The sequence below is a fragment of the Providencia sp. PROV116 genome (genome assembly GCF_028482485.1).
Classification (GTDB): domain Bacteria; phylum Pseudomonadota; class Gammaproteobacteria; order Enterobacterales; family Enterobacteriaceae; genus Providencia; species Providencia rettgeri.
In genome coordinates this window covers 1-115343 of sequence record NZ_JAMPQO010000024.1, presented here as the reverse complement: position 1 = coordinate 115343, position 115343 = coordinate 1, and the positions used below count along the sequence as shown (strand labels likewise).

Sequence of the window (115343 nt, the reverse complement as noted above, 5' to 3'; positions counted from 1 at the left end):
ATCGCGTCATCACGGATCACCGAACCGTAATCCCCTACATAGCTATAGCGGTTACGTTGTTTTTTCAGTCCGTCAATCACTGCACTCTCACCACGTGATTTATCACCCATCAAGTTCAATGCAACTCCAAGCTGAACCAGAGGTAAACCACTTGCTGCAGAGTTTCTTTGGTTATAAAGTTGACGTAATGCGCCTAACGGTGCTTTTTGCTGTGATGCTAACACTAAACCTGCATAGGCCTGAGTAGCAAAACGAGCGCCCTCTTGGTTTTCCGTATACGGGTAGTTGATTTGACTACCATCCTGTAAATAGCTCAGTAGACGCGTATTGGCGTTACTTATCGCCTCTTGCGGGACAGTAAAGCCACGTTGATTGGCTTTATTCAAGAAATCCGCCGCATACGCAGTTAACCAATACTCTTCGCGACCGTTCCTATCCCATAATGAAAAACCGCCATCATTACGTTGCATACTTAACAAATGTGGAATACCAATTTCAATCGCTTTATGGCGGTCCGCATCTGTTTGCGTTTTAATCCCTAACTTATTCAGTTCGGCTTGGGTTGAGAACAATGAAGGGTATAAACCACTGATAGTTTGCTCTAAACAACCGTATGGATAAGCAAATAACTCTCGAATATAACGTGAGATATCTAATGGCGGACGGCTGGTTAATAGAACTTGCCCTTCAATGGTATCCGGTTGCAGGCCTGCAATTTGGTTAGTTGGCAGTGCCCATGAAGTACCTGGCTCAATGGAAGTGGCAAAAGAAACCGTTTCTGCTGGCTGTGCCGGACGAACACCCACTTTCCAACTATTGCTGTAGTCTTTATTGGCTTCGCCTTGAATTTTCACGCCATTAATGGTCATCGAAACTTCGCCTTCACCGAAGCCGTAGTCTGCTCTGATAGGTAAATTAATGGTGGTGCGTTTGCCTTTTGGTAACTCCAACTCTCGGCTGCTGACGCCATCAAGTTTCACCATTCCTGATGCCTTGAAATTAACAGTCACATTTTGTGTGTTATCCGTCATATTAGTCAAATCAAGCGCAAAGTAAGACTTATCACCGCCCGCCATAAAGCGAGGCATCGACATTTGTGTCACTAATGGTGCCGCGACAATCACTTTGCTATCCGCATGGCCGAACTCTTTTTCATTCCATGCTTGAGCCATCACACGTAATTCCCCGTTAAAATCAGGGATAGCAAGGCTAATTTCACCCTCACCGTCTTTATTTAATGTGACAGGTTTGGCTTGCTCCGCAATGATTTGCACTTCAGTGAGTGGCTTCATACCACCACGCTCTAATGCCGCATCCTCGCTGTCACCACCAAAGCGTAAGTTAGCAATCTTACCTTGTCCTTCAATTAAGTGACCATAAACGTCATACTGATCAACGCCATAGCGCTTGCGGCCAAAAAAGGCGTCATACGGGTCTGGGGTTTTGAAATCCGTGATATTTAATACACCAGTATCAACTGCAGATAACAGCACATTCACTTTTTCAGGTAACGGTTTGCCATCTTGCGCTGTCGCTTTAATTTTTACCGTTAAGTCTTGATTAGGGCGCATTTTGTCTGGCGTCGTTAAGGCCAACGCAATCTTACGGTTTTCATCTGCAATTGGTAAATGCAACACACCCACCGCACGTTTCACCGTGGCTTCTTTAGAGTCATCACCTGGACGAACAACGACGGCAGAAACGTATAAATCATGACGAGCCCACTCTTTATTGACTGGGATTTCAACGTCTAAGCCCTTTTCTGGTACATCAATTTCTTCCCACCACAGTGGGCCATTACTCGACTCGAGCAATATATAGCCTTTGCCGGCTTTAGGGGATTCAATGCGAACTTTGGCTTTTTCACCCGGTAAATATGCAGGCTTATTCAGGCTGAGTTTCACTTGGTCAGGACGAACTGAGCCGCTTCCCCCTGTGTTATCTTGCCATGAATACCCCGCCCAGAACTGGACGCTGGAAACGAGCTGATTCTCTGGGTTTAATACCTCTAAACGGAATGCCCCCCAATCCACAGGGAAGGAGACTTTCGCTGTACCGTCTTTGGCGATGGCAATATTTTCATTCGCCATAACAAGGTCTTTTTGGTCATAATTTGAAGACCAACCACCACTTTCAGACCAACTCCAATAATAATCACGGCGTTCATACACTAAACGCACGGTTAAGTTTTCTGCTGCCAGTTTATTACCCGCCGCATCCGCCATGACTAATTCAAATTCTGCGAGTGAATTTTCATCCACATTGTGGCGTTTGACATAACGATCTGTGCGGTAATCGTAAATTTCTTTTTTGGCGAATAATGGACGAATACCGACTAGTTTTTCCGCAGGCCAAATGGCTTGCTCAGCACGACGCGTCACTGGACGTCCGCCAGCTTCGAGTAAACTTGCTTGTAAAACGGCCGAAATTGGTGAACGTGTTGAGCTCCAATTACTGTTTGGAATTGAAATTACAGTTTCGCCGTTGCTGTCCAGCGTCAAGTCAAACTCATCTAATTTACGAGGTAAGCCCTCTTCATTGACAGCGCCAAATTCAAAACCAGGTAATTTTGCTACCGCTTCACGGTCTGCTTTTAAAACAATTTGGCCTTGCAGTTGGTTGTCTGCTGCAGGTGCTCCGTATAAATAACGGCCTTGAATATCAAAATCAACCGACTGGTCAGTTAAACGAGGAACATCACTGCCAACAATTTCCAGCGCCATGCGTTCTGGCATGAAATCTTCAACATTGAATTTGTAATAGCGTTGTGGTGAACCGTCACCTAAATCAAAACGTAACGACCAACCGCCGGTTTCTGCATTTTTAGGAATTTCAAATTGGTATTGATATAATCCATTTTGGTTTTCTTCCGGCTGCCACACGAAACTACGAACCACTTGCCCATCTGTTTTTAATACATCAACTTTAACCGGCTGAGTTTTAACTGGGTTACCATCGCCATCACGCAGTAAGCCATTCACCAGCAGCAGTTCACCCGGACGATATAAATCACGCGGCCCAAAGGTGAAAAATTGTTTTGCATAGCCTTCTGGCCCTGAAATATCAAATTCAGACAGATCAAGTGCCGGCTGCGTGAGATCAATCATACTGGTTTGCCCTTCATGGGTTGCCAGTAATAATTTTCCACCCGCTAATTTATCTAATTGAGCGTGACCATCACCATCTGTGGTGCCTTTTGTCACTAACTGACCTTTTTCATCCAAAATACGTAGCTCAACGCCTTTAATGGCAGAGCCTTTCGCTAAGGATTGCGTGAAAATATCGACTCGATCTTGGTAACTGTGTAGTGACACGCCAATATCACTTAATGTGAAGACGGTTGCAGGGAATTGATAGCTATAGCTGCCTGCTTTTTGCATGATGGCCAAATATACGCCATCTTGCTGTAATTCTTTGACATCTTTCAACGGCAGTAAAATAGTTTGGCGAGTATTTTTATCTGGATTTAAATCAAAACGGCCGGTATAAGCCAGCTCCACTTTGTCGAGAAACTCTTCTGAATACCAATACTCATAATTACTACGATACTGCCACTGCGCTAAAAATTGTGGCAGCTGCTTTTCATCCACACGGAAGAAATTAACATCAACCTTATCAACATTCAGCGCAATCACAGGTAAACCCTGTGCGACCTTACTCGGTAATAAAGAGCCTTTACTTGCAAAACCAACTGTTGGGATGATTTGCGCCGTGGTGAGTTTTTTCTCAAAACTTTCGGTCATTGTACGCTCATTAACCGCTTTAATGCCCGGGTTAATGGTGAGGTTTAATTCTTTAGACGGTGGAAGGTGACGAAAACGTAATTCCATTTGGTTATCAGACAGTTCCCAAGCGCCATCTAACTTACCGGTTTTAACATCAATGAGGTTTATGTACTGGCCAAAATCTTGGTTTGCTTGTAATGGAACGGAGAATGTCACCACCATGGCACTCGCACCATCAAGCTGCAATTCAGACGCATCCAAAATGGTGAGATCTTTCCCTGCATATTTTTTTACCATTTCTTCAGTGGAAAGTTTCGGTGCTGCTTTTCTCTGCTCTGCAACTGGCGCTGTTTTAGTTTGATTTTCTGGCGCTGTCGTGGAAACATTTGGCTCATTTTTGGTTGCTTCTTCTGTATTATCACAACCGGCCAATGCCACGACAGATGCCAACGCAAGTGCTAAATAACGCTTTTTGGTTTTTAGACCCGCCAATGAAGCCCAACTAGATTGTTGTTTCATTACCGCCCGCCCTTTAATTAGTTAAAATTTATTCTGTTTTTTTAAGGTTTTAACAGGAGGTTAAAACCCACTATATACTTGGAAATGGCTAAAAACACACACAGATAAATGCTGCTGATATTGTTTCAATTATCAATATAATTTAACAGAATGTGATTAGAACACCTATCAGACAAAACGGAAAAAATGATGGGCGAGAAAAACAGTGAAATGAAATAATATTTTTTAAATAGTAAGCAGAATATATATTTAATAAATGAGCAATATGCCTTTTATGAGTGAGAAAAACATTTTTCTCACTCTATACATGGAACTATTAGGTGTTTTTTACTGGGATTGTGTCTCGTAAGAAGCTACCAAGGCGACGCTGATAAAAAGGCTGAATATGTTGAGTAATAAAGTGGCTGACACCTTGCTCATTCTCATTTACCACACAAAAATCAATAGATTCGTCATCGGCTAAAAACTCACAAGCAAGTGTCCCCGCCTCATGAATAATGGAATCAATATTTTCTGCCCCTGCAGTAAACTCTAACGCTATCATTAATATTGGCGTTTCTTCAGTGTTATCACTCTCTACTGCGGAGACCATAAAACCGCGTCTCACGACTTTGTGTTGTTTAAAAAATTCGCTAAGCGCATCAACAATAGCCTGCGGCTGTTCTTCTAACACACTTAATTTAAGTGATGAGCCTTTCGGTACGGTTAACTCAGTAAATTGGATCTCAGTTTCTTGGGTGGAACTGTTATTATTCGATTGCTGCGACATTGCCAATCCCCTGCTATTAAAAAGAAGAGCTTATTATACTCGCAAATACATCTAGATAAAAAATAGGCACGAAAAGTTACCTTCCCGTGCCTGTTATTAATCAAACATTCACTACTTTGATTTACTGATTAATAAGTTTGCTAATGTTCTTACACCTGTACCCGTAGCGCCTTCTGCCCATAAGCTAACTGCAGATTTACGGTAAGTCGCGGAGCAGTCGATATGTACCCAATTTTGACGATAATTTTCGACAAAATGCGATAAAAATGCCGCAGCAGTGCTTGCGCCTGCAGTGTGCGATGGTGCCGCGATGTTGTTCAAATCCGCAAAGCCAGACGGTAATTGTTGGCGATGGAACTCTGCCAAAGGTAAACGCCAGAACAGTTCAAACTCAGTGTCTGAAGCGCTCATCAAGTCAGCAACTAATTTATCATCGAAGCTCAACACTGAATGGTAGTCATTGCCCACGGCGGTTTTCGCCGCACCCGTCAAGGTTGCAGCATCAATGATCAGCGTTGGTTTTTCTTTGCTAGCATCAATCAGGCCATCAGCTAACACAAGGCGGCCTTCAGCATCCGTATTCATAATTTCAACGGATTTACCATTACGGTAACGAATAATATCCCCCAATTTGAATGCATTACCGCTAACCATATTGTCAGCAATGCACAGGAACATTTTGACGCGTTTTTGTAAGCCACGAGAAATCGCCAATGCCAATGAACCCGCTAAGGTTGCAGCACCGCCCATATCCGCTTTCATTGAATTCATGGAAGACGATGGTTTGATGCTATAACCACCTGAATCGAAAGTAATACCTTTGCCGACTAACGCAGCAAAAACAGGGGCATTTGGGTTTGCACCTGGGTTGTAATCTAACGCTAAAAAGACAGGTGGACGACTTGAACCGCGACCGACCGTATGAATACCAGTATACCCCTGTTCTAATAAGTCATCGCCTTTAATAATGCGGTAGCTAATGTCTTGTGCGCCCACAGTGCAGAGTAAATCAATGGCGCGTTGTGCGAGTTGTTCTGGGCCTAACTCTTCTGCAGGTGCGTTAATGACATCACGTACCCAATCAATGGTACGAATACGGTTTTCTAATTCTTTGCGGTCTGCTTCAGGCAATACTGGCCATTCAATCGTTCTCGCCCCTTTTGGCGCACGAAAACCTTGCCAAAATGCCCAGCTTTTTTCTAAATCCCATCCTTCGCCAGCCAAAGCAACATTGCGGATCCCTTGACCATCTAATTTACGGCCAGCGCTTTGTACTGCACATAATTTACCTGCATGTTTCAGGTGGATTGTCATCCCTTTATCACTAGAGCTTAACAATGCGCCTTCACCCCAACAAGGTGCAGCAGGCTCACAAGAAATCATTACTGGCATAATTTGTTTTGTCATCGTTTTTCTCACTTTGTCTATTTTTGCAGACAGTAAAAACCCATTGATTCTGTCGGCAGATAGCATTACCTTAACTGATAAATACCAATAGGGATATCATTATAGTGCTGATATAAAATAAAAAACCGAGCACTATTTCTGACAGTCACTCGGTTTTTAGGGTAAAACTCTACTTATTCGAACTCATCCAGCCAAACTAACAAAATGGCTTCTAGGATTTTCTCATTCGATTTTTGCGGGTCATCATTAAATTCTTCTAAATCGCAAATCCACTGGTGCATATCAGTAAAGCGCACCGTTTTAGGATCAACATCAGGAAATGCGTCGTACAGTGCTTCACCGATTTCGCGGCTATTTGACCATTTTAAACTCATGTTCTCTCACCAATTTGATTATTAAATGATTTTTACCATTGATGCTCTACGTTACAACGCCAAACATGCCGAGCATTTCAATTTTTTAAATAATTCACATTGTAGCTAGGCGGCGATTGAGCTAATCCCTAGGAGCATACAGAAGTATGTGATTCGAGTTAGCGAAAGAAGCCAACAACGCTACAGTATGAAGTATGACGAGCGTTTCTATTTTTTAAATAATTCACGTTGTAGCTAGGCGGCAAGTTGAGCTAATCCCTAGGAGCATACAAAAGTATGTGACTAGGGTTAGCGAAAGAAGCCAACAACGCTACAGCGTGAAGTATGACAAAAATCAGTGTTCGCGGGCGTGATTGATAGTATAACGAGGGATCTCTACCACTAAATCCTCATCCGTCACCAATGCTTGGCAACTTAGACGGCTTTCAGGCTCTAACCCCCATGCTTTATCTAACATGTCATCTTCGAGTTCACTGCTTTCTTCCAGTGAATCGAAACCTTCACGAACAATACAATGACAGGTTGTACAAGCACAGGATTTTTCACAGGCGTGCTCAAGCTCAATACCGCTGCGTAGCGCAACATTTAAAATAGATTCGCCTTCTTGTGCTTCAACTACTGCACCGTCTGGACATAAATCACTATGAGGTAAAAAAACTATTTTAGGCATAATTATATCTCATCCACAGAATGACCTGACAACGCTTGGCGAATGGAGGTATCCATGCGACGCGCTGCAAACTCCTGCGATTGCTTATCCAGTTGTTTAATGGCATTTTCAATTACGATTGGGTCTGTACCCTCAACCGCTTTAATTAACTCATTGACTGCATTATCAATTTCTGACTCTTCTTCTGGCGTCAGTAAATTGCCATCTTGGGCTAATGCGCTCGTTAAACTTTCAAGCACTCTTGCAGCTTCAACTTTTTGCTCCGCTAAGCGGCGCGCATTTAAATCATCTTGCGCGTTAGTCATTGAATCTTTAATCATGTTTGAAATTTCGTTATCCGTTAACCCATACGATGGCTTAACTTGAATCGATGCTTCTACACCTGTCGATTTTTCCATGGCGCTAACACTCAACAGCCCATCGGCATCGACTTGAAAAGTCACACGAATATGTGCCCCACCTGCGGCCATCGCTGGAATATCACGCAAGGTAAAGCGAGCTAATGAACGGCAATCTGCCACCATTTCGCGTTCACCTTGTACGACATGAACGCTCATCGCCGTTTGACCATCTTTAAAGGTGGTAAACTCTTGGGCTCGAGCAACAGGGATGGTGGTGTTACGCGGGATCACTTTTTCGACTAATCCACCCATCGTTTCCAAACCAAGAGAGAGTGGGATCACATCTAACAACAGCATCTCGCTATCAGGCTTGTTTCCGACTAAAATATCCGCTTGAATTGCAGCGCCAATGGCGACAACTTTATCTGGGTCGATGGATGTCAGTGGTGATTTACCAAAAAACTCCCCGACTTTTTGACGTACTAGTGGCACACGAGTCGAACCACCGACCATCACGACATTCAGAACATCTTCAGCCTCAACACCCGCATCTTTTAACGCACGGCGACAAGCCATCAGAGTGCGCTTTACGTAATTTTCAATTAACGTTTCAAACTGCTCACGACGAATTTCCCCTTGCCAGTTGGCAAGCTGAATAGTCACTGTTTCTGCATCACTAAGCGCAACTTTGGTTTCTGTCGCCACATTTAATAACTGACGATTTAAATGATGATCACCTTGTAATGAAACCCCTGCCTGCTCAGCAATCCACTGAGCCAATACTTGGTCAAAGTCATCACCACCAAGCGCGGTATCGCCGCCCGTTGCTAACACTTCAAAAACACCACGGCTCAGGCGTAAAATGGACACATCAAAAGTGCCACCACCGAGGTCATAAACAGCAATCACACCTTCTTGCCCAGAGTCTAATCCATAGGCAATCGCAGCCGCAGTCGGTTCATTCAGCAAACGCAATACATGTAAGCCTGCAAGGCGCGCTGCATCTTTGGTCCCTTGGCGTTGTGCATCATCAAAATAAGCCGGTACTGTGATCACTACGCCATCCATTTCCCCACCTAAGGTTTCTTCAGCACGTTTTGCTAGTGTTCTTAGAATGTCAGAAGAAACTTGGATTGGGTCAACTTGGCCAGCCACGGTTTGAATAAACGGCAAACCATTTTCACTGGCAGTCAATTGATAAGGTAAGTCAGGGTAGCGTTTTTGAATATCGGCTAATGAACGCCCCATCATGCGTTTCACTGAAATAATGGTATTGACCGGGTCTTGCTCGGCAAGTTGTTTCGCTTCCCATCCCACTAATTTGCTTTCGGGTTGATAATTAACAATCGATGGTAATAAAAAGCGCCCTTGGCTATCAGGCAAAGCTGCAGCTTCACCACTGCGCACTGTCGCAATCAAAGAGTGGGTGGTACCTAAATCAATGCCTGCAGCCAATTTGCGTTGATGCGGAGCTGCTGTCATACCGGGTTCGCTGATTTGTAGTAACGCCATAATCGTTTTCTCTTAAAATTCATCTAGTAATCGTTCTTCGAGTTGCTCTGCTTGCTGCTGAAGCTTGTCGAGAAAACGTAGTTTACGTACGGTATCAGCGGCTTTTTCCCACTGCATGGCATCTAGCTCTGTCACCATCAGTGCACTTCGTGCTTGCTGCATTTGCTTGACGCTCTGCATAAATTTAGCCAATAGATCAAGTGCGTCATCACTGTTCTCAATATTGTCTAACTCTTCGCGTAGCTCAAGTTGCTCCATCAAAAATGCCGTATCATGCATGGTATGTTGTTCGTTATTAATATCAAAACCATGCAATGAAAGCATATATTCCGCGCGTTTTAGCGGATGACGGAGGGCTTGATAAGCAGCATTAATGGTTGCTGCTTTTTGTAGTGCTTGCATTTTCTCCTGTTCAGAACAGGTTGCAAAACGGTCAGGATGGTATTGACGCTGTAAGTCTTGAAAACGTAACGTCAGTTGTTCGCTATCGATGGCATAGATGGGAGTCAACCCAAAAAGAGTAAAATAATCCATAAGTGCTCAGTTTCTCGAACCGGTTACCAATACCACTAATAAAATAAAATTAGTAAGATTGGCCAAAAATTAGGCTTAATAAAACGCATTATACGTGAAAACTTTCACCGCATCCGCATTCACTATTGACGTTAGGGTTATTAAATTTAAACCCTTCGTTTAAGCCTTCTTTCACGAAATCCAGCTCAGTACCATCAAGATAAACAATGCTCTTGCCATCGATGATGACTTTCACACCTTTATCTTCAAAAACTGTGTCTTCTTCATTGATTGTATCAGCAAATTCAAGAACATAAGCCATTCCTGAACAACCTGAAGTTCTTACACCTAAACGCAAGCCTTCGCCTTTCCCACGATTTTGTAGAAAGGATTGAATACGCTGCGCAGCACTTTCTGTAAGAGAAATAGACATTGCAAACCTCACTTTAGAAACAAACAAGGCAGATGCTACTCATGAGTCGCATCCGCCTTCAAATTATTTTATACCCACCCTATTTCTAAACTAAGAAACTCAGCGATGTTTAGCCTAGACGCCGTGGGTATTGTGCCAGTTATAGGACGATAACTTGTTGTTATTTATTAATATGGGTTGTCCTATAGACTGATTAAAAACTTATTTGCTTTGGCGTTTGCTTTTGTAATCAGCAATAGCAGCTTTAATTGCATCTTCAGCCAGAATTGAACAGTGAATTTTCACTGGTGGTAATTCTAACTCTTCGGCAATCGCTGTATTTTTGATTGACTCCGCTTCGTCCAAACTTTTGCCTTTCATCCATTCAGTCACGAGTGAACTTGATGCAATTGCTGAACCACAACCATAAGTTTTAAAGCGTGCATCTTCAATAATGCCGTCATCATTTACTTTAATCTGTAATTTCATGACGTCACCACAGGCAGGTGCGCCTACCATACCGCTACCTACGCTTGGGTCGCTGTTGTCAAACGAACCAACGTTGCGTGGGTTTTCATAATGATCGATAACTTTTTCACTGTAAGCCATTTTTAAACTCCTGAAACCGTCTGATTAATGGTGAGACCATTCGATGCTGTTAAGATCTACGCCGTCTTTGAACATTTCCCATAAAGGAGACAGCTCGCGTAAGTGGCCAATTGCGCCATGAATCATTTTGATTGCATAGTCAATTTCTTCTTCTGTCGTGAAACGACCTAAAGAGAAACGGATTGAGCTATGTGCCAGCTCATCATTCATCCCTAAAGCGCGCAGTACATAAGAAGGTTCTAGGCTTGCAGAAGTACATGCAGAACCTGAAGATACAGCCAAATCTTTTAATGACATCATCAGTGATTCACCTTCAACATAGTTGAAGCTGACGTTCAGAATGTGCGGCGCACCGTGTTCTAAATCACCATTGAGGTAAACTTCTTCGATATCTTTAATACCGTTCCACAAACGTAGCCGTAAACCGCGTAAACGCTCAGATTCCGCTGCCATTTCTTCTTTGGCAATGCGGTAAGCTTCGCCCATACCCACGATTTGGTGTACAGGTAATGTTCCAGAACGCATACCACGTTCATGACCACCACCATGCTGTTGCGCTTCAAGGCGAATACGTGGTTTACGGCGAACATACAATGCACCAATCCCCATTGGCCCGTAAAGTTTGTGAGCAGAGAATGACATTAAATCCACTTTTAGCGCATTAAGGTCGATAGGCAATTTGCCCACACTTTGTGTTGCATCAACGTGGAAAATAATTCCTTTGCTACGGCATAATTCACCGATAGCTGCGATATCCTGCACAACCCCAATTTCGTTATTAACATGCATAATAGAAATTAAAATGGTGTCTTCACGAATAGCGTCTTGTAGGTCTTGCATAGCAATTAAACCATTGCTTTGTGGTGACAGATAAGTCACTTCAAAACCTTCACGCTCTAATTGGCGGCAGGTATCTAAAACGGCTTTGTGTTCCGTTTTACAGGTAATAATGTGGTTGCCTTTCTTTTTATAGAAATTAGCAGCGCCTTTAATCGCTAAGTTATCAGACTCAGTTGCGCCTGAGGTAAATACGATTTCACGTGGATCAGCACCCACTAATTCGGCGATTTGATTGCGAGCAATATCCACCGCTTCTTCAGCTTGCCAGCCGAAACGATGAGAACGGGACGCTGGGTTACCAAAGTTCCCATCCATTGTTAAACATTGCATCATTTTTTCAGCCACACGCGGGTCAACCGGTGTTGTTGCTGAATAATCAAGATAAATTGGTAATTTCATTGCTCACTTACTCCAAAGGACAAGCTAACTTGCCTTTAATTTTTAAAGATACAAATGGCGGAAATTAGCTCTTCGTCCAATAACTCACCAAAATGTACCGACTGCAATTTTTTTAATATTTTTAAGCACGTACATTGATAATCGATTCAGGTGTAATCCCATTTGGCATGGTCTTACGCTGTTCGTTATCTTGTCTATCAGCAACAACCATGACTTCTTGGTTTTTAACCAGTTCATCAAGGCTAATGCTGCTAAGGAAACTTGTAATTCTATCGCTTAAATCGCGCCATAATGCGTGAGTTAAGCAGCGATCACCATTTTGGCAACCTTCTTTATTACCCTGACAACGGGTGGCGTCAACAGATTCATCTACCGCAGCGATTACTTCAGCAACAAAGATTTGGTCTGCGTCTCTACCAAGCAAATAACCGCCACCTGGACCGCGCACACTCGAAACTAACTCGTTTTTACGTAAACGAGAGAAAAGTTGCTCAAGATAAGAGAGGGAAATTCCCTGACGTTCAGAAATGTCAGCTAAAGGCACTGGACCTGACTGAGAGTGTAATGCGACATCTAACATCGCAGTTACTGCGTAACGCCCTTTGGAAGTGAGTCTCATAACATATTACTCCATGGTAAATTATGGTCAGATTGTGACATTCCTGAGTAATTTAGTCAACTATTTACCTGACTAATTTACTCAAGTATTATTCACCTGATTTTACCACGGATTTAACCTCACTTTTTCGCCCATTTTTCCATTGACGTTAAGATACCCCGCAGGATATGTAACTCTTGGGTTTCGATATGCGCTCGAGTGAATAAACGGCGTAATTTATTCATAATTAAGCCAGGGTGCGCTTTACGAATAAAACCTGATTCATTCAACACGCTCTCGAGATGGACATAAAAACGTTCAACATCTTCTGACGGTGGGTATTCTACCTCATCATCAGCGGAAATTACCGTATTTTTTTCATCCATTGAAAGATACGCCATGCGTATTTCATAACTCACCAATTGCACTGCCATCGCTAAATTCAAAGAACCGTATTCTGGGTTTGTGGGGATATATAAATGATATTGGCATTTTTGAAGTTCTTCGTTGGTTAAGCCCACTCGCTCACGGCCAAATACGATAGCAACAGGTGATTCTTTGGATTGCTCAACAGATTTAATGCCGCATTCACGTGGTTCAACCATTGGCCAAGATAAGGTGCGAGAACGTGCACTGGTACCGATCACTAACTTACAGCCTTCTAAAGCTTCATCGAGAGTTTTAACTATTGTCGCATTACCAATAACATCACTTGCCCCGGCAGAAAGCGCAATAGAGTGTGAATCAGGTTCAACGAGAGGATTAACGAGGTACAGATTAGAAAGCCCCATGGTTTTCATGGCACGAGCTGTTGAGCCCATATTACCAGTGTGTGAGGTTTCAACAAGAACAATACGGATGTTATCTAACATGATTTATACGTTTAATGAAAAAATTATTGCAATAGCTTAACACAAAATTGCTTATTGTGACGAACATCTATATACTTTGGCACTCAAGTTTTTCGTTCTTTAACATTCCAGTGGAAAAAGCCCATGCATCCGATGCTTAACATCGCCATACGTGCAGCACGTAAGGCCGGTAATCACATAGCTAAAAACTATGAAATGCCTAGCAATATTAAAGTCACTCAGAAAGGCACTAACGATTTCGTTACTAACGTTGACCAAGAATCTGAGCAACTGATTATTGAAATCATCCGCAAATCATATCCTGACCACACTATTATCACTGAGGAAAGTGGTGAATTAATAGGTAAAGATGATGATATTCAATGGGTAATCGATCCACTGGATGGCACTACCAACTTCACAAAACGTCTCCCCCATTTTTCTGTTTCTATCGCTGTGCGCGTTAAAGGCCGTACAGAAGTTGCTGTTGTTTATGACCCAATGCGTAATGAATTATTTAGCGCAGTACGTGGGCAAGGCGCTCAGCTTAACGGTTATCGTATTCGCATCGACGAAAAACGTGACCTTGATGGCGCTATCGTTGCGACAGGCTTCCCTTTCAAACAAAAACAACATGCACCTGTCTATATGAACATCATAACTGCGATGTTTAACAAATGTGCTGATTTTCGTCGTACCGGCTCCGCAGCATTAGATTTATGCTATGTGGCTTCTAGCCGTGTTGATGCTTTTTTTGAAATTGGTTTAAAACCGTGGGACTTCATGGGCGGTGAGCTGATCATGCGTGAAGCTGGCGGTATCATGACTGACTTTATTGGCGGTCATAATTATTTAGCCTCAGGTAACTTAGTTGCTGGTAGCCCACGTGTTGTTAGAGACATACTGTCCGTCATGAAAGATGAGCTATCAGAAGCATTAAAGCGCTAACACATCCTTTCTAGAGACGAACTAAAAACAAAACCCACTTTTATTGTGGGTTTTTTGTTGTTATTTAAAGATAAATTGTTATTTAAAATAAAATAACACCTTTAATTAATTCACGATTATTAATAACATCACTTTCATAAATATCACCAATGGTATTAAAATCAAATTGATGCGTTAGCATCATACTACTAGATAACTTACCTTCTGCCATTAACCTTGCAACTTTATTGAAATCTTCAGGAGTGGCATTTCGGCTTCCCATCATTGTTGTCTCTTTCTTATGAAAATCTGGATCTGGAAACGATAAATTACCTTTAAATAGCCCAACAAATACAATTAAGCCACCATGACGAATTAAATTCACCGCGGTGTTCATTGCGTGTTGATTCCCCGTTGCATCAATAACTTTCTCAGCAAGCATACCTGAAAAATGGTGTTCAATACTTGATAAGTAGTTTTCATCGGCTGGGTCACACGTTTTTAAGCCTAATACTTTTTCAACATGTTGACGACGTGCCTCGCTGGTATCAGCCACTAATACGTTAGCACCATCCGCTTTAGCAATAGCAGCAACACCTAGCCCTATAGGCCCTGCCCCTACAACTAAAACAGTATCTTGAGGTTTAACCTGCGCACGCCTGACGGCATGAGCACTGATTGAAAATGGTTCGATTAAGGCGCCATCAATATCTGTAACTGTATCTTCAATCGCTAATACATTTTTCTCTGGCACATTTAAATATTCACAAAAACCACCATCTTCGTGAACGCCAATAACTGAAATTTTTTCGCAGCAATTTGTTTTTCCTTCCTTACAAGCACCACATTCATAGCAGGCAACATAAGGCATTACAGCAACACGCTGACCGACTTTCCATTGTGTAACGTCAGGTGCAACATCACAAATAGTTCCAGAGATTTCATGTCCTAATACTCGTGGATATTGAAAAAAGGGCTGATTTCCTCCCCAAGCGTGAATATCCGTTCCACATATTCCAACCGCATGTATTTTTATTTTTACATGCCCAACTTGTACTGTAGGTTCAACGACTTGTTGATAGACTAATTTTTTAGGTTCCTGACAAATCAATTGTTTCATATTTTCCTCCGTCAATTCATCTGTCTTTTTTAATTTAAAAAACATAGACTAGATACTTAACAACCGAATTTTGTGATTAAATGTTTTTAAATCGGTTTTAAATCGGTCTTTAAAGAATAAAAATCAGATTAAGGAGTGTTTAAATGGTGAGGAGTAAAAATATACGCTATGGATCAATTAATGAATTTTTAGACGCTATACATAAAAATTTATTAACATCCCCCTTTCCCTCACAATCTTCTTTAGCTGAGATGTTTAATATCAGTCGAACCACAGTGAGACATACCCTCGAATATTTATTAGAAAAGAAAATCATTGAAAAACAAGGGAGTGAATATCATGTTATTCGCTATCCCAATAAAACTGATTTCTTTCCTGTTGAATCAAGTCTTCCTGATCAACAAATCGTCTTATTCGAAAAAGCGTTTTATCAAATGATTAAACGCAAAGAATTGATGCCTGGGGATACTTTTACTGAATTACAACTAGCAAAAAAAAGCCATGTAAGTTCTAGTATTGTTCGGGAGTTCTTAGTGGAGTTTTCTCGTTATGGGTTAATTAAAAACACCCACCGGGGGAACTGGCACATGATGAAATTTTCGCGTGAATATGCAGAAAAGCTTTTTGAGTTCAGGGAATTGCTAGAAACCAATGCTCTGACTCATTTTTTAAATTTACCACCAGATGACCACCGTTGGATTTTAGCGAAAGAGCTATTACTCAAACATAGAACACTACGGGAAACCGTTACTATTAATTACCGCGACTTTTCCCAACTAGATTATGAACTACATAGTCTTATTTTATCAGGTGCCAATAACCCGTTTTTTAATCAGTCTCTTGAAATCATCACTGTGATATTTCACTTTCAATATCAATGGGATGAGTCAGACTTAAAAGAAAGAAATGTACTGGCAATTGAAGAACATATGACCATTTTAAGTGCTTTGATTAGCCGTAATGATATTGTGGCGATGAATGAACTTCGACATCATTTAGATACCGCTAAAAGAACTATGATTAACTCCATACAGCAAACTTATAAATAAATAACATTAAGTTACAAGGTCAATGGATGGTCAACGATGACTTACTCTTTGGCTCGATAATATATACATCAAATAAAACCTGAATTTTTTAGTAAAAAAACAACTTAACCGTGAAATCATTACGTTCCCAAATTACAATAAAAAATAAACAACCTTAATTTTCAATCAATTAGCATGTATAGTTATGATTTAGGTTTGATGAATCAATAAAATACCTGTCTTTAACTAATAAAAAACAGATTAAAAACATCAAAAAGCCATTCATTCCACAAAATTGATGCAATTAATAGTCCATAGAAAAAAATACTTCTAGTCTGAATCAACACCGGATGATTAATACACATAATAACTAGAGGAATGGTCATGGATTACTTAAATAGACAGTCAATGGCTAATAAGCAATACCCAGAGAGAATTTTGCAATTCGGAGAAGGTAATTTTTTACGTGCTTTTATCGACTGGATGGTTGACCAACTGAATGAAAAGACAGATTTCGATAGTGGCATTACGCTTGTCAGGCCAATTGACTCATCACATCCCTCAATTAATCAGCAAAATGGACTTTATACTGCCATCACCAGGGGAATTAATGAACAAAAACAAAGCGTTTCGAATATAAGAATTATTAATTCGGTTAACCGTGAAATACTGATTTATTCTGAATATGATAAGTTTCTAACATGTGCAGAAAATCCCGAATTACAATGGATCTTCTCTAACACGACGGAAGCAGGGATCGTATATAAGCACGACGTACGCTTAGAAGATGCACCAGCAAGTAGTTTCCCTGCGAAACTTACTCAGTTTTTATTTCACCGCTTTCAACATTTTAATGGTGATAATAGCAAAGGGTTGTTCATCATCCCCTGTGAGTTAATTGACTATAATGGCGATAAGTTACAAGAGTTTGTGAATCAACATGCGCAAGACTGGCAACTCCCCGCAGATTTTATTGCTTGGCTAAATAGCAGTAATACGTTTTGTTCTACGTTAGTCGATAGGATCGTTACTGGATACCCGAAAAATGAAATTGAGAAACTGGAAAAAGAATTAGGTTATAAAGACGATTTTCTCGTCACTGCTGAATATTTCTATTTATTTGTCATTCAAGGGCCAAAAATACTAGAGCAGAAGCTAAAACTGAATGAATTACCATTAAATATCAAAGTAGTCGATGACATAAAGCCCTACAAAGAGCGTAAAGTTGCAATCTTAAATGGTGCGCACACCGCGATGGTTCCTGTTGCTTACTTGGCAGGGATCAGAACTGTCCGTGATGTCACTAGCAACCCAATCTTTTTAGCTTTCATTAAAGATTTAATTGATAATGAAGTTATTCCTGTTTTATCTCAAAGCCCTTCGGAGCTCGCGGCTTTTGCCTCCGCAGTTATTGACCGCTTTAATAACCCATATATAGAACATGAATTAATTTCAATATCTCTAAACTCGTTAACTAAATTTAAAACTCGCCTATTACCTCAATTAATCTCTTATGTTAAGCAATACAATAAAATTCCTTATTGCATTTCATTTTCACTTGCTGCACTTATTGTTTTCTATCGAGGAAAACAGGCTGAACAACTCATTCCTTTAAATGATGATGATTATTTACTTGAACGCTTTAAAGCTTGGCATGAACTCTATGACTCAAATGTAAAACAACTTACTGAAAATGTGCTAGCAATGTCTGATTTATGGGGATTAAACCTCAACGAAATACCACAATTACAAGATGATGTGAGCCAAAAAATTACTGAAATTCTGAGTAGCGGTACAGAATCAATGCTACGCAGAAAATACATTGGTTAGAAAAAGAAAATAAATACTTAAAACAATAAATCCCCCTACAGGAGATACCTTTATGAAACTGAGCACATTAAACGGAAAAAAACTTCTTAGCTTAACACTCAGCACAATGCTATTAATGGGCAGCATGACAAATGCCGCATTTGCAGATGCTAAATATAAGTTAAAAGTCGCTTATGAAAATAACCCTGGAGAGCCTTTTGATTTAGCTATTCACGAATGGGCAAAAAAATTCAATGAAAAAACTAATGGTGAAGGTGAATTAATTCCTTATCCAAGCTCACAATTAGGCTCCAAAAAAGATGTCATCGAACAAATGAAGTTAGGTAGCCCACTAATTACCTTAGCAGATGGTGCCTTCTTTTCTGATTATGTACCTGATTACGGCATTATGTTTGGGCCGTATTTAGGACTATCTTATAAAGATATTTTTAAATTAAATGCCTCACCTTGGTATGGTTCCTTAGAACAACAGTTAGATAAAAAAGGCCTTCACGTGGTTTCTAAAGATTGGTTATATGGTTCACGCCATATCTTAGCCAATAAAATGATCCAAACTCCAGATGACCTAAAAGGTTTAAAAATTCGCGTCCCCAATAATAAAATTCAAATTAAAGGTTTAGAGGCAATGGGTGCCACACCAACACCATTACCTTTAGCAGAAGTTTATACTGCACTTAATCTTAAAATTATTGATGGCGCAGAAAACCCAATTCCTGTGCTATATGGGCAAAAACACCATGAAGCGGCCAAATTCTTGATTTTAACGGGTCATGTAGAGAACGTAACCAACCTAGTCATGGGCAGCAAAACCTACGCTAAATTACCTGAAAATATTCAGCAGGCTTTAGTTGAATCAGGAAATGAAGCTGGGCAATTCCTAACAGATTTAGTCTTACAACAAGAAAAAGAAATCATTGAGAAAATGAAAAATGAAGGTGTTACTGTTGTTGAAGTAGACAGAGCGCTCTTCAAAGAAGAATCTAAGCCTTTCTATAATGAATTCCCTGAATGGTCTGCGAATTTATATCAACAAACTCAAGATATTATTAATAAGTAACCCTATTACTTGGCGGTTAATACCGCCAATATTTTTACAATACAAATGGTTAACTATTATTCTCGCAAGGATCTTTTATGTTTAAATTTCTGGGGAAATTAAGTGATATAGTGGCTTCTCTTGCTGTTGCCGCTATTGTCATTATTACCATTCTTGCTGTATTCATGCGTTGGCTTCTTAATGACCCTTTAATGTGGAGTGAGGAAGTTTTAATCATTTGCTACATTTGGTTGGTGATGATTGGCGCAGCATCTGCGGCAGGCAAAAGAATGCATGTCAGTATTGATGCAATTACCTCTTTATTTCCTGAAAAAGTACAATTAGCTATTGCGGTCGTTACTCATATTATGGCCATTATTGCTTTATCAATTTTTGGTTATCTTGGATATGAACTCTCTATTATTGCAGAAGACAAAATAACACCAATTATTGGTGTCTCTTATTATTATATCGACCTTTCTGTACCCATTGGCGCATCCATCATGGTGTTATTTTCTATCCAACATTTACTGGAAGACATGAGTAAATTACTAAAAGGAGATAAACCATGTCAGTAATTATCGCCTGTATCGTATTAATATTCTGCTTTTTAATTAATGTTCCCATTTTTTTAAGTGTACTGATTGCATTACTCACCTACTTTTTCTCTGCGGGTGACATTTCTCCCCTCATTGCGGTACAACGCATTATTGGGGCTGGGGAAAATGTGACGTTACTTGCTATCCCTTTCTTCATTTTGTTAGGTAACCTTTTGAATTACACTGGTATTACTAGACGAATGTTGAAATTTACTGGCACTCTGTCTGGCCACTATCCAGGAGGACTTGCCCAATCTAACGTATTATTAAGTACAATGATGGGTGGGCTTTCTGCATCTAACCTCGCTGACTGTGCAATGCTATCTAAAATGTTAGTGCCAGAAATGACAAAATTAGGTTATGGAAAAAGCTTCTCTGCCGCTGTCACTGCCGCAGGATCATTAATAACACCTATAATTCCACCGGGTATTGCATTAATCATCTATGGATTTGTCGCTGACGTCTCTATTGGTAAGATGTTTATGGCTGCAATCATTCCTGGATTAATGTGCTGCGTTGCTTTAATGGTTGCAATTTATCTGATTGCAAAAAAACGTGGATATAAGCCTGCTAGAGATAAAGCACCTACATTTGCTGAAGTTTACCAAACAGGTAAAGGAGCGATGTCTGCTTTCCTATTAGTTCTCGTCATTATTGGTGGAATTCGCTTTGGTATTTTTACACCAACAGAAGCTGGTGCTATTGCTGTACTTTACGTTATTGTAATTGGTACCTTCTTTTATCGTGAAATGAAGTTAAAAGACATTGCTGCCTCATTTTTAGAAACAGCCCGTTCAACAGCAAGTATCATGCTCATTATTATGACTTGTTCCGCATTAGCATGGGTATTGACGAACGAACAAGTGGCGCAAGATGTTGCCAGAATGATGACCAATTTTTCTGATAACCCGTATGTCTTCTTAATGATTGTCAATGCGGTGTTGTTAATCCTAGGTATGTTTATTGAAGGAAATGCTGCAATTATTGTCCTTGTTCCATTATTAATGCCTACAGTAAAACTATTAGGGATTGACCCTATCCATTTTGGCATTGTCATGATCCTTAATTTGGCCATCGGCTGCTTAACACCGCCAATGGGAACCGTCATGTTTGTAGCCACATCGATTACTGGTGTCCGTATTTCTGACTTTATTCGTGAAGTTATGCCCTTGTTCTTTGCATTAATTATCGTTTTACTCTTAGTCACCTTTATGCCTGTATTTACTACTTTCCTACCAAGCTTATAAGATATCTTTCAATGGCAAATCATTTTCTATGATTTGCCATTTTATTATCAATTTATTTTTTATAAATTAAATTTTATTTAATTTTATGAATTAATATTACTTCAGTTTATTATTAAGTTAATTGATATTTATCCTTGTCACAATAACATACACAACGAGAAATATTCAAAGCGATAAACCAACAATCGCCAACAAATACACCCACCATGAGTTAACTTGAAATAATTTAAAAAATAATATCACATTAAATTCATACATATAAAAAAGACATCAATCTCATTAAATATATTTTTGGTTTTTAATTTGAAAAAAATGCACTTTATATCTAGCATAAAACAATACAGCTAATTTACATTAAGCTGTTAATCAAAGTTATATAACTTTATTTTATTTTTGACCTTATGGGGTTAATTATGTCTAGATATATACTACCTCTGTCTTTACTTTCTTTATCTTTTATATCAGGTTCAGCACTTGCAATAACGAATAGTGCTGGGGGAATTATTTCAATTTCTGGAGCAATAAGCGATACAACTTGTACCATTAATGGCGGAAATAGTGCCGATATGACTGTTGTTCTTGATCCAATAACCGTAACAGATGCAGGAACAACTGCCGCAACGGTTATTTCTAAAAATCAAAAACAATTTTCTTTAACTTTCTCAGATTGCGCACCTGCGAGCAATCCTGTAAGTAATCTGAAATTACACTTTTATTCATCAAGTAACATTTCCCCTTCCGGTTTGTATTTAGTGAATACTTCCGTGAATGAAAATGACGCCTCCGTTGCCAAAAACGTCGGGTTTAGTTTATCTAAAACCAGTACTCCAAACACCGCAATTCCACTCAATGTGGCTTTTGATACTAACCTTACAGGGGCTGATACTGGTGGTACGACAGGAGCTACTCTCAATTTAATTGCCAGTTATTATAAAACTAATGCAACTGCCGCCAAAGTCGGTCTTTTGCAATCAAACGTAATATATACAGTTTCCTATTTATAATTATGACTTAGCCAGGCTTTTATTAGCCTGGCTTTAAATGGATGCTATTATGAAAATTCTAGTTTTATTACTCACTATTTTATTTTCGAGCGCAACACTTTCTAATGTTATTATTACTGGCACTCGAATTATATATCCTGCTGACGCTGATAGTATTGCTGTACAATTAACCAATAACAGTAAAACATCGTCTCTTGTTCAGTCATGGATTGATAACGGTGATGAAAATTCCACGCCTGAGAATTCTGAAGCGCCTTTTTATTTATCCCCTCCTATTGTTAAAATTGAAGGTTTACAAGGTCAGCAACTAAAAATTAAAAAAATACCCGGAAAACTTCCTGAAAATGTTGAAAGCGTATTTTTCTTAAATGTTTTAGATATTCCTAAAACGCCAGAGTCTGCTAAAGGCAAAAATGCAATTCAGCTAGCCACACGTTCACGAATTAAAATTTTTTATCGTCCTATTGGGCTAACTGAATCTCCCGATGAGGTTATTAATAATGCAAGCTATCAAATTAAAAATAATAAAATATTAGTTAAAAATAATTCACAATACCATTTAACTATTGCAGCTATCGCACCATCTAACGATAAAAATAACTCATTAACTGATTCTGCCATGATTGCCCCTATGTCTGAAAAAGAATTACCTATTAAAGGAATAATGAAAAACCACGATCTTATTTTAATGTATGTGGATGACTATGGTGTTTTCAAATCTAAAAATATTAAACTTTAATAGAAGAAATCATCGTGAAAAAAGAAAATTATCTCTATCTCCTAATCTTAATAGGACTACAAAGTTATCAAAAGAACTCAATAGCGGACGAGTTTGAAACTTCCCTATTGGTAGGTAAATCTGCACAAGGAGATATTTCACGATTCTATACTGACAATAACATTCCATCAGGTAAACAATTAGCCGACCTTTATGTCAATAATAATTGGAAAGGTCAGTTTGAAATTGATATCAATAATGATGGCAAACTGATTAGCCTTGCTGCTGATGATGTACAGAAATTAAACCTAAATTTATCTGCTGAGGTGATTGAGCAAACCGAACAACAGCCATTTGTTCCTATTGATGATTTAGTAGCCAATATAAAGTATAAATTCAATATCAACAACCTACGACTCAATATTACAGTTCCTCAAGTCGCTCTGAAAAAACTCGAAGCTAACTATGTTGACCCTAGCCTATGGAATTATGGCGAGCCTGCAATTATTTTTTCTTATAATACAAATTATTATAGCTATAAAGAGAAGAAAAACTCAAAAACCAGCAGTGACAATTTTTATGCAACCTTAAATTCAGGTGTTAATTTGGGCGCCTGGCAATTTAGAGATGAATCCAGCTATCGACATAGCTCTCATGGTAGCCAAAAATGGAAAAACAATACCCGTTATATTTATCGCCCCCTTAGTGCAATCAAATCCGGGTTGAAATTAGGTGATTTTTATACACCTGCAGCCCTATTTAATAGTATTCGAGTTCGAGGCATTGCATTGGCAACAGAAGCCAATATGTTGCCAAATTCAAGTCAAAATTTTGTCCCCATTATACGCGGTGTCGCTCAAACAAATGCCTTAGTCAGCGTATACCAAAATAACAATCTGGTTTATCAAGAAAACGTTCCCCCTGGTGAGTTCGCATTTAATGACCTTCAGCCTAGTGCTGGTGGTGGTGACTTATTCGTCGTTGTCCAAGAAGCTGATGGAAGGCAAGAAACCTTTACTGTGCCCTATTCTGCTGTACCTGATATGCTCAAACAAGGCGTTTACAATTACAGCCTCATTGCTGGGCAAACAAAAATCGACAATACCCATTATCAACCCAAATTTACTCAAGGTGAGTTTCACTATGGTTTAAATAATTTAGTGACACTTTATGCAGGAATGTTATTTAGCGAAAAATACTATTCCGGCGTTATTGGGAGTGGTTGGAATTTTAGTTTTGGGGCCATTTCAGCTGATATTACGCAAGCAAATACTAAATTAGATTCAGGCGATCATAGTGGTCAAAGCTACCGCTTGACTTATAACAAATATATTAACGCAACGTCGACCAATTTAACCTTGGCGTCATATCGTTATTCGACTAGTGGTTACTATAGTTTTATTGATGCCATTTATTCTCAAGATAATTATCGCGCTTGGAAAGCTTATCAAGACCAGCTATCAGAAAAACTCGGCAATAATATTCCACCTGAACTTTCACTCACTAATTATGACGCCTTACGCGGTTCACGTGCTAAAAACACATTTACATTGAATTTAAACCAACAACTAGCTGATGGTTATGGTTCGGTATTCATCTCGGGGACACATCGTGATTATTGGAATACAAACGGTAATAGCCGTGAATATCAAGCTGGCTATGCCAACAACTATAACGATATTTCCTATAGTGTATCTGTGTCACGTGTTCGTAATTACGACAGTGAAGAAGAAACGCGTATCTATGCCAATTTTAGTGTTCCTTTTTCTTTATTTGAAAAACGCGCCAATATTAGCATGGGAAGTTATTACACTGACTCTCGTTACCAACAAACTACGCTAAGTGTTAGTGGTATTGCAGGTAAAAATGACCAAGTCAATTATACGCTAACTGCAACGAACCAAAGTGGTGGGAATAACTTAGTTGGTGGCAACGCCAGCTATCAGCTCCCCTCTAGCACGCTTTCAGGATCTTACACAGAGGCCAATAATTACCGCCAAACTGGTTTAGGCGCCAAAGGAACTCTGGTTGCTATCCCTGGGCATATTGTTTTTTCAGGGGAAACAGGACAAACCTATACCATCATTGATGCTCCAATGGCCAGTAACATGATGGTCAACGCCGATAAAACTACCTTAACCAACCAACAAGGTGTCGTTTTAGTTGCTAATTCCACACCGTATAGAACCAATACATATACCTTGACGGATACAGAAAAAACCGCAGGTGCAGAGGTACTCGGTAATATGGCAAATGTGAGTCCATATCAAGGAGCGGTGAATTACATCAAACTCGACACCGACACTCGACAAACTTATATCATCCGTGGCGTTCTTGCTAATGGCGATAGCTTACCTTTTGGTACAGAAATTACAGATGCTAAACAGCAAAGTGTTGGTTATGTCGGTCAATCTGGCGTGATGTATATCAAAAGCGAGCAATTACCAATGGTATTGCATATAAAGCTTAAAGGGAAAAAGACATGTGTTATTGAGCCACTACTCAATACGATGGATAAGAATAAAAACCTCTGTCGATAAAGGAAAACATGATGAAAAAAATTACTTTAGCACTGATGCTTTCCAGTATATTGGCTTATAGCCAGTATTCCTCAGCACATTGTAGACAAACATCTACAGTGACGGCTCCCGCTCTTGCTTTTGATTTATCGACAGAACTTACCAGTACATCGACTCAAGTTAGTAAAAATAGCAGAACCATCTACCCTGGAACTTTTACCTGTACTGCGAGAGGATTGCTTTTTCCTAACTCTATCGGTATAGCATCCCCTTTCCAAGGCAGAACCGCTACTATTGGTTTTAATGGTGGAAAGCAATTTGTCTCAATTACAGTCACTGCATTAGAAAAAGATAGGGTTGTCGGCCTTACGGAAGGTATACATCAAGGTAGTGAGCTCGATACAAATTTTACCGTTCAATTTAATTTGCTCACAGCCAAACCCGGAACCAACTATGTCGAAGTATCAGGAAGTACCGCCACAGTTACCCCTATTGTACTCGCCTCTGATGCATCCAGCTTGGGAATTCTACAGTGGTTATTAGATATTGTAGTCAAATTAGTCACTTTTCTGTTAACGCTACAATGGCCAACCAGTGCCGATGACATCTACTTACAACCAATTACCTTAACTTATAATCCCATTCTCACTACCTGTAATTTCATTAACCAAGGTTTAGTCGTTGCACTACCCCCAGTAAGTATCAATGCGGTGAAAACTGTAACTAGAGCAGGCTACACGCCATTTACGCTTAATTTTACCTGCCAAGACTTTTTAGCAGGCGGTAATGCTTCTCGTGATGTATCTATTTTTTTATCCAGTAGTAATTTACTCTCAAATGATAAAACAACCTTGAATAATACCATTAGCCAAGGTGCTAAAGGCGTTGGTTTCCGATTAGTTAGCGCAAGCAATCTCAATACACCGTTAGTACTTTCGGATAGCGTAGCAGCTAAAAATGGCGCGACAAATATTTTTACTGTCCTTAAAGGAAATCCGATTTCCCCTTCTTTTTCAGTAAACTTAGGTGCTTATTACCATGCATACAACCCAAGTAGTGTCACTCAAGGACAAGTCTCAAGTACTGCAACCGTAGTAATGTCATACAATTAGAAAGGAAAATATTATGGACGGAATAATTAAAATCACAGGGTTCGCTACGTTACTATTTTTTAGCGTCCAAGCATGTGCGAGCCTTGTTTTACAAGGAACACGAATTATTTTTCCTAGCGATAAAAAGGCCGTCGGGATTCAACTGACTAATTACAGTGAACAAGCCACATTGACTCAAAGTTGGGTGGATGAAGGTAACCTCGATTCAACACCAGAAACAACGAACGCGCCATTTATTGTGCCCCCCCCCGTCACTAAAATCGCGGCAAATGACGGGGTTCAATTACAAATACGTTTTATTGGCGACAAGCTCCCTACGAATAAAGAGTCTGTATTTTATTTAAATGTATTAGACATTGCGCCAAAGCCAAAACAAATAAATAGTGCAAATATGCTGCAGTTTGCCATTCAAACACGGATTAAAGTTTTTTATCGCCCTACAACCCTCACGGAAAAGCCAGACAATACCATCAAAAACATTCAATTTCATTTAGCTAAAGACGGTATTATCGTCAACAACCCGACTCCTTATTTTTTAAATATTGCGAATATTTATCTGGCTAATAACGAAAGCCGTTCTATTGCAAAAAGTTCGATGGTTGCGCCATTTTCATCACAAACTTTCTCTTCAACCGCAGACATTAATCACGGAGAAAATATAACAATGATTTATATTGACGATACAGGGAAACAAATTCAGTACCAAACCAAGCTATAAAAATAGGTTTAACCCCTTTTATAGCTTGGTTGATAAATACTAGGATTGAGCTACAACTTTAGGGCGGATAAACACAGCAGGAACAGCAAGAAGCGCCATTAAATAGAAAACTACACCATGATGAGCAGGCACTCGCTCATAAATATACCCCACAATAATAGTCAGGACGGCTAACCCACCACCAGTTGCGAGGGCAGAGTAAACACCTTGTAATGGGATAATTTCATTTTCTTTTCTTGCGCTGATAAAGCGCATTGCCGCTAGATGACAAATCGTAAAAGTCCCACTGTGAAGAATTTGCACTACAATTAACACAGGTAATGCAGTAAACGCCCCCATCAACCCCCAACGGATAATTCCACAAAATGCGGATAGCAGCAGTAAATTACGCGCACTCCAACGCCGGAATAAACGGTGACTTAACATAAATACAATGACTTCAGCGACCACACCCAGTGACCATAAATTACCGATCACTAAATCTGAATAACCGGCTTCTTTCCAAAATAGGGAAGCAAAACCATAATAAGCCGCATGAGCCCCTTGTAATAAGGTCACACAAATTAAAAACCTAACGACGTTTTTATCGGCAATCAACTGTTTAAAAGTGACTTTATTGCCACCTTCAATTTTCGCTGCTCCCATTGGCATAATTGCCGGTTTCAGCATTGCGCCTAGTAATAATGCTAAACAGCTTACTATCAACGCCACCATGATGGCTTTATTACCCCAAACACCTGCTAAATATCCCATCAATGAGGAGCCAATAATAAATGCTATCGAACCCCAGACGCGAATTTTGCCGTAGTCAAAGGTAAATTGTTTCTGCCATGTCCCCGCTAGTGAATCTCCCAGCGGAACCATTGGTGCAAAAAATAAGTTAAAGCCTATCATTACAAATAGCAGCCATGCCCAATGAGAACCCAAAGCAAAACCAACAGAGAAAATGAGTGAAAGCCCTGCAAGTAAACGTAGTGCAGTAATTAGTTTCGAGGGCTCTTTAACTAAAGGAGTAATGAACATCGCGCCAAGGAAACGAGCTGCTAACCCTACCCCTAACAAAACACCAATCATTTCTGCATCAATTCCCTCACCTTGTAGCCAAACTGACCAAAATGGTAAGAAAATACTGTAGGCAAAAAAATAGGTAAAATAATCAATGGCTAGCCAACGCGTTGATGGAATGACCATCATCCCTCCGTTTTTTCAATGCAAAAAACCCGCTCATACATGCATGTAGAAGCGGGTTTTAATCACGAATTGTCGTTTAAATTATGCGTAAACTGGGTATTTCTTGCAAATTGCTAATACTTTTTGTTTTACGCTCTCAATGGTCGCTTCGTCATTGAGGTTGTCTAGGATATCACACATCCAGCCCGCTAGCTCACTCGCTTCTGCTTCTTTAAAGCCGCGGCGTGTAATTGCAGGAGAACCGATACGTACACCAGACGTTACGAATGGGCTCTTAGGGTCGTTAGGTACACTGTTTTTGTTAACCGTGATATTTGCACGGCCTAGTGCAGCATCTGCATCTTTACCTGTGATGTCTTTGTCTACTAAATCCACTAAGAACAAATGGTTTTCCGTTCCACCAGATACGACTTTATAGCCACGTTTTTGGAAAACGTCGACCATTGCTTTGGCATTTTTAGCCACTTGTTGTTGGTAAACTTTGAATTCTGGTTCCATCGCTTCTTTCAGAGCAACCGCTTTACCTGCAATCACATGCATTAAAGGGCCACCTTGAGAACCTGGGAATACAGCTGAGTTGATTTTTTTGTATAACTCTTCGTCACCACCTTTAGCTAAAATTAATCCACCACGTGGACCTGCTAAAGTTTTATGTGTTGTTGTCGTCACAACATGTGCATGAGGCACTGGGTTTGGATAAACACCAGCAGCAATCAAACCTGCTACGTGAGCCATATCCACGAACAAATAAGCACCAATGCCATCTGCGATTTCACGCATTTTTGCCCAATCAACCACACCTGAATACGCAGAAAAACCACCGATAATCATTTTTGGTTTATGTTTTTCAGCTTGCGCTTTGATATCATCGTAGTCAATTTTACCGCTTTCATCGATGCCATAAGGCACGATGTTGTACAGTTTACCTGAGAAGTTAACTGGTGAACCGTGAGTTAAGTGACCACCATGTGCCAGATTCATCCCCAGAACAGTATCACCTGGCTGTAATAACGCCATGTAAACAGCAGCGTTAGCTTGTGAACCTGAGTGTGGTTGCACATTCGCATAGTCAGCACCAAATAGTTCTTTCGCACGGTCAATCGCTAATTGTTCTACCACATCAACATACTCACAACCGCCATAGTAGCGTTTGCCTGGGTAGCCTTCTGCATATTTATTGGTTAGCTGAGAACCTTGAGCCTGCATGACTCGTGGACTGGTATAGTTTTCAGAAGCAATTAATTCAATGTGTTCTTCTTGACGTTGTACTTCTTGCTCCATTGCTTCCCATAATTTTGGATCGTAGTCAGCAATATTCATTTCACGCTTTAACATTCGCTTCTCCTGCCTCAGCAATTCAATAGGTTGAAAATCGATTCATCGCAATGACACACAGTGTAAACTCTTTTTCTCTCTTGAGATAGCCCTAAAGAAAAAATATACGCAAACGATTGCATTAATTTTTTTCACTTCATTTGCTTCTGAAGGCTCCACTATAAAATAGCTTAAATTTTAATTTTTAACGTAGAAACATCCAGATTTGCTAGCCCCTTCTCATTGTGTGCTTAATTCCGACATATTTTCCCAGTTTGAGTCTTTACATAAAACCTTAAATATTATAAGTTGTATTTAAAATACATGTTTATAAATAAACTTTATGTCTCGCAAAAAAGAGTGATTTATTGGGATGAAATATACTTATCCCAATGATGTAAAAGGATATGTTTGTACAAAACTAAAAACTGACGCCTTACGATCACTACGATGAGAACATGAAAATAATTCAGGAGCACCTGTATGCTAGATAGCCAAACCATCGCCATTGTTAAATCCACCATTCCTGCCATTGCTGAAACAGGGCCAAAACTAACCGCACATTTTTATGATCGGATGTTTAAACAACACCCTGAACTAAAAGATATTTTTAACATGACTCACCAAATGAATGGCGACCAACGTGAAGCTCTATTCAACGCTATTTGTGCTTATGCGGTAAATATTGAAACCCCTGAAGCACTGATTTCAGCGGTTGAAAAAATTGCCCAAAAACACGTTAGTTTAAATATCAAACCTGAGCATTACCCTATTGTTGGGGAAAATTTACTGGCGGCTATCGATGAACTACTTAGCCCAGGCCAAGAAGTACTTGATGCTTGGGGAAGAGCTTACGGGGTCTTAGCTGATATCTTTATTGGCCGTGAAGCAGTAATTTACCAAGAGAATGCAGATAAAATTGGGGGCTGGGAAGGTTTACGTGAATTTAAATTGAAACAAAAACAGCCCCAAAGTGATGTGATCACCAGTTTTGAATTCGTACCTGTCGATGGGAAACCTGTCGCGGATTACCGCCCAGGCCAATATATCACTATTTATGTCAACAACCAGGGATTTGAAAACCAAGAAATCCGCCAATACTCACTGACGACTGCGCCTAATGGCCGTAGCTACCGTATTGCAGTAAAACGTGAAGAACAAGGCTCAGTTTCTAATTTCTTACATCAACAATTAAATGAAGGTGACCATGTACTACTCGCCCCACCCTGTGGTGATTTCTTCATTGATGTTGATGGCCAGACACCTGTTACCTTGATCTCTGCAGGCGTTGGTTTAACCCCAATGCTGAGTATGTTAAATCATCTAACAGAACAAGGTCACAATGCTCAAGTTAATTGGTTCCATGCCGCTGAAAATGGTGCTGTTCATGCCTTTAGGCACGAAATTCAACAACTATTAGCAAAACAACAAACCAGCCAATCTGCGATTTGGTTTAATCAACCAAGAGAGGAAGATCGTCTCGGGTTTGATTACCAATATGAAGGTTTAATGAATTTAGAATTGGTACGTGAATGGATTGAGCAACCGAACATGCAATTCTATTTCTGTGGCCCTGTTGGTTTTATGCAGCACGTAGGCAAACAGCTAATTGCAATGGGTGTCGATGCCGATGCTATTCACTATGAATGTTTTGGACCACATAAAGTATTACCCCTCAATTAATGGATAAAAAATGCTCTTCTGTTTAGAAGAGCATTCTCTGAAACATATTAACTGAAGAAAATGGTTTAAATGGTTAAGTGTTTGCCATTTTTCTAAATTTAGCGGTAACGGACTCGCATAATAAATACGCAATTCTAATCCCATTCCTGTGTATTTTCCGTTACCGCTTTTTCACATAACGTAATTTATTAAATCGCTTCTTCATCTTGCTCACCGGTCCGAATACGGATCACTCGAGCTACATCATAAACAAAGATCTTCCCATCGCCAATTTTGCCCGTTTGGGCCGTTTGCATAATGGTTTCGACACAGTTTTCAACAATGTCATCAGGGACAACAATTTCAATTTTAACCTTAGGTAAAAAATCAACCATATACTCTGCACCACGGTAAAGCTCAGTATGCCCTTTTTGACGTCCAAAGCCTTTCACTTCAGTTACCGTCATTCCGGTAATACCCACTTCAGCCAATGCTTCACGAACATCATCAAGTTTGAATGGCTTTATAATTGCATCAATTTTTTTCATAAATAATTCCTGTTATGACCAGTTTTTACGGCCAAAACCTGAGGTGATCGGATAGCGGCGATCTTTACCGAAATTACGCATCGTAATACGTGGCCCAACAGGAGCCTGACGGCGTTTATATTCATTAATATCAACAAGACGTACAACTTTTCGTACCACGTCTTTATCAAAACCAAGTTTGATTAAATCATTAACTGACAAGTCTTTTTCCACGTAGCCTTCCAATAATGCATCTAACACATCATAAGGCGGCAAGCTGTCTTGATCTAATTGCCCTGGAGCAAGTTCTGCTGACGGTGGCCTATCAATCACACGTTGAGGAATTGCTGGAGATAATGTATTACGATATTTAGCTAACTCAAAAACAAGGGTTTTAGGCACATCTTTTAACACATCAAAACCACCTGCCATATCGCCATATAATGTTGAATAACCAACAGCAGATTCACTTTTATTACTGGTAGTCAACACTAAGCGACGACGTTTATTTGACATTGCCATTAAAATAACCGCTCGGCAACGTGCTTGTAAGTTTTCCTCAGTGGTATCAACCGCGGTTCCTTCAAACATCGGCGTTAACTGAGCCATAAAGGCATCAAACATCGGTTCGATGGATACGATATCGAATTCAACCCCAAGCAAATCAGCTTGCTCTTTAGCGTCGTGAATACTCATTTCAGAAGTATAGCGGAATGGCATCATGACAGCTTGCACATGCTCTTTCCCTATAGCATCAACCGCAATAGCCACCGTTAGCCCTGAGTCAATACCGCCTGATAGCCCTAAAATTGCACCATTAAAACCATTTTTATTGATGTAGTCACGAGTTGACATAACTAAAGCTTGGTATACCTGAGCAACTGGGTCATTCTCAATAAATACGCTACCTTCGCTCACCAATGCAAGTTCATCAAATTGAACTGTGATAACTTGCTCTTTAAATTCTGCCAATTTAAAGATTTGTTTACCTTTATTTGCAATGACTTTTGAGCCACCATCAAACACCAATTCATCTTGCCCACCCACTTGGTTGAGATACACAATTGGCATATGAGTGCGTTTGCAATGTTCGACTAATAAGTCGGTTCGAATATGTTCTTTATGAATATCATAAGGAGATGCATTGATGGTTAATAATATTTCAGCACCCGCCCCTTTGACTGCATCTACTGGCTCGTCATACCAAATATCTTCACAAATTAATAAACCGAGCTGATAACCTTTAAATTCAACAACACAGGATTTTTCATCTGCAGTGAAATAACGAGGTTCATCAAACACACCATAATTTGGCAACTCTTGTTTAAAATAGCGAGCGTGCAATTTGCCTTGATAGAAAAAGGACAGCGCATTATAGATATCATCCCCTTCATACCATGGGTGACCAACAATAATCGCCGTTTCTTGGCTGGCTTTTTGCAAACGGTCGAGTTGTACTAAACAACGGTCCTCGAAATCAGCTCGGAAAATTAAATCTTCTGGTGGATACCCTGTCAAAGACAACTCTGAAAACATGACAATATCTGTGTTTGGTGCTTGTTCACTCACAACTTGCAGCATGCGATCGCAGTTGCCTTCGATATCACCGACTAACCAATTAAGTTGTGCTAGTGAAATATTAAGCTTACGGCTCATAAGGTACTTTTTCTCCCGGAGCGTGAATATGAATTGCCTTATTCCACATAATGTAATCGATAACAACCATGTGGTAAATAATACTTATTTATTCTTTAAAATCATTAGCTTCTAAATCATGACGGCCAAGTAATTTATAAAATTCTGTACGGTTTCGTCCTGCCATTCGGGCAGCTTGAGTAACATTTCCTTTCGTCATTTGTAATAACTTACGTAAATAATTCAATTCGAACTGATTGCGAGCTTCAACAAATGTTGGTAGCGCCGTATTTTCACCTTGAAGTGCTTGGCTAACCAGTGCTTCGCTTATAACAGGAGACGTCGTTAATGCAACACATTGTTCAATCACATTCACTAATTGACGGACATTGCCCGGCCAGCTCGCTGTTATTAAGCATTTCATTGCATCACTGGAAAAACTTCGTACGAAAGGTTTATGACGTGATGCAGCTTCACGCAATAGATGATTAGCTAATAATGGAATATCTTCTGAACGTTCATTTAACGCAGGAATACGTAAGTTGACAACATTTAAACGATAGTAAAGATCCTCACGAAACTCATTTTTTTCCATTGCTTTTGGTAGGTTACGGTGAGTTGCAGACAGAATACGTACATCAATATCTAAATCACGGTTGCTACCTAAAGGACGAACTTTGCGCTCTTGCAATACCCGCAGTAATTTAACCTGCAATGGCATTGGCATATCACCAATTTCATCTAAAAATAACGTCCCACCACTGGCTGCAAAGAATAACCCTTCGCGATTACTAACTGCGCCAGTAAAGGCACCTTTTGCATGCCCAAATAGTTCAGACTCTAATAATTGTTCAGGTAGTGCACCACAGTTAATGGCAATAAACGGCTTACGCGCCCTAGGGCTAGCTTTATGAATCGCCTGCGCTAAAACCTCTTTACCTGTACCACTTTGCCCGTTAATCAATACGCTAACATCAGATTGTGCCACCATATGCGCTTGTTCTAACAGGCGTATCATTAAGGGGCTACGTGTGACAATACCAGAGCTCCACTCTTCATCACTTATGGGTGTTGAAGAGAGCGCGAGTGCTTCATCAATCGCTTTATATAATGCGTCTTTGTCGACTGGCTTAGTTAAAAACTAAATACACCTCGTTGTGTTGCCGCGACGGCATCAGGAATCGAGCCATGAGCTGTTAATATAATGACAGGCATGTTTGGATGGGCTTTTTGTATCTCATCGAAAAGCGCCATGCCATCCATTTCATCCATACGTAAGTCACTGATCACTAAATCTAATTTTTCTTTTTGTAAGATTTTTAGCGCTTCAGGGCCGCTCTCTGCGGTAGTGACTTTAAAGCCTTCACTACTCAAACGCATACCTAACAGTTTCAGAAGACTTGGGTCATCGTCAACTAGTAACAAATTTGCTGACTTACGATTCGTCATTTTTGTTCATTCTCCGATGAATTTTGCTCTACTGGAGAAGATGCGCTGCTATCAGGCTTTGGCTCTTCAGAGGAAATAGGTTTATCTCCTTCAACCCCATTTTCTACCTCTTTTTCGGTTTCGTTCGTGCTTTTCTTACGAGAAGAAAGCTGACGTTCAATATCCGTTAAGTTTTCAAGCTTACGGGAGGTCGTATTCAGTTCGAAAGCCAATTTAGCATTATCTTCTTTCAAGCGGTCGAGCTTTGTATCCATTTCTTGTTGTAGGCGCTTATAACGAGCCCCCGCATCTGACAAGTTGATAATTTGCACCTGTTGCTCACGCCATAATTGCAATAATGGCCGTACTGCTGTTGGAAAATTCAAACTATACGTATTAATGCTATCCAGCATTTTGCGACGTTCAGCAATAGACGGATCTGCAGAATTCAACAAAATGTTCTGTTGAAATGCACTCGACCAGTTTGTTACCTCGATTTTACCTGCTTCCTCACGTGCTTGACTGGTTTCAGTGCGATCGGCACAATCCATCATTCGCAACCAAAATAGCGCGTTTTCCCGTGCAGTAGGTTGGTCATTGTTCCAGATCGTTTCACATGATGTATACCGATAGTCCGTAACTTTTACCTCAGGCACAACGACTTGCGCTAGAGTTTCGAGCGGTGACTGGCCATTTTTAGCGACACATCCACTTAAGATTAGGGAAAATAAGACCGCCCCTAAATTGAGCCCTGTACGTCTCATCACATAAGGTACTCTTCGATTATTTTTACTTAACGATGCGTTACGGTAAAGTACCGCCCAAACACCTGTAGACCGATTTACCATTATTCATTCTCTGCGGTTAGAGGCAGTTCAATTCTAAAACAGACATCTGCTGATTTAGTGGGAACAAGAGAAAGCTCGCCCCCCATTTGTTTAATACAATCTTGCGCAATACTTAGCCCTAGCCCACTTCCTTTAACAGCACCTTTTCTTTGTAATGAGCCTTGATAAAAAGGTTCAAAAATCATGCTTTGCTCAGATTCAGGAATTGGCGTACCCGTATTCGCAACTTCAATTAGCAATTTATTGCCTGTTTGGCGACTAGAGATCCAAATATTACCTGATTCGCCACCATAGTGCACCGCATTGGAATAGATATTATCAATAACTCGCCCAAGAAGTGAGGGTTCAGCTAAACAGCTATCCACTTTTAAACGCACTTCTGTTTTGATGTTTTTAGCCCGTGCGGGTAAGTTATGTGCTTTGACGATATCTTCAATGAGCTTTTGTAAATCAACAATCTGTGCTTCTGGTGGGTCATCTACAAGCTTACGATTATAGTCAAGTAATTGCTCAATAAGTTGCTGAAGATGCTTACTACTGTGATCCAAAATTTCTACAACTTCTTTTTGAGACACCGTTAATGGTCCAGCTACCTCATCAGCAAGTAACTCCGTTCCTTCACGCATACTTGCAAGAGGTGTTTTTAATTCATGTGAAATATGGCGAAGAAATTCATGACGCTGTGATTCAAGCCATGCTAATCGCTCACTTAACCAAATAATACGCTGCGCAATTGTCCGTAATTCCCTAGGGCCTTTAAAGCGCTCAATATTATTGGCTATCGTGCGTCCAGTTCCAAGACGGTTAATCATTCGTTCGATAGCTTTAACTGGGCCAATAATCATCCTTGTGAATAATGCAACTAGTAAAGCGCTTAATAAGAATAAAATTAAGCTCTGCCAGCCAAATAATTGACCTTTATTCGCAATTGCTTTTTGTAACTGTTCTCCACGGCTAAAAATCACATCACGAGTTTCTTGCACTAATGAGGCATTTTCGGCAGAAAACTGTTCTAAAGCTCGTGTAATTTTTTCTGTTGGCTCATTGTTTTCACAAGCGACCGTTTTAAGTGCATCCAAAGTGTTAGTCAATGCGGAGGTGTCTGACGAAGTGGGTAAGATTGTTTTCTGACGCTCGAACATTTGCTGATAATCTGCAAACTGTTTCTGATATTGCGTTTGCAAGGTGGGATCTTGTAACACACAATATTGACGATAGCTCCGTTCCATTTCTAAGGCGAGACTACTCATCACTTCACTACGCCGTGCGTCAAGCAACGTGGTTTTATTGATATTGGCAGCTTGGTTACTAAGTTGCTCCAGACTTTGATATGCCTGGTAAGCGAGTACTAATAAAGGAAGTAGTACAAGCCAAAATGCCATCACAACGAGTTGGCGCAAGGAGCGCGGGAAAAAACGCCATTTACTCAATACATTCATCTCATACCCATTCAACGTATTGCAATGGTAGCAGAACTCTTTGTCATGCGAAAAGCACAATCCAAATTATGTGTCCCATAGCGTTAAAATCAGACTAAGTGTAACAACTAAAAGCAATGAACGTGCCAATTTAATTGGTAAAAAATGATAATTTTCAGATAGGTATGTTCATCGCTCCGGATGTTCCTTTTTCGCATAAACGAAAGCATAAAAGAATCGATAGATCTTATTAAATGAATTCTTTCGTCTTTTCTTTAGTTTTTGCTTTAAAAATAAAACACTCAGCTATGCCCTAAATAATTCGGATTGCAGCTAGGCGCCAAGTGAAGATATCTCTATAAGTATGTGATTCGGGTAGACGAGAGCAGCCAACAACGCTGTGGTTCAAAGTATGACGGGCATTATGGTGGGCATAAAATAGGAAGGCGGGATAAAGGACTTACCTTTACCCCGCCAGCGATAACAACTACTCTGATGGTTACTACTTTTATATAATTATGTCTTTACATTAAAGATAATTATATAGGTGGTGCCTCACTCCACGTGTCGCCCTGTGTTTGATAAGGCCCTAAGGCGAATATCTGTGCTGTTGGACGGTAGGCACCTTACTTTGGCGTCATTCTTGGTTTATGTGGTATGTACCCAACTAATTTTGGACCTACATAAGAAGTTGAATGAGCAACTGAATATAATTATGCACATGCCGTGCCAACTTTTCAATTTATTTTTTAATACATTAAAAAATAAGACAATTTATTTTTTACCGTCTATTCAATGATTCTGGATACACTGAAACGGTTTATCTCTTTCTCAATATTGTCGCTAATTTAAGACACCCTAAACATCAAATTTATAAATCTATATTTATCAATAAGATAAATGTCTCCTTTTGGCGACACCCCAAAGTGGCGTCTGTCGCTATTTTTATACACCTTGTTTTTTGGTCATTTATTATTCAATATGAATAAGTTTGCGTGAAAATTTTACCCCAATAAAAAAATTGCTCGTCATTATGGATGAACAGCAGAATTTTACATTCTGCTGGTAGCTAATCTTTCTCGATATTGATATAAGATTTCCCAATACCCTACTCATCAAATTGATAAAAAATATGATAAAAATCGCTTTAGTTGATGACCACGTGGTTGTGCGTTCTGGTTTCGCTCAACTTTTAACACTGGAACCCGATATTTCTGTTGTTGGGCAATATGCGAATGCCCAAGAAGCTTGGCCTAATTTGCTTAATTTGGATATCGATGTCGCCATCATGGATATATCGATGCCAGATGAAAACGGTTTACAGCTTTTATCACGTTTACGTCAAAAAAAACCTGATTTTCGCACCATTATATTGAGCATTTATGATACCCCAGCCTTTGTGCAAAGTGCTTTAGATGCGGGAGCCAGCGCGTATTTAACTAAACGTTGTGGCCCTGAAGAGTTAGTGCAAGCGGTTCGCTCTGTCCACCAAGGCGGCTGCTACTTATGTGCCGATGCTATGCGAGCACTACGCCACTCACCTCAACAACAGCAAAGCCTACATGAATTGACACCTCGGGAACGGGAAGTATTTGATTTATTAGTTGCTGGCTTGAGTGTAAAAGTGATCGCAGAGCAACTTGAATTAAGCCATAAAACCGTGCACGTTCACCGCGCAAATATATTAGGCAAATTGCAATGCGAAAATACCATCGACCTTGTTCACTACGCGCTAGAACATAATCTAATTTCACGGTAATTTAGGCATGAATAAAAGCTTACGGTTAACGCTGCAATCCATCTTCTTATTTTTTACTTATTCGCTGTTATGGATTGGGTTGTGGATCATCGGCTTTTATTTAAGTCAAAACAGTTTTCAGGCAACTTTATTTCTGCCGCAAGGCTTACGCCTAGCATTGATGATTATCCTTTGGCGACGCTACTGGCCAACACTGCTACTTAGCGAAGGGATATTAAATTTTTGGTTATCATCAGAGCAACTTCTCTTCCAACCTATTTTACTGTTATCACCGTTATTAAGTCTCGGTGTTGCTTTTGTTATTCAAAATATCTGGTGGCGTTATACGTTATATTGGCAGCGGTTATTATTATTACTCGCAGGCGTTGCGGCAAATAGTGTATTACATGCTTTATTATTCAGTGGGTTATCATCTTATTCCATTAGCCAATTATTCCTAACAACATTCACCGGAGGGATACTGCTTTCTCCTTTTGTTTACCTTATTTATGAATATCTACACGAACAGCACTACCAAATGCTCCTTGATTATGGGACGCCAGATAAGCAATTACGAACCTCTTTAATTGTTTGGTGTTTTCTATTTTGTGTCGTTGGGCTCAGCGCCCAAGTATTTTTTGCTCCCGAAATTGAACGATTAATTGTCTTACTGGTGTTTATTCCTAACGTTTTTATGGCTTATCGTTATGGCTGGCAAGGTGGCGTACTTTCTGCATTATTAGGTAGTTTAATCATTACTTTTGCTCGGCAATTTCACGGTGCATTTGCTGATTTAGAAGAATTAGAAATGTTTCTCAGCACTCAAGCCTTAATTGGTATTGGCCTTGGGATAGCAATTAGCCGACAAAAACAGCTGGCGAGTAACCTACAACGTTATCGCCAACGCTTAGAAGAAGAACTAAAAACACGGCGCGACTTAATGTTGCAGCTCGTGCATACCGAAGAAGATATCAAAAAAGCGATTGCCCGTGAGCTGCATGATGAAATTGGGCAAAATATCACCGCGATTCAAATTCAGTCGATGTTAGTGAAAAAAACAGCAACAGATGACATCAGCCACCAAGCAGCAAGTCAAATAAATGAATTAGCGCAACAAATTCATCAATCTACGCGGCAATTATTGCGCCAGTTGCGCCCTCCTGTGTTAGATGAAATGTCGCTTGAAAATGCACTAACACACTTAATTGCTGAATTTTCTTTTCCACAGAATAATATTCAATGCCACTTTCATTATGGCTTACAAACAACACCGATCAATGAAACAGTGTTGTTTACGCTTTATCGCCTCGTCCAAGAGTTACTTAACAATATCAGTAAACATGCAAAAGCCACACAAATCCACATATCTCTTAAGCAAATAGGTGACTCGATCCAGCTTGTTGTTAATGATAATGGCGTCGGCATTCCATTTAGCAAACGCACTAGTGGCTTTGGGTTGCGCGGTATTGAGGAGCGAGTTCGAGCCTTAGGTGGTGATTGGACATTAACAACCCAAAACGGAACACAAATAAGTGTTAACTTGCCCACATTTTAAGATAAAACATCGCAAAACTAGGAATAATTCCTAGCCCTCTAATACCTTCTCTCATCCTTTTTGTTAAAAACTTGATTACATTTTCCTTAACAAGAGAAACCGCCCTATGACAGGTAAAGACACGTTGAGTCTGGATAACACGTATCGTTTTTGGCGTCGCCGCTTAATGCTATCAATGATTATTGGTTATGCCACTTTTTACCTCACACGAAAGAGTTTTAACTTCGTGATGCCTGTTATGCAAAACGAACTGTTTCTCGATAAAAGTGACATAGGTTGGATAGCGACGTCGTTTTATTTGACTTACGGAATCTCCAAGTTTCTTTCAGGGATTTTCCACGATATTACAGGATACCGTTGGTTTATGGGTGTCGGTTTAGTGATGACAGGGCTACTGAATATTATTTTTGCCTACTGCTTATCATTTCCAGCGTTATTAATTGTCTGGACACTAAACGGCTTTTTCCAAGGTTGGGGATGGCCACCTTGTGCACGCATTCTAACGCACTGGTATTCACGTAATGAACGTGGCTTTTGGTGGGGATTATGGAATATCTCCATCAACCTTGGGGGAATGTTACTGCCCTTGCTTACCGCATTATTGGCGACCCAATACAGTTGGCAAATGGCCTTAATTGTCCCTGGTGTTATTGGTGTCATTATTGGGCTGTGGTTGTGTCGTCAATTACGTGGCACACCGCAAGAAGAGCAGCTTCCAAGCGTTGGGCAGTGGCGACACGATGTTTTGGAGTTACGCCAAGAACGCTTATCGCCGCCAATGCCAATGCTAGTGATATTAAAAGATGCCATCATTTTTAACCGTATGATTTGGTTACTGGGCTTCTCCTATATTTTGGTTTATCTCATTCGCATGGCGATAAATGATTGGGGAAATCTATGGTTAACAGAGAAACATGGCACCAATTTACTCAGTGCGAATGCAACATTATCGTTATTTGAGCTGGGCGGATTATTAGGGGCACTCTGCTCTGGTTGGGGCTCTGATATTCTGTTTCGTGGCCAACGAGCGCCTATGATCCTGCTGTTTTCATTGGGTCTTTGTGTCTCAGTAAGTGCCTTATGGTTAACGCCAATTCATCACTATGCTTTATTGGCTGCGTGCTTCTTTGCGATTGGCTTTTTTGTTTTTGGACCACAAATGTTAATCGGTCTAGCTGCAACAGAATATTGTCATAAAAAAGCAGCTGGAGCGGTAACAGGTTATCTCGGTTTGTACGCCTATTTAGGGGCGGCGATTGCCGGGTGGCCACTCTCTCAAGTCATTGCACATTATGGTTGGTCAGGCATGTTTTCCTTACTTGCCAGTGCCGCGGCTTTGATGGGATTACTGCTAATGCCTCTATTGATTGCCAATGTCAGCAAACGAGAGCATTTGGCGGGTACTGTTTCACCCTCTGATAATAAAACCTGAATAAAGGACTGACAATGAAACTGAAAACTCTCTCTACGCTTGTTGCTGCAGGCTTATCCCTTGCAGCTATTACTACCACTGCAAATGCTGCGGGCCGTTTGGTTGTTTACTGTAGCGCCACTAACGCCATGTGTGAAACTGAAACACAAGCTTTTGCTAAGAAATATGATGTCAAAACCACCTTTGTACGTAATGGTTCTGGCAGTACGTTAGCCAAAATCGAAGCTGAAAAACGAAACCCACAAGCTGACGTGTGGTACGGCGGTACATTAGACCCACATTCACAAGCAGGGGAAATGGATTTACTTGAACCATACAAATCGCCAAATCTGGCTGAAATCATGCCACAATTCCAAGACCCTGCAAAACGTAAAGGTAATTACTCTTCCGCAGTTTACATCGGTATTTTAGGGTTTGGCGTTAACAAAGACCGCCTAAAAGAGAAAGGGTTACCTATCCCAACTTGCTGGAAAGATTTAACCAAACCTGAATATAAAGGCGAAATTCAAATTGCAGACCCACAAAGTTCAGGAACTGCTTATACCGCATTAGCCACTTTCGACCAATTATGGGGTAATGAGCAAGCCTTTGATTACCTGAAAAAATTAAACTCAAATATCTCTCAATATACTAAGTCAGGTATTGCCCCAGCACGTAACGCCGCTCGCGGTGAGTCCGCCATTGGTATTGGCTTTTTACATGATTATTCATTAGAAGTGGAAAATGGCGCGCCATTAGAGCTTATCGCACCATGCGAAGGTACTGGCTATGAAATTGGCGGGATCAGTATCCTGAAAAATGCACGCAATATGGATAACGCGAAACTGTTTGTTGATTTCGTCTTATCGAAAGAAGCCCAAGAGTTAAGTTGGAAAGAAGGAAAATCTTACCAAATCTTAACCAATACGACAGCTGAGTCATCTCCTATTTCTTTAAAACTCAATGAGTTAAACCTAATTAATTACGATATGGACAAATACGGTGATGCTGATGTCCGTAAGAACCTTATCAATAAATGGGTAACAGAAGTCAAAATGAGCAAATAGCTATCTCGTGTGGTGGCCATCCACCGCACTGAGCTCTTACTAAACTAAAATAAAAATTAAATTTAATTAAGCTCTGAATAATTTGAGTTGTCGCCAGCGCCGCATGACGTTATCCCTAAACGCATACAAAAGTATGTGACTGGGGTAATGGAGTGAAGCCAACACTGTGACAGCGCAATATATGACGAGCTTAGGGGGAACTATGTCTCAAACCCTAACCTTATCGACCTCAACCAAAAAAGATAGCATATTTTTTTGGCTGCTGATTGCTTGGCTAGGTTTCGCGTTGCTGCCTTCTTGGAGCTTAGACTATGGCGTACTTGACTCAACACAAGACGAAATCATAGCGGCTTATGGTTGGAGCAGCCTAAACATTAGCTGGCTCTGGTATTTATTGCCTTCTATTTTATTTATTCGCCCGTTAACACCAGCGGATCGTTACCATAAAACCCGCCATTATTTCGATATTGGCGTGGCGGTTGTCACCGCAACCGTGGTGATCTTAACCTCCTATTTTGAAGGAAAAGGGTTAGGTTACTCAACTATTGTACTATTTATCGCCTTGGGTATGGTGATGACACTGGCGTTAACTCGACTTGAGTGGCTCGGTGGAGACCAATTCGTTATTGGCTCGCTGATCACCGTTGTGGCCTTAATAGCCCTATTTATTGTGTTCCCAAGTGTCGCTATTTTTATTCCGATGTTTACTGATGGAAATGGGGACTTTGCACCATTCGCCTTTGTGGCAATTTTGACGCAATCGCATATTGTCCAAGTTATTATTAACTCAGTATTTTTATCATTGGCCGTAGGTGCTGGTTGTACTTTCTTTGGTTTGATTTTAGCCATTTATACTTCACGCATCGCCAAACGCTCCGCTATTATTGGTCGCGTGTTTTCTATTTTGCCTATCGTCACCCCCCCCTTCGTTGTCGGTCTAGGGGTCACGTTGATGATGGGGCGTTCGGGCTATATTACTGAATTCCTTGCGACCTATATGGGGCTTGAAAACACCAACTGGTTATATGGCTTTACGGGTATTTGGTTAGCACAAGTACTGGCATTTACGCCGATGTCATTCATGATTTTAGACGGTGCAATTAAAACCATTCACCCATCTTTAGAAGAAGCGTCTTATACTTTACGTGCCAACCGTTACCAAACTTTCTTTAATGTATTTATGCCATTATTGAAACCTGCTTTGGCAAACGCATTTTTAATCGTTATCGTACAATCGCTGGCTGACTTTAGTAACCCATTGGTTCTAGGCGGTAACTTCGACGTACTCGCGACGCAAATTTACTTCTATATCACTGGCTCCCAATTAGATTATCAAGCTGCCAGTACCTTAGGTGCGTCATTATTAGTGTTCTCACTATTAGTGTTCTGCGTACAGTATATGTGGATAGGTAAACGTTCCTATGTCACCGTATCAGGGAAATCTTACCGTGGTGATGTTCAGCCTTTACCAACGTCATTAATTGCCACTGTGACCACTTTCTTAGCGATTTGGGTTGCATTTAACGTATTGTTATACGGCAGTATTTTCTACGGTAGCTTTACAGTTAACTGGGGTGTTGATTACACCTTAACCTTCGATAACTTTATTAAATTATTCGGTCAAGGAATGAGCGATGGTGCGTGGCCATCATTGTTAGATACTCTTCTGTACGCCGGTATTGCCGCCCCCATCACCGCGATCCTCGGTTTATTAATTGCCTATATCGTAGTTCGCCAAGAGTTCCGCGGTAAAAAGACTATCGAATTTACCACGATGCTGTGCTTTGCCGTACCAGGAACAGTTGCGGGCGTGTCATACATCTTAGCCTTTAACGATTCCCCGTTTTATTTAACGGGAACTGCCGCTATCGTTATTATATCAATGACCATGCGTAACGTTCCTGTCGGGATCCGTGCAGGTATTGCAGGCTTAGGCCAAATTGATAAATCGTTGGATGAAGCATCACTCAGCTTACGAGCGGGTTCAATGCGTACCATCTTCTTTATCTTACTGCCATTGTTGCGCCCAGCCATTTTATCAGCGCTGATCTATAGCTTTGTCCGTGCGATCACCACGGTCAGTGCGATTGTATTCTTGGTTACTCCTGATACTCGCGTCGCTACAGCCTATATTTTGAACCGTGTAGAAGACGGTGAATATGGCGTTGCCATTGCCTATGGCTCAATCCTGATTGTCGTAATGCTGGCAATTATTTTCTTATTTGACTATTTGATTGGCGAAGCCCGTGTTTCACGTTCCAAAGCCAAAAATGCAGAGTAATCACGGAGTAACTGACATGACACAACATAATTTTGTTGAACTAAAAAATGTGACTAAACGCTTTGGCAACAATACCGTCATCGATGATTTAAGTCTTTCTATTCCACAAGGCAGCATGGTCACCCTACTCGGCCCATCCGGCTGTGGTAAAACCACCGTATTACGCCTTGTCGCAGGGTTAGAAAAACCCACCGAAGGCCGTATGTTTATTGATGGTGAAGATGTTACTGACCGTTCAATTCAACAGCGTGATATTTGTATGGTTTTCCAATCCTACGCCCTATTCCCACATATGTCGTTAGGGGATAACGTCGGTTATGGCTTAAAAATGTTAGGCTTACCCAAAGCGGAAATTAAAAAGCGGGTTGATGAAGCATTGGAGTTAGTGGATTTGGCCGGCTTTGCTGACCGTTTCGTTGACCAAATTTCTGGAGGTCAGCAGCAGCGTGTAGCCTTAGCTCGTGCATTGATACTCAAGCCTAAAGTGCTATTATTTGATGAGCCATTAAGTAACTTGGATGCAAATTTGCGTCGTAGCATGCGTGAAAAAATTCGTGAGTTACAGCAACAGTTCAATATCACCTCTTTATATGTCACCCATGACCAAAGCGAGGCTTTTGCGGTTTCGGATATGGTTCTAGTGATGAATAAAGGGAAAATCATGCAGTTAGGTTCACCGCAAGAGCTATACCGCCAGCCAGCGTCAAAATTTATGGCGAGCTTTATGGGAGATGCAAATATTTTCCCTGCAACTCTTAGCGCTGACTCGGTGGATATTTTCAATTATCGTTTACCGCGTCCAGAGCAGTTTGTTACAGATAAAACTGCGGTGACTGTGGGGGTTCGTCCTGAAGCCATCACACTGAGTTTGCAAGGCGAAGATAGCCAATGCTGCACAGTTACTCACGTTGCTTATATGGGACCTCAATACGAGGTCACTGTTGATTGGCACGGTCAATCTATGTTACTGCAAATTAATGCGACGCAGTTGCAACCCACTATTGGGGAAAAACTTTATTTGCAGATCCACCCATACGGCATGTTTATCTTAAACGAAAAAGAATAATTTCTAATTCAATCACTTAAACCGTCACTTCATGGTGACGGTTTTTTTCGTTATTAAGTCCAATTAAAAAAGCAGAAAAGTTTCCCCTTCTGCTTTTCTTAACAAACCAATTAATTATAAAAATGCTTTATATGGTAATTCAGGTTCATTTTTGAAAATATCACTAAAGCCACGGAAATGTTGATAATGCATGCGGTCTTTATCTGTTGGATAAGTATATCTCCCACCCACTTGCCAGAAGAACGGGGCAAATTTATATTGCAAACGCTCTTTTTTCATATTCCACAACACTTCTATTTCACGCGGGTCATTTTGGAAGTTTGCCCAAATATCATGGTGGAATGGAATAACCCGCTCACAATCTAATGATTCTGCTGCACGTAAAATATCCGATGACGTCATTTTATCCGTCACACCACGTGGGTTTTCGCCAAAAGAAAGCAGTGCGACATCAATATTGTAACGGTTACCATGCGCCGCATAATAGTTTGAATAATGTGAATCGCCGGAATGATAAATAGAGCCGCCAGTTGTTTCTATCAAGTAGTTCACCGCACGAGAATCCATGCCATCTAAAATTTGCTTATCAGTGGAAGAAACACCCTGTGGCAATGTCACCAATGCTGTGCGGTCAAATGAATCTAACACACGGATTTTCATATCCCCTACTTCCAGTACATCGCCAACTTTGGCGACTACACAACGCTCTACTGGTACGCCCCACTTAATCCATAAATCTACACAGGCTTGAGGACCAATAAATTTAACGTGGTCGCCGCAATTTTGCATTACCGCCGCCGCCACATTCACATCAATATGGTCAGCATGGTCATGAGACGCTAAAATCGCATCAACATTTTTAATGGCAAACGGGTCTAAAGGGAAAATCGCAGTGCGTAAGTTTGGTTGTAGCGCTTCAACTCCCCCCATACGCATCATTTGATGTTGCTTATTCATCAATGGGTTTTTCTGTGTTTTCTTTCCAGTTCCACACCAAAAATCAATGCAAACATTGGTATTTCCCTCACTTTTTAACCAAATCCCTGTGCACCCTAGCCACCACATTGAAAAAGTATTAGGTTCAACAACCGTTTTTTCAATTTCTTCATTTAGCCATGTTCCCCACTCAGGAAATGTACTTAAAATCCAAGATTCACGTGTGATTTCATTAACTTTGCTCATAGTCATAATACCTTTTTCAAGAATTTTAGATGTAGGGAGCCTGATGCCTTAATCGAGAAATTAAGGCATGAAGGCTGAATTGGTTTAAGTTTTAAAAATTAGGTAGACGGTGGAATTAAACCAGTATCACTCGCGTGCCCTGTGCAGCAATCGCTTTGATAACCTCAGAGTTGGCATTTCTTCCAGTGATAAGAACATCTATCTTATTAGCTGGGCAAAATAACATCCCGGTTCGATGACCCACTTTTGAACTGTCTACAACAACGACTAATTTATCAATTTGGTCAAGCATTTGTTGTTCTGCTACCGCAGTTAGCATGTCAGCTTTATATAAGCCAGCCTCTGTTAACCCTTTCCCTGATGTGAACATCCAGTTACCTGCATAACCCATTAACGTGTTCAAAGCCGGATTCAAAAAAATGTTTTGTGCTTTGTTATACTGCCCACCTATTAGAATTACGTCATCATGGTCTTGGTCAATCAAATAGCTCGCTAATGGAAAATAATTAGTCACAATTTGCACGTTTTTTCCGCATAATTGCTGCCCTAACATAAACGCGGTGGAACCACAGTTAATGACAGCGCTTTCCCCAGGAAGACAAAGCGCTGCCGCTTTAATTGCGATTTCAGATTTTTCTTCATAGTGCTCAGTACTGTTAATGTTTAACGGTGTCCACTTACGTTTTTTATTTTCAATACGTTCAGCACCATTACGGATTTTTCGCAATTTACCTTGCTCATCTAACTTTGAAATATCACGACGAGCTGTTGCAGGAGACACACTAAATTGTTCGGTAATATGAGAAACATTGATCACTCGATGTGTTTCCAATAACGACAATATTTCATTGTGTCTTTGCACTTCATTCATAATCATCGCCTTATTAGTTAATAATCACCTTGATGATGGATTATGATTCAAAATGATTATTGGTGATTAGTTTTGATTCTATTTATCTCACTTACTATTGTCAACCTTTGCTCAGGTAAAAAAACAACATTTGACAAATATAAATTTATTCCATTGATGTATAAGATAATTTTAAATTTTACGTGATCAGGTCGCCATTTATTTATTTTTTTGCTGGTAAAAAAACGCACAAATGAGAACAATCAAAAAAGAGCAATTAATGATTACATATGATCACATTTGATTTTTGCGAGACTGATTAGTCGCTTTAAATGATTATATCGCAATAACACCAGATACGATCAATATGATTAATCTCTGACCCAGATAAATTACAAATACAATTTGATTAGAGGTAAAAATATGGATTTTTTATACGACGCTTTCTATATTTTTTACAGCCAAGTAATGACAAAAGCGCCTCTATTATTAGGCTTAGTCACATTTATCGGTTATTGGCTATTAAAGCGCGATGGCACGACAATCCTCAAAGGGACAATCAAAACGATTGTTGGTTTTATGCTAGTTGGCGTGGGTGCCAGTACCTTAGTGTCCAGTTTTAAACCCGTCATCGAAAAAATGTCTGAATACCATGGACTTACAGGGTCAGTTATTGACCCATATACATCAATGATGGCCACCATGGAAGCGATGGGAGATAACTATTCATGGGTGGGCTATACCGTGTTGTTAGCTCTCGCAATTAATATTCTTTTAGTCCTTTTCCGCCGCGTCACCGGTATTCGTACCATTATGCTGACAGGGCATATTATGTTTCAACAAGCAGGCTTGATCGCTGTTTTCTATTTTGTACTCGGGACGAGCATGTGGGAAACCATTATTTATTCTGCGGTATTAATGGCGCTGTATTGGGGGATTTCTTCCAATATTATGTTTAAACCGACGCAAGAAGTGACGGGTGGAGCCGGATTCTCAATTGGTCATCAGCAACAATTTGCCTCATGGATAGCAACCAAAGTTGCTCCGAAACTGGGCGATAAAAAAGACAGCGTAGATAATTTAAAACTGCCCAAATGGTTGCATATATTCCATGACAGCATTTCCGCCACCGCCATTGTGATGACCTTATTCTTTGGCGTTATTCTGATTTCTTTTGGCATTCCCAACCTACAAACCATGGCAGGTACCACTCACTGGACTATTTATATCATTGAAACGGGTTTAAAATTTGCCGTTGCCATCCAAATCATTGTTACCGGTGTACGCATGTTTGTCGCTGAATTATCTGAAGCTTTCAAAGGTATTTCAGAGCGCGTGATCCCCAATGCTGTTCTTGCGATTGACTGCGCCGCTATCTATGCATTCTCCCCTAATGCCATGGTATTTGGTTTTATGTGGGGTGCTATCGGGCAATTTGTTGCGGTACTCGGTATGTTGGCATTCAACTCCCCCATTATGATCATTCCAGGCTTTATCCCTATGTTCTTCTCGAACGCCACTATCGGTATTTTTGCCAACCATTTTGGGGGTTGGAAAGCCGTCATGAAAGTGTGTTTCGTGATGGGTATCATTGAAGTATTGGGTTCAGCTTGGGCAATCAGCTTAATTAATAGCCAAGGTACGGACTTTAGTGGTTGGATGGGTATGGCCGACTGGGCGCTCGCCTTCCCTGTCATTATGCAAGGTTTGTCCTTCTCTAAAATGTTCTTCTTTGTCGTTGTCGCCCTCTCCCTTGTCTATATGTATTTTGCTGCAAAGAAACTTCGCGCCGAAGAAGATTCACAAAACCCAATCGAAACTGAAATGGAAACCAATGAAGAAGTCGAAGCTGCATCTATTGAACATAATGGTACTAAGCCTGTACGTATCTTAGCGGTTTGCGGCAATGGACAAGGCTCGTCCATGATGATGAAAATGAAAATTGGCCAGTACCTCGAAAAGAAAGGCATTCCTCATGTGATGGATTCTTGTGCAGTCTCCGATTATAAATCGAAATTACCAGCAACTGATATTATCGTTTCCTCTAAACACCTTAGTGCAGAAATGGATCCGGGTGATGGTAAATTCATTCTTGGCGTACAAAATATGCTCAACCCCAACTCATTCGGTGATGAACTACTCGATATCATACATACCAATTTTATAGGAAATAAATAGCCTAAGTCATAGGAGTCGATATGGCTCATAACGGTATCGACTCCCTTAACGTTGAAAAATAGGAAGGCAATGATGGGATTTAAACAATCACTAATCGACAATAATTCGATACAGCTACAAGCATCCGCTGATAACTGGCGTGATGCCATTAAGATAGGCACAGACTTGCTCATCGCTTCAGGTGCGATAAAACCTAGCTATCATGAAGCAATTATCAACAGTATTGAAAAACTTGGGCCTTATATTTGTATCGCACCTAATTTAGCGCTTCCTCACGCAAGGCCTGAAGACGGGGTACTAAAAACCGCTTTTGCTTTAGTCACACTGGAAAAACCCATTGTTTTTGATGGCGAAGATGAGCCTGTTGACGTACTTATCACCTTGGCAGGCAGTTCATCCGATGAACATATGGAAGGTCTGATGGAAGTCACTCGTGTTCTCGATGATGAAGACAGTGAAACGGGTGTCGATCTTGAAAAGCTACGCCGTTGCCGCACGATTGATGATGTTTATCAGGTTATTGATCAAGCATTATGCTAATTTAATGAAAATAAAAGAAAATCATTAATTAGCGATAGAGGTAATCAACTATGTATAACGTATTAGCGCTTGATTTGGATGGAACGGTTTTAACTCAAGAACATACGATCCACCCTGCAGTCAAACAAGCTATTCAACAAGCAGCAAAACAATGCCACGTCATGATAGTCACTGGTCGCCACCATACTGCTGCCCGTCCCTACTATGATGAACTCGGGCTAACTACGCCGATTATTTGTTGCAATGGTACTTATATCTATGATTACCAAAATGAAAAAGTTATCACGCACAATGCCCTTACCAAAGAGAATGCACTGACATTCATCGAATTAGCACAGAACGATAAACTGAAAATGGTGATGTACATCACCGATGCCATGGTGTATTCAAAAATCGACCCTATCGATTACATGAGTGCAATGGAACAGTGGGCTAACGACCCAACCATGGCTCATCCACCGAAAATTTATCGCATTGATTCATTTGAAGAACAAGTCCAGCAGGCTGACTATATTTGGAAGTTCGTCGTCGAAGGTGAACCGTCTACGTTAGAACGTTTCTTAAATTCCCCTTGGATTAAACAAACTTTTAATGCCGAAAAATCATGGTCAAACCGTTTCGACTTTGCCGCAAAAGGCAATAACAAAGGAACGCGTTTAGCAGAATATCTTAACTCTCAGGGTTATAACTCAAACCAAGTTATCGCTGTTGGTGATAACCACAACGATATCTCCATGATTGAGCTAGCGGGCCTAGGCGTAGCAATGAAAAATGCCGATGACACGGTGAAATCCCATGCGAATGCTATCTGTGCTACAGATAATAACGGTGATGGCCTTGCGCGTCTAATCCATGAAAATATTTTAGGACAATCACAATGACAAAGCCTTTGATCCAAATTGCATTAGACCAAACCAACTTACCTGCTGCACTCGAAGTGGCTGAAAATGTACATACTTTCGTTGATATTATTGAGGTGGGTACAATTTTAGCGTTCGCTGATGGCATGAATGCGGTCTCGACTTTACGTCAAAAATACCCTAATCACATTCTGGTTTGCGATATGAAAACCACCGATGGGGGAGCCATTTTATCGAGAATGGCATTTGAAGCAGGAGCAGATTGGATCACAGTCTCAGCCGCGGCGCATATTGCCACTATTGCTGCCTGCAAAAAAGTTGCCGATGAGTTTAATCGTGAGATCCAAATTGAAATTTATGGTAATTGGACTTTTGAAGATGCCAAAAATTGGGTCGATTTAGGTATTTCCCAAGCGATTTACCACCGCCCCCGCGATGCTGAACTCGCCGGTATTGGCTGGACCAATGAAGATATCGAAAAAATGCGAAAACTGTCTGATTTAGGGCTAGAACTGTCCATTACTGGCGGTATCGTGCCGGAGGATATCCATTTATTTAACGGTATCAAGGCCAAAGCCTTTATTGCTGGCCGTGCATTAGTGGGCGATAAGGGTAAAAAAACGGCAGAAGCATTACGTGAGCAAATCAACCGTTTTTGGAAATAGTAATTAGGAATAATTCTGATTCAAAAACCAACCTTTCCGTTTAAAACTAGCTCGATTAAAATTCAGGCCAGCAAAATAGCTGGCCTTTTCAACAATCTATCGAGCTTGTGATTTATTAACCTAATTGCTTACGTGCATTACGGAAAATCCGCATCCATGGGCTGTCCTCTCCCCAATTTTCAGGGTGCCATGAGTTGCTTACCGTACGGAAAACACGCTCAGGATGCGGCATCATAATCGTTGCACGGCCGTCTTTCGATGTCACCGAAGTAATTCCATTAACTGACCCGTTCGGGTTAGCTGGATATTGCTCTGCCACTTGGCCATAGTTATTCACGAAACGCATCGCCACCAGCCCGTTATCTTCTAATTGCTGTAAATGTGCCGCTGCACGTGTTTCCACTTGCCCTTCACCATGAGAAACCGCAATAGGCATACGAGAGCCTGCCATATCTTGCAGTAATAACGATGGGCTATTCGCAATTTCTACTAAACTAAAGCGCGCTTCAAAACGTTCTGAACGGTTACGTACAAAGCGAGGCCAGAATTCCGCACCTGGGATCAGCTCATGTAAGTTCGACATCATCTGGCAACCATTACACACCCCAAGAGATAAGGTATCTGGGCGGTTAAAGAACGTAGCAAATTCATCACGAACTTTATTATTGAATAAAATAGATTTTGCCCAACCTTCACCCGCACCTAATACGTCCCCATAAGAGAAACCACCACAAGCCACCAATGTTTGGAATTGTTCCAAAGACAAGTTACCTGCAAGTAAATCACTCATGTGCACATCAACCGCATCAAAACCAGCACGGTCAAAAGCGGCGGCCATTTCCACATGCGAGTTCACGCCTTGTTCGCGTAAAACAGCCACTTTAGGGCGCACGCCTGACAAAATAAACGGCGCTGCGATGTCTTCTTCAATGTCATACGTCAGTTTCACATTCAAACCAGGGTCCTGGTTATCCTGTTTCATCGCATGCTCTTCGTCTGCACACACTTCGTTATCACGCAAGCGTTGCATTTGCCAAGTAGTTTCAGCCCACCATTGACGCAATAAACTACGAGATTCACGATATACAACCGTATCTCGGCTATTAATAATCACGACATCATCATGTATTGCAGAACCTAAATAATGAACGCAACCTGCCAGCCCTGCTTGCTCAAAACATTCCGCTACATACGCTCTATCGGCTTCATTAATTTGAATGACTGCTCCTAGCTCTTCGTTAAATAACGCCGCAAGCGTGTCTTCATCAAAAGAGCTGATATCAACATTAATACCGCAATGACCCGCAAAAGCCATTTCCACTAAAGTGACGAATAAACCACCATCTGAGCGGTCATGGTAGGCTAGAAGTTTTTGCTCTGATAATAACTTCTGAATTGTATTAAAGAAGCCAAGTAAAACTTCAGGACTGCGTACATCAGGGGCTTTATTACCTAACTGACGATATACCTGTGCGAGCGCAGAGCCGCCCAACGCATTATTGCCTTGCCCAAGGTCAATTAATAACAAGGCATTATCATTAGTTACTTTTAATTCAGGTGTCACTGTCAAGCGAACATCTTCAACACGACCAAATGCACTAATCACCAAAGAAAGTGGCGAGGTCATTTCGCGTTCTTCGCCATCTTGCTGCCAACGCGTTTTCATTGACATGGAGTCTTTACCAACTGGGATAGTTAAACCTAATGCAGGGCAAAGTTCTTCTCCTACCGCTTTAACCGCTTCATATAGACCTGCATCTTCACCAGGGTGCCCCGCCGCTGCCATCCAGTTAGCCGACAATTTAACGCGTTTTAAATCTTGCACATAAGAACATGCGATATTAGTTAATGCTTCCCCAACTGCCATTCGTGCTGATGCAGCAAAGTCCACCAATGCTACTGGTGTTCTTTCACCTATTGACATGGATTCCCCATAGTAGCTATCTAAGCTAGCGGTGGTTACCGCGCAGTCAGCAACAGGAATTTGCCATGGGCCAACCATCTGATCACGTGCCACCATACCCGTCACTGTGCGATCACCAATGGTGATTAAGAATGTTTTTTCAGCTACTGCAGGCAAATGTAGAACACGCTTCACCGCTTCATTTAAATTAATCGCTGTTCTATCTAATGAATCGGGCTCTGCCTTTAATGTTGTTACATCACGCAGCATTTTTGGTGTTTTACCCAGTAAAACATCCAAAGGCATATCTATAGGTTGGTTAGAAAAGTGTTCATCATTCAGTGTTAAATGACGCTCTTCAGTCGCCTCCCCAATCACGGCAAATGGCGCACGTTCACGTTCACAAATTGCCGTAAAGACAGAAAGCTGCTCAGGTGAAACTGCCATCACATAGCGCTCTTGAGACTCATTACACCAAACTTCTAGCGGGCTCATGCCCGGTTCATCATTAAGAATTTTACGTAACTCAAAACGTCCACCGCGGCCACCATCACTCACCAGCTCAGGCATGGCATTCGATAAACCACCTGCGCCCACATCGTGGATAAATAAGATAGGGTTATCATCACCAAGCTGCCAGCAACGGTCGATAACTTCTTGGCAACGGCGTTCCATTTCGGCGTTATCACGTTGTACCGAAGCAAAATCGAGATCTGCGTCTGATTGGCCTGATGCCATTGATGATGCAGCCCCGCCACCTAACCCAATGTTCATTGAAGGGCCACCGAGTACAATCAGTTTTGCACCAACCGTAATCTCGCCTTTTTGTACGTGATCTGCACGGATGTTTCCGATACCACCCGCTAACATAATAGGCTTATGGTAACCACGTAATTCTTCACCATTGTGGCTGTTAACTTTTTCTTCGTACGTTCTGAAATAACCTAATAGCGCAGGACGACCAAATTCATTATTGAATGCCGCCCCACCTAATGGCCCTTCCATCATAATATCCAAAGCCGTCACAATGCGCTCTGGTTTACCAAAATCTTCTTCCCAAGGCTGTTCAAAACCGGGAATGCGTAAGTTAGAAACAGAAAAACCGACTAAACCAGCTTTTGGCTTCGCGCCACGCCCTGTTGCGCCTTCATCACGAATTTCACCGCCAGAGCCTGTTGCTGCTCCTGGCCATGGTGAAATCGCTGTTGGGTGGTTATGAGTTTCCACCTTCATTAAGATATGAGCATCTTCTTGGTGGTAGCGGTATGTACGTCCTTCAGGTTCAGGAAAAAAGCGGCCAACAGACGAACCTTCCATAACGGCAGCATTATCTTTATAAGCAGATAAAACATGGTCAGGTGTTTTTTCAAACGTATTTTTAATCATTTTAAACAGTGATTTAAGCTGTTTTTCACCATCAATTACCCAGTCTGCATTAAAGATTTTATGGCGGCAATGTTCTGAGTTTGCTTGCGCAAACATATAGAGCTCAACATCCGTTGGATTACGTTTTAACCCAGTAAATGCCTCTAACAGGTAATCAATTTCGTCATCAGCCAACGCTAGGCCCATTTCCCTGTTTGCTGTTTCCAATGCAAGGCGGCCACCCGTAATCACATCAATGGACTTCATTGGTGCTGGCTGTTGCTGCACAAACAGTGCGCTCGCTTGTTCAAAAGAAGAAAAAATGCTTTCCATCATGCGATCATGCAAAATAGCGATCACTTCATGCCACTGTTCTTGGGTCAATGCATCACCTTGAACATAATAAGCAATCCCGCGTTCGATACGCTTTACTTGGCGAAGACCACAGTTATGTACAATATCGGTGGCTTTTGAAGACCACGGAGAGATAGTTCCCGGACGAGGAGTGACTAAAATAAGCTTACCGAATGGCTCGTGCTCAGCCAGAGAAGGACCATACTTTAACAAACTGCTCAGTTTGCCTTGCTCACTATCACTCAACGGCGCTGATAATTCAGCAAAGTGCATATACTCAGCATAGATATCCGTGACAGGAAGCTGTTTTTCTGCAAACAGCGCCAAAAGGCGGGTAATACGAAATGCTGATAGAGCAGGTGAACCACGCAAAATTTCCATCGTCTTAATTTCTCTCTTTTAAACGCCAGCCCTGAACATGAAAGCAGGGAAACCGGAACACATTATAGAGCAATGTTCATCAATACGAAACCGTTTGCGTGATTAAAAATAAAGCGATTAGTTAAATATTATTCTGTGCTAAATACGATAATATAGGTTGCACCGTTCCTAAATGTTGAGCAAAATAGCCGACTACTGGAATTATAACCATTACTTAGCCATACTCTTTTATGGACATACAGCACCAGTCAATGCACGAGAAACTATTATTTGAATAACTTAAAAGTTAACTATTTAATTATCGTGGTCATCGCGCTACTAGCAACTATGGTCATCGGTTTTAACGTCCGCTGGCCCAATACGCAGAATTCACAAATTAATAAAATTATTTCTCAAGGTGAATTACGTATTAGTGCCGTTAGCTCGCCACTTATCTATATTGATGAGCAGAAACAGCTGCGTGGGTTCGACTACGAGCTGGCTCAAGGCTTTGCCTCATACTTAGGCGTTAAACTCAAGATAACCATCCGCCCAACATTCGAGCAAATATTTGATGACCTTGAAAATGGCGATGCCGATATCGCGGTTGCGGGTTTACTGTATAACAAAGACCGTTTAGCCAAAACAAAAACTGGTCCAAGTTATCTTAATGTCACTCAACAACTTGTCTATCGTAAAGGAACAAATCGCCCCAAAAACTTCAATGAAATAACGGGTAAATTATTGGTAACAGCGGGTACGGCGCATGCAAGTACCTTGAAGGAGCTCGCCAAGGAATACCCAAACCTAAAGTGGGAAGAAACCTCAAAATACAATACCAATCAAATCCTTGAAATGGTTGCCGATGGTGAGGTTGACTACACATTAGAAGACTCTATTGCCGTTGCACTACAGCAACGTATTCACCCGCAATTAGCGGTTGCTTTTGATTTATTGGATGATCATGCTGTTACTTGGTATATGCGTCGTAGTAAAGAAAACAGTTTAGATGCTGCGTTGCTTGATTTCTTCAACATCAGCCATGAAAGCGAATTACTTGCACGTCTTAATGAAAAATATTTCAGCCATGTAGAGTCTTTCGATTATTTCGACACAATGGCATTTATTAAAGCCATTGATAATAAACTCCCCGAGTATCAACCTCTATTTGAAAAATATGCTCAGGTAATTGACTGGAAATTATTAGCGGCTATTGCATGGCAAGAGTCCCATTGGGATCCTTTAGCGACCTCACCTACGGGGGTACGCGGGCTAATGATGCTAACAAAGCCAACCGCAACAACAATGGGTATTGCGGATAGGTTAGACCCGGAAGAAAGCATAAAGGGCGGCGCCGCTTATATTGCTTATATTATGGAGCGTTTACCTGAAACCATCGAAGAGGATGACCGTATCTGGTTTGCCCTTTCCGCCTATAACATGGGGTATGGGCATATGCAGGATGTCCGTAAATTAACTGAAATGTTAGGCGGAGACCCTAACCGGTGGTTAGATGTAAAAGCCCGTTTACCTTTATTGACGCAGAAAAAATATTACTCACAACTCACTTATGGTTATGCACGTGGCCACGAAGCTTATCGTTACGTTGAGAATATTCGTCGTTATCATCAAAGTTTAGTTGGCTACTTACAAAGCCAAGAAAGAAAACAGCATGCACTTGATATTGCGCAAAAATCACTTATTTATTTGATTTCTCCTGAGAACCCTACCACAACTGAATCTCAAGCAATGCAAAATCAGTCCCCTATTCCTGACAAAGTTAGTGTAATCAATCTAGAAAAAATGAGCTCTGCGGCGCAGCCATCTAAAACTCTTGATGAAAAAAGACTACCATTAGGAAAGTATTTACTTTCATTACACCCATCACAAAATACCGATAAGAGCGATGATGAAACAGTTATCTCGCCACCAGAAGCTCCTGAAAACCCGCTATAAATCATGCTGAAATAAAATAAGTGCGCTAAATTTTACTGTGTTAGCGCTTTTGTTCTTTTTTTTGCGCTCTACGCAATTTAAAAAAAGCACTCAGCATTGAAGAACATTGAGCTTCTAGAACACCACCAGTCACATCCACATAATGGTTTAACCCGGCTTGCCCCATAATATCTAGGTAGGAACCACAGGCGCCAGTTTTAAAATCCTTAGCACCATAAACGACACGATTAATACGGCTGTGGATCATTGCGCCTGCACACATAATGCAAGGCTCTAATGTTACATATAATGTGGTATCCAATAGCCGATAATTTGATAGCACTTGCCCTGCTTGCTGCAGAGCCATAATTTCAGCATGTGCTGTTGGGTTATGGTCAATAATCGAACGATTCCAGCCTGAAGCAATTAAACGATTGTCTTTAACTAAGACCGCGCCAACAGGAATTTCGCCGAGATCTTGCGCCTTTAGCGCAAGTTCAATGGCTTGTTGCATCCAATACTCATCAATTTCAATTTGCGTCACTCTTACCTCTGGTTAATGCGTTTTATTCTCGATTATCCTCAAATATTAGAATGACCGCAATTAAAATGCTTTTGTCTCTGTAATAGCAACCTAATTTTAATTGCTAAAAATCGCTAATTTAGCTGCAAACCCCATAAAGAAAGCGCCTACAGTACAATTTCCAAGCTTTGCAAGGAGTTGTTTTTCACGCAAAAAACGCGCAATCAAATAGCCACTAAAAATCAATAAGCTCAGGTATAAAAAACTCACTAATTCTAAAATCGTCGCAAGTACAAGGTAAGGTACCCATGCATGTGAGTAATTAAAGTCAACAAATTGTATAAAGAAAGAAATATAAAATAAAATTGCTTTCGGGTTTGTTAAGCTCAGCACTAGAGCGCGAGTAAAGTGTTTTTCTGTTTTAATTGGGATAGCATCAATACCGTTTGGCTGCGATTTTTTATACATAAATGTGCTATATAAAATCTTACCGCCTAAATATAGTAGATAAGCCGCACCTAAATAGCGAACTATCATAAATAATGTCGGGGATGCTTTAATCACTGAAGCGACACCGATAAATGACAGGAAAATTAATATTGCATCTCCAGTAAATACCCCTAGAGCAGCCCGATAACCAAACCGAGTGCCACTCGATGTACTTGTTTTTAATACATATAATGAGTTAGGTCCTGGTACAATAATGATTAAAACTAACCCTGCCAAATAAGTCCAGAAGTTAAGAACGCCAAGATTTTCGAACATATTTTTGACCCTTTATCTTTTTTATTATTTTTATCATAACTTTCACTCTTTGTGAATATTTATTCAATTAATTAGATATATGAAATGAACTTATAATAAAGATTATTTTAAATCAAACTTATTTATGATTACTAGGCTTATTCATTATTAACAACGGAAGGAATAAATATATGCTTATTATTAGAACCTTAGTATAAAATGGAGCATTCGAAGATTTCTATCCAACAACGATGACCTTTAGTGCAGCTAAACGTAATTATTTTTTAGGGCACTCAAAAGATAAAACTTACGTTGTATACTCTATGGCAGATAATGGTAAAGTTGCCCCGAATGCTCCAGTACAAAAAGGAAAACTGAAATCCTACCTTAGTAACATTCAAGCATTCTATGATTCAGTAAAAAATAAACAATATTTATGTGATTATAATTTAAATGAAAAAATTGTCGAATTGTACCAAATAGATGATAAAGCGGGTATACAGCCGATCTATGTTGATAACTTCAATGTTAGAGATACCATTCAATCAGCAACGCTTTATATCGCTAATGGTCTTATTCATATATATAGCTAAGCAGAAAAAAATAAAAACTGGAAAACCCATAGCTATTCAATAGAGGAATAATAACACCGAATTATACTTCTGTTAAAATTCAGAATACATAAGGGTCAAGTATAAGGCTCTTATTGATAATAATTAAACATACTCCCCATAAAACTCGAAAAAATTTTTTTATCATTGATTAATAAATAAATAAATAAATAAATAAATAAATAAATAAATAATATTTTAACATTAAGATTTTTTAATTAAAAACAACTTCCTTTTCAATTTTTTAAATCATGCATTTCCTATTAAAATATAATTCATTTTTAGCTAATACTAAATCCATAACCAAACAGCAATAAAAAACACTAATAAAACCAAATGATTCATTTACATTCCATTAACAAAACCATTTGATTTGAATATTCCTATTTTTCAGAAGAAAGTAGCCATTCTGCATAACAATGAACTTAAAAAAAATTACATTTAAATAATATGAAAAATAAGTATTGTAATTTAGTATTACTTTTTCAAGCTTTTCAATGTAAAATGGTTGCACAAAAACACAAAAATTGAATAGAAGTAACGAATAGGTGCAAGGTATAAGTTACTATTTTTTAACTTAGTCGAGTATAAGTCACTGATATGTCTTTATTAATTACAAAACGCTGTATCAATTGTGATATGTGTGAACCTGAATGCCCAAATGATGCAATTTTTATGGGTGACGAAATTTATGAGATTGACTCAAACCTATGCACTGAATGTGTAGGGCACTACGATAAGCCTACCTGCCAATCAGTATGTCCCATAAACAACACTATCATTATTGACCCCAATCATATCGAAAGCCAAGATCAGCTATGGGATAAATTTGTTATGATCCACTACGCAGACAAAATTTAAATCTCTATTATTACTTTAAGAATTCATCATTATAAAAAATAAACATAATAATATTTAGTAGTAGCTTACTTCCTATGATGAATTCTTATCAGTTTAAGCTTATATAAGTTTTCGCTTATACAATTTATTACCAAAGATTAATAAACATTATATTCTGATAATATTTATTACTATTACAATAAATATTTTCTGATACATTAACCCCTCGCATTTACCAATTTTCAAAGAGGGATATTATGACCAAATCAAGTGAAAGCGTTCAAAAAAGTAAATTTAATAATTATTACAGCACAAGTTTAGTTTATACTGTAAAAGACTATAATTACTTTATTGGTATAGCTAAGAACAAGTCTTTTGTTATTTATGAAATAACAAAAGATGGAAAAATAGATCTTAAAAATTTTGTACAAGATGGAGTGTTAGATACTTTCCATGATGACCTCCAAGTTGTTTATGAACCAAATCAAAACAAACAATTCCTTATATGTACAAACACCACTGAGTCTAAATTAGATATATTTACTATTTATGCAAATGGTTCTATAAAACTATTTGACTCTCTTGACTATAAAAGAAACTCTAAACAAGGAACAGCAATTTATGCTGAAAATAGATTTTTCTTCTTTTATGAACAATCTCAGCGAACTTTAGAGTGGGAAATTAGAAAATTTGTAAGAGAATAATATAATTTCACCATGGAAAATAGTTTTTAATTAAACTAATTACAAAGCGATGTATTATTAGCCAGTCAATTCTTTATTAACTGATTGAATGGCCATTTTATTTCATAGCGTTAACCATAGATATTTAACTTAAAATAAGTATTGTATTCTATTTTCAGATAATATATCTTTTATTTTAATAGGTTATTTATTGGCTAATCAAACAAGCAATAAATAACCTATATTTTTCTACTACTTAGAAAGACTTTAATTCTTCATAGTACTTTCAATTATCACAGTAGCTACCGCATAATGCCGCTCATCGGTAATCGAAACATGAAAGTGTGTTGCATGTATGCAGTTAGCCAACGTTAATGCTTCATCACTTAAGCTCAATAAGGGTTTCCCAAGCTTGTCATTAGTGACTTCAAATTGATTAAACGCTAGACCATTGCGAATTCCCGTACCTAGTGCTTTTGCTGCAGCTTCTTTAACTGCAAAGCGTTTTGCTAAAAAGCGAGCTGGCTTTGATTGTTGTTGGTACTGGACTAACTCAGCCTCCGTTAAAATGCGTTTAGCAAGGCTGTCACCTGTACGTTCAATCACAGACTCAATACGAGCAATTTCCACAATATCTGTGCCTAACCCTACAATTGCCATTATTTACGCGCTTCCAACAGAATTTTTTTCATATCAGCAACGGCTTGAGCTAACCCACTGAACAATGCTCGGCCAATAATTGCATGACCAATATTAAGCTCATAAATTTCAGGTAACTGAGCAATACGTTGAACGTTATGATAGGTTAAGCCATGACCTGCATTGACTTTAATTCCTTTACTCGCCGCATATATAACGCCATCATGAATACGGCGAAACTCAAGTTCTTGCTCCTGTTCTGTTTTAGCATCTGCATAGGCTCCTGTATGGATTTCAATAAACGGAGCACCACACTCTTGCGCAGCATCAATTTGTGCGTGGTCTGCATCAATAAACAATGAAACTAAAATACCCGCTTCTGTGAGGCGTTTAACAGCATCTGCAACTTTCTGTTTTTGCCCTGCGACATCTAAACCGCCTTCCGTGGTCACTTCCTCCCGTTTTTCAGGTACTAAACAGCAGAATGCAGGCTTAATACGACAAGCAATCTCTACCATTTCGTCCGTTACCGCCATTTCAAGATTCATTCGAGTTTGAATGGTTTCATTTAGCAATGTGACATCTCTATCTGTAATATGACGGCGGTCTTCACGTAAATGAATGGTGATACCATCAGCTCCCGCTTGTTCAGCAACGAACGCAGCTTGTACAGGATCTGGATATTGAGTTCCTCTTGCATTTCTAACCGTTGCAATATGGTCGATATTTACGCCTAACAAAAGCTCTGCCATTTTTTATTCCCCATTAGTAAACGCTAATAAACTTATCTGCCTACTATCCTACTGTAATTTCCTGTGCTGAGGGAATAAATCTCTCATCATTCGAAGTAAATTCCAATATACATACCCTATTTCAGTCGTTGTATTTAATTTTTGCGAAGCGCTTCGTAAGATTTTATATCGACAAAAAAATATATTGTTTGATAAAGCCAGTTCAGCTAAAAAGATACATGAGAAAGGGATATATAGAGGTATTAGGGGTATTAGCGGTATAACAAACTAGGTAAAAATAAAATTAAAAACAATTTCAACTCTGTTTGTTCTGCACAACTGGCGAATAAGTAAACTGGCGAAATAACTCTCGGCTTTTTAAAGGTTTTCCACCTAAATAAGGCTTTAAAGCAAGTCGAGTAAAACGTTTTGCTGCTTTAAGCGTATCTGCATCAGGAAATTCGCGACTTGCCAGTGCTTTAAGTTGTTTACCCGTAAAACTAAGTTGGTCAACAACCAAACTACCAATAAATCCCTTTTCTTCTCTATACCGGTAAGTCATTGTGTCAGAAACAGGTTCTCCACTACCAGCACAATGTAAAAAATCAACACCATAGCCAAGATAGGAAAGCAGGGCCAGTTCAAATCGACGCAATGCAAATTCGGGTGTGTGTTCACTTGCGGCAAGAATTTGTAAACAGGAGAGATAATCAAAAAATAGTGCAGAATATGGTGTACCAAATTCTAATACACGCGCGGTTAATTCATTAAGATATAAACCGCTATATAGAACGGTTCCTGTTAAAGGGAGGGCTAAAGATACAGGGTCTGCATTAATTAAGGTTTTGATTTCACCTTTGCCTCCCCAACGGATTAGCAAAGGTGTGAAGGGCTGTAAGCAGCCCCTTAATGGTGAGCGATTACGGCGAGCGCCTTTTGCAAGTAAACGTATTTTTCCTTCGCCTTCAGTAAAAAAATCGAGTAATAAACTCGTCTCACTGTAAGGCCTTGAATGGAGTACAAACGCACGCTGCCAACCACTCACTTTGCCACCTGCTATTTTAGGTCGTCAACATAACCCAGGCTACGTAATGCTCTTTCGTCATCAGCCCAGCCTGATTTAACTTTAACCCAAAGCTCAAGGTGCACCTTGTTATCAAACATTCTTTCCATATCGATACGCGCTTCGGTACCGATGGTTTTCAGTTTGCTACCTTTGTTACCAATAACCATTTTCTTTTGACCTTCACGCTCAACAAGAATCAAGCCATTGATATGGTAAATACCCGCTTCTGTTACCTTAAATTGTTCAATTTCAACCGTTACCGAATATGGTAGTTCATCACCTAAGAAACGCATGAGCTTTTCACGGATAATCTCAGATGCCATAAAACGCTGCGAACGGTCAGTAATGTAATCTTCCGGAAAATGGTGTACTGCTTCAGGGATATGCTGTTTAACAATTTTAGCAATTGTATCCACACCAGTACCTTTTTCAGCACTAATCGGAACAACATCTAAAAAATTCATTTTCTGACTGATCATACTGATATGAGGCAATAGTATCGTTTTATCAGTCACATTATCAATTTTGTTAATTGCTAATATAACAGGGCAACGTAAGCTAGATAACTTGGTCAATACCATTTCATCATCAGCGGTCCAATTAGTCCCTTCAACGACAAAAATAACTAACTCAACATCACCAATTGAACTGGATGCAGCCCGGTTCATTAAACGGTTAATTGCACGTTTTTCTTCAATATGAAGTCCTGGGGTATCAACATAAATAATTTGGTAATTATCTTCTGTATGGATCCCCATAATACGATGGCGAGTCGTCTGTGGCTTTCTCGAAGTAATCGAAACTTTTTGCCCCAGTAATTGATTCAATAATGTCGATTTACCGACATTTGGCCGTCCAACTATGGCAACAAAACCACAGTGGGATTGTAATTCACTCATTCAAGCTCCAAAATTTTCAATGCTTGCTCTGCTGCTGCTTGCTCTGCTTTACGACGGCTTGAGCCAACACCATTAATCGGTTGGTCAATACCACTAACTTGGCAGTGGATCGTAAATTCTTGATCGTGAGCTTCACCTTTAACCTGAACAACCAAATAATTAGGTAGTGGTAAATGGCGCCCTTGCAGATATTCTTGTAACCTTGTTTTCGGGTCTTTTTGCTTATCACCCGGACTGATCTCAACCAGTCTACTTTGATACCAATCTAAAATAATTCTTTCGATCGTTTGGATATCACTATCTAAAAAAATACCACCGATCAGTGCTTCAACAGTATCAGCAAGGATAGATTCGCGACGAAAACCACCGCTTTTTAATTCCCCCGGCCCTAAACGTAAACACTCACCGAGTTCAAATTCACGTGCGATTTCTGCTAATGTATTTCCGCGTACAAGCGTTGCTCGCATACGACTCATATCACCCTCGTCCACTTTTGGAAAACGGTGGTATAAGTCATTTGCAATCACAAAACTCAAAATTGAGTCACCTAAAAACTCTAGACGCTCATTATGTTTGCTACTTGCACTTCTATGTGTCAATGCTTGGATTAATAACTCGTTCTGTTTGAATTGATAACCAAGCTTACGCTGTAATTTTTCTAATAAAGAGGGGTTCATGTGCGCCCAACCATTTTTTATTTGATAAAAAAGCACACGCAACAGACCTGTAAAATTCACCATTTTACAAAACTGTTGCGTTTGCACTGACTCCTTATGCTTCCATATATTTTACAGCTCAGTGGAACTAATTATAAAAATTCATTAGTTACAATAAGTTAAAATAGGAGAGTTAATAATTGGGGAGCCAATAATATTAATTAATCTATATTGTACACTGGGTAAAACAATAATGCTTCGGTTAATGCGGATTTTCAAATGAAAACCCGCATTTCCAACATTTGGCTAGACCCACTATTCAAATTATAGTGGACCAATTCGGCTAAAGCGAATACCTGTCGGCCATTCGTTTTCTTGTTTATCAAGACTTAACCAAATAAATACTGCGCGACCGACTAAATTTTCTTCTGGTACAAAGCCCCACATACGGCTATCAGAGCTATTATCCCTGTTGTCACCCATCATAAAGTAGTGTTTTTCAGGAACAATCCATTCATTCTTCGGCATACCTGGTTGCAGATATTTAGCTTCAGTAATTGCTTGACGAATAATTAAAATTTGATGCTCAACCGTATCCAACTTTTCACTACGCTCATACTGACGTAACGCATTCCTTGGTAAAGGTTGGTCTAGTGGAATTTCATAATTTCCCTTTTGGTTATCAACAACAGAACCGATATCAAGGAACATGGTCCATTCACTCGGCGCCAGAGGACCATAAACAATAGGTAAGGTCTCTGTACATTTGTTATCTGCACAATTCGGGTAAATTGTTAATTCCTTTGCATCTGGGTTATAAATAATTTTATCACCCGGCATTCCAATAACTCGTTTTACAAAATCAACATTAGGATCTCTTGGGTATTTAAAAACTGCGATATCGCCACGTTTCGGTTTACCTGTTTCGATTAATGTCGTTTGTGTAATTGGGTCTTTTAAACCATAAGCAAATTTCTCAACCAACATAAAATCACCAACTAACAACGTTGGCATCATTGACCCTGAAGGTATTTGAAATGGCTCATAAATAAATGAACGCACAATCAGTACAATCGCCAACACAGGGAAAATAGACGACCCTGTTTCAAGCCACGATGGGCGGCGGACAGCATTTGCTACATCCGCTTCACTCACTGCGCCATTCGTTGCATCCTGTAACTGCTTGAGTTTTGCTTTACGCGCAGGTGCAAATTTAAACTTGTCTAAACACCATATAATCCCTGTGATTAATGTTGCCAGTGTTAGGATCAAGGCAAAGGTGTTAGCCATCGAAGCTCCTTGTAAACTTAGTCTTTACCAACGTGCAATATAGCAAGGAACGCTTCTTGTGGTAGCTCAACGTTACCAACTTGCTTCATACGTTTCTTACCATCCTTTTGCTTCTGCAACAGTTTTTTCTTACGGCTAACGTCACCACCATAACACTTGGCAAGTACGTTTTTACGCAATTGTTTAACTGTAGAACGAGCAATAATATGGTTACCAATCGCTGCTTGAATCGCAATATCGAACTGCTGACGCGGGATTAGCTCTTTCATTTTTTCGACCAGTTCACGACCGCGATATTGAGAATTCGCACGGTGTGTGATCAAGGCCAAAGCATCAACACGTTCATTATTAATAAGAACATCAACACGCACCATATCTGATGCTTGGAAGCGTTTAAATGCATAATCTAAAGATGCATAGCCGCGAGACGTTGATTTTAAGCGATCGAAGAAATCCAATACTACTTCTGCCATTGGGATTTCATAAGTCAGCGATACTTGATTACCATGATAGACCATATTGGTCTGAACGCCACGTTTCTCAATACAAAGTGTAATAACGTTACCTAAATATTCTTTAGGCATCAGCATGTGACACTCTGCGATTGGTTCACGTAATTCTTCAATATTGTTCAATGCCGGTAGCTTAGATGGGCTATCGACATACACGATATCACCGTTAGTTTGCTGCACTTCATACACGACAGTCGGTGCAGTGGTAATCAAATCAAGATCATATTCACGTTCTAAACGCTCTTGAATGATTTCCATGTGCAGTAAACCAAGGAAACCACAACGGAAGCCGAAGCCTAACGCAGTCGAAGTTTCTGGTTCATAAAATAAAGATGCGTCATTTAGACTTAATTTACCTAATGCATCACGGAATGATTCATAGTCATCAGAACTGACGGGGAATAAGCCTGCATATACCTGTGGTTTAACTTTTTTAAACCCTGGTAACGCTTTATCTGCCGGGTTGCGAGCCCCAGTTAATGTATCCCCAACTGGGGCGCCAGTGATATCTTTAATCGCACAAACTAACCAGCCCACTTCACCGCAACTTAATACATCGCGGTCGATTTGCTTCGGTGTGAAAATCCCAAGGCGGTCTGCGTTATACACTTGCCCTGTGCTCATAACTTTAATTTTATCGCCTTTTCTCAATGTTCCGCTCTTAATACGGATCAAAGAAACCACGCCTAAATAGTTATCAAACCAAGAGTCAATAATCAGTGCTTGTAACGGAGCATCTGCATCACCAACAGGTGGTGGAATCTCTTTAACAAGACGTTCAATCACATCTTGAACACCAATACCGGTTTTTGCAGAGCAGCGAACCGCATCATGCGCATCAAGGCCGACAATATCTTCGATTTCATCGGCAACACGTTCAGGATCAGCAGCAGGTAAGTCAATTTTATTTAAGACCGGAACAACTTCTAAGTCCATCTCGATAGCGGTATAGCAGTTTGCCAAAGTTTGAGCTTCAACACCTTGCCCTGCATCAACCACCAGCAAAGCCCCCTCACAGGCAGCTAATGAACGAGACACTTCATAAGAGAAGTCAACATGACCCGGTGTGTCAATGAAGTTTAATTGGTAAGTTTCACCATCTGAAGCTTTATAATCAAGCGTCACGCTCTGTGCTTTAATAGTGATCCCACGCTCACGCTCTAAGTCCATCGAGTCTAAAACTTGTGCCGCCATTTCGCGGTCGGTTAAGCCACCACAAATTTGAATGATGCGATCTGACAAGGTCGACTTACCGTGGTCGATATGTGCAATGATGGAAAAGTTTCTTATATTATTGATTTTCAAGGTAATATCTTCTTTTAAATTGCCTTACAAAATCAGCTTTGTGCAAATATTGCAACAAAACTAAAATGCTATGATTATCACAAGATTGTTAATTAGCTGCATTTTACATATAAGAACCCGCTAACACAAAGATTCAATGTAAAACAACTGTAAACCTGCATCAGGTTATAGATTAGTTGCCGTAATTCATCATTAATACAACTCACGCCAACCACTTCTATAGCCATAGTCAATCTATTGTAATTTCTAACTCAAAACAGACAAAATAGGTTAATAACTTTGTTCGCCATAATACTATTTGTTTGTTAATTAACTCTAATCCACAAAAAAGGGAAACATAAGTTTCCCCTTTCTATTGATAATATCAAATTAACCTTCTAACTCAATATATTGAAATTTAGCAATTAATTTGTACTGAAAGCTCACTCGGAGGTAGCCCTATCTGTAAAACAACAGGTTGAAAAGCTTCATCATCACGCCAATTTGAGGCTAGTCTACGCGCAATATAAAAGCCAATAATACCACCAATTATACCTGAAATCGCTATCCAAAACTGCTCAAAATCAAACGCCTGAGCTAAACCTGCAAAAATAAACAACCCCAAAATAGGCGTTAAGTAAACTAATAGCGCTGAACGGATCAAGCTTCCCTCCGGGATGCCCACTTCAATTTTTTGCCCTTCAACTAGCGGTTGTTCAATCGCAATTTCTAATTCATGTTCCGTATTTGGCCCTATTTTGCTTAAAGCATAAGAACCACAGGTTTTACGAGCACCACAACTGCCACAGCCGGACGAAGAACCATAGCGCAATAAAGCCCTACCGTTTTGCCAACGGACTACTGTTGCCCACTCTTTTACCATAATTTACTCCCGAAACTGAATACTACCTGCTACCACTTGCGCTGTTGCTAACGGTAATTCACCAATAATAGTGATAACATTTTGCTTTTGCGTCATCGTATAAATAGTACGACGCCCATTTTGAAGCGGTTGATCAAGTAACGGGCCTTTAGTCGATTTTGTCACATTTACAGAAAAGGTAAATAAACCATCACTAAACATTGCGGTTTCTACTACGTCGTCTTCAGCTAATTTTCGCGAAGAACGAGATATTTCTTCAAAACCAGGAGGTAACATGCCAACTTGCCATTTAAAAGAAGGATTTCCATTTTTAGGGGAAATCAATAATGGCGGCATATTTACCTTACTTAATGCGAGTAATGAGTCTTTCACTGTTTGGCTATCTAGCACCGTCGAGATCACACGAAATTGTTCTAATGTTTGGCTATTATTATCGAGAAGGTCGATACGTAATGGCAATTTCGTTTCTTCATCGATTAATACTACATAGTTAAACCGAGAATTGTCTTTCGATATTATGCGAATCACTAACGCAGGCCTATCACCAATATGGGTACGTCCCGCATCAATAAAATTATAATAAGGTTTAATTTGCTGATAATTGGCAAAAACTACTGATGGTAAATTATCAACTATATATTTGCCGTTTAAACTGAATGCATCAAAACCAGGCTCAAAGTAACTAATACTATTGCCTTTTTGAACAATTTCACGACGCGATGAGTCCATTTGGATCATTTGTGAAACAGGTTCACCATTAATGATTGCATGGCGATAACGTACAGGCGTTATTGATTGCGGACTAAATGTCATATAAGACATTTCGTAAGAAAGGTTCTGGGCAGCATTCCCCATTTCTTTAAAAAGAACATCGGCATCTATTTCAGATGCCGAAGCTTGATTAGAAATAATCAGGCTGCCCGTCAGGCAGATGACGGATAACCATTTATTCATTATTGCAATTTAACTCCTGCTGAAGACGCAGGTTGTGCAGACTCTTGATATTGCTGGTTGAGCATCGAGCGTCTTTCAATTTCATACTGTTGTAGCATCGCATTAATGCGTTGATTTTGTTGTTCAACTTGTTGAAGTTGCTGCTCATTACCAAATAATTGGTTATCTGAGATATTCAAGCTAACTGGTGCCCCGCTGCCGACAGGAATGGTATTGAACATTGGCTCATCAACCGGTGAGTCAACCGCATTACTTTGGTTGTATTGTTGAACGCCAACAATTACAGCCAAAGACACACAGGCTGCAACACCAATTTGAGTTAACTGGCTCGCCCAAGGACGAATTTTGCCCCAGAATGGGAAAGCCCCCCAAGTCGCAGGCTCTGGCTGCGATTCGACAACTACCTGAGGATTAATACGCACAGCTTCATTCTCTAATGCTGCCGCAACTTTACTTGCAATATCAAAATGCATGACTTCACTAGTATCGTTACGTAGAGTATCACGAATAAGATGATAGCTCTCCCAACGTTGTTTTAACGTTGAATCACGTGAAATAGCGCTGACCAGTTCTAAGTCTAGTACTTCGCCATCCATCATTGCGGAAAGTTTCTCTCTTTGCATGCCCAATTACCTTCAGTTAATTGCATCACAATTATGTTTAATTGACTGATTTAACATACTAATACTGTTGAATCAGTGGCTGAACTTTATTATCAATCGCTTCCCTTGCCCTAAAAATACGAGAACGTACGGTGCCGACTGGGCAATCCATTATTTCTGCGATTTCTTCATAGCTCAAACCATCTAACTCGCGGAGCGTAATTGCCATTCTAAGATCTTCAGGCAGCGATTCGATGGTCCGGAAAACAACTTTCTTTAATTCATCAGACAACATTAAGTTCTCTGGGTTCGAAATTTCTTTTAAGGCACTCGCGGTTTCAAAGTTTTCTGCATCACTCGCTTCCAAGTCCGACGCAGGTGGGCGCCTATCTTGGGCAACTAAATAATTTTTAGCTGTATTTACCGCAATCCGATAAAGCCAAGTATAAAATGCGCTGTCACCACGAAACGAACCAATGGCGCGATAAGCTTTTATAAATGACTCCTGCGCAACGTCAGGCACATCTGCTTGCGGTACATAGCGAGATACTAAGCTCGCGACTTTATGCTGATATTTTATCACCAATAAGTTGAAAGCTTGTTGATCGCCTTTTTGTACCTTTTCAACCAAAATCTGGTCGGTCAATTGCTCGCTCATTCTAGGAAGTATCTCCCGAATTCAGGCCGATAATATGTTAACTTGATCATGTTCTCCCTTCCTAAAGCAAGCACTACTTTGAGTAGTAGAACTCGTTGAAGTTCAATTTAATCTAAAAAAATAGTCAAAAATTTACAAAACTGATGAAAAAATTACTTGGTTGATCTTAAAGATCCTTATTAAAACAACTAACTACAAGATCCAGAAGACAGCATACAGATTTTAGGCACGAATGCGATAGCTATCACACTAAAACCATTTGAATACGTAAATAGCGCTAGGTCAATATACTGTACCTTAACAGCCATCCACTCATAGCAATAGGACACTCGATAGGCTAACATAAAAAACTCAATACATACTATTATATACATGCAAACACTTATGAACGAATCCACACAGCATTACACTGATATTTTAATCATTGGGAGTGGTGTCGCAGGACTTTCAGCTGCCTTGCGGCTCGCCCCCTTTCATCAAGTGACCATTCTTAGTAAAAGCAGCCTTAGCGAAGGAGCATCTTATTACGCACAAGGCGGTATTGCTGCAGTTTTTGATGACACTGACAGCATCGAATCTCATGTAGAAGATACACTAATTGCTGGTGCAGGTATCTGCCAGAAAGAAGCTGTTGAGTTTATTGCCTCCAATGCAAAACACTGCGTTCAATGGCTTATCGACCAAGGTGTTTTATTCGATACAGAGATTACCGAGAACGGCGAAACACAGTATCATTTGACCCGTGAAGGCGGCCATAGCCATCGACGAATTCTCCATCATGCTGATGCGACAGGAAAAGAAGTTGAAACCACGTTAGTCGACCTCGCTTTTGCTCACCCAAACATTCATATTAAAGAACGCTATAATGCCGTCGACCTAATCCTTTCTAGCACAGCTGAATCACCGCGAATTTTAGGTGCTTACGTTTGGAACCGCCAAAAAGAACAAGTTGAAACTATTCGAGCGAAAACGATTGTTCTGGCTACGGGTGGAGCGGCTAAAGTTTATCAATATACCACGAATCCAGATATTTCTTCTGGTGATGGCATTGCAATGGCATGGCGAGCTGGCTGCCGTGTTGCTAACCTTGAGTTTAATCAATTTCACCCAACTTGTTTATTTCATCCACAAGCACGTAATTTTTTATTAACTGAGGCATTACGTGGTGAGGGAGCTTACCTCAAGCGCCCTGATGGTAGCCGGTTTATGCCAGATCACGACGATCGTGGTGAACTTGCCCCTCGCGATGTTGTTGCACGTGCTATTGACCATGAAATGAAACGCCTTGGTGCTGATTGCATGTATTTGGATATTAGCCATAAGCCTAGCGATTTCGTTAAAAACCATTTCCCGACTATTTATGCGAAATTGATGACTTTAGGGTTAGACCTCACTCAAGAGCCCATCCCTATCGTACCAGCGGCCCATTACACATGCGGTGGTGTAATTGTCGATGAAACGGGTATGACTGATATCACGAATCTCTATGCAATTGGCGAAGTGAGCTACACCGGCTTACATGGTGCAAACCGTATGGCATCCAATTCGCTATTAGAGTGCTTGGTATACGGCTGGGCGGCAGCTGAAAACATTAATAAAACGATCAAACAGATCGATGATATTCCCTATTTATCTGAGTGGGATGAAAGCCGAGTACATAACTCAGATGAACAGGTGGTTATTCAACATAATTGGCATGAATTACGTCTATTTATGTGGGACTACATGGGGATCGTCAGAACGACTAAACGCCTTGAACGTGCATTACGCCGCATCCATTTACTTCAACAAGAGATTCACGATTATTACGCCAACTTTCGTATCTCAAATAATTTATTGGAACTACGAAACCTAGTTCAAGTTGCTGAATTAATGGTTCGTTGTGCATTAGAACGCAAAGAAAGCCGGGGATTACATTACACCTTAGATTACCCAGAAACACTTCCTAATTCAGGCCCCACTATTTTACAACCTGAATAACGTGAGCTAGGGCCGGCCTTAAGTGCCGGCTTTAGTATTTCACATAAAATGGCTGAATTAGTTTACGAAATTCATCAGTATACTCACCCTTTTCATCTTTGAGTGCCAGCGATGTCACTTGTGTTTGTGTCTCTTGCAGTTGAATGCCCAATAGCATGCGATGGTAGGCTGTTGTAGGTTTATCACTAACATTAACGCGAAAAGCAGTAAACCAGCCTGAATTCTCAGCCATCTTCTGCATTTTTTCACCGACCTCATAGGGCAGCACTAAACAAAATAGTCCATGAGATAGAAGACAGGATTTTGCACTTTCTAGTAATACATCATGAGTTAATGTCGCGGTATATCGCGCTTGGTCTCGTTTTTCGTCCCGACACGCAACAGCAGGTTCGAAATACGGTGGGTTACTCACAATCAAATCATATTGAACTGAATGCAACTGACTGTAGCTGACAATATCTTGGTTGATAACATGCAAACGCTCAGCCCATGGCGATTCAGTAAAGTTTCCCTGCGCTTGCACTGCGGCATCACTATCTAATTCGACCGCATCAACACGTAACTTTGTATTTCTTTGCGTTAACATCAAGGCTATTAACCCACTACCACTTCCAATGTCTAATACAGATTGAACACCGTCCACGGGAGCCCAAGCCCCCAATAGCACGCCATCCGTCCCCACTTTCATCGCACATCGGTCATGAGCCACAAAAAACTGTTTAAATGTAAAACCGCCTTTACGGTAATTCTTTTTTTGCTCACACATGCAAACACTCTAATTGGCTAATACTTGTTCGAATATTCTCATTCTAAGCAAATAAAAGTCATAAATTAACCTATTTGCTACAATATAATTCTCATATTATGGGAATTATATTTGAGACGAAAAAAATTTACTGATAAGTTCGAAAAAAAGGAGATGCTATGAACAGTATAAATAGAACCTTAGACATCTTGTCTTACATCACAACTTGCGCATCTCCAGTGACGCCACAGTCTATCTCATCAGCGTTAGAGATCCCATTATCAACAGTCTATCGTTTACTAACAATTCTCATAGATTGGGAATTTGTATCTCACGCAAAACAATATGGCACATATTGTGTCGGCTCGCAGAGTATCAAAAATCAAGAAAAATACTATCACCACAGTTTATTGATGAGCGCATCTAAACAAGAACTGCAAACTTTAGCGAAAAAAACCCAAGAAACGGTGGCAATTATTACCTCAAATTTACGAGAGACCATTTGTGTCGACATGATTGAGAGTGAACAAGCGCTACGCTGTTCTTTTATTATTGGGCGAGGCAATACTTTAGTTAAGGGAGCAAGTGCGAAAACCTTGTTAGCTTTTCGTCATGAACTCTATCAAAACCAAGTACTTGAAGCTCATACAAAGCAGTTAACCACTGAACAACAAAAAATAAAGCTACAACAAGATTTACAACAGATACGCAAGCAAGGTTACGGCATGTCTGTGAGTGAAATCGATGAAGGCGTACTGGGGGTATCTGCACCGATTTTCAAAGGAAATGATGTGTTAGCTGTCGTTTCAGTTATGGCACCTGAATTCCGCTCTACACATCGCGTGGATGAATTTATCACGCACACCTGCCAAACAGCGCATAACATCACTAAATTAATTAACTTGGAGTAACTATGACACAACCTTTCCAATGGCAAGGGCGCACAGATGGTGAAACACAAGAGCATTTGCGCATCCATCAAGTCATTAATAAACACACACCTGCTGAATTTGCATTAATTGGTTTTGCTTCTGATGAGGGCGTTAGGCGCAATAAAGGCCGCCAAGGCGCTAAAGCAGGCCCAGATGCAATTCGCTATCAACTGGCTGGGTTACCTATTCATCAACCGCTTGCAATTAAAGATGTCGGTACAATTAGCTGTGATGATGGCAATCTGGAAGCCGCACAACGTCGTTTATCCGACCAGCTTATCGCACTGCTCGCTGAAAACCAAAAGCCGATTGTACTTGGCGGTGGCCATGAAGTCGCATTTGCAAGCTTCCAAGGCCTGTTTGACTATGTTGAACATTATCAAGCAGGTAAAACGATCGGTATTATTAACTTTGATGCGCATTTTGACTTACGCGAAGCCCCTATCGCGACTTCTGGTACCCCATTTTTACAATCTGCCATGTTGTGTCAGCAGCACCAACGCCCTTTTCAATATTTATGTTTAGGCATCGCAGACCACGGCAATACTAAAGTATTGTTCGATACCGCTAATTCATTAGGTTGCCAATATATCCGTGATAAAGAACTTGCTTATTCTAAGCTTCCTCAAGCAATTGAAAAAATTAAAAAATTTATTGACGGCGTAGACTATTTATATGTCACCGTTGATTTAGATGTGTTTTCTGCTGCCATTGCGCCGGGCGTTAGCGCACCAGCACCGAAAGGTATTTTCACTGAAGTTTTTGATGAACTGTTTGCCATTATCAAAAGTAGCCAAAAAATGGCTGTTTTTGATATCGCAGAATGCAACCCTGAATTTGATATTGACAACCATACCGCCAAACTCGCGGCTTATTTGATTTACCAATATTTATTCTAATAAAACAACACAACAATTCGACTGATAAATACACTGTTTCTCACGCTGTTAAGATAATTAATTTTCAAACACCACAATAAAAATAGCTTTGAAGTTGATTATCAAACTAGCTGTAGCACGATAACTTAATGGTTTTTAACTATTGAATTTCGCGTTACAGCTAGGCGGCAAGTGACGTTATCCCTAGAAGCATACAAAAGTATGTGACTAGGGTAACGGAGCGCGGCCAACAACGCTGTAGCGTGAAAAACAACAGTTAAAAAGGGAAAAATATGATTCTACACCTCGACACACTCTCCACCCTCTTCCTAACGGTGATCTGCCTACTCATGGGGATCCACTTAAAAAAACGTATCGAATGGCTACAGCGCTTTTGTATCCCTTCTCCCGTCATTGGCGGTTTTCTGGTTAGTTTGATTATTTGGGGACTCAAATCATTTAACCTTGCTGAAATCAATTTTGATACCAGTTTACAAACTTTTTTAATGGTCGCTTTCTTTACCACCATTGGTATTGATGGCAGCTTCCGCATCTTAAAAAGCGGTGGCCGGTTACTCTTTATCTACCTGTTTATTTGCTGGTTTGTCGTTATTTTCCAAGACACTTTTGGCGCAGGCCTGGCGCATTTACTCGGTGTTGATCCCGTTATCGGTATCATGGCTGGTGGCGTGTCTCTTACTGGAGGCCATGGCGGTGCGGCTGCCTTCGGTGGCATGGCTGAAGGCCTTGGTGTGCAATCCGCAACGGTTGCAGCCATTGCTGCGGCAACTTTTGGCCTAATTACAGGAAGCTTACTCGGTGGCCCTATTGCAACATTCTTAATTAAGAAATTTAACGTTCACATTAAAGCTGATGAAAACGTTGAGCGAGTTCAGGTTCCTGAAACTATCGCGGGGAAAATTGAATCTATCGATGCGCACGCTTTTTTAAAAATGCTTGCTCTCGTTCTAGGGATTATGGTTATCGGTCAATTCGCTTCAGCGCAATTTACCAAAGCCACTGGGTTTTCATTACCCAGCTATGTCGGGGCGATGATTATTGCAATAGTTATCCGTAATATTAATGACCAAGTCGAATTATTCCGTATTAACCAAAAATCGATTGACCTTATCTCTGAAGTTTCACTTGGTCTATTTTTGACTATGGCTATGATGTCATTGAAAATATGGGAGCTAAAAGCCGTTGCTTTACCATTATTCACCATCCTATTAGCACAAGTTATTATTTTAATTTTGTTAGTTGTCTTTGTCATTTTCCGTTTATTAGGCAAAAACTACGATGCTGCTGTAATGTGTGCTGGCTTAATGGGGCATGGTTTAGGTGCGACGCCAAACGCAATGGCAAATATGTCCTCGGTTTGTGAACGTTACAAACAAGTTTCGATGAAAGCTTTCATGATTGTGCCACTCAGTGGTGCAGTACTCATTGACTTAGTGGGTATCCCTTATCATACATGGTTAATTAATATGCTTAGCTAAGCATACTGAAGGAGGAGCTCTCTCCTCCTTCAACTATTTGCCTTCTTTATATTTCACTCATATCCATAGATATATCGCTCCCTGTCCGTAGTGAAAACAGTTACACTTGAGCAAAGCTGATTTTTTCAGGTGAACAATTTTGCTAACCTGTTTATAATCAGCGCCCCTAATAGAGGTATATCATGACTGCATCCACTTTTACTGAACTTGAACTTGATGAAAGCCTAATTAATGCGCTTTCAGACAAAGGCTATCAACGTCCGACCGCGATTCAAGCGGCAGCAATTCCTGCTGCAATGGATGGCCGCGATGTATTAGGTTCAGCCCCGACAGGAACAGGTAAAACCGCCGCGTTTTTACTGCCTGCGATCCAACATTTACTTGATTTCCCGAGAAAGAAATCAGGGCCACCTCGCGTTCTGGTTGTCACGCCAACTCGTGAATTAGCCATGCAGGTTGCTGACCAAGCAAAAGAATTATGCGCCCATAATCACCTAGATATCGCTACCATCACTGGTGGTGTTGCTTATATGAACCACGCTGAAGTTTTCAGCGAAAATCAAGATATTGTCGTCGCAACAACAGGCCGACTACTCCAGTATATTAAGGAAGAAAACTTTGACTGCCGCGCAGTTGAGATTTTGATCCTTGATGAAGCTGACCGCATGCTCGACATGGGCTTTGCCAATGACATAGAAACAATTGCAGGCGAAACACGCTGGCGCAAGCAAACCATGCTGTTTTCTGCCACTCTTGAAGGCGAAGCTATTCGTGACTTTGCTGAGCGTTTATTAGAAGATCCAATTGAAATTGATGCCGACCCTTCACGCCGTGAACGTAAAAAAATTCAGCAATTTCATTACCGTGCTGACACACTAGAGCATAAAACAGCCTTACTGTGCCATTTGTTAAAACAAGATGAAGTCACCAAAGCCATCGTCTTCGTACGTAAGCGTGAGCGTTTACGTGAATTAGTCCAATGGTTACGCGAAGCGGGTATCGAACCTTGTTATCTTGAAGGGGAAATGCCACAAGCTAAGCGTAATGAAGCTGTACGCCGCCTCGTTGATGGCCAAGTTAAAGTACTGGTTGCAACAGATGTAGCTTCTCGTGGCTTAGATATCGAAAACGTTAGCCATGTTTTTAACTTTGACTTGCCTAGAACTGCAGATGTCTACTTACACCGTATTGGCCGTACTGGCCGAGCTGGGCGTAAAGGCACGGCAATTTCTTTAGTCGAAGCGCATGACTTTCCATTATTTGGTAAAATAACTCGTTATATTGAAGAGCCTATCAAGATTCGCGTTGTTGATTCTTTACGTCCAACAACTAAAGCCCCTTCAGAAGCGATGTTAAATAAACCAAAACCATCAAAGAAAGTACTTGCTAAGCGTAAAGAAAAGAAAAAAGAAGAACAAGCTAAGAAAAAAGAAAAAGTACGCCATCGCGACAAGAAAAATATTGGAAAACGTCGTACTCCTGTTAATTCTGCTATATCAACATCTAACGATAAAAGCTAATGACTAAAAACGGGTTTAGGCCCGTTTTTTATTTAGCCCATCATTTGCAAAACTTTCTCTCGAATTTGTTTTCCTTCATGAGTCAGCAAATCAGGCTTAATAATATGGTTGCCAAGTATATCCTTACAATCTAGGCCTTTATTATTTTTAATACGCCAATCAGCTCCATTTTCCAATAATAATGTAGCAACATCGAGTGCATGGCTATTTAAAGCATCATGTAAAGGCGTATTTCCTAAACTATCCTTAATGTTTACTGTTAATCCATTTTTCAATAAAAGCTGCGATTGTATAAGACGGCCATTTTGCGCAGCTAAATGTAAAATACTTTTTTGCCCTTTTGATTGAAGCATTTTAATTGTTTGACCATATCGAGATTCAATTAAAGCTTTAATAAATTGCCCATTGGCAGTTCTGACTGACTGTTGTGCCAATACATTAATATTACAAGGTTTATGATCTAATGATAAGAGTGCTGAAAATTCAGTTATATTTCCTTTTTTGATTGCACTTTCACAACATTCTTGCCAACTTATCCCCTGTTTTTCTTCTTTAATAGGAAAAATTTCTAGTGGTATTTCTTGTACCTTATTATATTCACCTGTGATTGCATTCCAGTTATTCCATGGTTTATATTTGCACATAACCTTAATAATTTTAAGCATTGAATGAGCTATAAAACTTCTTGTTATTAAACGGGTCGGTAACCAATCTTTCCAAGAGTTATGTTCGCTATAAGCCATTTTAATACAATTTCCCAAAGCAGAAGGGATCGGTAAAGAGTTTTGCAATCTATCGAGCCAGTCATATTGTACCGTGTAATAACGTATCAACCCTTCTTGTGCAATTTTTTCAGCAACGTGATAATCAATCCCAATATTATTAATCGTGTTTTTTGCCAATCCTGCAGGACTGAATACAATACAAGGTGATTGACTCGCTAACGCCGCAATTGAAGCCAATCCCCCACCTAATGAATGCCCCGTACAAATCGTATTTCCATTTACTGCATTGAATAAAATATTCATCAAACCAACAGCTTGAAAATATTGAGACTCATAAAAACCAAGTCCTTGACGGATATTACTATAAAAATCGATAATATCGTTAGTACCTGCAAAACAAAGGACATATAAGCCATTGAATCGACAAATATTAGCTTGAAATCCCGTTTGCTCGTCATTTAATAATTCCGCATTAATTCCGAGATCATAAATATCTTTATTACTTAATTTTTCAATACCCTGTATATACCGCCAATTTTTATGATAAGCGCCTTGTGCTAGTAGAGCTAATATATAATCTTTTGATTGTGCCTGAGTTCCTAAAAAATCTTTTCTTAATACATCTTTAGGCCATAACTCTGTTATACATGATTTAATATCTTGATGTTGGTGCCGTAGATAAATATTTAAATTTTCTCTAACAAAAATATACTCATCTTTTTTTGATAGTATTTGTTGTGTAGATAATGACATGATTTCTCCCTAACAAGTGTATTTGTTGGAAGAATATTGAAATACAAATAACCAAGGTGGGAAATAATCAACTTTATTAGTAACAAATAAAAAGCCATTGATAACAATGGCTTTAGAATTTAATATATATTACTAGATGTAATTATGTCTAATATTTATTACAGACTTTCAGTGAAAGTACGAGTAATAACATCACGTTGTTGTTCAGGCGTTAATGAATTAAAACGCACGGCATAACCAGAAACACGAATTGTTAATTGCGGATATTTTTCTGGATTTTTAACTGCATCTTCTAATGTTTCACGGCTTAATACGTTAACATTTAAGTGCTGACCGCCTTCAACACGTACGGTAGGTTTCATTTCTAAAGGAACTTCGCGATACTCAAAAGCACCTAATTCATCTTTAGCAACAATTTGCCCTTCGTTGTAATCGGCTTTCGCACAAACACAACGAGCTTCATTTTTTTCATCATCCAGTAACCAAAACGAATTCAACAATGCTGCATTATCAGTTTTAGTAATTTGAATACCTGTAATCATGTCGACCTCCACGTTCGAGCTAGATTGCATTCGATTTGTGTAATAAATCGAAGCTACATTAACCATCAATCTTATGAAAACTTGTAATTGGATATTTGGTCTAACCAATGTATATAGGTATTTTATACCAGCTAGATCCTCCATTTTCTTTGATATTTATCAATTATTCCACTTAGCAACTAATTCAATCACCTCAACTTTATGATTTAAATCAAAATTCACAATTTATTTTTTTAACTATTTTTATAAATTTTCAATTTTTTTAAAATTAATAGTTAATATCAGGGCTTTATCTCTCTCTCATGAACCAGTAAGCTTATAGCTATCAACTGGTTCATATAATTGTTCCTTCCCAAATTCATTGTTATGGAATATTTCATGTCAAACTCCATTACGTGGCACGATGTTATTGGCCCTGAAAAATCAAAACCCTATTTCAAAGAGACACTGGCTTATGTGGCAGAACAACGCAAAAATGGTAAAATTATCTACCCTGCTCAAGACGACGTTTTTAATGCATTTAGGTATACCGAACTTGCCGATATTAAAGTCGTTATTCTAGGACAAGACCCTTATCATGGCCCAGGACAAGCCCACGGCCTCTCTTTTTCCGTACTCCCTGGTATTAAGCCACCACCATCATTAGTGAATATGTATAAAGAATTAGAAAAGGATATTGCTGGCTTTCAAAGACCTAATCATGGATATTTGCTCAGTTGGGCTCAACAGGGTGTTTTACTCCTTAACACCGTTCTCACCGTAGAACAAGGCAATGCTCACTCCCATGCCCATTTAGGTTGGGAAACCTTCACGGACAAAGTTATTGAAGCAATCAATGAAAATACACAAGGCGTTATTTTTCTACTATGGGGTTCCCATGCACAGAAAAAAGGTAAAATAATTGATACAAAGCGCCACCATGTACTCAAGGCTCCTCACCCTTCCCCACTTTCTGCTCATCGAGGATTTTTAGGTTGTGGCCATTTCTCACAAACTAACACTATTTTAGAACAACAAGGTAAAACACCTATTGATTGGAACCCTGTAATAGATGAGCCAAATCTGCAACCTTAGATGATTTTTTGGCACTAAGTCATAAAAAAGGGAAATCAATTGATAGATTTCCCTTTAGTAATATTCTATTGGGGGCATTTGCCTCCATTTAAATAACGATGCTCTTTATTTAGAGACAATCACCATTGCAGGTCTTAGTAAACGGTTGTTTAATGTATACCCTTTTTGCATAACTTCAATCACATGATTAGCTTGGTGATCTGGTGACTCAATCATCGTTATCGCTTGATGAACGTCAGGGTTAAATGGCACATTGATATCACTGACAGGCTCGATACCAAACTTAGCCACTGCATCTAAAAAAGTTTTTAGCGTTAAATTTAGCCCTTCTAACATCGCTTTAGACTCTTCACTTTCGTGATCTGCTGCATCTATCGCACGTTCTAAGTTATCAATCACTGGTAGTAATTCATTTGAGAATTTTTCCAGTGCGAACTTATGTGCTTTTTCGATATCTTGCTCAGTTCTGCGGCGAATATTTTCAATTTCTGCGTGTGCACGTAACATCGCTTCACGTTCAGTTTTTTGTGAGGCTTCTAACTGTTGCTCAAGCTCAGCAATACGCGCGGCTAACGCTTGCTCGTCTGCTTGTAATTCAGCAGCTTGTTGAACGCTGGCTTCTTGCTCAGTTTGCACTTTTTGTGATTCATTTTGTTCAAAAGCTTGCTCATCATGCATGTTTTGGTCTTTACTACTCATGAATATCTCCGCGTATTTAGCATTAATCCCATATATGAGAGTATTATGGGGATCTAATACAGGGATTCAAGGGAAGTCATACAATCAGAGGCCAAAAAAGTATGCGAAAGGACACTAATACACCACTACCACATTTTAAAACGATAGGCATTGTCGGGCACCCTAGGCACCCTGAAGCATTGGCAACTCATGAATTAATATACCATTGGTTAATTTCAAAAAACTATCAGGCCATTATCGATAAACAAGTTGCTAAAGATTTAAAATTAGTCAATGCCAATACTGGGACATTAACTGAAATAGGCCAACAAGCTGATTTAGTTGTTGTTGTTGGGGGAGATGGCAATATGCTCGGCGCTGCTCGTATATTATCTCGGTATAATAATAAAGTTATTGGTGTAAATCGTGGTAATCTCGGTTTTCTTACCGATTTAGACCCAGATAACGCACTACAACAACTTTCACGTGTTCTCGAAGGTGAATACCGCGAAGAAAGACGTTTTTTGCTAGAAGCACAAGTCATTAAAGCTAACCAAAAAGCACGTAAAAGCACCGCAATTAATGAAATTGTTCTACACCCTGGCAAAGTTGCTCATATGATCGAGTTCGAGGTCTATATTGATGAAAAATTTGCATTTTCTCAACGCTCTGATGGTTTAATTATTGCTACACCAACAGGTTCTACAGCTTATTCACTTTCCGCTGGTGGCCCTATTTTAACCCCGAATTTGGATGCTATTGTATTGGTTCCAATGTTTCCACATACCTTATCCTCTAGACCTCTGGTGATTAGCAGTGACAGCAGTATTCGGCTGAAGTTTTTACGAACAAATATTGATTATGAAGTCAGCTGTGATAGCCAAATCATGCTCCCTATTCAGGACGGTGAGGAAGTCATTGTCAAACGTAGTAATAAAAATCTTAATTTGGTTCATCCACAAGATTATAATTATTTCAACACGTTAAGTTCAAAATTAGGATGGGCTAAAAAAACTTTTTAATTTTTTCAATCTGCCTCTTTACTGTATAAAAAAACAGTCATACACTGTATTAAAACACAGGTGTGTATTTTTACAGGAGAGCGCCGATGCTTACCCAACTAACAATCAATAATTTTGCAATCGTACGTGAATTAGAAATTGATTTCCGTAATGGCATGACAACCATAACCGGTGAAACAGGTGCGGGTAAGTCCATTGCTATTGATGCACTTGGCCTGTGTTTAGGCAATCGGGGTGAAGCCAATATGGTGCGCCCCGGTGCACAACGTGCCGACCTCTGTGCTCGCTTTTCCTTAATGGATGCTCAACTGGCTGCCAATTGGCTTACTGAGCACCAACTCGATAACCAAAATGAATGCCTATTACGCCGCACTATCTCTCCTGATGGCCGTTCACGTGGTTTCATTAATGGCGTTTCAGTTCCTTTATCGCAACTTAGAGAGTTAGGAACATTACTGATCCAAATCCATGGTCAGCACGCACACCAACTCTTACTAGATAGCGCTCATCAAAAATCCCTGCTTGATGCCTATTCAAACCAGCAAGAGCTAATTGCTCAAATGAAAAAAGCATGGCAAACATGGCACGATTCCTGCCAACAATTAGCTGTATTTCAAAAACAAATGCAAGAACGTGAATCTCGACAACAGTTGCTAGAATATCATCTAAAAGAACTGAACGAATTCCTCCCTGTTCAAGGGGAATTTGAAGAGATAGACCAAGAATATAAACAACTCGCTAATCATGGGCAATTTTTAGCTATTGGCCAAACAACAACGCAAATACTATCTGAAAATGATGATGCGAATGTTATTAGCTTATTAAATATGGCAAAAAATGAATTATCTGATCTAGTCGCTCTCAACCCTAAATTTTCAGAGCTACTTGATATGCTTGAAGAAGCATCGATACAAGTCAGCGAAGTCAGCGATGAAATAAAGCATTATTGTGACCAATATGAGCTTGACCCTAATCGCTTGTTTGAACTAGAAAAACGCATTTCTAAACAAATTAACTTAGCGCGTAAACACCATGTCACTCCCGAAGCTTTACCCGAATTATTTCAGCAATTACTGAGCGAACAAGAACTAATAGCCAGCCAAAATGAAGATTCTGAAACGTTAAATGCGCAAGTACAAGTAAATCATCATATTGCTCTCGAATGTGCGGAACGTTTACACCATGTACGTTTACATTATGCTCAAGAATTAAGTACATTAATTACCAATAGCATGCACCAACTTTCAATGCCTCATGGTCTGTTTACTATTGATGTAAAATTTACTCCAGATCAACTACAAATTGATGGTGCCTGTAAAGTAGAGTTCAATGTGACGACTAACCCAGGGCAGCCACACCAAGCACTTGCGAAAGTGGCATCGGGCGGTGAGTTATCACGTATAGCACTAGCAATCCAAGTGATTACAGCTAAAAAAATGGATACGCCCGCATTAATATTTGATGAAGTCGATGTCGGTATTAGTGGACCAACAGCAGCAATTGTAGGGAAGTTACTACGTGAATTAGGTGAATCAACGCAAGTTATGTGCGTTACACATTTACCCCAAGTGGCAGGGTGCGGTCATCACCACTTTTATGTCAGTAAAGAGACAAATGGTGTAGAAACAGAAACTCGTATGCAATTATTGGATAAAAAATCTAGATTACAAGAGCTTGCGCGTCTCCTTGCTGGATCTGCGGTAACAAAAAATACGCTAGCCAACGCAAAAGAGTTGCTTGCAGCATAATTTTTGACAACTTTTTTACGCTCATGTGGTCTTAGAGTCGATAAGGAAGGTTTTAAATTGTATCAATGTCGATTATCATTGATGTTCTGACTCCAAAAGGAATGAGATATCCATGCGTTATAAATTGTTAACTGCTGCCGCGCTATCACTCGCATTAATGTCTACGGGCTGTTCAATGATGGAACGTCTTGTCTATCACCCAGACATTAACCAAGGTAATTACCTCACAGCGAAAGATGTCGCTAAGATCCAAAAAGGAATGACACAGCAACAGGTTGCTTATACTTTGGGCACCCCAATGTTATCTGACCCGTTTGGTACTCAGACTTGGTATTATGTTTTCCGCCAAGAACTTGGGCATGACCCAGTTCAGCAAGAAACTTTGACTCTTATCTTTGATCGTAATGGTATTCTTACTGACATCAAAAATGAGAAAAATCTTGCCGCGCAGGAATCAATGGAAGCTGTTGAAACAAAAGCATCAGAAACTAAAACAGCTGACTAACCATAAACACTAAGAACCACCTAGTGTGACAATAACAACCTGTTTTCTGAAGGACTTATTCAGGCAGGTTGTTGTTATGAGTATCTTTATTAAAAATTTATTTAAAAGCATTTTGCACAAATAAATTTAAAGACAAAAACCGAGCTTTTGCTCGGTTCGCTACATAAAATTAATTTACTTATTTTTAACTTCTTTAGATTTTTCAGCTCTTTTACGCCGTAATTCTTTTGGGTCTGCAATCAAAGGTCGATAAATCTCAACTCGATCTCCATCTTGCACTAAATCTGTCAATTTAGCGGGACGACTATAAATACCAATCTTGTTTTTTTTAAGATCAATATCATCCCTAAGGGCTAGGATACCAGAAGCAAGTATCGCTTCTTCTATTGTCGTCCCCTCTTTTACTTTGACTGATAGCAAAAATTGCTTTTCAGGAAGCGCATATGTCACTTCAATATTCAGCTCAGACACTGTATACATCCTTTGCTCTTAAAGTGAAAGCTTGAACCATATTATTTGCTAGTTCCTTGAAAATTTTGCCAAACGCAAGCTCTATCAATTTATTTGTAAATTCAAAATCAAGATGAAACTCGATTTTACAAGCGTCTGCACTTAAAGGAATAAATTTCCAACCACCAGCTAATTTACTAAATGGCCCTTCAACAAGTTGCATGTGTATGCATTTATTATCCTCAAGCACATTTTTTGTGACAAAAGTTTTGCTAATACCTGCTTTTGACACTTCAACAGAAGCGGTCATTTCTTCAGAGCTATGACTAATAATTCGGCTACCTACACACCCCGGCAAAAAGCTTGGATATGAAATAACGTCATTAACGAGTTTATACATTTGTTCTGCGCTAAAAGGGACCAACGCAGAGCGACTAATCTGTGGCATATCAATTCCTATCCCCAAAAACTGAGCGTATAATACCATCTTTGATTGGTTAAACAAAAAACAAAACCCACATAGGGCAAGATTTGCACAATCAAAAAAATATCAGCTTAGAAAGATTTCTTTCAACTCAGCTTACAGTATAATGATTGCACTATGACAAAGAAAAAACCATATAAACCCGGTTCAGCAACAATTGCTATGAACAAGCGTGCTCGCCACGAATATTCTATCGAAGAGGAGTTCGAGGCGGGTCTATCCCTACAAGGTTGGGAAGTCAAATCACTCCGTGCAGGCAAAGCCAACATTGGAGATAGCTACGTTCTTTTGCGGGACGGTGAAGCTTATTTATTCGGTGCAAACTTCACACCACTGACTGTTGCATCATCGCATGTTGTATGCGACCCAACTCGTAGCCGTAAATTACTTTTAAATCAACGCGAATTAGATACACTCTACGGTAAAGTTAATCGTGAAGGTTATACCGTTATTGCACTTTCTCTCTACTGGAAAAATGCATGGTGTAAAGTTAAAATTGGTGTTGCCAGAGGTAAAAAATCTCACGACAAACGTTCTGATATTAAAGAACGTGAATGGCAACTCGATAAAGCACGTATAATGAAACATTCTAACCGCTAACCTCTAGCTTTATAGAGTATTTTTCTGTTATACTGCGCTCAACAACTTGGGGCTGATTCTGGATTCGACGGGATTTGCGAAACCCAAGGTGCATGCCGAGGGGCGGTTGGCCTCGTAAAAAGCCGCAAAAAAATAGTCGCAAACGACGAAAACTACGCTTTAGCAGCTTAATAACCTGCTTAGAGCCCTCTCTCCCTAGCCTCCGCTCTTAGGACGGGGATCAAGAGAGGTCAAACCCAAAAGAGATCGCGTGAATGCCTTGCCTGGGGTTGAAGCGTTAAATTTAATCAGGATAGTTTGTTAGTGGCGTGTCTGTCCGCAGCTGGCAAATGAATTTAAAGACTAGACTAAGCATGTAGTACCGAGGATGTAGAAATTTCGGACGCGGGTTCAACTCCCGCCAGCTCCACCAAATTATCTTCTAAGGACGTCCAAAGAAGACTGAAAAGCCCGCTAACTCAATGAGTTGCGGGCTTTTTTATGTCCTGCGCAGTCTGATGTCACCTAATTAAATCCAATCATCTTAGGCACCTTGATAGGCACCTCGTTAACCTTTATAGTTTTTGAGGTGCCTAAAAACAATGGAACATCAAAAATGGCAAGACAAACCAAACCCTTATCAGCAAAAGAGATCGACGCAGCAAAGCCAAAACAGAGTGATTATGTCCTCTATGATGGCGATGGATTAGAACTATTGGTTAAATCCAATGGCAGCAAGCTGTGGTCATTTCGCTACATTCGCCCTCTCACTAAGAAACGAGCTAAAAAGAGCCTTGGTTCTTACCCTGCCGTCAGCCTTGCTGATGCACGTAGTTATCGCCTTGAAGCAAGAACACTGCTCGCAAAACAGATAGACCCACAAGATCACCATAAAGAGCAAGTCCGTAATAGCTTAGAAGCTAAGGCAAATACCTTTCAATTAGTTGCTGAACGTTGGTGGGAAGTGAAGAAGTCCACTGTAACAGAAGACTACGGTAATGATATCTGGCGCTCACTCGAACGAGATGTGTTCCCTGCCATTGGTGACATCAGCGTTACTGATATCAAAGCCCATATATTGGTTCAAGCAATACAACCGGTTCAAGCCAGAGGCGCATTAGAAACCGTTCGCCGCCTTTGTCAGCGTATCAACGAAGTGATGATCTATGCTCAAAATACTGGCTTAATTGATGCCGTACCGAGTATCAATATTGGCAAGGCTTTTGAAAAACCCAAGAAAAAGAATATGCCAAGTATTCCCCCTGATCAGCTACCAAAGCTCATGCAAACAATGCGTACAGCTAGTATTAGCCTATCTACTCGATGCCTGTTCATGTGGCAGCTACTCACCATATCCCGCCCTGCCGAAGCCGCTGAAGCCCGTTGGGACGAAATCAATTTTGAAACCAAGGAATGGAAGATACCCGCTGCCAGAATGAAGATGAATCGAGAACATACTGTTCCGTTATCTGACGCTGCTTTAGCTATTTTAGAGCTAATGAAACCACTCAGTAGTAACCGTGAGTTTATCTTTCCTAGCCGTATTAAGCCCACCCAACCAATGAATAGCCAAACCGTCAATGCTGCATTAAAACGCGCTGGGTTCGGAGGTGTATTAGTCTCACACGGCCTACGTTCAATTGCCAGCACCGCTCTCAATGAGCAAGGCTTCCCACCTGATGTTATCGAAGCCGCCCTCGCCCACGTTGATAAAAACGAAGTTAGGCGTGCCTATAACCGTAGTGACTACTTAGAACAAAGACGCCCTATGATGCAATGGTGGGCTGATTTTATTGAATCGGCAGATAGGGGAAGTATTATTGAAAGTGGAATAAGAGGAATATCGCTAGTTGGGTAATTTGTGTGTACCAGCTCAAATTTGAGCTGGTACAATAACAACACAGAGCTAGATGTCTGCTCTGTGCTGTGAGTTCAATCGGTTGATGCAACACACTGGTTAAATCGTTCTGCTGGTGATTCATAACCTAGCGTTTTTCTTGGCCTCTCGTTGAGTTGTCTAGCGATGTTATTTAATCTTTGTTGGCTATGAACGGATAAATCAGTACCTTTTGGAAAATATTGTCTGAGCAATCTATTCGTATTTTCGTTCGAACCACGTTGCCACGGAGACTGAGGATCGCAGAAGTAGACTTGAATATCAGTCGCTACAGTAAATACTGCATGATTGGTCATTTCAACGCCTCTGTCCCAAGTTAATGTTTTATATAGTTCTGTTGGTAATTGTTGAGCCTGTTTAATAAGAGCATCTATCACTGTTGTTGTTTTATTATCACTGATTTTAGCTAGCATAACATAACGTGAATGGCGTTCTACTAAAGTGACAATATAAGAATTTTTAGAGCCTTGAATTAGATCTCCTTCCCAATGACCAGGAATTGCTCTGTCTGCAACAGTCGATGGTCTTTCGCTTATGGGAACCGCATTAGGGATTGAACCTAATCCTTTTCCTTTAAGTGATGTGGTTCTAGATTTTCGTACCGTTCTTCGGCTTCTAAGATATTGCTGTAGCTCTTTTTTTAAAGCTCCCCGAGTTTGTATAAAAAGTGTTTTATAAATCGTTTCGTGAGACACATTCATCTCCTGAGCATCTGGATAATTACGTTTTAGCCAGCCAGCAATTTGCTCAGGTGACCAGCCTCGATGCATTTTTTCTGCGATTATTTTACACAATGTAGGGTTTTGACTTAACTTACAAGCTTTAGGTCTCAAGGCATTATCCCATGCTTTTTTATCCGCTTTTGCTGCACGGTAGTTGGTTAATCCACCATGCCTGCGGATCTCACGACTAACAGTTGAAGGGGCTCTTGATATCTTTTTAGCTATCTCCCTGATACTACACTTTTTTGCTAATCCTCTCGATATTTCTTCTCGTTCATCAAGCGAAAGCGATAATCTGTGGCGTTTACGGACGGGAGGACGAAAGCCACCCGTTTGATAAATAGTGGGCATAATAGAAGAATGGTATCTATCAAACATTCTTGCTATCTCATGTAAAGAATCACCTTGTTTATATCTGTCCCAAATAATCGCTTTTTGTTCAGGTGTATAGTAAATACGTTTTCTTGGCTTCATAACAATGCCCTCCTTATTTAAGGATAGCGTTGCATTGATTAATTGAACTCACAGCTCTAAGCGGACATCACACTCGTTAAATTATTGAGCGAGGTACAGAACAGAATTACAAGCTTAAACTTGAACTGAGAAAATTGAAACGATGTCTATTAATCACACACTAAATGTAACTTTAGTTTAGTTGTATTAGCGCAAATCCATGCTAACTTCCATTGTTAATCAAATCTATACGTATAATTCAGACTTATACCTTTCTAGCCCAATCAGCAATTTTAATAAACTCAGTTCAGTAGATCTTTAAATGTTCTCATAAGCATTTATTTTTCTTGTAAATTAACCAATCATTCCAGACATTACTCGCATTGAGATCCTGATAGCCACGGCTTTTGTCCATATCGTCGACAATGTCTGATGGCAACTCAACAGTAGTAGCATTATCGCGGATCGACTCAACCTCACTCTGAGTTAATTCATACCCAACCTCTTTCTCTTTAGATTCAAGCAGTGCTACAAGTGAAGGAATGAATACAATAGCCATTTTCAGTCAGACTCCGTAGCCGTTCAATACTTAATCTTTTTGGCACATATCTTCTACTGCCACATACCGTTATTCAAAGCATACAAATACATCACCACCCAGAGCTTATACCCAAGGTGGGGTGAATTAACATATACTAGCGTTGAGCTTCACTCGCCTTTCCTAATCCCCTTCATTAACACATCAAACATCAATCCAGCAAAGCCTTTCGCTATCGCTTCATTAGATAGAAGTTTCATTGCCATCTCATTATGAACATCCATACTCTCAATAATGGCATTGTTGATTGACTCAGGGAATTGGCCGAGCATAGCTTGTTCTTTGGTGTTACTGCGTAGTTGATCCATAACGACTTCATTTTCTGAGATTTTCCCTGCAATCGTATTCGCATAATTGAGCATATCATTTTCAGATAAACCATCTTCAATAAACAAGTCGTTCATTCGTTGAATGATCTCGTTAAGCAATTCAGTTTTGGGATCTTTCGGCACAGCACCAGAGCCTTCTTTTGCCGCAGGCAAATAGGGTTTTGATTCTTCTCCAATCATAAGGCCAAGCTGTAAATCGGCTTCGCGTTGCTCGTGAAGACGGTAGTGTGTCATCACCACATCTGATAAATCGATTTCGTCTTCCACAACATCGAGGCGCAGCAACGGATGAAGATATTTGGCGAAAATACTCAGTTTTTCTAATTCATAATCATCAAAATTGACAATCTGAGACGTAAATTCGTAGTAGCGATAAAACGAGATGAGGTCTTTCTTGAATACCTCAAGAATATCTCGGGCTTCTTTCGCGTGCTTTACGCTATTTTCAGCATACTTAATTTTTTTGTCGTTCTTTTCAATTTTTGCCTTCGACAGCTCCGATTGTGCTGCTCGAAGAACCTGTGATGCATCCTTATAACGGACAGAAAAGCGGTCAACAGCTGGCTTACACAGATTAGCAAGTTTGGCTTGATTTGCTTGTTTGTTGTTATAGGTTTCAACAAACATCTCAACCTCTCGCCATTGATAAATACCAACTTTGTCGAGCTTTTTCATTAGTTCATAGACAATGTTTGGATCAGAGACATCAGCTAGTTCAGCCGTTTGGTAATAAACTTTAAACTCTGCCAAAATGTCTTCAGGATCATTAACGAAATCGAGTACAAAGGTTTTTTCCTTACCTTTATAAGTGCGGTTTAACCTCGAAAGTGTCTGAATACACTCAACGCCTTTTAAGGGCTTATCGACATACATCGCCACTAATTTCGGCTGGTCAAAACCTGTCTGGAATTTATTTGCCACCAGCATGACCTGATAATCTGAGGTATCGAATGCTTTACGCATATCTCGACCACGAAGATTAGGGTTCATATTATTTTCAGTGAAAGCGTGATCAGGTAAATCGGGATCATTCACTTCTCCAGAAAATGCCACCATGGCGTTAACATTGGTGTAGCCCTTCTCTTGCACATATTTTTCAAAAGCCAGTTTGTAGCGTACAGCCTCTAAACGACTACTAGTAACGACCATCGCTTTGGCTTCGCCGCCTAGCAAATGCTTAATTTTATCATTGAAATGTTCAATGATAGTTTCCACTTTTTGAGCAATATTGTAAGGGTGAAAGCGAACCCATTTTGCCATTTTCGATGCAGCTTTCTTACTGTCTACCTCATGATCTAAATCTGGGTTTTTATGTGCTAATTGGTAAGCCACTCGGTAACTGGTGTAATTTTGTAGAACATCGAGAATAAAACCTTCTTCAATCGCTTGGCGCATTGAGTAGACATGAAAAGGCTGGGGTTTATTGGTGTCGCTTGCAGGCTCATAGGAATTGGGTCTACGACCAAACAACTCTAGTGTTTTTGCCTTTGGTGTCGCCGTAAAAGCAAAGTAGCTAAGCTTATTCGAGCCTTTACGAGCTTCAAGTGATAAACGCAGCATATCTTCACTATCTAGCTCTTCATCACCATCTAGCTGCTCAGCCATAAGGACTTCACGTAGTTTTCGAGCAGTTGTCCCCGTCTGGCTGGAATGCGCTTCGTCAGCAATCACAGCGTAACTTCGCCCTGCAAGAGTTGAGTCTTGGCGTATCGCCTCTAGTACGTGAGGAAAAGTTTGAATGGTCACGATAATAATAGAGGTACTGGCCTTCAACTCCCCAGCTAATTGGCTAGATTTAGAGCCTTGAGCCTCTTCGCGGTTAACGCGAGCAATCATCCCTTCACTGTGGTCAAACTGATAAATTGTATCCTGTAGCTGGCTATCCAACACCGTTCTGTCAGTGATCACAATAACGGAATCAAATACCTTATCCCCTGCTTGCTTATCAAGTTCAGGGTGATCGATATCATAGTGTTTTGATGCTAATTGGTGAGATAGCCATGCAATCGAGTTTGATTTACCTGAACCCGCACTGTGTTGAATAAGGTATTTATGGCCTGTACCTTCACCATCAACAGTTTTAAGCAACTTAGAGACTACTGCCCACTGATGATAACGGGGAAAAATTAGCGTTTCTTTCTGACTAATTGAACCATCTAAATTTTCAACATCTTTGACTTCAAGGTGAATATATCGCCCAAGGATAAGCAGCAAATTATCTTTTTGGAAAATTTCATTCCAAAGATAGGATGTCGCATAGCTGCCATCTTCAGGGATATCATTCCCCTTACCGCCTTTGCTGGTTCCACGGTCAAAGGGCAAAAAATAGGTATTTTTGCCATTTAAGTTCGTGGTCATTGCTACGTTGTACTGGCTGACCGCAAAGTGAACCAATGCCCCACGTTTAAAAGTCAGTAACGGTTCAGACTTATGTGTCTTCTTGTCTTTCGGTAGCCTGTCCTTCATATATTGGACTTTGGCATTATCAATTGACTGTTTAAACTCAGACTTTAGCTCACAAGTAGCAACCGGTATCCCATTCACGAATAGCGTTAAATCTAATCGACCATCATAACCATTGGGCGAGTAAACCAGTTCTGGTACAACACGTAGGATGTTTTGCTGATAACGAACCGCTGCTGTTGGGTTCAGCTCGTGATCTGGTTTAAAGCTACAAAGATCAAACTTAGCACCTCGGTTATTGACCTTGTTTCGCAATACCCAGAGTGTGCCTTCTTTTTTAAGTTCTTGTTCTAATGATTTGAGTAGCGCTTCAGCTGTCGTATTTGGGAAGTGCTGCGCGAGTTTATCCCATTGCTCTGGCTGCGTTGCTTTCACAAACGCGATAACGTCTTCTGGATAAAGAGCCAGCTCTTTGTTGTACTTGCTCGATTCGCCTAATAACCAACCGTGGGACAGCATTTGGTCAAGGATGTCGTTTTGGAATATTTTTTCTTGGATTTTATCAGCCATTTCTCATCCTTAAGCCTTTAAGAATCGAGCAACATTATCTATCTCTGGAAATAGCGTTGCTTCAGAGATAGCAACATTTTTTAGCTCTTCAATGATTTTAAGTTTAAAAGATGCAGTAATGTTGATTCTATTAATTGAAACAGAGTGAAACTCTTCAGGGATTTTAGCTGGGGTATTTTTTTGATAACCAGTCCCAGTCCCCATACCAAATAATAGAAATGCCCCGCTCTGCCTTATTATGCGTTTATTGTCTAACTTAGGCTTAACACATAGCACTCGATGTACATCACCTTCAACAATTAGATCTTCAAAATACGCTTTTTCTGCCTTGATCATATGAAGGTAACGTTTCCTATCGTTCACTTTATTGATATCAAAATCACTGGGTAACTTAGACAGATTACTAATGACTGAGACTGTATCACTATCATAGAACTTAATATCCTTATCTGGTATTTGATAAATGAGAACTTCTCCAGTCTTCCCACTCTTACCTGTCCCAAATAGCGAGCAACATGCAAAATATAATGCCACGAGAGGATTACTTGTAATATCAAGTAATCGTGTAGGTAAACCGTAGTGTTGCATTTTTACCAAAAAATCAAATGCTGAAGAACAATTAATAAAGTCTTCAGGACAACGCATTATCATATCATGAAAAAGCTGCGATTCTTTATCGATATACTTTGCTGCAGTATCACTATCTGGAATACCTCTAAAGATAGACGGCTGGGCTTGATACTCCGCATCAGCATGACCTCGGAAAAAAAGTGTATGATCGGACCTCTTCTCGATATCAGATATATTCCCAATAAAAGTAGATAGCTTCTGAATAGATATTACATCAGACACTAGCATTCTCCTTTCCAATCACGCACATCTATTTTTCCTGTGACAGCTGCAGAAATAAGAGCTATTTTACGCTCTCTCATCAACGAGATCGCCTCGGTAGCTAGGAATATTAATTCATCAAGTTTTGATACTTTTTCTTTCACATATAGAGTAATCTTTTGTTGTTCTTCTTTTGATGGTGGAACCGCAACTGTAATCCGTAGTACGTCACTATTAGATAGGTTTGCTTGCTTAGTTCCCGAAGGTAGCGCATATAATTGAGTGAGATAAGACTCAGACCAAAGCACGTTCAATAAGAAATCTCTAGTGATTTTTTGACTGATAGGGATTAGTTTTGCGACACGTTGATTGAGTAGATAATGCCCACTGATATCTACTTTAACTGCAAAGCCATAATCTCTTTTTCCTAACGTACCAGTCAAAGACATCAAAATATCATCTTTTATTACCCTAAACTCAGTTAGTTGGTCATACAGAATTTTGCTGACAAAGGTTGGTTGCCTGTCTAGCGCCAATTTATTTTGATAAACATTACCAATCCTTAATATCTGTATTCCACTATCAACAAACTCATTACTATTAAAAGCGTATCCACCTTGGATGGAGGCAAAATACTTTAAGCTTGATACCTCCCAATGCTCCGGTACTTCTCCCAACCATTCCACACCAGAGTCTTTCATTCGTACATCAGGGTTAAGCCCTTTGGTCACTGCGTGAGAAATCACCGCTTGACGTTTTTCTTTTAACAGTTCAATCAGCTTTTCTTGCTTGGCAATTAAGTTATCGATTTTGGCGGTTTCATGATCGAGGACATTAGCGATTTTTTTTTGTTCTTCAAGTGAAGGAAGTGGATACTTAAAGTTGACAAATGTATCCTGATACAAGTGTACAATAGTACTTCCTGTTTTATAGTAATCTACAAAGTCAGTAAATGCCCTCGACAATAAAAGCCAGTAATAATAAGAAGTTATATATTCTTGATTTATAGGTCTAACAACAAATACTCCACTATTTAATGTAGCTTTCCCCTCTAGTCCACTAACTAAAGCAACCTTACCTATCGTGCCATCCTTAGTTATTAATAAATCACCATTTTTTAATTGTATATTTAAGTCCTGAGCATAACGTTCTTCATCACAGTGATAACACTGTTCCCACTGAATAAATTTACCTTTAAAATCAGAACCCGTAACAAGAAATGGACCTACATCAGTAAAATCATCAGACGTTAGTCCGTGCCAACCAACGCGAGCTTTGACAATAGAATTAAACTTTACTCTAGTGAGAGTCCAGTGTACTGGGTAATCCTCTATTATGATCTCAGGACTAGAAATCATTTGTGGATAAGGTTGATAACAACTTATCATTATGAATGTACCTCTTTCAGCAACTGCATAATTTCAGCTGAAATCGCATCCAAATCAGCATCAATCTCGGCTAGTGCTCTAGGTGGTTCATACACATAGAAATGGCGATTGAATGGGATTTCATAACCGACAATACCCACTTCACCATCTTTCGGGTCTAGTTTGCTTTGATCAATCCATGCATCCGGTACGTGTGGTAGGACTTCACGAGCAAAGTAATCAGCAATTTTTTCCGTAAGTGGTACGTTTTCGTTATCACGCAAATCAGGGTTAGCTTCAATCTGGCCTTTGGCTTTGCACACTTCAGCGTCATCATCGTGCTCACCAAGGTGCTTCAAAATTAGTTTTAGCTGTACTGCACTTAATTTAACGTCTGTCAGCTTGCTTTTTAGCTTCTTGAGGAATTTGTCACGGGATAAGTATTTTTCGTCGTCGAACGATGCAAGTGTGTCAAGAATAGCTTGTTGGCTGGTTTCATCCATTTTCAGCCAAACACTGTCTGCTTGCAGCGCTCCAAGGCGTATAGCATCTTTCGGGTAAATGGCTAATTTCAGTGGGCGTTCAACCGTAATTCGGCGGTAGCCAAATTCTTTGTAATCAAAAATTTTACTAAAGTCATTTTCTACAAACTGGCCGTATGTTTGCACGATTATCTCAATCGCTTCAGGTGTTAGTTCTTTGCGCTTGCTACCCAGTGATTTACGCATTGCTGCATAGAATACGTTCTCATCATCGCCTTCGACTTCACCGCCACCACTACGCCCGCGCCCACCTGTTTTAGCACGTTCTTTTGACGCATTAATTAGCTGAACCTTACCTTTGCGAGCAGTTGGCTTATGGTTAGATAACACCCAAATATAAGTGGCAATACCCGTGTTGTAGAACATATCAGTAGGCAACGCCACAATCGCTTCGAGTAAGTCATTCTCTAGAATATAACGCCTAATTTCACTCTCACCGCTACCCGCTCCACCAGTAAAAAGTGGGGAACCATTTAGGATGATACCAATACGTGAACCACCTTCATGTTGAGGGCGCATTTTACTAATCAGGTGCATCAAAAACAGTAATGAACCATCAGACACACGTGGTAGACCTGCACCAAAGCGGCCTTCAAAACCTTTTTGGGTATGCTCATCAGTGATGTATTTTTGGATCTTTTTCCAATCCACCCCAAACGGTGGGTTTGACAGCATATAGTCAAACTTATCATTGCGGAGCTGGTCATTTGATAAGGTATTGCCCAGCTTAATATTATCGACCTTTTGCCCCTTAATCAGCATATCTGCTTTACAGATTGCGTATGACTCTGGGTTCAGCTCCTGACCGAATGCAGATAGAGAAGCTTTATCGTTGAGTTTGTGGACATACTCCATACCAGACGATAAGAAGCCACCGGTTCCTGCTGTAGGGTCGTAGATTGAGCGTACCAAACCTGAACTGGTTAACTCTTCTTCATTAGTGAAAAGTAATGACGTCGTCAGCTCAACAATATCCCTTGGGGTAAAGTGTTCCCCTGCGGTTTCATTCGAGCTTTCAGCAAAGCGTCGGATAAGCTCTTCAAATACTAAACCCATACCATAGTTGCTAATAGTGTCTGGGTGAAGATCAGTAGTCGCAAAACGTTTTGCAACTTTATAAAGCAGGTCGGCTTCTTCCAATTTATCAATGGTATTGAAAAAGTCGAAGTGCTCAAAAATCTCACGGGCATTTGGGCTAAATGATTGAATGTAACTTTGAAGATTATTTGCTACGCCTGTTTCACCAAGACGGTTCAAATCCATTTTTGAGGTGTTATAAAAGCTTAACTGCGCAGCATGGGTAAGTAGTTTGTCCTGCGCTTCAATCGGCATTGATTTTACTGCATCGTATTTAGCCAGAACATCAGCCTTTGTAGCAGCAAGGACACACTCTAAGCGCCTTAGCAGAGTGAAAGGGAGAATGATGCGTCCGTATTGAGATTGCTTGAAGTCGCCACGTAACAGGTCAGCTACTGACCATAGAAATGCCGCTGTTGAAGAGAAATTGTTATTAGTCATTGTAATCAGCACATTGAATATTAAAAAAGTTAACTGATTGTACCTTTATAACAAGCCTAGTGGTAGCGACATACAACGCAAAAAATACAGATTTTCCACCAACTTAACCAAGTCAGTGAACATGGCCTTGATAAAACTGCAGAGCGAAATAATAACTTGCCCGTCAATCATGGCCACTAAGTGAATAATTCAACAAACATATTAATAAACAAACCTCTATTCACTCACATCTTTCTCTTTATACTTAAGGGCCAAGTCATAATACCCATCACGATTAATATACCAAGGGAGCATACATTGCTGTTCTAGCAACCCATAATAATAGTATAAGATTTGAGGATAGCTGCTTTTTTTTATCGGTTTATGCCGTAAATACAAACTTCTAGCTGATACACTAAAACCATAGTCTAAAAATTTTGATTTTACTTTCTCTGAAATTGTCAGACTATTATCTGCTTCATAATAAATCGCCAATTCTGGCTCCGCTACACTACGAATCTCAATCTCAAATCCCCCTAGAGTTCCAAGCCATTTTCCCTGAGAACCTCCAAACATGCGTTTATGAAAATAAAACCTATTCATATTGTTTAGAAATTTTTTGGCTTTTATTACCGAAACATGTTCTTTACACTTAAAAAACAAAAGTGTCCCCTCCTCTTTCCCCTGTAATGAGAGATCAACAAGCCTTTTATAGTAATCCGCAAGAAGTTTACGATCTGTACGGGATGTTTCAGCATCAAGCTTGGGGAGCACAATAGTACCATTCTTCTCGTAGGGTATTGCTACTTCTAACATTCTTTGTAACATCTTAAGCTCAAAAAGTAAGCCCGCTCGAATGAATAACAGCGATAGCTCTGAATTAAGTTCTCTCGCGTATTTATCAGTCTTCCGCGAGTACTTACCACATGTAATAATATTGCGATTTACTAGCTCGTGATAAAAGAGGAAAGGGGCATCAGGATATTCATATGCGTAACAACATTCGGCCAATCGGTACCTAATAATAAATGGCATAGTTGACAATGCTAATACTTGATCACTCATCAACTCATTAGTCGCCTGCAAAAAAAAATTTGGGGTTACGCCATTATGTTCAGCAAATATGGAAAGCGTAGCGAAACTATATAATCTCTCATAGTTAGCTATTTTCTCAAAGGTCTCCCGATTTAAAGATGAATCATCAGGATTCAACTCTTTAAAAGACTCCGCCACATCTGACAAATATTGGTCATCAGCCGTTAAACGAATCTCAAGAGCACACAGCAGGTAATGCTTGGTTATCTCTGCCTGTTTTCCAGTGAGGCCTTCTTTCTGTAGTATCTTATTGATTCCATTAAGAATCCAAGGATACCACTCTTCTATAGATTCTCCGTATATAAATCCCATAAAAACTTGATTGAAATGAAGAGTATCTACCGCATCAAATGCTGCTTTTTGCAACTTCGTTAAAGATGGCATAAGTCAATGTCAAAAAAAGTAAGTAATAATTACCAATTTTAGACACTATTCGTCTTCATTACAATGTATCGCATACCAGCCAACAGGCTTAGGTGGCGAATAACAGAGAATCGTTATTCAAGGTAACTTAGATTATTACAGTTAAACGAGGTAGAAAAAATGAACCACCATACTCAAACTATAAAGATCCTCCGTATTCGTACAGTTATGGCAAAAATTGGCATCTCCCGTTCGACGATATACGACTGGTTAAACCCGAAATCGAAGCGCTACGATCCCACATTTCCAAAGCCACGTCAGTTGGGAAAACAGTCTGTCGGTTGGTTAGAAACAGATTTAGATAAATGGCTACTTCAATGTAAGATAGCCAATGCATCAACACATTGTGTTGATATTACCAGAAATGGTTTTCTCTAATATTAATCGCTGAGCCTTATAATGACTCTCTTGGACGTTAGACTCGTACTAACGTCCGTTACTAGCTGAGTTGCCGATTCAACTATTCTCGACTCCTTCCAATAGACCTGTATTCATCCTCATAACATTTGGTATAATCCTTAGCTAAATAGTCCATGAAACTTAATAACTGCCCAAGGTGTTCCTCATAATCGTCTTTATTAATATTTAAATGGAAGACTCCTTTTTCCGGAAAATGTACTAATGCAGCATACAAAGTAGAGTCTAATCTTAAAGCACTGCACCATGCCTGCTGAATTAGTGCAGATAAGCTATTGTCAGAATAGAATTTTCCTACACCATAGTAAAAATCTTTATTGAGTAATAATAATACGTGGTAATGTTTACGTTTATTAATATTACCTATTTCTCGTACCCATATGTACCGTAAACGATTTCGCCAATTACGTTCCCAACGTTTATTCTTTCTTATGCAATCAACCTTTATTTTAGCTTTAAGTGATTCAATAAAGCGTGTTATCTCTCGACCTGCATCACTATATTTGTAATCACGTGGAAAACGTAAATCTACCCGTAAAGCCAAAGTACGAGGAAAATCATTTACTGCCTGATTGATTACATCAACAAATACATTTTGATATTTTTTATTGTATGAGTATTCTTGCATTTATTTATACCAATGGTTATTTTTTATAGACTATAAAAATATCGTTATAAATAAACATACAATATCAAAACCCAACCATTACATGAAAACAATTAAAGAAAAAATAAAGTTTAAATAATTTTAAACTAAACCTTTAATTTACTTACCTTCATATAATATCATATATTAGTTAGCCCCATTAAATTAATGCTAAGTCATTAAATTAACAATAGGTAACTCATATAATTAAATTGATATTATATATTACTATACCGACGACACTAGATTTAATTAAAATAAAAAATAGAGTAATACAGAGCATGCTAGACATACTCTATTCAATTTTATCGAATATAATTTCACTCTGATATTAGTTTGACCTATTTTTAACATAATTTATTGCGATTCATTGCTACAATCGCAACAGTAGCAATTTAATAATTTGAAATGACTGATTTTTTTGTAAATTTATTGTTACGGAAAAACTTACCTTCACAGACCAGTTTTGCTCCTCCTCTTGTATAATCTATTTCAATCGCATTCACACTTTCAAGATTATTTACTACAGTATTCAATAATTCTCCTTTTCGTAAAGCATTAGGGCCGATGCGACGAATATCATTAAGCTTAATACAGTCTGTATTTGAGCGTTCATACTCCATATCTAACCAAGACAATAACAAGGCTTCATAATAGTCCCCCTCATGAGAGAATACATTAATAGCTTGCTCCATATACCACTCGCATAATAGCCATGCCTTTTGAATATACTCTTTTTTTATTGCACAATTTCCCTCCGTAAAGTAACTAAGTAGTGCAGATAACCGAGCAACATTATTCGGTAACTTTGATGCAAAATCGTTCATATTAGCGTATATTTCATCAGGGTTGATACGATGCTCAATCTTATTATAGATTCGTTCCCATTGATATTGAGCCTCTGTATCTAATGATATAATATCTCTATTTCTAGCTTTTATATTTGCTTCATCTTTCATTAGTAATTCATTGATTCTTTGATGAAAGTAACTAAGGTTTTCTTGTTCATTTGAATGGGGTCGAATAAATCGTTCTCCCTGTGTCGACAAATGTTCATCAATAAAAACAGGTAAACAACGAGCAAAAAAACCACTACCTCTCGCCTTCTCACCTTGCCGTTTTAAATATAAATCAAATGGTTTCTTTTGTACCATCATAGATAAAGTAATACGCCCATCCTCTATTGTAAAACTTTGAGCTGTTTTACGCTCAACATGAAAACTGACGCCATCCCACATTGAATTAATAAAACTCAAGTCTTTCATGACCTGTCTATCCAATATGTTTGCTCCTTCATCAGCAATTAAACCAATATTTGGAGAGTGATTATACATAGTAAACTGCAGTGCTTCTGGAGTAGTATTATTATAAATTAATCGATTACATTTCGGCAAGATAGGCTTCTCAATTTGTAATTCTCTTAAGCGTTGAAACTCCAGCTCAGTAGGTTGTCCTTTGACTGTTTTTTCTTTATTACTCCTAAGATTGCTTTTTCTTTTGTTTCCCAGACTTTCAATTCAATCGAATAAATTTCTTGATTTTCATCAAATTTATGTAGTGAGTTTTTATCATGTTGATAAAATGGATCCATAACTATCCGATCAACAGTGGTCTTTCTCTCCCCTGAATTTGCGATCACAAATAAAAACAATGATACAGGTGTTTTCATTTTTTCATTAACTTCAACATTAATTAGATTTTGACAAGATAACGAAATAGCACTAATAACTGATGATGCAATTAATGGAATGGGAGCTTGTGTAAGCTCTTCAATGTCTAAAATAGCCTCACGCAATTCAGATGGAAATGCATTCAATGGAAAGTGCCTCATGATTTTTGCCCTATTGTTTGTTTCGATAGCCGTAATAAATCGCAAACTTAATCGCAAGTCAATTTGAAATTTAACTTTGGATTAATTTAGTTTAGATAAGACAGAGTATTTTCATTAAAATTTATTTAATAAAATTATTTCATTAGAAAACAATCTTAAAATAAAAAGACTTACCCTTCTAAATATTTTATTATAATCTTTCAATATTGATGTCTTGTTTAACATATTTCTTAACCTACAAGAAAATACTTGCATTGATTTATATTTAAATCCATTACTAACTTCATACAACAAGGAAAAGTCATACTTTCCTCAAAGTCATATAGCTCATCTTAAAAGTTCTATGCGACTCATTAAACTTTTACAGTTATTACCTTTATCCAAGTAATATAAAAAATTATCACTTGATGAAATATACCTATGTATTTTAAAAACTTTTTCAGATATATATTATTTTAGTGATATCTCATCCTTGATATCTCATCCTTGATATCTCAATAGCCACCAGCCATCCATTTGGGTGGCTGCTTTATTTTGAGGTTAATATGAAAAAATTATCAGGCTATACCCTTATTCGTCGCCATCTCCGACGCTATCCTCGTTCACTGCGTCAAACCTTATTAAAAGAACTTAATCAGCTTGTTACCTATCAACCTGTAATTGGTATAATGGGCAAGACTGGTGTCGGGAAATCCAGTCTGTGTAATGCCTTATTTCGCAGTCAAGTTTGTTCTGTCAGTGCTGTTGAAGCTTGTACTCGGCAACCCCAACAGGTCAAATTGCGCTTTGGACAGCACACACTAACGCTAGTTGATTTACCGGGTGTCGGAGAAAGCCAACAGCGTGATGAGGAGTATCGTGAGCTCTATCGTGAGTGGATATCTAAACTCGATATGGTGCTTTGGGTACTCAAAGCTGATGACCGTGCTTTCTCCATTGAAGAGCAGTTTTATCAAACAGTATTCACGGAGTATAACGGAGAGCTACCAGCTATTACTTGGATTTTGAATCAAGTTGATAAAATAGAGCCTGTAGAGCAGTGGCACTGGGAATCCGCACAGCCGTCAAAACAACAGCAAGCTCATATCACATTGAAACGACATGCTATCGCCAAACAAATGCATATCTCTGCAGATACCATCATTCCGATATCTGTTAAAGGCCGATATCATCTTCCCCAATTGGTAGAGGCGATTATTACTCGTCTCCCAAAGCAGGCACGTAGTCCCTTAATCCCACATCTACACAACTCCTATCAGACCACAACGGTTATCAATCATGCGCGTAGCTCTTTCGGTGATACGGTCGTAGATATCATTGAGCAGGTGATTGATTTAGCACCATTACCGCAGGTCGCTCGACAAGCCCTCAAATCAACAACTCATCATATTGCTCAAGTAGCGCGCTCTGTCTGGTCATTTTTATTTAGTTAATTCAATTACATACTGAAATACCAACCTATCGATAAATGATTTTACGTTGTCATGATCGAAATTGTCGATCGAACCGATCGGTTTTTTTCATTATCCATACGGAAATGATGGCTATACAATCTCTCAGAAGTATCATTGCCTTAAGTTTATTTATAAAAATCAATGCGATAAATCGCAGGGTTTGTCACGTTATTAAGAATTGAGAGCCATCAGTTGTTTGTTGAGCACTCACTTTTTGTTCGTATTAATGAAGTCTTAGAGCCTTTTATCTGAATAGGCAAAATCACTAATTGGAAAATATCATGAAAACAAAATTGATTATTTCTGCACTTTTTATTTCGGCTTTAACACCGACATTCACTCATGCTTTTGGTAACTCACACACTTGGACGAGTAACAAAACACAAGGCGTGACCGAGTTTGTCATTCTGGGTCAGGGCCAATCTCAGCTTTATCTGTCTTGTGAAGATAAAGCTGATAAGCCTATAAGGATTACTTTTACCGATATAAACGGTCATCAAACCCGCATGGATTCGGAACAATATTTGGAAATGAAATTTAACGGGGAGGAGACGGCTCAAATCAGTGAAAGCGCAAGCCGAGCGGGCTCAAGTCATCTAGCCTCAGCTTGGTATAATTTACGTACAGCTAAACAAGTTACAGTGTCCAGTGATGAAGGTGAGCCCGTGACCTTTACGCTTAATGGCGCTGCATCAGTTCTTCCCGAATTTGGTGATGATGGTTGTCTCGCTGAATTTTTCCTTTAGTCATACCTCATGATAGCAAATGAGCCATATTGCATCATTTGCCAGATACGGCTATGGCCTTCTTTTCTATTACTCTTCTATTTACGACTAGGACCATAATTATGAAAAAACAACTTTGTGCGCTCTTATTAGGGGTCAGTGCTTTTTCCGTCTATGCTGAACAAGCACCGATTCAACTCAAATCAGGCCCCAGTAATGCAGGGCGTACATACAGTAAAGTGTATATTACTTCGAATGTCGATAGTGTGATTATCAAGAAAATCATCGTTAATCGAGGTAATTGTAAAGATGCAGAGTATCTTCCTTGGAAGCCAATTAGGCTGAATTTTGGCAGCACGTACGAACGTATTTTCACAGGAAAACGTGCAGGAACACCCTGTAATGTGCTCGAAGTGGCTGTTGATACAAACCAAGGTACATGGACATTTAACTTCAAATAATCATTCTTATTTTTACCCTAATCTTGTATGGCCTGCTCAACATAGCAGGCCTACCTTATTTCGTTTATCAATGACCCCCTCTCTTACATCTAATGTAAAACGCACTGACTCAAATCATTTACCAAACGCAATTTTATTCTTATTTATACCCCCTCAGCCTATTTATTATTCAATTATTACATGGAGATATCACATGCCATCCCCTTATTCAGCCTTAAACCCTGACACTTTTATGCAAGCTAATGTTGTTCCACTTTCTGCTAGGCCAAATTTCTGGCAAAACCACTTCGGCACAGTAAAAGGCTTCTCCACGTTTGAAGTGGTGATTTTCACTATTATGGGGCAGTTCTGCGAAGAGTACACTGGCGGCTATTGGGAATACTGCACCTTACCCAACGGCGGTGCATTTATTTACCCATATTTGGCCCCTGAAAAACTCACGCTATTCAATATGCACAATGGCAATGAAGCGGGACTCAGCCTTGAAGCGGCAGGTGTCGCCGTCTGTTTGATGTTGTATAGTCAGTGGTCATTTAGAACCGAAAGTGAAGTACTAGTCGAGCGTTTTTACCAGCTTCGTGATTACGCAATTCAACATGCTGAAAGTTCAGCCATTTTCCATCTTATCGATTAATTCCCTCTTAATTCATTCTTTCAGTTTTACCTATCTTATTTATATTCAAGGAAATTTATTATGACTCGCTTAGCTTCCCGCTTTGGTGCGGCGAATAGCATTCGTCGCGACCGCCCGTTAACCGCAGAAGAATTATTCCGTACTGTACCGAGTGTTTTCTCTGAAGAAAAACATGAATCCAGAAGTCAGCGTTATACTTATATTCCAACCATTACCTTATTGGATAGCCTTCAAAAGGAAGGCTTTTATCCGTTCTTTGCTTGCCAAACTCGTGTACGTGATGCCAGCCGTCGAGAGCATACTAAGCACATGTTACGACTTAGGCGACATGACCAAATTACGGGTATACAAGTCCCTGAAATTATTCTTTTAAATAGCCATGATGGTTCGAGTAGCTATCAGATGTTGCCGGGACTCTTTAGAGCTGTATGCTCCAACGGTTTAGTTTGTGGAGATACCTTTGGTGAAGTGCGTGTACCCCATAAAGGTGATGTTGTTGGCAAGGTGATTGAAGGGGCATATGAGGTACTGGAAACTTTCGACACCATAGCTGAAAAGCGTGAACAGATGCAATCTCTTCTATTACCGCCACCAGCACAGCAAGCCTTGGCACAAGCGGCTTTAACATATCGCTTTGGTGAGGAACATAAACCTATTACCGAGGAACAAGTATTACAACCTCGTCGCTGGGAGGATAAGAAAGATGATCTTTGGACTGTATATCAACGCTTGCAGGAAAATTTAATTAAAGGAGGGTTACCAGGTAGGAACGCTAAAGGCAAGCGAGCTCTCACTCGTTCGGTGAATGGTATTGATGGGGATATTAAACTGAATAAGGCACTGTGGGTGATGACAGAAAAGATGCATGAACATTTTTCAGGAAGAGAGAGGATATAAAAATGGGAGCACATTGTTTTCATAAAATGATGTGCTGCTATCTATTTGTTGGTAGTTTTCTTTTTTTGTTAAACTGTAGTGGCATAGTTAGCTAATATGAGGCTAAGTTGGATGTTTCAAACACTACTATCTGATGGCATAATCTATTATCTTCATGTATGAATAAAAATGAGGTATAAGTGGAAATCATTAGTGCAAATACGTTCCTTTTGAGCGAAGTTGAAAATAGTATTGCTATCCTCAAATCAAAAATTGATATCCTTAAGAGAAAAACAAAAATTATCAATATATTCACTCTCTTACTTGGCGCTTCAATTACTATTGCTTTAGGGCTTACTATTAATGGCTACCAAGAGTATCAAAGAAATTTAGCTCTCTGTTTTGGTGCTACACTTACAGCTGTAAATAGTTGGAATGTGATTTTTGATTATAAAAAACTTTGGATCAGACAAAAATCAACACTATTACACTTATATCAGCTAAAAAACGATATTTGCTTCTCGCAATCAGTAGGCCAAATATCACATGATAGGCAGTTAGAGTTATTTGAAAGATACCAAAGTATTTGGGAAGACAATGGTAGTGAATGGCGTGACATCAATCGTACATCATCTCGCAATTCTACTCCATCAAAGCCTTCAGATGATTAAAATAGGATTAACATGCATTTAACTCACTTAGAAATAGATAAAATCTGTATCCATCAAATTTTTAACAGAAATAATGATGGTTCCAAGAAAGCTCCAGAAAAAAGTTCAGACCTTATTAAATTTGATGCTGCAGCTTTAGATACATTCAAACAAAGAGTGATCGATGCACTTGGCTCACATTCAAAAGCTGTTGACATGAAAATTATTGAGCAGGCAGAGGACAAAACCCCAAGTCTTTTCACTTCTCTAAAAACTGCTACAGATTCAGACTTTGTTGATACGTCATACGAATTAGCTGATAAGCTTGCTGATGCTCAAAAAAGCAAAAGTTTATCAGGTGGCATCGTTGTTGTATTTTTAGGCTCCTTTGGCTCAATAGATGCAACAGAAAGAAAGGTGATCGTCGGTGTCATAAAAGCTGATATCTATAGTGCATACCAAAAAATTGAAGATGAAATTACCAAAGAAATCTCACTTAAATATGTAAAAGAAGCTTTATTGACGCCATCTACTAAGTTATTCAAAACTGCAGCGTTTGCTGAAAAATACCCTAACTCTAGCACTTCAACTGTACTTGATCTAAATGATAGTTGGCTAGTAGCCATATCAGACAATCAAATCAGCAAAGTAGATGGCAAAGCTGCGGCTCAGTACTTTTATGAAAAATTTTTAGGTTGTGGGTATCCAGAATCAAGTGCAAGAAATACTAAAAATTTTTTTGAAGCAGCTAACACCTTTATCAAAAAGCTCGAAGTAACAAATGAAGAAAAATATGAATTAAACAATGCATTAATGTGTTACTTAAAGCTCGATAAATCGGGGGTCATATCACCAGACCAGTTCGCACAGACTTACTTTGATGCTGACACAGCTGATGATTTTATAACTCACCTTGCAGATTCTGGTGTACCTACAACATCGTTTACAAAAGATACACAGCATGTTGATAGCAAACTCAGAATCCAAAGAGTATCGTTTGGACAAAGTATTCGCTTATTAGCTCCAGCTGAGATACTTCAAGATAAAGTAACAATGGAGCAAGTTACATGTGACGACGACGGTAACTCCGTTAGTTGGACTAAACTAATTATAAAAGAAAAATTGGCCTTACCACAGTGAATCAAACTGAGTTTCTAAAAAAATGGCATAGCGAAAAGCTCATTTACAAAGCATGGGGCAATTTTGTTATATCTAAAGTAAATTCATCCATTGAATCGCTTGGGTATAACCTCAATAATTACATAAAGATCAAACCTTTTGCTAGAGTTAAAGACGATAATTCTCTTATTGACAAAGCCTTTTATAGGCCAGATAAATCGTATGAACATCCTTACTATGACATTGAAGACAAAGTAGGCTGTCGATTTGTTGTACTACTTGTAGACCAAGTGGAGCAAATTGCCAATATAATTAGAACTGATACTTCTTGGCTGACAGAAGAATGTCGACATTTCAATGATGAGAGGAATAGCGCCCCCTTATTGTTCACATACCAGTCAGTACATTTTGTGGTGAGGTCAATAGAAGAGTTAGAGTTTGATAGTATAAAGATTCCTAGTGGTACGCCATGTGAGATACAAATTCGAACCTTACTACAGCATGCATATGCAGAGTTAACACATGACTCAATTTACAAAGCTAAAAAAATGGTTAAACCGCAGATTCAGCGGACCGTTGCTAAGAGCATGGCCCTAATTGAAACTACGGATGGTTTTTTTAAAGAAGTGAGTACAAGTCTACAAGGACCAGCAGAACATTATGATATTGTATCAGTACTTAATGCTCTTTATGAAGAATTTATATCATCACCACCCATAGATTTTCAAAAATCATCTTTTGTCATTTTAGATACGTTCGAAGACCTTTTCGAAAGTAGGTTTCAATCAAGAGTAAGGAAGTTGATTACAAGCAACAGCCATGACTTAATTAATGTAATAAAAGCTAATTCATCTAAAGACCCATTTTATAAGCAAAGCATCTCAATTTTCACTGGGTGGTTAATAATAGAGCGCAGAAGTAGAGTTGTACGTGATTGGCCTTTAGATCAAAATCTTTTAAAGAACTTTGCGTCATCTCTTTCTGTATCTCTCGACCTATAATCACTAATTTAAGTTAATCAATATATTACGATTTTATTGTATCTACGCCCTAATTCTTTTAAACATAATGTTATACTGAACGCAAAATTAGACACTAATTTTCTTCGCTAAGAAAAACCTTTATCTTCATTAAGAAAAGTATACATCTGTTATAAACAAAAATTAAAAACCAACAAACTAAATGAGTGAACATTAATGGATAAAATAAAACTCACAGAAGCAAAAATACGTGACTATATTGCTGAAAACCTATCTTTAATTGAACCATCATTAGAATTTATTGGTAAAGAATATTATTTACCAAATACTGAAGGTGCCGCAGGTTTTCTTGATATTTTTGCACGCGATTCCAAAGGAAAATTAGTAATTATCGAAATTAAACGAACTAATGCTGCTGCAAGAGAGGCCATACAAGAATTGTATAAGTATGTATCACTGATACGCTCACGATTACTCGTAAAAAATGAGGAAATCCGTTTAATACTATTATCCGTTCAATGGCACGAATTAAGATCGCCTGTCTCAGAATTTTATTCTGAGACACCTTTTGAAATATCAGTTGGTAAAATAAATCTCAATGAGCAAGGTATCCCTACATCAATCACTCCAGTATTGATTACATCTTCTTCTGCTGAACGAAAAATTGGTATAAGACATTTTCTATGGGGATTTCCGAATGAAGGGGCAGCTGAACTGGCGATTCATCTAATTGAAACTAAAATAAAAAATTCAGGGTTGAAAGATTTCGTATTGATAAAAAGTAATGCAACGAGTGAATCATTAGCAGGACGTTCGTTTATCTATTTTGCGCAACGAGAGCTTCTTTTAGAAGAATATCTTCAACTTATTAAGAAAAACTCGAGTAAAATACAGTTTTCTGAGTTTGAAAAAAATCTAGAAACACTAACTGAAATTGATGACAAAATAGCGGAAGCATCTGATGAGGTCTGGCTTGGCACATATGGAATGCCTCATCGGCAGTTTGGTGCTGATACTGCAGAAATATCTTCGCTAGAAAAAGGGTATGGTTGGTTCGAAGAAGGAGCTCAAAATAATATCAAAATCTATCGATTTGGCCGTTTTGATGATGAATGGTTAGATGATGATACTATCATAAAAGAGATTCGTGGTTATAATGGGGCATCAACTGTTCTTTTGGATTTTATAGCTAATACCAGTTCACCTCCAGAAATGAAGGCATTAGCTAAAGGGGTCAACAATGTTTTTTTCTATAACCAAACGTGGCAAGGCGCTGTACATAAATTAATACATTATGCTAAAAACAAGCAAGGAAATATAAAAATAGCCGTCCGAGCCTTTAATCCTGAAGATATTTTACGTTCTATTGCAGCTTCAGTTTTTGGTTATCCAGCTTACACTCCTACTTTTAACGTTGATATTGAATGTGAAGGAAATCTTGAACGTTTTATTGGTATTGTTGAATGGAATGGTCGTCAGCCAGATTTTAATAAAATTATAGGTGATCATTTTGAAGGGGAGATGTTGGGTTATTTCACAGCCTGTCATTTCGGTGAAAATAAAACTATAAATCATGATGTTATGCTTGACCTCGGTTTATCTTATTCAGTCTTAAGGGTAAATGCTAATAAATCTCAGCGCATACGTGTTCAAGGTTCATCGATTATCCCTATAAAAGGAAAAGTTCGTTCACTCAACCAATTAGTATCTGAGTATGAAAATGAAACAATACAATTAGCTAAACAATTTATGGCCGTAGATAGTGGATTCGCTGAAATAATTGCACAGTACTACTTGCATATTGATGCAGAACAACACATCTCAAAACTAATTGAAAAAAACACAAAAAAAACTGAAACATACTGGCTCGGTGATATTAACAAATGTGACTCATGTAACTATCCATTCTCACTACTAAAATTCATGGTAGATACTATATTCTTAGGCGGTTTTGGTGCAAATCTCTGTGCTTACTGTTTCTTGCAACAAGGTCGAGGTTTAGGCACAGGACGTGGTCAAATGTATAGAGCAACCACTAAAACTATTTCTTATTTTTCTCTATCATTACTGCACTGAATACAATATCAGCAACTGAAGTAATGTAGTTATTCCCCTCCCCTATTAACTAATGAAATACCTAAAATGCTGTACAGATACCTAATCAATCTTAGTATCCAAAAATCAATCAAAATATTTTTAGGCACCTTATTAGGCACTTTTTCAAAGTTGAATTGAACATTAGCACTATAAAATCATTTAGTTAAGCGACGAATTCAGACTCCGCCAGCCTAATTAATTGATTTATAACGAATTTCAAACCATTTCATGTTGAAATTGTGCTGTAGGATGTACTGCATGACGACATTAAAGCTCTCCCACTACCTCTACTATCGAACCAATACATGATAGTTTCGTAAAACCATCCCGACCATTAGCCTTAATCTTCAATAGCCAATATAATCACTGGGGCAAGCCCTATATTCAGGAACCACGGAAACGGTCAAGGAATACATTGTCTTTTTCCAGCAGCAACTTAGGTTATTAGTCAACGCATGGCGGCAGCGTGAAATAGATGATTTTCATCTGAATATTGATAAGAGAATTGATGAACTCAGACGGGGGCTTACAAACTATTTCACCTCAATCATTAATGGAATTACCAATAGCTTGCAACTACTCAATAAATATCAATTCAGCTCCCTCACAGGGAGTTGAATTCAAAGTAAACATCAATAACTATTTATTATTCAATTTTCTTAAAAGAATTAGGCTTTTTTTACCATCACACTAAATTAATTATCCTTTGCTGAAATATATAATAGTTTTCATGTTAAGCCTTGCAAACATAAAAACATGATTCATTAGGTAGAAGTCTTATACCATGCATTATTTACCTGTTCGGCAATAATATTTATCGTTTTTACCTGATAGGGAGCACAACTAACTACATCGACCGAATCTAAATCAAATATTGCGATGTTATAGCCCTCATCTCCGAAGTGGCTTTTATATGCAATTGCATCATACCCAGCACTGCGAAAAAGCTCAGCCAGTATTTGAGTCGGTGCGTAATCAGCCTTATCATCCGACCGCGTAACTGGCGTTGAAAATGCGTTATCAATATCAGTCCAAACAGCTTTCTCTTTCTGTTGTGCTGTAAGCTCTTTTACACCGAGTATATAACTAAAAATAGGCCCAGAAAGTGAGGACTTACCATGACCAAGCGAAAGATCGAGTACCCTCAATGGAGATAAAAGTTTGCATGTTGCTAAAGAAACATTAGCACCGACCCAAGGCCGCACTTCAGAAATCGCAGTCTTTACTGTTGTACCTACATATAGCACTGGAATGCCTTAGGGATTTGCACGCCCTTCTTTGGCTCTATCAACCAAAGGCTTCATACGAGAAGCTCTAAAACCTAACATATCCTCTTCGATCCAGTTGCCATCATTATCGGTCCTATCACAAATATCTATACCAAGCTGAGCCCTATAAAAAATGCTCCCCTCTTTCAACTCACGATCTCGTCCCTTGATTGTAGCTAGAACAGTATCAAAGAATACATTCTGCTCTTTACTTAAGATGTAACGGCTAGTCTTGCGAACATAGTCTGCGAATTGTGAATAACTGTCCTAACAAGCAAACTCAGACTGATGAATTAAATTCTTCTTACTAACAGCCATATACGAACCCGCTAAACAAAATTTCTGTTTGTAAATTTCTCAGTCTAATGCATATTATTGATTCTGTTAAATCCCCTATCTATTCAATTGATGTGAAACACAAATAACCGACTCATTTAACATTAATAGCTTCAGTAACCAACACTGTAAAGCTAATCACAAGGAATAAATACTATTGGAATATCAATATTCTTTGCCTATCAAAACCATGGTTACTTGCAAAACTAAGGTATTCATTTAATAACTCTGGTGGCATAGTTGGAGTACGTGATAGCACCCATAGATAATCTTTATTAGGTCCAACAACTAATGAATATTGATAGTTATCATCTAGCTTAATAATATTATAGCCGCCGTAAAAGGGCCCAAAGAATGAAACCTTTAAAGCCCCAGTATCCGAGGATTCAACAAAGTAAGCTTTCCCTATACTCTCTTTCCATTTTTTACTTTCAGAATTCCATCCTCTATTCACTACTTTTACACCTCCGTCATTACGAAGAGAATAGTTAGCAGAGACTTTACTTAATCCTTTTTCAAATCGATTATCTATTCTCGCTACTTCATGCCATTCGCCAAGGTAACGTGATAAATCAAACTTCTCAACAGGTGATATATCTTTTGGCACTTTAACGCTACATCCGTTAAGTAGAAGCATACTTAAAAACATAAAAATTGACTTCACTCGCATGGTAACTCCGTTGAATATTTCTCGATGAGATAC

The 115343-nt window shown here is 39.5% G+C and carries 100 protein-coding genes, 1 other RNA gene and 1 pseudogene (1 of these 102 running past the window's edge); 48 read left to right on the top strand and 54 right to left on the bottom strand.

The genetic code is table 11. The features are described 5' to 3' along the window. From PSE72_RS16775 to trmJ, 12 genes are all read right to left on the bottom strand, one after another. A protein-coding gene (locus PSE72_RS16775) for an alpha-2-macroglobulin family protein (protein WP_115166975.1) crosses the window boundary here: on the bottom strand, positions 1-4244 show its 5' portion. 796 nt of this gene lie to the left of the window's left edge; 4244 of the gene's 5040 nt are visible here — the first part of the coding sequence; its start codon is at positions 4242-4244; its stop codon lies off the left edge, out of view. A gap of 316 nt (positions 4245-4560) precedes the next feature. Continuing rightward, positions 4561-5013, bottom strand: coding sequence for an enhanced serine sensitivity protein SseB C-terminal domain-containing protein (locus PSE72_RS16770; protein WP_115166974.1), 453 nt, complete (start codon positions 5011-5013; stop codon positions 4561-4563). A gap of 111 nt (positions 5014-5124) precedes the next feature. After that, entirely contained in the window at positions 5125-6420 is a 1296-nt protein-coding gene (gene pepB, locus PSE72_RS16765; RefSeq protein WP_115168268.1) for an aminopeptidase PepB, read from the bottom strand. A gap of 173 nt (positions 6421-6593) precedes the next feature. Next, positions 6594-6794, bottom strand: coding sequence for a Fe-S cluster assembly protein IscX (gene iscX, locus PSE72_RS16760; RefSeq protein WP_115166973.1), 201 nt, complete (start codon positions 6792-6794; stop codon positions 6594-6596). A 334-nt stretch (positions 6795-7128) separates the two neighbouring features. Continuing rightward, on the bottom strand, positions 7129-7464 hold the full coding sequence (gene fdx / locus PSE72_RS16755) for an ISC system 2Fe-2S type ferredoxin (protein ID WP_004912660.1): 336 nt from the start codon (positions 7462-7464) through the stop codon (positions 7129-7131). 2 nt (positions 7465-7466) lie between these two features. Next, complete coding sequence (hscA, locus tag PSE72_RS16750) at positions 7467-9317, bottom strand: Fe-S protein assembly chaperone HscA (protein ID WP_004912663.1); 1851 nt, start codon at positions 9315-9317, stop codon at positions 7467-7469. 12 nt (positions 9318-9329) lie between these two features. After that, positions 9330-9851, bottom strand: coding sequence for a co-chaperone HscB (gene hscB / locus PSE72_RS16745; RefSeq protein WP_004912668.1), 522 nt, complete (start codon positions 9849-9851; stop codon positions 9330-9332). An 88-nt stretch (positions 9852-9939) separates the two neighbouring features. After that, entirely contained in the window at positions 9940-10263 is a 324-nt protein-coding gene (iscA, locus tag PSE72_RS16740; protein WP_004912669.1) for an iron-sulfur cluster assembly protein IscA, read from the bottom strand. A 201-nt stretch (positions 10264-10464) separates the two neighbouring features. Then, positions 10465-10851, bottom strand: a complete 387-nt coding sequence (iscU, locus tag PSE72_RS16735) for a Fe-S cluster assembly scaffold IscU (protein WP_004264914.1) — start codon at positions 10849-10851, stop codon at positions 10465-10467. Between the two features lie 24 nt (positions 10852-10875). Next, positions 10876-12090, bottom strand: a complete 1215-nt coding sequence (locus PSE72_RS16730) for an IscS subfamily cysteine desulfurase (protein WP_115166972.1) — start codon at positions 12088-12090, stop codon at positions 10876-10878. Positions 12091-12211: 121 nt separating this feature from the next. Then, the gene (gene iscR / locus PSE72_RS16725; RefSeq protein ID WP_004264917.1) at positions 12212-12709 is read right to left on the bottom strand and encodes a Fe-S cluster assembly transcriptional regulator IscR; all 498 of its coding nucleotides are present in this window, start codon (positions 12707-12709) and stop codon (positions 12212-12214) included. 119 nt (positions 12710-12828) lie between these two features. Continuing rightward, positions 12829-13560 carry a tRNA (cytosine(32)/uridine(32)-2'-O)-methyltransferase TrmJ gene (gene trmJ / locus PSE72_RS16720; protein WP_004912680.1) on the bottom strand — a complete coding sequence of 244 codons (732 nt, stop codon included), beginning with the start codon at positions 13558-13560 and terminating at the stop codon, positions 12829-12831. Between the two features lie 123 nt (positions 13561-13683). On the opposite strand from trmJ, the gene suhB reads away from it, so the two are divergent. Further along, on the top strand, positions 13684-14487 hold the full coding sequence (gene suhB, locus PSE72_RS16715; RefSeq protein ID WP_004912683.1) for an inositol-1-monophosphatase: 804 nt from the start codon (positions 13684-13686) through the stop codon (positions 14485-14487). Positions 14488-14569: 82 nt separating this feature from the next. Here suhB and PSE72_RS16710 read toward each other — a convergent pair whose 3' ends face one another. Further along, positions 14570-15586: a zinc-binding alcohol dehydrogenase family protein gene (locus PSE72_RS16710; RefSeq protein WP_115168267.1), complete on the bottom strand. Its 1017-nt coding sequence runs from the start codon at positions 15584-15586 to the stop codon at positions 14570-14572. Between the two features lie 143 nt (positions 15587-15729). On the opposite strand from PSE72_RS16710, the gene PSE72_RS16705 reads away from it, so the two are divergent. The 10 genes from PSE72_RS16705 to PSE72_RS16660 all read left to right on the top strand — a co-directional run bounded on the left by PSE72_RS16705 (position 15730) and on the right by PSE72_RS16660 (position 27397). Continuing rightward, positions 15730-16635: a GntR family transcriptional regulator gene (locus PSE72_RS16705; protein WP_198641516.1), complete on the top strand. Its 906-nt coding sequence runs from the start codon at positions 15730-15732 to the stop codon at positions 16633-16635. A gap of 363 nt (positions 16636-16998) precedes the next feature. Beyond that, the gene (locus PSE72_RS16700; protein WP_198641515.1) at positions 16999-18444 is read left to right on the top strand and encodes a tagaturonate reductase; all 1446 of its coding nucleotides are present in this window, start codon (positions 16999-17001) and stop codon (positions 18442-18444) included. 52 nt (positions 18445-18496) lie between these two features. Continuing rightward, entirely contained in the window at positions 18497-19501 is a 1005-nt protein-coding gene (locus tag PSE72_RS16695) for a C4-dicarboxylate TRAP transporter substrate-binding protein (protein WP_272691030.1), read from the top strand. Positions 19502-19578: 77 nt separating this feature from the next. Beyond that, positions 19579-20058, top strand: coding sequence for a TRAP transporter small permease (locus PSE72_RS16690; RefSeq protein WP_004912692.1), 480 nt, complete (start codon positions 19579-19581; stop codon positions 20056-20058). Beyond that, positions 20049-21326 carry a TRAP transporter large permease gene (locus PSE72_RS16685; RefSeq protein ID WP_109911474.1) on the top strand — a complete coding sequence of 426 codons (1278 nt, stop codon included), beginning with the start codon at positions 20049-20051 and terminating at the stop codon, positions 21324-21326. The genes PSE72_RS16690 and PSE72_RS16685 overlap by 10 nt, the downstream gene beginning before the upstream one ends. Positions 21327-21739: 413 nt before the next feature. Continuing rightward, positions 21740-22330: a fimbrial protein gene (locus PSE72_RS16680; protein WP_115166968.1), complete on the top strand. Its 591-nt coding sequence runs from the start codon at positions 21740-21742 to the stop codon at positions 22328-22330. A 49-nt stretch (positions 22331-22379) separates the two neighbouring features. Next, on the top strand, positions 22380-23069 hold the full coding sequence (locus PSE72_RS16675) for a fimbrial biogenesis chaperone (protein WP_115166967.1): 690 nt from the start codon (positions 22380-22382) through the stop codon (positions 23067-23069). Positions 23070-23083: 14 nt separating this feature from the next. Then, positions 23084-25588: a fimbria/pilus outer membrane usher protein gene (locus PSE72_RS16670; protein WP_115166966.1), complete on the top strand. Its 2505-nt coding sequence runs from the start codon at positions 23084-23086 to the stop codon at positions 25586-25588. An 11-nt stretch (positions 25589-25599) separates the two neighbouring features. Next, a complete protein-coding gene (locus PSE72_RS16665) occupies positions 25600-26679 on the top strand; it encodes a fimbrial protein (RefSeq protein WP_004912706.1) in 1080 nt (359 codons plus the stop codon). A 13-nt stretch (positions 26680-26692) separates the two neighbouring features. After that, positions 26693-27397 carry a fimbrial biogenesis chaperone gene (locus PSE72_RS16660; RefSeq protein ID WP_213942768.1) on the top strand — a complete coding sequence of 235 codons (705 nt, stop codon included), beginning with the start codon at positions 26693-26695 and terminating at the stop codon, positions 27395-27397. Positions 27398-27436: 39 nt separating this feature from the next. Here the strand turns inward: PSE72_RS16660 and PSE72_RS16655 are convergent, their stop codons facing one another. Together PSE72_RS16655 and glyA are read right to left on the bottom strand one after the other, a co-directional pair. Continuing rightward, on the bottom strand, positions 27437-28588 hold the full coding sequence (locus PSE72_RS16655) for a 3-phenylpropionate MFS transporter (protein WP_115166964.1): 1152 nt from the start codon (positions 28586-28588) through the stop codon (positions 27437-27439). A gap of 81 nt (positions 28589-28669) precedes the next feature. Next, positions 28670-29923, bottom strand: coding sequence for a serine hydroxymethyltransferase (gene glyA / locus PSE72_RS16650; RefSeq protein ID WP_004912718.1), 1254 nt, complete (start codon positions 29921-29923; stop codon positions 28670-28672). 462 nt (positions 29924-30385) lie between these two features. Here glyA and hmpA point away from each other — a divergent pair, with 462 nt between their 5' ends. Further along, on the top strand, positions 30386-31585 hold the full coding sequence (gene hmpA / locus PSE72_RS16645; RefSeq protein ID WP_004912719.1) for an NO-inducible flavohemoprotein: 1200 nt from the start codon (positions 30386-30388) through the stop codon (positions 31583-31585). Between the two features lie 188 nt (positions 31586-31773). Here the strand turns inward: hmpA and glnB are convergent, their stop codons facing one another. The 5 genes and pseudogenes from glnB to PSE72_RS16620 all read right to left on the bottom strand — a co-directional run bounded on the left by glnB (position 31774) and on the right by PSE72_RS16620 (position 37441). Further along, a complete protein-coding gene (glnB, locus tag PSE72_RS16640) occupies positions 31774-32112 on the bottom strand; it encodes a nitrogen regulatory protein P-II (RefSeq protein ID WP_004912721.1) in 339 nt (112 codons plus the stop codon). Between the two features lie 12 nt (positions 32113-32124). After that, positions 32125-33747, bottom strand: coding sequence for an NAD+ synthase (locus PSE72_RS16635; RefSeq protein WP_004912723.1), 1623 nt, complete (start codon positions 33745-33747; stop codon positions 32125-32127). Positions 33748-33835: 88 nt separating this feature from the next. After that, positions 33836-35175, bottom strand: a pseudogene (gene glrR / locus PSE72_RS16630) (two-component system response regulator GlrR). Further along, the gene (gene qseG, locus PSE72_RS16625) at positions 35172-36002 is read right to left on the bottom strand and encodes a two-component system QseEF-associated lipoprotein QseG (protein ID WP_115166963.1); all 831 of its coding nucleotides are present in this window, start codon (positions 36000-36002) and stop codon (positions 35172-35174) included. The pseudogene glrR and the gene qseG overlap by 4 nt, the downstream one beginning before the upstream one ends. Further along, positions 36002-37441, bottom strand: a complete 1440-nt coding sequence (locus PSE72_RS16620; RefSeq protein WP_004912732.1) for a sensor histidine kinase — start codon at positions 37439-37441, stop codon at positions 36002-36004. Before PSE72_RS16620 ends, qseG begins: the two co-directional genes overlap by 1 nt. A 1111-nt stretch (positions 37442-38552) precedes the next feature. Between PSE72_RS16620 and PSE72_RS16615 the strand changes: the two genes are divergently transcribed. The 6 genes from PSE72_RS16615 (at position 38553) to fbpC (ending at position 46538) form a co-directional block, all read left to right on the top strand. After that, on the top strand, positions 38553-39179 hold the full coding sequence (locus PSE72_RS16615) for a response regulator transcription factor (protein WP_004912735.1): 627 nt from the start codon (positions 38553-38555) through the stop codon (positions 39177-39179). 7 nt (positions 39180-39186) lie between these two features. Then, positions 39187-40713, top strand: a complete 1527-nt coding sequence (locus tag PSE72_RS16610; RefSeq protein ID WP_109911465.1) for an MASE1 domain-containing sensor histidine kinase — start codon at positions 39187-39189, stop codon at positions 40711-40713. 79 nt (positions 40714-40792) lie between these two features. Continuing rightward, the gene (gene uhpC / locus PSE72_RS16605) at positions 40793-42145 is read left to right on the top strand and encodes an MFS transporter family glucose-6-phosphate receptor UhpC (protein ID WP_226537939.1); all 1353 of its coding nucleotides are present in this window, start codon (positions 40793-40795) and stop codon (positions 42143-42145) included. Positions 42146-42159: 14 nt separating this feature from the next. After that, a complete protein-coding gene (locus PSE72_RS16600; protein WP_004912741.1) occupies positions 42160-43191 on the top strand; it encodes an ABC transporter substrate-binding protein in 1032 nt (343 codons plus the stop codon). A 202-nt stretch (positions 43192-43393) separates the two neighbouring features. After that, positions 43394-45472 carry an ABC transporter permease gene (locus PSE72_RS16595; protein ID WP_115166962.1) on the top strand — a complete coding sequence of 693 codons (2079 nt, stop codon included), beginning with the start codon at positions 43394-43396 and terminating at the stop codon, positions 45470-45472. A gap of 16 nt (positions 45473-45488) precedes the next feature. Further along, positions 45489-46538 carry a ferric ABC transporter ATP-binding protein gene (fbpC, locus tag PSE72_RS16590; RefSeq protein ID WP_109911462.1) on the top strand — a complete coding sequence of 350 codons (1050 nt, stop codon included), beginning with the start codon at positions 45489-45491 and terminating at the stop codon, positions 46536-46538. A 114-nt stretch (positions 46539-46652) separates the two neighbouring features. Here the strand turns inward: fbpC and ulaG are convergent, their stop codons facing one another. Continuing rightward, the gene (gene ulaG / locus PSE72_RS16585) at positions 46653-47720 is read right to left on the bottom strand and encodes an L-ascorbate 6-phosphate lactonase (RefSeq protein WP_004912748.1); all 1068 of its coding nucleotides are present in this window, start codon (positions 47718-47720) and stop codon (positions 46653-46655) included. 115 nt (positions 47721-47835) lie between these two features. After that, positions 47836-48591 carry an HTH-type transcriptional regulator UlaR gene (gene ulaR / locus PSE72_RS16580; RefSeq protein ID WP_004912750.1) on the bottom strand — a complete coding sequence of 252 codons (756 nt, stop codon included), beginning with the start codon at positions 48589-48591 and terminating at the stop codon, positions 47836-47838. Positions 48592-48993: 402 nt separating this feature from the next. On the opposite strand from ulaR, the gene PSE72_RS16575 reads away from it, so the two are divergent. The 4 genes from PSE72_RS16575 to PSE72_RS16560 all read left to right on the top strand — a co-directional run bounded on the left by PSE72_RS16575 (position 48994) and on the right by PSE72_RS16560 (position 52813). Next, complete coding sequence (locus PSE72_RS16575; protein WP_004912753.1) at positions 48994-50748, top strand: PTS ascorbate-specific subunit IIBC; 1755 nt, start codon at positions 48994-48996, stop codon at positions 50746-50748. 72 nt (positions 50749-50820) lie between these two features. Beyond that, entirely contained in the window at positions 50821-51288 is a 468-nt protein-coding gene (locus PSE72_RS16570) for a PTS sugar transporter subunit IIA (RefSeq protein ID WP_004912756.1), read from the top strand. Positions 51289-51338: 50 nt separating this feature from the next. Beyond that, the gene (locus PSE72_RS16565; protein ID WP_115166961.1) at positions 51339-52169 is read left to right on the top strand and encodes a Cof-type HAD-IIB family hydrolase; all 831 of its coding nucleotides are present in this window, start codon (positions 51339-51341) and stop codon (positions 52167-52169) included. Further along, positions 52166-52813: a 3-keto-L-gulonate-6-phosphate decarboxylase UlaD gene (locus PSE72_RS16560; protein ID WP_115166960.1), complete on the top strand. Its 648-nt coding sequence runs from the start codon at positions 52166-52168 to the stop codon at positions 52811-52813. Before PSE72_RS16565 ends, PSE72_RS16560 begins: the two co-directional genes overlap by 4 nt. 115 nt (positions 52814-52928) lie before the next feature. On the opposite strand, the gene purL is transcribed toward PSE72_RS16560, so the two are convergent. Continuing rightward, positions 52929-56816 carry a phosphoribosylformylglycinamidine synthase gene (gene purL / locus PSE72_RS16555; RefSeq protein WP_198641510.1) on the bottom strand — a complete coding sequence of 1296 codons (3888 nt, stop codon included), beginning with the start codon at positions 56814-56816 and terminating at the stop codon, positions 52929-52931. A 270-nt stretch (positions 56817-57086) separates the two neighbouring features. Between purL and mltF the strand changes: the two genes are divergently transcribed. After that, a complete protein-coding gene (mltF, locus tag PSE72_RS16550; protein WP_115166959.1) occupies positions 57087-58751 on the top strand; it encodes a membrane-bound lytic murein transglycosylase MltF in 1665 nt (554 codons plus the stop codon). A gap of 40 nt (positions 58752-58791) precedes the next feature. Here the strand turns inward: mltF and tadA are convergent, their stop codons facing one another. Continuing rightward, positions 58792-59274, bottom strand: a complete 483-nt coding sequence (gene tadA, locus PSE72_RS16545) for a tRNA adenosine(34) deaminase TadA (protein WP_004912769.1) — start codon at positions 59272-59274, stop codon at positions 58792-58794. Between the two features lie 96 nt (positions 59275-59370). Then, complete coding sequence (gene leuE / locus PSE72_RS16540) at positions 59371-60018, bottom strand: leucine efflux protein LeuE (protein ID WP_004912773.1); 648 nt, start codon at positions 60016-60018, stop codon at positions 59371-59373. Positions 60019-60320: 302 nt separating this feature from the next. Between leuE and PSE72_RS16535 the strand changes: the two genes are divergently transcribed. From PSE72_RS16535 to PSE72_RS16525, 3 genes are all read left to right on the top strand, one after another. After that, positions 60321-60590, top strand: coding sequence for a hypothetical protein (locus PSE72_RS16535; protein ID WP_244061643.1), 270 nt, complete (start codon positions 60321-60323; stop codon positions 60588-60590). 618 nt (positions 60591-61208) lie between these two features. After that, the gene (locus PSE72_RS16530; RefSeq protein ID WP_115166957.1) at positions 61209-61469 is read left to right on the top strand and encodes a YfhL family 4Fe-4S dicluster ferredoxin; all 261 of its coding nucleotides are present in this window, start codon (positions 61209-61211) and stop codon (positions 61467-61469) included. Between the two features lie 236 nt (positions 61470-61705). Continuing rightward, positions 61706-62152 carry a hypothetical protein gene (locus tag PSE72_RS16525; protein ID WP_272691029.1) on the top strand — a complete coding sequence of 149 codons (447 nt, stop codon included), beginning with the start codon at positions 61706-61708 and terminating at the stop codon, positions 62150-62152. Between the two features lie 246 nt (positions 62153-62398). Here the strand turns inward: PSE72_RS16525 and acpS are convergent, their stop codons facing one another. The 11 genes from acpS to rpoE all read right to left on the bottom strand — a co-directional run bounded on the left by acpS (position 62399) and on the right by rpoE (position 72305). After that, on the bottom strand, positions 62399-62791 hold the full coding sequence (acpS, locus tag PSE72_RS16520) for a holo-ACP synthase (RefSeq protein WP_115166955.1): 393 nt from the start codon (positions 62789-62791) through the stop codon (positions 62399-62401). Further along, positions 62791-63522 (bottom strand): pyridoxine 5'-phosphate synthase, encoded by a 732-nt coding sequence (gene pdxJ, locus PSE72_RS16515; RefSeq protein WP_004912787.1) that lies wholly within the window; start codon positions 63520-63522, stop codon positions 62791-62793. The genes acpS and pdxJ overlap by 1 nt, the downstream gene beginning before the upstream one ends. Positions 63523-63817: 295 nt before the next feature. Then, on the bottom strand, positions 63818-64546 hold the full coding sequence (gene recO / locus PSE72_RS16510) for a DNA repair protein RecO (protein ID WP_198641507.1): 729 nt from the start codon (positions 64544-64546) through the stop codon (positions 63818-63820). Positions 64547-64557: 11 nt separating this feature from the next. After that, positions 64558-65466, bottom strand: coding sequence for a GTPase Era (era, locus tag PSE72_RS16505; RefSeq protein WP_004912791.1), 909 nt, complete (start codon positions 65464-65466; stop codon positions 64558-64560). Next, the gene (rnc, locus tag PSE72_RS16500; protein ID WP_004912793.1) at positions 65463-66143 is read right to left on the bottom strand and encodes a ribonuclease III; all 681 of its coding nucleotides are present in this window, start codon (positions 66141-66143) and stop codon (positions 65463-65465) included. Before rnc ends, era begins: the two co-directional genes overlap by 4 nt. Before the next feature lie 303 nt (positions 66144-66446). Then, complete coding sequence (gene lepB, locus PSE72_RS16495) at positions 66447-67412, bottom strand: signal peptidase I (RefSeq protein ID WP_004912796.1); 966 nt, start codon at positions 67410-67412, stop codon at positions 66447-66449. A 17-nt stretch (positions 67413-67429) separates the two neighbouring features. Continuing rightward, positions 67430-69223, bottom strand: a complete 1794-nt coding sequence (gene lepA / locus PSE72_RS16490; protein WP_042851876.1) for a translation elongation factor 4 — start codon at positions 69221-69223, stop codon at positions 67430-67432. Positions 69224-69626: 403 nt separating this feature from the next. Then, positions 69627-70091, bottom strand: coding sequence for a SoxR-reducing system protein RseC (gene rseC, locus PSE72_RS16485; RefSeq protein ID WP_109911448.1), 465 nt, complete (start codon positions 70089-70091; stop codon positions 69627-69629). 3 nt (positions 70092-70094) lie between these two features. Next, positions 70095-71045, bottom strand: coding sequence for a sigma-E factor regulatory protein RseB (gene rseB, locus PSE72_RS16480; protein WP_004912804.1), 951 nt, complete (start codon positions 71043-71045; stop codon positions 70095-70097). Next, positions 71045-71668: an anti-sigma-E factor RseA gene (gene rseA, locus PSE72_RS16475; RefSeq protein ID WP_004912807.1), complete on the bottom strand. Its 624-nt coding sequence runs from the start codon at positions 71666-71668 to the stop codon at positions 71045-71047. The genes rseB and rseA overlap by 1 nt, the downstream gene beginning before the upstream one ends. Before the next feature lie 58 nt (positions 71669-71726). Continuing rightward, entirely contained in the window at positions 71727-72305 is a 579-nt protein-coding gene (rpoE, locus tag PSE72_RS16470; protein ID WP_004912810.1) for an RNA polymerase sigma factor RpoE, read from the bottom strand. A 384-nt stretch (positions 72306-72689) separates the two neighbouring features. On the opposite strand from rpoE, the gene nadB reads away from it, so the two are divergent. After that, positions 72690-74285: an L-aspartate oxidase gene (gene nadB, locus PSE72_RS16465; RefSeq protein WP_198641506.1), complete on the top strand. Its 1596-nt coding sequence runs from the start codon at positions 72690-72692 to the stop codon at positions 74283-74285. A gap of 31 nt (positions 74286-74316) precedes the next feature. Here nadB and trmN read toward each other — a convergent pair whose 3' ends face one another. Further along, positions 74317-75051 carry a tRNA(1)(Val) (adenine(37)-N(6))-methyltransferase TrmN gene (trmN, locus tag PSE72_RS16460; protein WP_115166953.1) on the bottom strand — a complete coding sequence of 245 codons (735 nt, stop codon included), beginning with the start codon at positions 75049-75051 and terminating at the stop codon, positions 74317-74319. A 158-nt stretch (positions 75052-75209) separates the two neighbouring features. On the opposite strand from trmN, the gene PSE72_RS16455 reads away from it, so the two are divergent. The 4 genes from PSE72_RS16455 to srmB all read left to right on the top strand — a co-directional run bounded on the left by PSE72_RS16455 (position 75210) and on the right by srmB (position 79859). Further along, a complete protein-coding gene (locus PSE72_RS16455) occupies positions 75210-75941 on the top strand; it encodes an IclR family transcriptional regulator (protein ID WP_004912819.1) in 732 nt (243 codons plus the stop codon). A 2-nt stretch (positions 75942-75943) separates the two neighbouring features. Next, a complete protein-coding gene (hutG, locus tag PSE72_RS16450; RefSeq protein ID WP_198641504.1) occupies positions 75944-76861 on the top strand; it encodes a formimidoylglutamase in 918 nt (305 codons plus the stop codon). A gap of 272 nt (positions 76862-77133) precedes the next feature. Next, positions 77134-78339, top strand: a complete 1206-nt coding sequence (gene gltS, locus PSE72_RS16445; RefSeq protein WP_198641503.1) for a sodium/glutamate symporter — start codon at positions 77134-77136, stop codon at positions 78337-78339. 182 nt (positions 78340-78521) lie between these two features. Beyond that, positions 78522-79859: an ATP-dependent RNA helicase SrmB gene (gene srmB, locus PSE72_RS16440; protein WP_115166952.1), complete on the top strand. Its 1338-nt coding sequence runs from the start codon at positions 78522-78524 to the stop codon at positions 79857-79859. Between the two features lie 32 nt (positions 79860-79891). On the opposite strand, the gene PSE72_RS16435 is transcribed toward srmB, so the two are convergent. Next, complete coding sequence (locus PSE72_RS16435) at positions 79892-81337, bottom strand: ankyrin repeat domain-containing protein (RefSeq protein WP_198641502.1); 1446 nt, start codon at positions 81335-81337, stop codon at positions 79892-79894. 158 nt (positions 81338-81495) lie between these two features. After that, positions 81496-81879, bottom strand: a complete 384-nt coding sequence (gene grcA, locus PSE72_RS16430) for an autonomous glycyl radical cofactor GrcA (RefSeq protein WP_004912835.1) — start codon at positions 81877-81879, stop codon at positions 81496-81498. 378 nt (positions 81880-82257) lie between these two features. On the opposite strand from grcA, the gene ung reads away from it, so the two are divergent. Beyond that, a complete protein-coding gene (gene ung / locus PSE72_RS16425) occupies positions 82258-82953 on the top strand; it encodes a uracil-DNA glycosylase (protein ID WP_004912838.1) in 696 nt (231 codons plus the stop codon). Positions 82954-83058: 105 nt separating this feature from the next. On the opposite strand, the gene grpE is transcribed toward ung, so the two are convergent. Next, positions 83059-83652 (bottom strand): nucleotide exchange factor GrpE, encoded by a 594-nt coding sequence (gene grpE / locus PSE72_RS16420; RefSeq protein ID WP_115166951.1) that lies wholly within the window; start codon positions 83650-83652, stop codon positions 83059-83061. Between the two features lie 101 nt (positions 83653-83753). Here grpE and nadK point away from each other — a divergent pair, with 101 nt between their 5' ends. The 3 genes from nadK to bamE all read left to right on the top strand — a co-directional run bounded on the left by nadK (position 83754) and on the right by bamE (position 86906). Further along, positions 83754-84653 carry an NAD(+) kinase gene (gene nadK / locus PSE72_RS16415; RefSeq protein ID WP_198641501.1) on the top strand — a complete coding sequence of 300 codons (900 nt, stop codon included), beginning with the start codon at positions 83754-83756 and terminating at the stop codon, positions 84651-84653. Between the two features lie 86 nt (positions 84654-84739). Further along, positions 84740-86401 (top strand): DNA repair protein RecN, encoded by a 1662-nt coding sequence (recN, locus tag PSE72_RS16410; protein ID WP_198641500.1) that lies wholly within the window; start codon positions 84740-84742, stop codon positions 86399-86401. A gap of 112 nt (positions 86402-86513) precedes the next feature. Then, positions 86514-86906, top strand: coding sequence for an outer membrane protein assembly factor BamE (gene bamE, locus PSE72_RS16405; protein WP_198641499.1), 393 nt, complete (start codon positions 86514-86516; stop codon positions 86904-86906). A 174-nt stretch (positions 86907-87080) separates the two neighbouring features. Here the strand turns inward: bamE and PSE72_RS16400 are convergent, their stop codons facing one another. Both PSE72_RS16400 and PSE72_RS16395 read right to left on the bottom strand, forming a co-directional pair. Further along, a complete protein-coding gene (locus PSE72_RS16400) occupies positions 87081-87386 on the bottom strand; it encodes an RnfH family protein (protein WP_181937050.1) in 306 nt (101 codons plus the stop codon). Then, a complete protein-coding gene (locus PSE72_RS16395) occupies positions 87370-87804 on the bottom strand; it encodes a type II toxin-antitoxin system RatA family toxin (RefSeq protein ID WP_198641498.1) in 435 nt (144 codons plus the stop codon). Before PSE72_RS16395 ends, PSE72_RS16400 begins: the two co-directional genes overlap by 17 nt. 153 nt (positions 87805-87957) lie before the next feature. Between PSE72_RS16395 and smpB the strand changes: the two genes are divergently transcribed. The 3 genes from smpB to PSE72_RS16380 all read left to right on the top strand — a co-directional run bounded on the left by smpB (position 87958) and on the right by PSE72_RS16380 (position 90277). After that, a complete protein-coding gene (gene smpB / locus PSE72_RS16390) occupies positions 87958-88440 on the top strand; it encodes an SsrA-binding protein SmpB (RefSeq protein WP_004265004.1) in 483 nt (160 codons plus the stop codon). Positions 88441-88488: 48 nt separating this feature from the next. Next, positions 88489-88852: a transfer-messenger RNA gene (gene ssrA, locus PSE72_RS16385) on the top strand. A 183-nt stretch (positions 88853-89035) separates the two neighbouring features. Then, positions 89036-90277: an integrase gene (locus tag PSE72_RS16380; protein WP_272691028.1), complete on the top strand. Its 1242-nt coding sequence runs from the start codon at positions 89036-89038 to the stop codon at positions 90275-90277. Positions 90278-90351: 74 nt separating this feature from the next. On the opposite strand, the gene PSE72_RS16375 is transcribed toward PSE72_RS16380, so the two are convergent. The 7 genes from PSE72_RS16375 to PSE72_RS16345 all read right to left on the bottom strand — a co-directional run bounded on the left by PSE72_RS16375 (position 90352) and on the right by PSE72_RS16345 (position 101107). Further along, positions 90352-91512, bottom strand: a complete 1161-nt coding sequence (locus PSE72_RS16375; protein WP_272691027.1) for an IS30 family transposase — start codon at positions 91510-91512, stop codon at positions 90352-90354. Between the two features lie 307 nt (positions 91513-91819). Next, a complete protein-coding gene (locus tag PSE72_RS16370) occupies positions 91820-92050 on the bottom strand; it encodes a hypothetical protein (protein ID WP_272691026.1) in 231 nt (76 codons plus the stop codon). A 149-nt stretch (positions 92051-92199) separates the two neighbouring features. Continuing rightward, positions 92200-95391: a type I restriction endonuclease subunit R gene (locus PSE72_RS16365; RefSeq protein WP_272691025.1), complete on the bottom strand. Its 3192-nt coding sequence runs from the start codon at positions 95389-95391 to the stop codon at positions 92200-92202. Between the two features lie 9 nt (positions 95392-95400). Further along, positions 95401-96243, bottom strand: coding sequence for an FRG domain-containing protein (locus PSE72_RS16360; protein ID WP_272691024.1), 843 nt, complete (start codon positions 96241-96243; stop codon positions 95401-95403). Then, positions 96243-97610, bottom strand: a complete 1368-nt coding sequence (locus PSE72_RS16355) for a restriction endonuclease subunit S (protein WP_272691023.1) — start codon at positions 97608-97610, stop codon at positions 96243-96245. The genes PSE72_RS16360 and PSE72_RS16355 overlap by 1 nt, the downstream gene beginning before the upstream one ends. Then, the gene (locus tag PSE72_RS16350; RefSeq protein WP_272691022.1) at positions 97610-99649 is read right to left on the bottom strand and encodes a type I restriction-modification system subunit M; all 2040 of its coding nucleotides are present in this window, start codon (positions 99647-99649) and stop codon (positions 97610-97612) included. Before PSE72_RS16350 ends, PSE72_RS16355 begins: the two co-directional genes overlap by 1 nt. A gap of 216 nt (positions 99650-99865) precedes the next feature. Then, positions 99866-101107: a hypothetical protein gene (locus tag PSE72_RS16345; RefSeq protein ID WP_272691021.1), complete on the bottom strand. Its 1242-nt coding sequence runs from the start codon at positions 101105-101107 to the stop codon at positions 99866-99868. 159 nt (positions 101108-101266) lie between these two features. Here PSE72_RS16345 and PSE72_RS16340 point away from each other — a divergent pair, with 159 nt between their 5' ends. Beyond that, positions 101267-101524 carry a helix-turn-helix transcriptional regulator gene (locus PSE72_RS16340; RefSeq protein WP_272691020.1) on the top strand — a complete coding sequence of 86 codons (258 nt, stop codon included), beginning with the start codon at positions 101267-101269 and terminating at the stop codon, positions 101522-101524. A gap of 82 nt (positions 101525-101606) precedes the next feature. Here PSE72_RS16340 and PSE72_RS16335 read toward each other — a convergent pair whose 3' ends face one another. The 3 genes from PSE72_RS16335 to PSE72_RS16325 form a co-directional block, all read right to left on the bottom strand. Further along, a complete protein-coding gene (locus tag PSE72_RS16335; RefSeq protein WP_272691019.1) occupies positions 101607-102191 on the bottom strand; it encodes an inovirus Gp2 family protein in 585 nt (194 codons plus the stop codon). Positions 102192-102604: 413 nt separating this feature from the next. Beyond that, positions 102605-103648, bottom strand: a complete 1044-nt coding sequence (locus PSE72_RS16330; RefSeq protein ID WP_272691033.1) for a DUF3987 domain-containing protein — start codon at positions 103646-103648, stop codon at positions 102605-102607. Further along, positions 103630-104040 carry a DUF3987 domain-containing protein gene (locus PSE72_RS16325; RefSeq protein WP_272691018.1) on the bottom strand — a complete coding sequence of 137 codons (411 nt, stop codon included), beginning with the start codon at positions 104038-104040 and terminating at the stop codon, positions 103630-103632. Before PSE72_RS16325 ends, PSE72_RS16330 begins: the two co-directional genes overlap by 19 nt. 545 nt (positions 104041-104585) lie before the next feature. Between PSE72_RS16325 and PSE72_RS16320 the strand changes: the two genes are divergently transcribed. The 9 genes from PSE72_RS16320 to PSE72_RS16280 all read left to right on the top strand — a co-directional run bounded on the left by PSE72_RS16320 (position 104586) and on the right by PSE72_RS16280 (position 113015). Then, on the top strand, positions 104586-105473 hold the full coding sequence (locus PSE72_RS16320) for a GTPase family protein (RefSeq protein ID WP_272691017.1): 888 nt from the start codon (positions 104586-104588) through the stop codon (positions 105471-105473). 302 nt (positions 105474-105775) lie between these two features. After that, the gene (locus tag PSE72_RS16315) at positions 105776-106240 is read left to right on the top strand and encodes a hypothetical protein (RefSeq protein WP_272691016.1); all 465 of its coding nucleotides are present in this window, start codon (positions 105776-105778) and stop codon (positions 106238-106240) included. Between the two features lie 101 nt (positions 106241-106341). Further along, complete coding sequence (locus PSE72_RS16310; protein ID WP_272691015.1) at positions 106342-106680, top strand: hypothetical protein; 339 nt, start codon at positions 106342-106344, stop codon at positions 106678-106680. Between the two features lie 232 nt (positions 106681-106912). Continuing rightward, positions 106913-107314, top strand: a complete 402-nt coding sequence (locus PSE72_RS16305; protein ID WP_272691032.1) for an antirestriction protein — start codon at positions 106913-106915, stop codon at positions 107312-107314. Positions 107315-107374: 60 nt separating this feature from the next. Next, the gene (locus PSE72_RS16300) at positions 107375-108211 is read left to right on the top strand and encodes a DUF932 domain-containing protein (RefSeq protein ID WP_272691014.1); all 837 of its coding nucleotides are present in this window, start codon (positions 107375-107377) and stop codon (positions 108209-108211) included. A 179-nt stretch (positions 108212-108390) separates the two neighbouring features. Next, positions 108391-108861, top strand: coding sequence for an SLATT domain-containing protein (locus PSE72_RS16295; protein WP_272691013.1), 471 nt, complete (start codon positions 108391-108393; stop codon positions 108859-108861). Between the two features lie 12 nt (positions 108862-108873). Continuing rightward, positions 108874-109980, top strand: coding sequence for a nucleoid-associated protein (locus PSE72_RS16290; protein WP_272691012.1), 1107 nt, complete (start codon positions 108874-108876; stop codon positions 109978-109980). Then, positions 109977-110960 carry a GTP pyrophosphokinase gene (locus PSE72_RS16285; RefSeq protein ID WP_272691011.1) on the top strand — a complete coding sequence of 328 codons (984 nt, stop codon included), beginning with the start codon at positions 109977-109979 and terminating at the stop codon, positions 110958-110960. The genes PSE72_RS16290 and PSE72_RS16285 overlap by 4 nt, the downstream gene beginning before the upstream one ends. Before the next feature lie 195 nt (positions 110961-111155). Continuing rightward, positions 111156-113015, top strand: a complete 1860-nt coding sequence (locus PSE72_RS16280; protein WP_272691010.1) for an endonuclease NucS domain-containing protein — start codon at positions 111156-111158, stop codon at positions 113013-113015. 785 nt (positions 113016-113800) lie between these two features. Here PSE72_RS16280 and PSE72_RS16275 read toward each other — a convergent pair. Together PSE72_RS16275 and PSE72_RS16270 are read right to left on the bottom strand one after the other, a co-directional pair. Next, positions 113801-114283: an RES family NAD+ phosphorylase gene (locus PSE72_RS16275; protein ID WP_217007769.1), complete on the bottom strand. Its 483-nt coding sequence runs from the start codon at positions 114281-114283 to the stop codon at positions 113801-113803. Positions 114284-114794: 511 nt separating this feature from the next. Beyond that, complete coding sequence (locus PSE72_RS16270) at positions 114795-115310, bottom strand: lipocalin family protein (protein ID WP_094962129.1); 516 nt, start codon at positions 115308-115310, stop codon at positions 114795-114797. Positions 115311-115343 lie beyond the last annotated feature (33 nt).

Bases quoted from the DNA above. Each gene is read 5' to 3' on its own strand.
- PSE72_RS16770 (WP_115166974.1), bottom strand. From the start codon at position 5,013: ATGTCGCAGCAATCGAATAATAACAGTTCCACCCAAGAAACTGAGATC.
- pepB (WP_115168268.1), bottom strand. From the start codon at position 6,420: ATGACAAAACAAATTATGCCAGTAATGATTTCTTGTGAGCCTGCTGCA.
- iscX (WP_115166973.1), bottom strand. From the start codon at position 6,794: ATGAGTTTAAAATGGTCAAATAGCCGCGAAATCGGTGAAGCACTGTAC.
- fdx (WP_004912660.1), bottom strand. From the start codon at position 7,464: ATGCCTAAAATAGTTTTTTTACCTCATAGTGATTTATGTCCAGACGGT.
- hscA (WP_004912663.1), bottom strand. From the start codon at position 9,317: ATGGCGTTACTACAAATCAGCGAACCCGGTATGACAGCAGCTCCGCAT.
- hscB (WP_004912668.1), bottom strand. From the start codon at position 9,851: ATGGATTATTTTACTCTTTTTGGGTTGACTCCCATCTATGCCATCGAT.
- iscA (WP_004912669.1), bottom strand. From the start codon at position 10,263: ATGTCTATTTCTCTTACAGAAAGTGCTGCGCAGCGTATTCAATCCTTT.
- iscU (WP_004264914.1), bottom strand. From the start codon at position 10,851: ATGGCTTACAGTGAAAAAGTTATCGATCATTATGAAAACCCACGCAAC.
- PSE72_RS16730 (WP_115166972.1), bottom strand. From the start codon at position 12,090: ATGAAATTACCAATTTATCTTGATTATTCAGCAACAACACCGGTTGAC.
- iscR (WP_004264917.1), bottom strand. From the start codon at position 12,709: ATGAGACTCACTTCCAAAGGGCGTTACGCAGTAACTGCGATGTTAGAT.
- trmJ (WP_004912680.1), bottom strand. From the start codon at position 13,560: ATGTTAGATAACATCCGTATTGTTCTTGTTGAAACCTCACACACTGGT.
- suhB (WP_004912683.1), top strand. From the start codon at position 13,684: ATGCATCCGATGCTTAACATCGCCATACGTGCAGCACGTAAGGCCGGT.
- PSE72_RS16710 (WP_115168267.1), bottom strand. From the start codon at position 15,586: ATGAAACAATTGATTTGTCAGGAACCTAAAAAATTAGTCTATCAACAA.
- PSE72_RS16705 (WP_198641516.1), top strand. From the start codon at position 15,730: ATGGTGAGGAGTAAAAATATACGCTATGGATCAATTAATGAATTTTTA.
- PSE72_RS16700 (WP_198641515.1), top strand. From the start codon at position 16,999: ATGGATTACTTAAATAGACAGTCAATGGCTAATAAGCAATACCCAGAG.
- PSE72_RS16695 (WP_272691030.1), top strand. From the start codon at position 18,497: ATGAAACTGAGCACATTAAACGGAAAAAAACTTCTTAGCTTAACACTC.
- PSE72_RS16690 (WP_004912692.1), top strand. From the start codon at position 19,579: ATGTTTAAATTTCTGGGGAAATTAAGTGATATAGTGGCTTCTCTTGCT.
- PSE72_RS16685 (WP_109911474.1), top strand. From the start codon at position 20,049: ATGTCAGTAATTATCGCCTGTATCGTATTAATATTCTGCTTTTTAATT.
- PSE72_RS16680 (WP_115166968.1), top strand. From the start codon at position 21,740: ATGTCTAGATATATACTACCTCTGTCTTTACTTTCTTTATCTTTTATA.
- PSE72_RS16675 (WP_115166967.1), top strand. From the start codon at position 22,380: ATGAAAATTCTAGTTTTATTACTCACTATTTTATTTTCGAGCGCAACA.
- PSE72_RS16665 (WP_004912706.1), top strand. From the start codon at position 25,600: ATGAAAAAAATTACTTTAGCACTGATGCTTTCCAGTATATTGGCTTAT.
- PSE72_RS16660 (WP_213942768.1), top strand. From the start codon at position 26,693: ATGGACGGAATAATTAAAATCACAGGGTTCGCTACGTTACTATTTTTT.
- PSE72_RS16655 (WP_115166964.1), bottom strand. From the start codon at position 28,588: ATGGTCATTCCATCAACGCGTTGGCTAGCCATTGATTATTTTACCTAT.
- glyA (WP_004912718.1), bottom strand. From the start codon at position 29,923: ATGTTAAAGCGTGAAATGAATATTGCTGACTACGATCCAAAATTATGG.
- hmpA (WP_004912719.1), top strand. From the start codon at position 30,386: ATGCTAGATAGCCAAACCATCGCCATTGTTAAATCCACCATTCCTGCC.
- glnB (WP_004912721.1), bottom strand. From the start codon at position 32,112: ATGAAAAAAATTGATGCAATTATAAAGCCATTCAAACTTGATGATGTT.
- PSE72_RS16635 (WP_004912723.1), bottom strand. From the start codon at position 33,747: ATGAGCCGTAAGCTTAATATTTCACTAGCACAACTTAATTGGTTAGTC.
- qseG (WP_115166963.1), bottom strand. From the start codon at position 36,002: ATGGTAAATCGGTCTACAGGTGTTTGGGCGGTACTTTACCGTAACGCA.
- PSE72_RS16620 (WP_004912732.1), bottom strand. From the start codon at position 37,441: ATGAATGTATTGAGTAAATGGCGTTTTTTCCCGCGCTCCTTGCGCCAA.
- PSE72_RS16615 (WP_004912735.1), top strand. From the start codon at position 38,553: ATGATAAAAATCGCTTTAGTTGATGACCACGTGGTTGTGCGTTCTGGT.
- PSE72_RS16610 (WP_109911465.1), top strand. From the start codon at position 39,187: ATGAATAAAAGCTTACGGTTAACGCTGCAATCCATCTTCTTATTTTTT.
- PSE72_RS16600 (WP_004912741.1), top strand. From the start codon at position 42,160: ATGAAACTGAAAACTCTCTCTACGCTTGTTGCTGCAGGCTTATCCCTT.
- PSE72_RS16595 (WP_115166962.1), top strand. From the start codon at position 43,394: ATGTCTCAAACCCTAACCTTATCGACCTCAACCAAAAAAGATAGCATA.
- fbpC (WP_109911462.1), top strand. From the start codon at position 45,489: ATGACACAACATAATTTTGTTGAACTAAAAAATGTGACTAAACGCTTT.
- ulaG (WP_004912748.1), bottom strand. From the start codon at position 47,720: ATGAGCAAAGTTAATGAAATCACACGTGAATCTTGGATTTTAAGTACA.
- ulaR (WP_004912750.1), bottom strand. From the start codon at position 48,591: ATGAATGAAGTGCAAAGACACAATGAAATATTGTCGTTATTGGAAACA.
- PSE72_RS16575 (WP_004912753.1), top strand. From the start codon at position 48,994: ATGGATTTTTTATACGACGCTTTCTATATTTTTTACAGCCAAGTAATG.
- PSE72_RS16570 (WP_004912756.1), top strand. From the start codon at position 50,821: ATGGGATTTAAACAATCACTAATCGACAATAATTCGATACAGCTACAA.
- PSE72_RS16565 (WP_115166961.1), top strand. From the start codon at position 51,339: ATGTATAACGTATTAGCGCTTGATTTGGATGGAACGGTTTTAACTCAA.
- PSE72_RS16560 (WP_115166960.1), top strand. From the start codon at position 52,166: ATGACAAAGCCTTTGATCCAAATTGCATTAGACCAAACCAACTTACCT.
- purL (WP_198641510.1), bottom strand. From the start codon at position 56,816: ATGGAAATTTTGCGTGGTTCACCTGCTCTATCAGCATTTCGTATTACC.
- leuE (WP_004912773.1), bottom strand. From the start codon at position 60,018: ATGTTCGAAAATCTTGGCGTTCTTAACTTCTGGACTTATTTGGCAGGG.
- PSE72_RS16535 (WP_244061643.1), top strand. From the start codon at position 60,321: ATGGCAGATAATGGTAAAGTTGCCCCGAATGCTCCAGTACAAAAAGGA.
- PSE72_RS16530 (WP_115166957.1), top strand. From the start codon at position 61,209: ATGTCTTTATTAATTACAAAACGCTGTATCAATTGTGATATGTGTGAA.
- PSE72_RS16525 (WP_272691029.1), top strand. From the start codon at position 61,706: ATGACCAAATCAAGTGAAAGCGTTCAAAAAAGTAAATTTAATAATTAT.
- acpS (WP_115166955.1), bottom strand. From the start codon at position 62,791: ATGGCAATTGTAGGGTTAGGCACAGATATTGTGGAAATTGCTCGTATT.
- pdxJ (WP_004912787.1), bottom strand. From the start codon at position 63,522: ATGGCAGAGCTTTTGTTAGGCGTAAATATCGACCATATTGCAACGGTT.
- era (WP_004912791.1), bottom strand. From the start codon at position 65,466: ATGAGTGAATTACAATCCCACTGTGGTTTTGTTGCCATAGTTGGACGG.
- rnc (WP_004912793.1), bottom strand. From the start codon at position 66,143: ATGAACCCCTCTTTATTAGAAAAATTACAGCGTAAGCTTGGTTATCAA.
- lepB (WP_004912796.1), bottom strand. From the start codon at position 67,412: ATGGCTAACACCTTTGCCTTGATCCTAACACTGGCAACATTAATCACA.
- rseC (WP_109911448.1), bottom strand. From the start codon at position 70,091: ATGGTAAAAGAGTGGGCAACAGTAGTCCGTTGGCAAAACGGTAGGGCT.
- rseB (WP_004912804.1), bottom strand. From the start codon at position 71,045: ATGAATAAATGGTTATCCGTCATCTGCCTGACGGGCAGCCTGATTATT.
- rseA (WP_004912807.1), bottom strand. From the start codon at position 71,668: ATGCAAAGAGAGAAACTTTCCGCAATGATGGATGGCGAAGTACTAGAC.
- rpoE (WP_004912810.1), bottom strand. From the start codon at position 72,305: ATGAGCGAGCAATTGACCGACCAGATTTTGGTTGAAAAGGTACAAAAA.
- nadB (WP_198641506.1), top strand. From the start codon at position 72,690: ATGAACGAATCCACACAGCATTACACTGATATTTTAATCATTGGGAGT.
- trmN (WP_115166953.1), bottom strand. From the start codon at position 75,051: ATGTGTGAGCAAAAAAAGAATTACCGTAAAGGCGGTTTTACATTTAAA.
- PSE72_RS16455 (WP_004912819.1), top strand. From the start codon at position 75,210: ATGAACAGTATAAATAGAACCTTAGACATCTTGTCTTACATCACAACT.
- hutG (WP_198641504.1), top strand. From the start codon at position 75,944: ATGACACAACCTTTCCAATGGCAAGGGCGCACAGATGGTGAAACACAA.
- gltS (WP_198641503.1), top strand. From the start codon at position 77,134: ATGATTCTACACCTCGACACACTCTCCACCCTCTTCCTAACGGTGATC.
- srmB (WP_115166952.1), top strand. From the start codon at position 78,522: ATGACTGCATCCACTTTTACTGAACTTGAACTTGATGAAAGCCTAATT.
- PSE72_RS16435 (WP_198641502.1), bottom strand. From the start codon at position 81,337: ATGTCATTATCTACACAACAAATACTATCAAAAAAAGATGAGTATATT.
- grcA (WP_004912835.1), bottom strand. From the start codon at position 81,879: ATGATTACAGGTATTCAAATTACTAAAACTGATAATGCAGCATTGTTG.
- ung (WP_004912838.1), top strand. From the start codon at position 82,258: ATGTCAAACTCCATTACGTGGCACGATGTTATTGGCCCTGAAAAATCA.
- grpE (WP_115166951.1), bottom strand. From the start codon at position 83,652: ATGAGTAGTAAAGACCAAAACATGCATGATGAGCAAGCTTTTGAACAA.
- nadK (WP_198641501.1), top strand. From the start codon at position 83,754: ATGCGAAAGGACACTAATACACCACTACCACATTTTAAAACGATAGGC.
- recN (WP_198641500.1), top strand. From the start codon at position 84,740: ATGCTTACCCAACTAACAATCAATAATTTTGCAATCGTACGTGAATTA.
- bamE (WP_198641499.1), top strand. From the start codon at position 86,514: ATGCGTTATAAATTGTTAACTGCTGCCGCGCTATCACTCGCATTAATG.
- PSE72_RS16400 (WP_181937050.1), bottom strand. From the start codon at position 87,386: ATGTATACAGTGTCTGAGCTGAATATTGAAGTGACATATGCGCTTCCT.
- PSE72_RS16395 (WP_198641498.1), bottom strand. From the start codon at position 87,804: ATGCCACAGATTAGTCGCTCTGCGTTGGTCCCTTTTAGCGCAGAACAA.
- smpB (WP_004265004.1), top strand. From the start codon at position 87,958: ATGACAAAGAAAAAACCATATAAACCCGGTTCAGCAACAATTGCTATG.
- PSE72_RS16380 (WP_272691028.1), top strand. From the start codon at position 89,036: ATGGCAAGACAAACCAAACCCTTATCAGCAAAAGAGATCGACGCAGCA.
- PSE72_RS16375 (WP_272691027.1), bottom strand. From the start codon at position 91,512: ATGAAGCCAAGAAAACGTATTTACTATACACCTGAACAAAAAGCGATT.
- PSE72_RS16370 (WP_272691026.1), bottom strand. From the start codon at position 92,050: ATGGCTATTGTATTCATTCCTTCACTTGTAGCACTGCTTGAATCTAAA.
- PSE72_RS16365 (WP_272691025.1), bottom strand. From the start codon at position 95,391: ATGGCTGATAAAATCCAAGAAAAAATATTCCAAAACGACATCCTTGAC.
- PSE72_RS16355 (WP_272691023.1), bottom strand. From the start codon at position 97,610: ATGATAAGTTGTTATCAACCTTATCCACAAATGATTTCTAGTCCTGAG.
- PSE72_RS16350 (WP_272691022.1), bottom strand. From the start codon at position 99,649: ATGACTAATAACAATTTCTCTTCAACAGCGGCATTTCTATGGTCAGTA.
- PSE72_RS16345 (WP_272691021.1), bottom strand. From the start codon at position 101,107: ATGCCATCTTTAACGAAGTTGCAAAAAGCAGCATTTGATGCGGTAGAT.
- PSE72_RS16340 (WP_272691020.1), top strand. From the start codon at position 101,267: ATGAACCACCATACTCAAACTATAAAGATCCTCCGTATTCGTACAGTT.
- PSE72_RS16335 (WP_272691019.1), bottom strand. From the start codon at position 102,191: ATGCAAGAATACTCATACAATAAAAAATATCAAAATGTATTTGTTGAT.
- PSE72_RS16325 (WP_272691018.1), bottom strand. From the start codon at position 104,040: ATGAGGCACTTTCCATTGAATGCATTTCCATCTGAATTGCGTGAGGCT.
- PSE72_RS16320 (WP_272691017.1), top strand. From the start codon at position 104,586: ATGAAAAAATTATCAGGCTATACCCTTATTCGTCGCCATCTCCGACGC.
- PSE72_RS16315 (WP_272691016.1), top strand. From the start codon at position 105,776: ATGAAAACAAAATTGATTATTTCTGCACTTTTTATTTCGGCTTTAACA.
- PSE72_RS16310 (WP_272691015.1), top strand. From the start codon at position 106,342: ATGAAAAAACAACTTTGTGCGCTCTTATTAGGGGTCAGTGCTTTTTCC.
- PSE72_RS16305 (WP_272691032.1), top strand. From the start codon at position 106,913: ATGCAAGCTAATGTTGTTCCACTTTCTGCTAGGCCAAATTTCTGGCAA.
- PSE72_RS16300 (WP_272691014.1), top strand. From the start codon at position 107,375: ATGACTCGCTTAGCTTCCCGCTTTGGTGCGGCGAATAGCATTCGTCGC.
- PSE72_RS16290 (WP_272691012.1), top strand. From the start codon at position 108,874: ATGCATTTAACTCACTTAGAAATAGATAAAATCTGTATCCATCAAATT.
- PSE72_RS16280 (WP_272691010.1), top strand. From the start codon at position 111,156: ATGGATAAAATAAAACTCACAGAAGCAAAAATACGTGACTATATTGCT.
- PSE72_RS16270 (WP_094962129.1), bottom strand. From the start codon at position 115,310: ATGCGAGTGAAGTCAATTTTTATGTTTTTAAGTATGCTTCTACTTAAC.